This window comes from Corynebacterium faecium (assembly GCF_027257105.1).
GTDB classification, from domain to species: Bacteria; Actinomycetota; Actinomycetes; order Mycobacteriales; family Mycobacteriaceae; genus Corynebacterium; species Corynebacterium lehmanniae.
Genome location: NZ_JAPYJX010000007.1, coordinates 82697 through 198039, shown reverse-complemented (window position 1 = coordinate 198039; position 115343 = coordinate 82697). Strand labels below are relative to the sequence as shown.

Annotated in this window: 102 protein-coding genes, 1 tRNA gene, 3 pseudogenes and 1 riboswitch (2 of these 107 running past the window's edge); of the genes and pseudogenes, 61 read left to right on the top strand and 45 right to left on the bottom strand. The window is 65.6% G+C overall.

The window, feature by feature from the left end:
* Positions 1-956 carry the 5' portion of an MFS transporter gene (locus O5O53_RS09540; protein ID WP_269511668.1) on the bottom strand. The gene continues 217 nt to the left of window position 1, outside the view, so the window shows 956 of its 1173 coding nt (coding positions 1-956); the start codon lies at positions 954-956; the stop codon falls past the left edge of the window.
* A 181-nt stretch (positions 957-1137) separates the two neighbouring features.
* The gene (locus O5O53_RS09535; RefSeq protein WP_181889279.1) at positions 1138-1740 is read right to left on the bottom strand and encodes a superoxide dismutase; all 603 of its coding nucleotides are present in this window, start codon (positions 1738-1740) and stop codon (positions 1138-1140) included.
* Between the two features lie 90 nt (positions 1741-1830).
* Between O5O53_RS09535 and msrA the strand changes: the two genes are divergently transcribed.
* Positions 1831-2484 carry a peptide-methionine (S)-S-oxide reductase MsrA gene (msrA, locus tag O5O53_RS09530; protein ID WP_239306110.1) on the top strand — a complete coding sequence of 218 codons (654 nt, stop codon included), beginning with the start codon at positions 1831-1833 and terminating at the stop codon, positions 2482-2484.
* Here msrA and O5O53_RS09525 read toward each other — a convergent pair whose 3' ends face one another.
* The gene (locus O5O53_RS09525) at positions 2485-4401 is read right to left on the bottom strand and encodes an alpha/beta-hydrolase family protein (RefSeq protein WP_269511667.1); all 1917 of its coding nucleotides are present in this window, start codon (positions 4399-4401) and stop codon (positions 2485-2487) included.
* Positions 4402-4465: 64 nt separating this feature from the next.
* Between O5O53_RS09525 and O5O53_RS09520 the strand changes: the two genes are divergently transcribed.
* From O5O53_RS09520 to O5O53_RS09490, 7 genes are all read left to right on the top strand, one after another.
* A complete protein-coding gene (locus O5O53_RS09520) occupies positions 4466-5221 on the top strand; it encodes a glycerophosphodiester phosphodiesterase (RefSeq protein ID WP_338025182.1) in 756 nt (251 codons plus the stop codon).
* A 9-nt stretch (positions 5222-5230) separates the two neighbouring features.
* Complete coding sequence (locus O5O53_RS09515; RefSeq protein ID WP_269511666.1) at positions 5231-5920, top strand: glycerophosphodiester phosphodiesterase family protein; 690 nt, start codon at positions 5231-5233, stop codon at positions 5918-5920.
* A gap of 37 nt (positions 5921-5957) precedes the next feature.
* Positions 5958-6881, top strand: coding sequence for a DUF5926 family protein (locus tag O5O53_RS09510; RefSeq protein WP_269511665.1), 924 nt, complete (start codon positions 5958-5960; stop codon positions 6879-6881).
* A 337-nt stretch (positions 6882-7218) separates the two neighbouring features.
* Positions 7219-8172, top strand: a complete 954-nt coding sequence (locus O5O53_RS09505) for a carbohydrate ABC transporter permease (protein WP_269511663.1) — start codon at positions 7219-7221, stop codon at positions 8170-8172.
* 186 nt (positions 8173-8358) lie between these two features.
* Positions 8359-9168, top strand: coding sequence for a carbohydrate ABC transporter permease (locus O5O53_RS09500; protein WP_269511690.1), 810 nt, complete (start codon positions 8359-8361; stop codon positions 9166-9168).
* 43 nt (positions 9169-9211) lie between these two features.
* Positions 9212-10534 carry an ABC transporter substrate-binding protein gene (locus O5O53_RS09495; RefSeq protein WP_269511662.1) on the top strand — a complete coding sequence of 441 codons (1323 nt, stop codon included), beginning with the start codon at positions 9212-9214 and terminating at the stop codon, positions 10532-10534.
* Between the two features lie 34 nt (positions 10535-10568).
* The gene (locus O5O53_RS09490) at positions 10569-11699 is read left to right on the top strand and encodes an ABC transporter ATP-binding protein (protein ID WP_181889271.1); all 1131 of its coding nucleotides are present in this window, start codon (positions 10569-10571) and stop codon (positions 11697-11699) included.
* A 93-nt stretch (positions 11700-11792) separates the two neighbouring features.
* Here O5O53_RS09490 and O5O53_RS09485 read toward each other — a convergent pair whose 3' ends face one another.
* The 5 genes from O5O53_RS09485 to O5O53_RS09465 all read right to left on the bottom strand — a co-directional run bounded on the left by O5O53_RS09485 (position 11793) and on the right by O5O53_RS09465 (position 17976).
* Complete coding sequence (locus O5O53_RS09485) at positions 11793-12401, bottom strand: amidohydrolase family protein (RefSeq protein WP_437177854.1); 609 nt, start codon at positions 12399-12401, stop codon at positions 11793-11795.
* Positions 12362-13555: an imidazolonepropionase gene (hutI, locus tag O5O53_RS09480; RefSeq protein ID WP_269511660.1), complete on the bottom strand. Its 1194-nt coding sequence runs from the start codon at positions 13553-13555 to the stop codon at positions 12362-12364. The genes O5O53_RS09485 and hutI overlap by 40 nt, the downstream gene beginning before the upstream one ends.
* Positions 13556-13646: 91 nt before the next feature.
* The gene (gene hutU, locus O5O53_RS09475) at positions 13647-15338 is read right to left on the bottom strand and encodes a urocanate hydratase (protein WP_269511659.1); all 1692 of its coding nucleotides are present in this window, start codon (positions 15336-15338) and stop codon (positions 13647-13649) included.
* A gap of 328 nt (positions 15339-15666) precedes the next feature.
* On the bottom strand, positions 15667-17208 hold the full coding sequence (gene hutH, locus O5O53_RS09470) for a histidine ammonia-lyase (protein WP_269511658.1): 1542 nt from the start codon (positions 17206-17208) through the stop codon (positions 15667-15669).
* Between the two features lie 33 nt (positions 17209-17241).
* Entirely contained in the window at positions 17242-17976 is a 735-nt protein-coding gene (locus O5O53_RS09465; protein WP_269511656.1) for an IclR family transcriptional regulator, read from the bottom strand.
* A 37-nt stretch (positions 17977-18013) separates the two neighbouring features.
* Between O5O53_RS09465 and hutG the strand changes: the two genes are divergently transcribed.
* The gene (gene hutG, locus O5O53_RS09460) at positions 18014-18964 is read left to right on the top strand and encodes a formimidoylglutamase (protein WP_269511654.1); all 951 of its coding nucleotides are present in this window, start codon (positions 18014-18016) and stop codon (positions 18962-18964) included.
* Positions 18965-18975: 11 nt separating this feature from the next.
* Here the strand turns inward: hutG and O5O53_RS09455 are convergent, their stop codons facing one another.
* Positions 18976-20484, bottom strand: a complete 1509-nt coding sequence (locus O5O53_RS09455; RefSeq protein ID WP_269511653.1) for a YjiH family protein — start codon at positions 20482-20484, stop codon at positions 18976-18978.
* Between the two features lie 190 nt (positions 20485-20674).
* On the opposite strand from O5O53_RS09455, the gene O5O53_RS09450 reads away from it, so the two are divergent.
* Positions 20675-22228, top strand: coding sequence for an alanine/glycine:cation symporter family protein (locus tag O5O53_RS09450; RefSeq protein ID WP_269511651.1), 1554 nt, complete (start codon positions 20675-20677; stop codon positions 22226-22228).
* 189 nt (positions 22229-22417) lie between these two features.
* Here the strand turns inward: O5O53_RS09450 and O5O53_RS09445 are convergent, their stop codons facing one another.
* The 3 genes from O5O53_RS09445 to O5O53_RS09435 form a co-directional block, all read right to left on the bottom strand.
* On the bottom strand, positions 22418-22744 hold the full coding sequence (locus O5O53_RS09445) for a heavy-metal-associated domain-containing protein (protein WP_181889259.1): 327 nt from the start codon (positions 22742-22744) through the stop codon (positions 22418-22420).
* Positions 22745-22855: 111 nt separating this feature from the next.
* A complete protein-coding gene (locus O5O53_RS09440) occupies positions 22856-23983 on the bottom strand; it encodes a two-component system sensor histidine kinase CopS (RefSeq protein ID WP_269511649.1) in 1128 nt (375 codons plus the stop codon).
* Positions 23980-24702 carry a two-component system response regulator CopR gene (locus O5O53_RS09435; protein ID WP_269511646.1) on the bottom strand — a complete coding sequence of 241 codons (723 nt, stop codon included), beginning with the start codon at positions 24700-24702 and terminating at the stop codon, positions 23980-23982. Before O5O53_RS09435 ends, O5O53_RS09440 begins: the two co-directional genes overlap by 4 nt.
* A 403-nt stretch (positions 24703-25105) precedes the next feature.
* On the opposite strand from O5O53_RS09435, the gene O5O53_RS09430 reads away from it, so the two are divergent.
* The 5 genes and pseudogenes from O5O53_RS09430 to O5O53_RS09410 all read left to right on the top strand — a co-directional run bounded on the left by O5O53_RS09430 (position 25106) and on the right by O5O53_RS09410 (position 28917).
* Entirely contained in the window at positions 25106-25681 is a 576-nt protein-coding gene (locus O5O53_RS09430; protein ID WP_239217517.1) for a CueP family metal-binding protein, read from the top strand.
* A 71-nt stretch (positions 25682-25752) separates the two neighbouring features.
* Positions 25753-27225: a multicopper oxidase family protein gene (locus O5O53_RS09425; protein WP_269511644.1), complete on the top strand. Its 1473-nt coding sequence runs from the start codon at positions 25753-25755 to the stop codon at positions 27223-27225.
* Between the two features lie 78 nt (positions 27226-27303).
* Positions 27304-27540 (top strand): annotated as a pseudogene (locus O5O53_RS09420) (TlpA family protein disulfide reductase); the annotation flags it as partial.
* A gap of 10 nt (positions 27541-27550) precedes the next feature.
* Positions 27551-27856 (top strand): annotated as a pseudogene (locus O5O53_RS09415) (apolipoprotein N-acyltransferase); the annotation flags it as partial.
* Positions 27857-28140: 284 nt separating this feature from the next.
* On the top strand, positions 28141-28917 hold the full coding sequence (locus tag O5O53_RS09410; RefSeq protein WP_367616740.1) for an apolipoprotein N-acyltransferase: 777 nt from the start codon (positions 28141-28143) through the stop codon (positions 28915-28917).
* A gap of 230 nt (positions 28918-29147) precedes the next feature.
* On the opposite strand, the pseudogene O5O53_RS09405 reads toward O5O53_RS09410, so the two are convergent.
* Positions 29148-29747 (bottom strand): annotated as a pseudogene (locus tag O5O53_RS09405) (M23 family metallopeptidase); the annotation flags it as partial.
* Positions 29748-29988: 241 nt separating this feature from the next.
* Entirely contained in the window at positions 29989-30240 is a 252-nt protein-coding gene (locus O5O53_RS09400) for a type II toxin-antitoxin system prevent-host-death family antitoxin (protein ID WP_070471922.1), read from the bottom strand.
* A 185-nt stretch (positions 30241-30425) separates the two neighbouring features.
* Here O5O53_RS09400 and O5O53_RS09395 point away from each other — a divergent pair, with 185 nt between their 5' ends.
* From O5O53_RS09395 to O5O53_RS09385, 3 genes are all read left to right on the top strand, one after another.
* Positions 30426-30635: a heavy-metal-associated domain-containing protein gene (locus O5O53_RS09395; protein ID WP_034997583.1), complete on the top strand. Its 210-nt coding sequence runs from the start codon at positions 30426-30428 to the stop codon at positions 30633-30635.
* A 170-nt stretch (positions 30636-30805) separates the two neighbouring features.
* On the top strand, positions 30806-33142 hold the full coding sequence (locus O5O53_RS09390) for a heavy metal translocating P-type ATPase (protein WP_070471924.1): 2337 nt from the start codon (positions 30806-30808) through the stop codon (positions 33140-33142).
* Between the two features lie 290 nt (positions 33143-33432).
* On the top strand, positions 33433-33774 hold the full coding sequence (locus O5O53_RS09385) for a metal-sensitive transcriptional regulator (RefSeq protein WP_269511641.1): 342 nt from the start codon (positions 33433-33435) through the stop codon (positions 33772-33774).
* A gap of 314 nt (positions 33775-34088) precedes the next feature.
* Here O5O53_RS09385 and O5O53_RS09380 read toward each other — a convergent pair whose 3' ends face one another.
* A complete protein-coding gene (locus O5O53_RS09380; protein WP_239306121.1) occupies positions 34089-35339 on the bottom strand; it encodes an LCP family protein in 1251 nt (416 codons plus the stop codon).
* A 31-nt stretch (positions 35340-35370) separates the two neighbouring features.
* On the bottom strand, positions 35371-36069 hold the full coding sequence (locus O5O53_RS09375) for a CPBP family intramembrane glutamic endopeptidase (RefSeq protein WP_239306122.1): 699 nt from the start codon (positions 36067-36069) through the stop codon (positions 35371-35373).
* 17 nt (positions 36070-36086) lie between these two features.
* Between O5O53_RS09375 and O5O53_RS09370 the strand changes: the two genes are divergently transcribed.
* From O5O53_RS09370 to O5O53_RS09355, 4 genes are all read left to right on the top strand, one after another.
* Entirely contained in the window at positions 36087-36989 is a 903-nt protein-coding gene (locus tag O5O53_RS09370) for a DUF2891 family protein (RefSeq protein ID WP_269511638.1), read from the top strand.
* A 78-nt stretch (positions 36990-37067) separates the two neighbouring features.
* Positions 37068-37901 (top strand): hypothetical protein, encoded by an 834-nt coding sequence (locus tag O5O53_RS09365; protein WP_269511635.1) that lies wholly within the window; start codon positions 37068-37070, stop codon positions 37899-37901.
* A complete protein-coding gene (pheA, locus tag O5O53_RS09360) occupies positions 37898-38725 on the top strand; it encodes a prephenate dehydratase (protein ID WP_269511632.1) in 828 nt (275 codons plus the stop codon). The genes O5O53_RS09365 and pheA overlap by 4 nt, the downstream gene beginning before the upstream one ends.
* 14 nt (positions 38726-38739) lie before the next feature.
* Positions 38740-39135 (top strand): hypothetical protein, encoded by a 396-nt coding sequence (locus O5O53_RS09355; protein WP_269511629.1) that lies wholly within the window; start codon positions 38740-38742, stop codon positions 39133-39135.
* A 6-nt stretch (positions 39136-39141) separates the two neighbouring features.
* Here the strand turns inward: O5O53_RS09355 and O5O53_RS09350 are convergent, their stop codons facing one another.
* Genes O5O53_RS09350 through O5O53_RS09340 form a run of 3 tightly spaced genes read right to left on the bottom strand, consistent with a single transcriptional unit; the run spans position 39142 to position 41324 of the window.
* A complete protein-coding gene (locus O5O53_RS09350) occupies positions 39142-39489 on the bottom strand; it encodes a metallopeptidase family protein (RefSeq protein ID WP_269511626.1) in 348 nt (115 codons plus the stop codon).
* Positions 39490-39491: 2 nt separating this feature from the next.
* Positions 39492-40586, bottom strand: a complete 1095-nt coding sequence (locus tag O5O53_RS09345; RefSeq protein WP_269511624.1) for a septum formation family protein — start codon at positions 40584-40586, stop codon at positions 39492-39494.
* Between the two features lie 9 nt (positions 40587-40595).
* On the bottom strand, positions 40596-41324 hold the full coding sequence (locus tag O5O53_RS09340) for a GntR family transcriptional regulator (protein WP_269511621.1): 729 nt from the start codon (positions 41322-41324) through the stop codon (positions 40596-40598).
* A 104-nt stretch (positions 41325-41428) separates the two neighbouring features.
* Between O5O53_RS09340 and serS the strand changes: the two genes are divergently transcribed.
* From serS to O5O53_RS09325, 3 genes are read left to right on the top strand one after another with little or no spacing between them, the layout of a single operon-like run.
* Complete coding sequence (gene serS, locus O5O53_RS09335) at positions 41429-42682, top strand: serine--tRNA ligase (protein WP_181889245.1); 1254 nt, start codon at positions 41429-41431, stop codon at positions 42680-42682.
* Positions 42682-43515: a lysophospholipid acyltransferase family protein gene (locus O5O53_RS09330; protein ID WP_269511618.1), complete on the top strand. Its 834-nt coding sequence runs from the start codon at positions 42682-42684 to the stop codon at positions 43513-43515. The genes serS and O5O53_RS09330 overlap by 1 nt, the downstream gene beginning before the upstream one ends.
* Before the next feature lie 6 nt (positions 43516-43521).
* Positions 43522-44361 carry an HAD family hydrolase gene (locus tag O5O53_RS09325; RefSeq protein ID WP_239306130.1) on the top strand — a complete coding sequence of 280 codons (840 nt, stop codon included), beginning with the start codon at positions 43522-43524 and terminating at the stop codon, positions 44359-44361.
* Here O5O53_RS09325 and O5O53_RS09320 read toward each other — a convergent pair.
* Positions 44358-45239: a hypothetical protein gene (locus O5O53_RS09320; RefSeq protein WP_269511616.1), complete on the bottom strand. Its 882-nt coding sequence runs from the start codon at positions 45237-45239 to the stop codon at positions 44358-44360. The two genes, O5O53_RS09325 and O5O53_RS09320, sit on opposite strands and share 4 nt — an antisense overlap.
* A 313-nt stretch (positions 45240-45552) precedes the next feature.
* On the opposite strand from O5O53_RS09320, the gene glpK reads away from it, so the two are divergent.
* Positions 45553-47013, top strand: a complete 1461-nt coding sequence (gene glpK, locus O5O53_RS09315; protein WP_269511613.1) for a glycerol kinase GlpK — start codon at positions 45553-45555, stop codon at positions 47011-47013.
* Here glpK and O5O53_RS09310 read toward each other — a convergent pair.
* The gene (locus O5O53_RS09310) at positions 47010-48938 is read right to left on the bottom strand and encodes an N-acetylmuramoyl-L-alanine amidase (RefSeq protein WP_269511611.1); all 1929 of its coding nucleotides are present in this window, start codon (positions 48936-48938) and stop codon (positions 47010-47012) included. The two genes, glpK and O5O53_RS09310, sit on opposite strands and share 4 nt — an antisense overlap.
* Positions 48939-49097: 159 nt before the next feature.
* Here O5O53_RS09310 and glf point away from each other — a divergent pair, with 159 nt between their 5' ends.
* The 6 genes from glf (at position 49098) to O5O53_RS09280 (ending at position 54538) form a co-directional block, all read left to right on the top strand.
* Positions 49098-50288 (top strand): UDP-galactopyranose mutase, encoded by a 1191-nt coding sequence (gene glf / locus O5O53_RS09305; RefSeq protein ID WP_269511609.1) that lies wholly within the window; start codon positions 49098-49100, stop codon positions 50286-50288.
* A 162-nt stretch (positions 50289-50450) separates the two neighbouring features.
* Positions 50451-50702 (top strand): hypothetical protein, encoded by a 252-nt coding sequence (locus O5O53_RS09300; protein WP_269511607.1) that lies wholly within the window; start codon positions 50451-50453, stop codon positions 50700-50702.
* Positions 50703-50838: 136 nt separating this feature from the next.
* Positions 50839-51741, top strand: a complete 903-nt coding sequence (locus O5O53_RS11775; RefSeq protein WP_269511605.1) for a siderophore-interacting protein — start codon at positions 50839-50841, stop codon at positions 51739-51741.
* 12 nt (positions 51742-51753) lie between these two features.
* Complete coding sequence (locus O5O53_RS09290; RefSeq protein ID WP_269511602.1) at positions 51754-52776, top strand: FecCD family ABC transporter permease; 1023 nt, start codon at positions 51754-51756, stop codon at positions 52774-52776.
* Positions 52776-53771, top strand: a complete 996-nt coding sequence (locus O5O53_RS09285) for a FecCD family ABC transporter permease (RefSeq protein WP_269511599.1) — start codon at positions 52776-52778, stop codon at positions 53769-53771. Before O5O53_RS09290 ends, O5O53_RS09285 begins: the two co-directional genes overlap by 1 nt.
* Positions 53768-54538 carry an ABC transporter ATP-binding protein gene (locus tag O5O53_RS09280; protein ID WP_269511596.1) on the top strand — a complete coding sequence of 257 codons (771 nt, stop codon included), beginning with the start codon at positions 53768-53770 and terminating at the stop codon, positions 54536-54538. The genes O5O53_RS09285 and O5O53_RS09280 overlap by 4 nt, the downstream gene beginning before the upstream one ends.
* 21 nt (positions 54539-54559) lie before the next feature.
* On the opposite strand, the gene O5O53_RS09275 is transcribed toward O5O53_RS09280, so the two are convergent.
* Positions 54560-55513 (bottom strand): iron-siderophore ABC transporter substrate-binding protein, encoded by a 954-nt coding sequence (locus O5O53_RS09275; protein WP_269511593.1) that lies wholly within the window; start codon positions 55511-55513, stop codon positions 54560-54562.
* Positions 55514-55707: 194 nt separating this feature from the next.
* On the opposite strand from O5O53_RS09275, the gene O5O53_RS09270 reads away from it, so the two are divergent.
* Both O5O53_RS09270 and O5O53_RS09265 read left to right on the top strand, forming a co-directional pair.
* Entirely contained in the window at positions 55708-57294 is a 1587-nt protein-coding gene (locus O5O53_RS09270; RefSeq protein WP_269511590.1) for a cation:proton antiporter, read from the top strand.
* A gap of 154 nt (positions 57295-57448) precedes the next feature.
* On the top strand, positions 57449-58669 hold the full coding sequence (locus tag O5O53_RS09265) for an ATP-binding protein (RefSeq protein ID WP_269511588.1): 1221 nt from the start codon (positions 57449-57451) through the stop codon (positions 58667-58669).
* Here O5O53_RS09265 and O5O53_RS09260 read toward each other — a convergent pair.
* Both O5O53_RS09260 and O5O53_RS09255 read right to left on the bottom strand, forming a co-directional pair.
* Positions 58666-59010: a hypothetical protein gene (locus O5O53_RS09260; RefSeq protein ID WP_269511586.1), complete on the bottom strand. Its 345-nt coding sequence runs from the start codon at positions 59008-59010 to the stop codon at positions 58666-58668. The two genes, O5O53_RS09265 and O5O53_RS09260, sit on opposite strands and share 4 nt — an antisense overlap.
* Positions 59011-59020: 10 nt before the next feature.
* Positions 59021-59782 (bottom strand): alpha/beta fold hydrolase, encoded by a 762-nt coding sequence (locus O5O53_RS09255; RefSeq protein WP_269511584.1) that lies wholly within the window; start codon positions 59780-59782, stop codon positions 59021-59023.
* A 106-nt stretch (positions 59783-59888) separates the two neighbouring features.
* Between O5O53_RS09255 and O5O53_RS09250 the strand changes: the two genes are divergently transcribed.
* The 11 genes from O5O53_RS09250 to O5O53_RS09200 all read left to right on the top strand — a co-directional run bounded on the left by O5O53_RS09250 (position 59889) and on the right by O5O53_RS09200 (position 78130).
* Entirely contained in the window at positions 59889-61838 is a 1950-nt protein-coding gene (locus O5O53_RS09250; protein WP_269511582.1) for a glycosyltransferase, read from the top strand.
* The gene (locus tag O5O53_RS09245; protein WP_269511580.1) at positions 61828-62328 is read left to right on the top strand and encodes a phosphatase PAP2 family protein; all 501 of its coding nucleotides are present in this window, start codon (positions 61828-61830) and stop codon (positions 62326-62328) included. Before O5O53_RS09250 ends, O5O53_RS09245 begins: the two co-directional genes overlap by 11 nt.
* Positions 62328-63323: a decaprenyl-phosphate phosphoribosyltransferase gene (locus O5O53_RS09240; RefSeq protein WP_181889224.1), complete on the top strand. Its 996-nt coding sequence runs from the start codon at positions 62328-62330 to the stop codon at positions 63321-63323. The genes O5O53_RS09245 and O5O53_RS09240 overlap by 1 nt, the downstream gene beginning before the upstream one ends.
* A 25-nt stretch (positions 63324-63348) precedes the next feature.
* Positions 63349-65160 carry an arabinofuranosyltransferase AftB family protein gene (locus O5O53_RS09235; protein ID WP_269511578.1) on the top strand — a complete coding sequence of 604 codons (1812 nt, stop codon included), beginning with the start codon at positions 63349-63351 and terminating at the stop codon, positions 65158-65160.
* A gap of 66 nt (positions 65161-65226) precedes the next feature.
* A complete protein-coding gene (locus O5O53_RS09230; RefSeq protein WP_269511575.1) occupies positions 65227-66240 on the top strand; it encodes an alpha/beta hydrolase in 1014 nt (337 codons plus the stop codon).
* A 319-nt stretch (positions 66241-66559) separates the two neighbouring features.
* Complete coding sequence (locus O5O53_RS09225; RefSeq protein ID WP_269511573.1) at positions 66560-68521, top strand: alpha/beta hydrolase-fold protein; 1962 nt, start codon at positions 66560-66562, stop codon at positions 68519-68521.
* Positions 68521-69012 carry a DUF732 domain-containing protein gene (locus O5O53_RS09220; RefSeq protein ID WP_181889219.1) on the top strand — a complete coding sequence of 164 codons (492 nt, stop codon included), beginning with the start codon at positions 68521-68523 and terminating at the stop codon, positions 69010-69012. Before O5O53_RS09225 ends, O5O53_RS09220 begins: the two co-directional genes overlap by 1 nt.
* 24 nt (positions 69013-69036) lie before the next feature.
* The gene (locus O5O53_RS09215; protein WP_269511571.1) at positions 69037-69993 is read left to right on the top strand and encodes a cutinase family protein; all 957 of its coding nucleotides are present in this window, start codon (positions 69037-69039) and stop codon (positions 69991-69993) included.
* 36 nt (positions 69994-70029) lie between these two features.
* On the top strand, positions 70030-71847 hold the full coding sequence (locus O5O53_RS09210; RefSeq protein WP_269511569.1) for a FadD32-like long-chain-fatty-acid--AMP ligase: 1818 nt from the start codon (positions 70030-70032) through the stop codon (positions 71845-71847).
* A gap of 35 nt (positions 71848-71882) precedes the next feature.
* Entirely contained in the window at positions 71883-76592 is a 4710-nt protein-coding gene (gene pks13 / locus O5O53_RS09205; protein WP_269511566.1) for a polyketide synthase Pks13, read from the top strand.
* Entirely contained in the window at positions 76589-78130 is a 1542-nt protein-coding gene (locus O5O53_RS09200) for an acyl-CoA carboxylase subunit beta (RefSeq protein WP_269511564.1), read from the top strand. Before pks13 ends, O5O53_RS09200 begins: the two co-directional genes overlap by 4 nt.
* Positions 78131-78251: 121 nt before the next feature.
* Here O5O53_RS09200 and O5O53_RS09195 read toward each other — a convergent pair whose 3' ends face one another.
* Genes O5O53_RS09195 through trmB form a run of 7 tightly spaced genes read right to left on the bottom strand, consistent with a single transcriptional unit; the run spans position 78252 to position 86175 of the window.
* A complete protein-coding gene (locus O5O53_RS09195) occupies positions 78252-78602 on the bottom strand; it encodes a DUF3054 domain-containing protein (RefSeq protein WP_269511561.1) in 351 nt (116 codons plus the stop codon).
* A 10-nt stretch (positions 78603-78612) separates the two neighbouring features.
* Positions 78613-79899 carry an SAM-dependent methyltransferase gene (locus O5O53_RS09190; RefSeq protein WP_269511558.1) on the bottom strand — a complete coding sequence of 429 codons (1287 nt, stop codon included), beginning with the start codon at positions 79897-79899 and terminating at the stop codon, positions 78613-78615.
* A gap of 16 nt (positions 79900-79915) precedes the next feature.
* Positions 79916-81367, bottom strand: a complete 1452-nt coding sequence (locus O5O53_RS09185; RefSeq protein WP_269511555.1) for an FAD-binding oxidoreductase — start codon at positions 81365-81367, stop codon at positions 79916-79918.
* A 58-nt stretch (positions 81368-81425) separates the two neighbouring features.
* Entirely contained in the window at positions 81426-82421 is a 996-nt protein-coding gene (locus O5O53_RS09180; RefSeq protein WP_269511552.1) for a lysylphosphatidylglycerol synthase transmembrane domain-containing protein, read from the bottom strand.
* Positions 82411-84717 carry an MMPL family transporter gene (locus O5O53_RS09175; protein ID WP_269511549.1) on the bottom strand — a complete coding sequence of 769 codons (2307 nt, stop codon included), beginning with the start codon at positions 84715-84717 and terminating at the stop codon, positions 82411-82413. The genes O5O53_RS09180 and O5O53_RS09175 overlap by 11 nt, the downstream gene beginning before the upstream one ends.
* 10 nt (positions 84718-84727) lie before the next feature.
* On the bottom strand, positions 84728-85402 hold the full coding sequence (locus tag O5O53_RS09170; RefSeq protein ID WP_239306160.1) for an NYN domain-containing protein: 675 nt from the start codon (positions 85400-85402) through the stop codon (positions 84728-84730).
* A 2-nt stretch (positions 85403-85404) separates the two neighbouring features.
* Positions 85405-86175, bottom strand: coding sequence for a tRNA (guanosine(46)-N7)-methyltransferase TrmB (gene trmB / locus O5O53_RS09165; protein WP_269511546.1), 771 nt, complete (start codon positions 86173-86175; stop codon positions 85405-85407).
* A 271-nt stretch (positions 86176-86446) separates the two neighbouring features.
* Here trmB and O5O53_RS09160 point away from each other — a divergent pair, with 271 nt between their 5' ends.
* Positions 86447-88273: a phosphoenolpyruvate carboxykinase (GTP) gene (locus tag O5O53_RS09160; protein ID WP_181889209.1), complete on the top strand. Its 1827-nt coding sequence runs from the start codon at positions 86447-86449 to the stop codon at positions 88271-88273.
* Between the two features lie 543 nt (positions 88274-88816).
* Positions 88817-89074 (top strand): hypothetical protein, encoded by a 258-nt coding sequence (locus tag O5O53_RS09155; RefSeq protein ID WP_269511544.1) that lies wholly within the window; start codon positions 88817-88819, stop codon positions 89072-89074.
* On the opposite strand, the gene O5O53_RS09150 is transcribed toward O5O53_RS09155, so the two are convergent.
* The gene (locus tag O5O53_RS09150; protein WP_269511542.1) at positions 89071-89814 is read right to left on the bottom strand and encodes a class I SAM-dependent methyltransferase; all 744 of its coding nucleotides are present in this window, start codon (positions 89812-89814) and stop codon (positions 89071-89073) included. The genes O5O53_RS09155 and O5O53_RS09150 overlap by 4 nt on opposite strands.
* 35 nt (positions 89815-89849) lie before the next feature.
* Between O5O53_RS09150 and O5O53_RS09145 the strand changes: the two genes are divergently transcribed.
* Genes O5O53_RS09145 through O5O53_RS09135 form a run of 3 tightly spaced genes read left to right on the top strand, consistent with a single transcriptional unit; the run spans position 89850 to position 91580 of the window.
* Positions 89850-90140 (top strand): type II toxin-antitoxin system Phd/YefM family antitoxin, encoded by a 291-nt coding sequence (locus tag O5O53_RS09145; protein WP_181889207.1) that lies wholly within the window; start codon positions 89850-89852, stop codon positions 90138-90140.
* 1 nt (position 90141) lies between these two features.
* Positions 90142-90525: a type II toxin-antitoxin system VapC family toxin gene (locus O5O53_RS09140; RefSeq protein ID WP_239306164.1), complete on the top strand. Its 384-nt coding sequence runs from the start codon at positions 90142-90144 to the stop codon at positions 90523-90525.
* Positions 90522-91580: a glycosyltransferase family 4 protein gene (locus O5O53_RS09135; RefSeq protein WP_269511539.1), complete on the top strand. Its 1059-nt coding sequence runs from the start codon at positions 90522-90524 to the stop codon at positions 91578-91580. Before O5O53_RS09140 ends, O5O53_RS09135 begins: the two co-directional genes overlap by 4 nt.
* Here the strand turns inward: O5O53_RS09135 and O5O53_RS09130 are convergent.
* From O5O53_RS09130 to O5O53_RS09115, 4 genes are all read right to left on the bottom strand, one after another.
* Positions 91572-92024, bottom strand: a complete 453-nt coding sequence (locus O5O53_RS09130; RefSeq protein WP_239306166.1) for a DIP1984 family protein — start codon at positions 92022-92024, stop codon at positions 91572-91574. The two genes, O5O53_RS09135 and O5O53_RS09130, sit on opposite strands and share 9 nt — an antisense overlap.
* A gap of 336 nt (positions 92025-92360) precedes the next feature.
* Positions 92361-92597, bottom strand: coding sequence for a three-helix bundle dimerization domain-containing protein (locus O5O53_RS09125; RefSeq protein ID WP_181889203.1), 237 nt, complete (start codon positions 92595-92597; stop codon positions 92361-92363).
* A gap of 168 nt (positions 92598-92765) precedes the next feature.
* Positions 92766-94184, bottom strand: coding sequence for an MmpA family trehalose lipid delivery protein (locus O5O53_RS09120; RefSeq protein WP_269511536.1), 1419 nt, complete (start codon positions 94182-94184; stop codon positions 92766-92768).
* Positions 94168-94821 carry a porin PorA family protein gene (locus O5O53_RS09115; RefSeq protein ID WP_269511534.1) on the bottom strand — a complete coding sequence of 218 codons (654 nt, stop codon included), beginning with the start codon at positions 94819-94821 and terminating at the stop codon, positions 94168-94170. Before O5O53_RS09115 ends, O5O53_RS09120 begins: the two co-directional genes overlap by 17 nt.
* A gap of 37 nt (positions 94822-94858) precedes the next feature.
* Between O5O53_RS09115 and O5O53_RS09110 the strand changes: the two genes are divergently transcribed.
* Complete coding sequence (locus O5O53_RS09110) at positions 94859-95911, top strand: acyltransferase family protein (protein WP_269511531.1); 1053 nt, start codon at positions 94859-94861, stop codon at positions 95909-95911.
* On the opposite strand, the gene O5O53_RS09105 is transcribed toward O5O53_RS09110, so the two are convergent.
* Positions 95818-98715, bottom strand: coding sequence for an alpha-(1->3)-arabinofuranosyltransferase domain-containing protein (locus O5O53_RS09105; protein WP_269511688.1), 2898 nt, complete (start codon positions 98713-98715; stop codon positions 95818-95820). The genes O5O53_RS09110 and O5O53_RS09105 overlap by 94 nt on opposite strands.
* A gap of 15 nt (positions 98716-98730) precedes the next feature.
* On the bottom strand, positions 98731-98940 hold the full coding sequence (locus O5O53_RS09100) for a DUF2613 family protein (RefSeq protein ID WP_239356071.1): 210 nt from the start codon (positions 98938-98940) through the stop codon (positions 98731-98733).
* Positions 98941-99020: 80 nt separating this feature from the next.
* On the opposite strand from O5O53_RS09100, the gene O5O53_RS09095 reads away from it, so the two are divergent.
* Both O5O53_RS09095 and O5O53_RS09090 read left to right on the top strand, forming a co-directional pair.
* A complete protein-coding gene (locus O5O53_RS09095) occupies positions 99021-100232 on the top strand; it encodes a glycoside hydrolase family 3 N-terminal domain-containing protein (RefSeq protein WP_269511529.1) in 1212 nt (403 codons plus the stop codon).
* A 118-nt stretch (positions 100233-100350) separates the two neighbouring features.
* On the top strand, positions 100351-102006 hold the full coding sequence (locus O5O53_RS09090) for a VanW family protein (protein ID WP_269511686.1): 1656 nt from the start codon (positions 100351-100353) through the stop codon (positions 102004-102006).
* A gap of 64 nt (positions 102007-102070) precedes the next feature.
* Here O5O53_RS09090 and O5O53_RS09085 read toward each other — a convergent pair whose 3' ends face one another.
* Both O5O53_RS09085 and O5O53_RS09080 read right to left on the bottom strand, forming a co-directional pair.
* A complete protein-coding gene (locus O5O53_RS09085) occupies positions 102071-103594 on the bottom strand; it encodes an HNH endonuclease signature motif containing protein (RefSeq protein ID WP_269511526.1) in 1524 nt (507 codons plus the stop codon).
* A 151-nt stretch (positions 103595-103745) separates the two neighbouring features.
* Positions 103746-104567 carry an esterase/lipase family protein gene (locus O5O53_RS09080; protein WP_269511523.1) on the bottom strand — a complete coding sequence of 274 codons (822 nt, stop codon included), beginning with the start codon at positions 104565-104567 and terminating at the stop codon, positions 103746-103748.
* Between the two features lie 79 nt (positions 104568-104646).
* A riboswitch (SAM riboswitch) is annotated at positions 104647-104781 on the top strand.
* A 16-nt stretch (positions 104782-104797) separates the two neighbouring features.
* Between O5O53_RS09080 and O5O53_RS09075 the strand changes: the two genes are divergently transcribed.
* Together O5O53_RS09075 and O5O53_RS09070 are read left to right on the top strand one after the other, a co-directional pair.
* Positions 104798-105376, top strand: coding sequence for a hypothetical protein (locus O5O53_RS09075; protein WP_269511520.1), 579 nt, complete (start codon positions 104798-104800; stop codon positions 105374-105376).
* A complete protein-coding gene (locus tag O5O53_RS09070; RefSeq protein ID WP_269511517.1) occupies positions 105376-105981 on the top strand; it encodes a hypothetical protein in 606 nt (201 codons plus the stop codon). Before O5O53_RS09075 ends, O5O53_RS09070 begins: the two co-directional genes overlap by 1 nt.
* 24 nt (positions 105982-106005) lie before the next feature.
* Here O5O53_RS09070 and O5O53_RS09065 read toward each other — a convergent pair.
* Positions 106006-106076 (bottom strand) — tRNA-Gly (locus O5O53_RS09065).
* Positions 106077-106137: 61 nt separating this feature from the next.
* On the opposite strand from O5O53_RS09065, the gene dcd reads away from it, so the two are divergent.
* Positions 106138-106701: a dCTP deaminase gene (gene dcd / locus O5O53_RS09060; protein WP_269511513.1), complete on the top strand. Its 564-nt coding sequence runs from the start codon at positions 106138-106140 to the stop codon at positions 106699-106701.
* A gap of 30 nt (positions 106702-106731) precedes the next feature.
* Here dcd and O5O53_RS09055 read toward each other — a convergent pair whose 3' ends face one another.
* Positions 106732-107391, bottom strand: coding sequence for a hypothetical protein (locus O5O53_RS09055; RefSeq protein ID WP_269511509.1), 660 nt, complete (start codon positions 107389-107391; stop codon positions 106732-106734).
* Positions 107392-107548: 157 nt separating this feature from the next.
* Between O5O53_RS09055 and O5O53_RS09050 the strand changes: the two genes are divergently transcribed.
* The 3 genes from O5O53_RS09050 to O5O53_RS09040 all read left to right on the top strand — a co-directional run bounded on the left by O5O53_RS09050 (position 107549) and on the right by O5O53_RS09040 (position 112424).
* A complete protein-coding gene (locus O5O53_RS09050) occupies positions 107549-108877 on the top strand; it encodes a UDP-glucose dehydrogenase family protein (protein WP_269511506.1) in 1329 nt (442 codons plus the stop codon).
* A gap of 80 nt (positions 108878-108957) precedes the next feature.
* The gene (locus O5O53_RS09045) at positions 108958-110496 is read left to right on the top strand and encodes an FMN-binding glutamate synthase family protein (RefSeq protein ID WP_269511503.1); all 1539 of its coding nucleotides are present in this window, start codon (positions 108958-108960) and stop codon (positions 110494-110496) included.
* A gap of 398 nt (positions 110497-110894) precedes the next feature.
* Positions 110895-112424 carry an ABC-F family ATP-binding cassette domain-containing protein gene (locus O5O53_RS09040; protein ID WP_269511501.1) on the top strand — a complete coding sequence of 510 codons (1530 nt, stop codon included), beginning with the start codon at positions 110895-110897 and terminating at the stop codon, positions 112422-112424.
* Positions 112425-112427: 3 nt separating this feature from the next.
* On the opposite strand, the gene O5O53_RS09035 is transcribed toward O5O53_RS09040, so the two are convergent.
* Entirely contained in the window at positions 112428-112985 is a 558-nt protein-coding gene (locus tag O5O53_RS09035; protein ID WP_269511498.1) for a PIN domain-containing protein, read from the bottom strand.
* Between the two features lie 19 nt (positions 112986-113004).
* Positions 113005-113232 carry a hypothetical protein gene (locus tag O5O53_RS09030; protein ID WP_269511494.1) on the bottom strand — a complete coding sequence of 76 codons (228 nt, stop codon included), beginning with the start codon at positions 113230-113232 and terminating at the stop codon, positions 113005-113007.
* Positions 113233-113691: 459 nt separating this feature from the next.
* On the opposite strand from O5O53_RS09030, the gene O5O53_RS09025 reads away from it, so the two are divergent.
* Both O5O53_RS09025 and O5O53_RS09020 read left to right on the top strand, forming a co-directional pair.
* Positions 113692-114183 (top strand): DUF8020 domain-containing protein, encoded by a 492-nt coding sequence (locus O5O53_RS09025; RefSeq protein ID WP_269511492.1) that lies wholly within the window; start codon positions 113692-113694, stop codon positions 114181-114183.
* A 9-nt stretch (positions 114184-114192) separates the two neighbouring features.
* A complete protein-coding gene (locus tag O5O53_RS09020; RefSeq protein WP_143338978.1) occupies positions 114193-114381 on the top strand; it encodes a hypothetical protein in 189 nt (62 codons plus the stop codon).
* A 208-nt stretch (positions 114382-114589) separates the two neighbouring features.
* Here O5O53_RS09020 and O5O53_RS09015 read toward each other — a convergent pair whose 3' ends face one another.
* A protein-coding gene (locus O5O53_RS09015; protein WP_269511489.1) for a pyridoxal phosphate-dependent aminotransferase crosses the window boundary here: on the bottom strand, positions 114590-115343 show its 3' portion. The gene runs 488 nt beyond the window's last position; 754 of the gene's 1242 nt are visible here — the last part of the coding sequence; its start codon lies off the right edge, out of view; it ends in the stop codon at positions 114590-114592.

Here is a 115343-nt window from a genome sequence, read left to right as displayed (position 1 = left end):
GAGTGCAGCGCGAAGAAGCTGGCGGTGAACACCAACAGGCCAGCCAGCGCGATCCACAGGCTCGGCGCTGCGACGGCCAATGCACCCAACAACATCATCGTCGCGGAGGCGAGCACCACCACGCCGCGCCCGTAGCGTCGTGAAAGTGCCCCGGCCCGCGCGCTGGACCAGGTGCCGGACAGGTACACCACGTACACCAAGCCGGAGAGCGCAGCGGGCAGCCCGTAGTCCAGCACCGCGCGGAAGCCGAAGAAGTTGTACATGGACACGAACACGCCCATCGCAATAAACGCGGTGGCATACAGCCCCACCAGCCGCGGGTTGCGCAGGTGGCCCAGCATCGCGCCCACTTCGACGCTGGGGCGTATCGACGCCTTCGGGGAAAAACTGCGCTGTTCCGGCAACGCCCACGCCGCCAGTGCAGCCAACGTAAACGCCACAAGCGCGCTGCCGAACATGGCCCATCGCCAGGAGGTGACCTCGAGAAGCCCGGCCGGGATGAGGCGCCCGCTTAAGCCCCCGATGGAGTTGCCGGCGATGTACAGGCCCATCGCGCCGGGCAGGTCGCCGGGGTCAAGTTCTTCTGACAACCAGGTCATGGCCACCGCCGGGGTGCCGGCGATGAGCGCGCCCTGCACTGCGCGAAGGGCGATGAGCTGCCCCGCCGTCTGCGCGAGCGGGAGTGCGAGGCCGAGCGTGGTCGCGCCCAGTGCCGAGATCACCAGCACGCGCCCGCGGCCGTACTTCTCCGACAGGATCGAGGCGGGCACCACGCACAGCGCCAGGGCACCGGTGGTAGCGGAGACGGTCAGCGCGGCAGTGGACGGGCTCACCGCCAGCTCCGTGGTGAGCGTGGGCAGCAGCGCTTGCGTGGCGTACAGGGCGTTGAAGATGGCCAGCCCGAACGCGAGCATGGCCCACGTTGCGCGACGATATTCCGGGCTGCCTTTCTGCATGCACACCATGCTAGGAAAAGCGCAACGATTTTTTGCCGGAACGGTTGCTAGATAAGGCAAGCCTAACCTAGTATGGGTTGTGAGTTCGCAGGGACTCGACGTATCACAGGGAAAACCAGCGCCCGCCCTTCCGTTTCCGGAAGTGGCGGGCGCTGGTGGTTAGGGGAGGGCGGAGCCGTCGTTAAGCGGATGCCTTTGCGTAGCGCTCGTTGACGTCGTCCCAGTTGACAACGTTCCACCACGCCTCGACGTAATCAGCCTTGACGTTCTTGTACTGCAGGTAGAACGCGTGCTCCCACATATCCAGCATGAGCACCGGCGTGAAGTCCACGGAGATGTTGCCCTGCTGGTCGGTCAGCTGCTGGATGATCAGGCGGCCAGCGATGTGGTCGTAGCCGAGCACTGCCCAGCCGGAGCCCTGCAGGCCGGTGGCCACGCCAGCGAACTGCTTCTTGAAGGCATCGAAGGAGCCGAAGTCGCGGTCGATGGCCTCAGCGATCTCACCGGTCGGGTTGCCGCCGGCGTTCGGTGCCATGTTCTTCCAGAAGATGGAGTGGTTGGTGTGGCCGCCAAGGTTGAACGCCAGGTTCTTGGACAGGGCGCGCAGGCGGTCCGGGTTCGCCTCACCGTTGCGCTCGGCCTCGAGGGCCTCGAGCGCGGCGTTCGCGCCAGCGACGTAGGTCGCGTGGTGCTTGTCGTGGTGCAGCGTCATAATCTCTTCGGAGATGTGCGGCTCCAGCGCGTCGTATGCGTAGGGGAGATCGGGAAGCTCGTAAACAGCCATGATTGATTCCTTTCGTCTGCGAATCAGTTGCGGACCCCATGGTAGAGAAAATTTGGGAACAGTGTTGTGGCCGAAGTCGTTGTGTAGGGCATGGGATTTCTTTTCGCACCTTCGCCAAAGCTTGTCGATGTCAGCTCCGCCCTCCCCGGCCGCCCCGAGCCGGTCCTGGCCAACCCGCGCGAGCACGCCGTGCTGGGCACGCCCACCACGGGTCCGTGGCGCGAGGGCCAGAAACGCGTGCTCGTGGGCATCGGCTGCTTCTGGGGCGCGGAGAAGATGTTTTGGCAGCTGGACGGCGTGAACTCCACCTCGGTGGGCTACGCCGGCGGCGTCACTCCGAACCCGACGTACCGCGAGGTGTGCTCTGGGCAGACCAACCACGTTGAGACGGTGGAGGTGGTCTACGACCCGGAAGTGATCACGCTGAAAGACATTGTGAAGACCGCGCTGGAGGCGCACGACCCGACCCAGGGCTACCGCCAGGGCAACGACGTGGGCACCCAGTACCGCTCCGCCTTCTACACCGACACCGAGGAGGAGGCCGAACAGGTCCGCGGGTGGATCCGCCAGTACGAAAAGGACTTGCAAAGCGCCGGGTACGGCGACATCACCACCGAGGTGAAATCCGTGGAGGCCGACGGCGTGAAGTACTACCTCGCTGAGGAGGAGCACCAGCAGTACCTGCACAAGGTGCCCAACGGCTACTGCCCGCACCACTCCACCGGCGTGGCCTGCGGGATCTAGCTAGTAGCCGTGCTTTGAGGGGAACCCGTCTTTGGGCATGCGGGTTTTCGTGGCGTCGTTGTGGATCCAGCGCGCCACACGCACCAGCTCGGGGCGGGAAAGCGCCGCCTCATCCGCGTCGTCGCCCGCGCCGTGGATGACCGCGTTCCAGTAGGCGACGGTTTCGTCGTGGTAGTTGTGCCCGTGGGGTGAGGGGTAGTCCTTCGACGGCAGCTGGTCGATGCCGATCTGCCAGTACGTCACCAGCGGCATCCAGCGCATCGTGTCCAGCGCGTCCAAGTGCTGGGCGGGCGGGGCGGGCTCGCCACGCGATCCGGGTTCGCGCAGCCAGTCCGGGGCCTTCCACGCCAGGGACGGCTCCCACCACACCACCGGGTCAGAGGCATGCTGGGCGAAGACGAACCGGGGCTCGACCCAGGTGTTGGCGTAGGAATGGCCGCGGAAGTCGTGGCGCAGGTGCGCGGGGTGGGCGGTGAAGCGGACGTGGCGGCCGCCGTCGATAAGCGGGAGGCGCTGCGGGGAGCCCTTCTCGCGGTGACGGGTGAGGTAGCTGTGGTTGCTGGCGAAGCCGGGCGTGCCCGTGAACACGCCGCCTGAGGTTTGCTCAAGGAACTCCTCGACGGTCTCGAACGCGTCCGACACGCCGTACGCGCCCAGCGATTCTCCGCCGACGTAGAGCTTCGGGCGTGTTTCGGGGTCGAGTTGTTCCAGCTCGCTGCGGATTGCCTCGATGAGCACGCGCGAGGAGTTCACCGGGTTCTTGCGGTCCGCCAAATAGGAATACGCCGAGGGCAGGTAGGAGTACTGCATGGCCACCACGGCCGAGTCGCCGCGGGTGACAAACTCGAAACCCGAGGTGTGAAAGTCGTTGATCCAGCCCGTGCCCGCCGCCGACATCACCGCGATGTGGCTGCGCTCGAACGCGCCGGTGCGGTGCATCTCCTCGACCGCGACGGCGGCCATTTCCTCGAAGTCCGGGGCCTGGTCGCGCTCTGTGTCCAGGCCGACGAAGATGCGGATCGGCTCCATCGCCCCGCCGTCCACGAGGCGCTCGATGTCCTCCTTGCGGGGGCCGCCGGCCACCACCGCGCGGCCCTGGCGGCCCATCGTGTTCCAGTCCACCGCGGAATCCGGCGAGCCGGAACGCTCAGGCCGCTTCGGCTGGTCCGCGCCGCGCATGAACTCGCGGTCCAGCTCCTGCGCCTGGCGGCTCACGCGCACCGCGAAGCGGCGCACCACCATCTGGTCGCCAACCAGAATCAACAGCGCGCCGCCGCCCGCGATCGCCAGCGGCCACGACGCCACCGGCGGCAGCTTCTTGCCCAGCAGCTCGTTGATCGCGTCGATGAACGTCTGGATCGCATCGCCGACAAGCAGCACCACGCCGTAGCCCAGCGTGCCCACCGTGATGCCGAGGATCTGCGGGCTGACCTTGAACTTCTCGTCGCTTTCCACCAGCTTTTCCTGGTGAGCGCGGCGGTGCAGCGACGTGACAAACACGCCGGCGGTCACACCCGTCATGGCCAGGCGCACCGGGCCGGGAAGCAAGCTCTGCGGTTCGTCGGAGCGGACGGGGCGGAGGGCCTGCGAAGCTACCGTCGCAAAGCCATGGCCCAGGCCCTGCAACACACCGACGTTCGCGGCAGTCGCCCACCAGCTGTGAGGCAGCAGCGACGGCGACACCGCACCCCACGTCGCCACCTCAGCCCCCGCAAGCCCCGCGCGGAAACTCGGAGGCAAGCGCCGCAGACCACCCATGCGCACGCCCGGGGAGATGTCAGCCAGCACCTCCAACACGCCCATCGGCAACGCCAGCACACCGTCGCGCTTGACGGAATAGCGCGAACGCGCGCGTTGCAGCGCGTCCGGCAGCTGATGCAAAGCCTTGCGGGCGTGGTCGAGGAAGTTGGAAGGCACGGAAGCGATTGTTCCAAAAATGTTCCGGTCGCGGGGGCTGTTGCGCGCGGGTAGCCTCGCAGCCGTGAGCGAGAAGATGCCCAAGATTGTTGCGCACCGCGGATTCTCCGGACACCACCCCGAGCTGACGCGCCGGGCGTTCGAAGAAGCTTTGAAGCTGCCCATCCACGGCATCGAATGCGACGTGCGCCTCAGCCGCGACGGGCGCGTGGTGGTCTTCCACGACGCGTCGGTCAACCGCACCACCGACGGCCGCGGCCGCGTGGACTGCCTGGACTTCTCGGCGTTGCGGGAGCTCAACTGCGGCACCAAAGACGAGCCGCAGCAGATCATGTGCCTGGAAGAACTGCTCGAACTCATGCAGGACTACCCGGACAAGCACATCTACATCGAAACGAAGCACCCCACCATCTACGGGCCCGAGGTGGACGAGCAGACCTTGCGAACGTTGCGCTACGCCGGGCTGCACGAATCCGAAAACGTGCACGTGATCTCCTTTTCCCACCGCGCCGTGCGCTACTTCACCGAAATGGCGCCCGAGCTGGAAACCTTCTACCTGTTCCGCCTGAAAGAGATGCGGTGGAACCGCAAGAGCCGCATGCTCTCCCGCCCCTACGGCGTCGGGCCTGCGCTGCAGCACCTGCAACTGCGCCAAGAGCTGCTGGGCTACCGGGGGTTGCGCACCTACACCTGGACCGTGAATACCCCGCGCCAAATGCGCTGGTGCGCCGACAACGGCGTCGACGTCATCGCCACCGACCTGCCGGACGTCGCTTTGGCCGCGTACGGGCAGGTGCCGGCCGCGGCGGTGGCGGGGTAGGGAGGAAATATGACTGGAATCATCGCGCACCGCGGCTTCAACGGCCTGTACCCGGAAAACACCCATCGCTCCTTCGAGGAGGCGCTCAAGCTGGACATCGCCGGCATCGAGTGCGACGTAAACCTGACGGCGGACCGACAGGTGGTGGTCATCCACGACTTGACCGTAGACCGCACCTCTGACGGCTCTGGAGAGGTGGCGCAGATGCCTCTCGACGAGCTCCGCCAACTCAACATCGGCACCGAGGAAGATCCGCAGCAGATCATGCTGTTGGACGAGCTGTTGACTCTGCTGGATCAGTATCCCGGCAAGCACATTCTCATTGAGACGAAACACCCCTCTCCGTTCGGCGGGGCGCTGGAAGAAGCCGTGGCCGACGTGCTGCGCTCCCGAGGCATGGAACGTGATCCGCGCGTCCACCTGATCTCTTTCAACCCGGAGGCGGTCGAACGTTTCCAGCGTCTCTTGCCGGAACTTGAGACGTTTCTGCTTGTTGAGGAGGCATTCGAACCAGTGGGTGCTTGCGGCGCCGGGCCGAGCGTACGCATGGCGAAGGCCCACCCCGAGCTGCTCGACGGCCGGTTCCGTACCTATGTGTGGACCGTGAACCTCCCAAAGGACATGCTGTGGCTGCAGAAGCACGGCGCATCCTTGATTGGCACCGACCTGCCGCATATCGCGCTGGAGCCCCTGGCGTAGCGTTCGCGGCCGTAGCGTGGCCGGTACGATTGCGCGCATGGTGCAACGCAAGCCGAAAAAGAAGAAGAACCGCGAGGACCTGCCCGAGGGCATGTCCCGCCGCGAGGCCAAGCTGGCCGCCCGCGCAGCCGAGCGCGAGAAGCTGCAGAAGGACCCCCGCCCGTTCAGCGGCCTGGCCGTAGAGGCCGACATGGTCGCGCTGCAGGAGTTCGTGCCGTCCGCAGTGACCACCTTTGACATCAAGGGCACCCCGGTGAACATCGTCACCGTGCTGCCGGGCGCCGGCGCGGCGCTGGTGCGCGAGGAGTCCGAGGGCGGCGAGCGCTTCGTTGCCCTGCAGGTCACCTCCCACTCCCAGAACCCGGGCCGCGACCTCGCGTACGCCCTGAACTGGGTCGTCGATGCGGCGCCGGGCGAGACGCTGCAGTCCACCGTCGCCGACGGTTCGCAGCCGGAGCTCACTTCGCTTATCGACACCTCCGCTACCCCCGAAATCACCACCTACGACGATTTTGCTTGGTGGTTCCCGGAGGGCGCTTCCGTGCCGCCGCAGATCCAGCAGGCGCTACAGCAGGCCAACGACGCCGTCCTGCCGTCCGAGAAGATCGGCGCGGACCTGCCGGGCGCGGTCTGGTGGGTCAACCCCGGCGGCGGCAAGGCACACATCCGCTGGGTGCGTACCGAGGACAACGAGGCGCAGATGCTCTCCGCGCTGGCCCGCATCGCTGCCCGCGGCGAGCTGAACCTGGGCGAAGGCACCAAGTTCGCCGGCGCCTTCCGCACCCACGGCCTGGTCGTGCCGGTGTTCGACCTCGACCCGTCCGTGGACGCAGGCTCCTACGAGGAGGCGCTGGCCGCGCTGAACAAGCAGATCGAGGCCGAATACAGCAACGACGCCGCGTTGACCGCCGACGAGCGCAAGCAGCTGGACAACATCAAGTCCCGTCAGGTGACCATCTAGCGCTGGTCGGGGTGGTCGCGCCGCGCGGGTCGTTCGCGCCAAACCAGCGCACCAATGTACGCGCAGCGCCCCGCCCCAGACGCCCCGCCGCGCGCCCCAAACCGTAAACCGGCTATCTCCAACCGGCTACCCGCTGAAAAATCGCGAGCGAGCCGGTTCTAGGTAGCCGGTTTCTTTGTGGATCCTGAGATTGCCGCGACTGTCGAGGGGGCGCAAGACCTTGTATCTTCGCACTACATTGCGGTTTCGCGACAGGTACGATCAGTTGGCTGAACGTTTTCTTTAATACAACTTTAAGTTCACTGTGCGTTCATGGACGGGGCTTACGGTGCTCCCCATGAGTACGACAATTCCGGCAATCTCCGTGGAGCCAGAGGTCTCCGCGGAGTACGCGGCATCCCGTCGGAAAGGCCGCCGGAAGATTGACTGGCGCCAGGTAGGCCTGGCCGCGCTGTTGGTCGGCCCAAACCTCCTGTTGCTGATTCTGTTCACCTACCGCCCTTTGGTGGACAACATCCGCATCTCTTTCTACAACTGGAACATCTCCTCCCCGTCGATGACATGGGTCGGGCTGCAGAACTACATCGACTGGTTCCAAGCCCCGGAGACCAAGACCATCGTCTGGAACACACTGATTTTTACGTTCTTCGCAGTGGCGGGATCGATGGTGATCGGGCTTGCGCTCGCGGTGCTGCTGGACCAGAAGCTGTTCGGACGTGCGGCGGTGCGTTCCATGGTGTTCGCCCCGTATGTCATCGCAGGCGCAGCCATCGGTGTGGCTTTCCAGTTTGTGTTCGATCCCCGCTACGGATTGATCCAGTACTTCCTCAACCTTCTGCACATTCCGGTGCCGAATTTCTACCAGAACTCCGGTTGGGCGCTGTTCATGATCACGGTGACCTACATCTGGAAGAACGTCGGCTACGTCTTTGTCATCTACTTGGCTGCGCTGCAGGGGCGCCGGCACGACCTTGATGAGGCGGCGGAGATTGACGGCACGTCCGCGTCGCGGCACTTCTTTCGGGTTGTGCTGCCGCAGCTGCGGGGCACCACGTTCTTCCTGCTCATCACCGTGCTGCTCAGCTCGTTCCAGGTCTTTGACGTCATCAATGCGATGACCAGGGGCGGCCCATTCACCTATGGCACAACGACGATGGTGTTCCAGGTCTATACAGAAACCTTCGTGAACGGCCGCGCAGGTTACGGCGCTGCGGTGGCCACGATCATGTTCCTCGTCGTCCTTATTATCACCGTGCTCCAAATCAAGCTGCAGGAGAGGTTGGACAAGTAGATGTCGACGCAGTTCTCAGCTGAATCCAGCAAGTCCGCGAAGCCGGCGCAGCAGCGCCCGGCGGCGATAGTGCGCGATGAGGATTCCTTGCCGCCGGTGCCCGGCAGCCAGGGGTCCGGCGAACCTGTGATCACCGATGCGCAGCGCAAGCGTAAAGGCGCGCCAGCCGAAGCTAGCTCAAAAGGCATGAAGTTTTTGGGGTATGCCGCTTTGGTGCTCACGGTGCTCATGATCTTGGTGCCGCTGTACTTCATCGTGATCACCTCGTTTAAGACCTACCAGGATGTCTACTCGGATCCGATCACGTTCTGGCCCAACCCTCTGGTGCCGGAAAACTACGCGCGTGTGTGGGAGACGTCTGGGTTCCCGCAGTATCTGCGCAACTCCATCGGCATCACCCTCATCCTCACCGTGATCAAGGTCGTCCTCGGGGTGCTGTCGGCTTACGCTTTCGCGTTTCTGCGATTCCCGGGGCGAAATCTGCTCTTCCTTCTGGTGATCGCTGCGCTGATGGTGCCCAACCAGATCACCATCATTTCCAACTACGCCCTGGCTGCCTCGCTGGGGTGGCGCGACACCTGGACCGGTGTCATCATCCCTCTGGCTGGTGTGGCGTTCGGCTGTTTCCTGATGCGCAACCACTTCCAGTCCCTGCCGGCTGAAATTATGGAAGCAGCGGAAATGGACGGGGCCGGCTTTTTCACCCGGCTGTTCAAGGTGGTCCTGCCGATGTCTTGGCCGACTCTGTCGGCGTTCCTGCTCATTACTGTCGTCAACGAGTGGAACGAGTACCTCTGGCCGTTCCTCATCACTGACACTCCGGCTGCAGCCACGCTGCCAGTCGGCCTGACCCGGCTGCAGGACGCGGAAGGCTTGACCAACTGGGCACCGGTGATGGCCGGCACGGTGCTGACCACGCTTCCCATGATCATCGTGTTCATCCTCTTGCAGAAGCAGATGATCAAGGGTCTCACCGCGGGCGCCGTCAAGGGCTGACCCGCTGCAAACTCCCCGTACCAATTCAAGAATGGAGAACCCCATGTCCACCAGTTCCCTGACGAAGCGTCTCGGCGCCGCAGCTCTTGCTGCTCTGACCGCTGTTTCCCTCACTGCTTGCGCAGGCGGGTCTACCAGCGATGGCGGCAACGGAGGCGGAAACGCTGCAGGCGACGAGAACAAGATTGTCTTCTGGTCCAACCACCCGGGTAAGTCCCGTGATCTGGAGCAGGAGCTCATCGACGCGTTTGAGAAGGAAAACCCGGACCTTTCCGTCGAGCTGGTCGACGGTGGTGCCAACTACGAGGAGTTGGCGCAGAAGTTCAACGCCGCGCTTGCTGGCAATGACCTGCCGGACGTTATCGTCGCTTCCGACGTGACCTGGTTCAATTTTGCGCTGAACGACGCCACGACCCCGCTGGACGAGCTGTGGGAGTCCGAAAACATCGACTCCGATTCCTACGTGGATACCCTGCGCGACGACTACCTCTACGACGGGAAGCACTACGGCGTGCCCTACTCCCGCTCCACCAACCTCATGTACTGGAACACCGACGACCTGGCTGCTGCGGGTCTGCCGACGGATCGTGGCCCGGAGACCTGGCAGGAGTTCGATGAGTGGGCGGGCAAACTCAAGGAAAAGACCGGCCACCCGGCGCTGACCATTCCGGATGGCTCCAGCTACCTTGACTGGTACTTCCAGGGCATGGTGTGGGCGTTCGGTGGCGCATACTCCAATGAGTGGGAGGCGACGTTCTCCGACCCGAAGACCATCGAGGCCGCCAAGTTCCTCCAGGACCAGGTGCAGAAGGGCCACATTGAGATCAGCACCGACCCAACTGTTGCTTTCGGCAACGGCAATGCATCGGCGCTGCTGGAGTCCACTGGCTCCCTCGGCGGCCTGAAAGACTCCGCGACCATCCCGTTCATCACCACCTACCTGCCGGGCCCCGGCCCGTCCGCGGCCACCGGCGGCGCTGGCTTGGCCGTGCCGAACGGGATCTCGGATGCCCGCAAGAAGAACGCGGTGAAGTTCATCGACTTCATCACCAACACCGAGAACACGATCAAGTTCTCGCAGAAGACCGGGTACATGCCGGTGCGTAAGGACGCGCTGGAGAACCCGGAGGAGCGCAAGTTCCTGGACGAGAATCCGAACGCCGAGACCGCAATCAAGCAGCTGAACGAAAACACGAAGCCGCAGGACTATGCGCGTGTGTTCGTTCCGGGTGGCGGCAAGCGTATCGGCGGAGCACTGGACAAGATCACCGTTGGTGGCCAGGACGTGGAAAAGGTCTTCGCTGACCTGGACACCGAAACCCAGCAGGTCATCGACCGCGACATCGCCCCGAAGCTGGATAAGTAGCCCGGACTGGCTCGAGCACGAAAAGGAGTCGCACATGGCACCAGTTGAATTCCGTCAAGCGTCCCGCATCTACGACCCGTCACGCCCACCTGCGGTTAGCCGCATCAGCCTAGACATCGCCGACGGCGAGTTCCTCGTTCTCGTCGGTCCGTCCGGCTGCGGCAAGTCGACCACGCTGCGCATGCTCGCTGGGCTGGAACCGGTGGATGAAGGCCAGATCTTCATCGACGGCGTAGACGTGACCGAGACGCGGCCGCGCGACCGAGACGTTGCCATGGTGTTCCAGTCCTACGCGCTCTACCCAAACATGACGGCCCGCCAGAACATGGCCTTCGCGTTGGAAAACGCGAAGGTGGATAAGGCGACCATCAAGGAGCGGGTGGACTTCGCGGCAAAGATGCTCGAGCTGGAAGACCTCATGGACAAGAAGCCGGCTGCTATGTCCGGTGGCCAGCGTCAGCGCGTCGCAATGGGCCGCGCCATCGTGCGGGAGCCAAAAGTTTTCCTTATGGACGAGCCGCTGTCCAACCTGGACGCCAAGCTGCGTGTGTCCACCCGTGCACAGATCCTGCAGTTGCAGCGCAAGCTGGGTACAACCACTGTCTATGTCACCCACGACCAGACTGAGGCGATGACCATGGGCGACCGCGTCTGTGTGCTGAAGAAAGGCATTCTCCAACAGGTGGACACTCCGGCGAACCTGTACAGCAATCCGGGCAACACGTTTGTGGCGTCGTTCATCGGCTCGCCCGCGATGACGCTGATTGAGAACGTGCCTTTCATCGATGGCCACGTCGTTGGCGGTAAGGGCCACGCCATGGACTACTTCATCCCCCGCGAGCTAGCAGCCAAGGTGGAGTCCGAGCGCGTCATTGTCGGTGTGCGCCCGGAGAACTGGGAGATCGTGGGTGTGAACCAGCCCGGCCAACACTACGGTCTGCCGGTTCAGGTAGACATCGTTGAGCATCTCGGCTCTGACCTATACGTCTACGGGCACCGTCAGGAGCAGGCCGACGAAGTGATCGCGGTACGCGGCGACCGAATCACGGTGAAGGTGCCCCGCGGCATCGATGTCGATCACGGTGACACCATCTACCTGCGCCCGATGGAAGGCGGCGTCGTCTTCTTCGACCCGGAGACCGAGATCAACTACGACTACCTGTAGAAGCTGAACCGCTGGACCCGCGCCTGCGCTGAGGCGGGGTGCCGGGGCGTTGGCGGCGCGCTTCACGCTCCGGACGCTCTGAACGCTCCGCTGTTACTGCGCTGCCAAAGGGTACAACCCGGCGGCGTTGTTCCAGAACACGTCGTCGGCAAGTTGCTCGCCGCCCAATTCCAGAGCCACTTCTTCGGCCAAGGCGAGGTCGGCGTCGGCGAAGGGGCGGCGCGCCCGGGTGGACGGGAGATCCGTGCCCACCATAAGCGCACCAGGGTTGGTTCGGAGGATCGCCCGCATGGCGCTGGCGGGATCGAGCTCGACGCGGCCGAACCCGGGTGCATTGACCATTGCACCGCGTTCCACCAAGCGCAGCAGCGCCTTCAACCCGTCTTCGTGCATGCCCAGGTGGTCGATGCTCACCCGCGGGAGGCGGGTCAGCACCTGGTCGAGATCCGGAAGCTCTCGGGCATCGACGTAGAGTTCGGTGTGCCAACCGGCGATGTCGAAGACCCGGTTAGCCAGCAGCTCAAGGTCGTCCACACCCGCGGAGCCGCCGCGTTTGAGGTTGAAGCGCACTGCGCGCACACCGGCGCGGTCAAGCTCCGAAATGCTTTCCGACGAAACGGGTCGATGACGTGGAAGTGCGCGTCGAAAAGCGGGCGAGGCATTTAGCCGTAGACCTTCTTGCCGGCGACCCAGGTCTGCCAGGTGATCGGCATGCCCGGGCGGTACGCCAGGTTGATGGCGTTTTCGGCGTCGAGGATGTGCAGGTCGGCGGCCGCGCCGGGCACGAGGGTGCCCTTCGCCGGGCGGCCCTGGGGGTCCTTGCCGCCGCCGACGTTGTGGCGTCGCAAGGCTTTGGCGCCGCCGGTGGTGGCGGCCTCGATGGCCTCGTCGAGGGTGAGGTGCTGCTGCAGCACCGCGGTGGTGACGCAGAAGTTCATCGAGGACGTAAACGAGGTGCCCGGGTTCAGGTTGGAGGCGATGGCGACGGTGGCGCCGGCGTCGATGAGCTTGCGGCCCGGTGCGAGCTCCTCGCGGGTGGACAGGTCGCAGGCGGGGAGCAGCGTGGCCACGGTCTCCGACTCGGCCAGCAGCTTGATGTCCTCGTCGGACAGGTAGTTCACGTGGTCGACGCTGGCGGCGCCCATCTCCACGGCGAGCTTCACGCCCGGGCCTTCCCCGAGCTGGTTGCCGTGCACGCGAACGCCCAGGCCAGCGGCCTTGCCGGCCTCGAGGACGCGGCGGGATTGCTCCTCGTTGAACGCGCCGCGCTCGCAGAACACGTCGATCCACTGCACGTGGTCCTTCACCGCGTCGAGCATCGGGCCGACAACCTCATCGAGGTACTCGTCGGCGTCCGCCCCCGGCGGCACGAGGTGGGCGCCGAGGAAGGTGACTTCGTCGACGTGGCGGGCAGCCACGCGCGCAGCCTCGGCCTCGGATTCGACGTTGAGGCCGTAGCCGGTCTTGGTTTCAAAGGTGGTGGTGCCCAGCGCCTGCGCCGCGGCGATGCGCTCCGCCACCAGTTTGTCCAGGCGCTCTTCGCCCGCGGAGCGGGTGGCTTCCATGGTCACGGCGATGCCGCCGGCGGCGTAGCCTTCGCCGGCCATGCGCGCCTCGAACTCCTCGGCGCGGTTGCCGTCGAAGACCATGTGCGAGTGGGAATCCACCCAGCCGGGGAGCACAGCTCGCCTCTCGACGTCTACAGCTTCCTCCGCCTCCGCCGCCTCAGCCGGTGCCTCGTTGGCGGGGCCGACCCAGGTGACCACGCCGTCGTCGATAAGCATTGCGGCGTCTTTGATGGTGCCGAGCTCGGAGACGGTGCGCAGCTCGGAAATACCGGTGATGAAGGTGCTCATGAGTGCCTTTCTTTGGGGATTTTGCAGAGCCCAGGGTAATGAAAAGCGCTGACGCGCCCACGAGGGGAAACGTCAGCGCTTGAGGCGCGGTTTAGTCGCGCGCCTTGAACTCCATCGGGATGCGCACGCCGCGCTCCTTGGCCACCTCGTTCGCGCGGGTGTAGCCGGCGTCGACGTGGCGGATAACGCCCATGCCCGGGTCGTTGGTGAGCACGGCCTTGAGCTTCGCCTCGGCGAGCTCGGTGCCGTCAGCCACCGTGACCTGGCCGGTGTGGATGGAGCGGCCCATGCCCACGCCGCCGCCGTGGTGGATGGACACCCAGGTAGCACCGCCGGACACGGCGGTCATGGCGTTGAGCAGCGGCCAGTCCGCGACAGCGTCGGTGCCGTCGAGCATGGATTCGGTCTCGCGGTACGGCGACGCCACGGAGCCGGAGTCCAGGTGGTCGCGGCCGATGACGATCGGGGCCTTGACCTTGCCCTCCTTGACCAGGTTGTTGAAGATCACGCCGGCCTTGGCGCGCTCGCCGTAGCCCAGCCAGCAAATGCGAGCCGGCAGGCCCTCGAACTCGACGTACTCCTCAGCGGCGTCCAGCCAGCGGTGCAGGTGCTCGTTGTCCGGGAAGGCCTCCTTGATGGCCTGGTCGGTGACCTTGATGTCCTCCGGGTCGCCGGACAGCGCAACCCAGCGGAAGGGGCCGAGGCCCTCGCAGAACAGCGGGCGGATGTAGGCCGGGACGAAGCCCGGGAACTCGAAAGCGCGGGTGTAGCCGGCCTTGCGGGCCTCGTCGCGGATGGAGTTGCCGTAGTCGAAGACCTCGGCGCCCTCGTCCTGGAACTCCACCATCGCCTGGACCTGGGCGGCCATGGCCTCGCGGGCCTTCTTGGTGAAGGTGGTCGGATCCGCGTCAGCCTCGTTGTGCCAGCTCTCGAACGGGATCTCGGTGGGCAGGTAGGACAGCGGGTCGTGCGCGGAGGTCTGGTCGGTAACGATGTCCACGGTGAACTCGCCGGAGCGGTGGCGGCGCAGCATCTCCGGGAACACCTCAGCGGCGTTGCCCACCAGGCCCACGGACAGGGCGCGCTTCTCGTCCTTCGCCTCGGTGACCAGCTTGATTGCTTCCTCGAGGTCGGTGGTGACCTCGTCGAGGTAGCGCTTGCCCTGGCGGCGCTTCAGGCGGCCCTCGTCAACATCCACGATCAGGCAGGCGCCGCCGTTGAGGGTGACGGACAGTGGCTGCGCGCCGCCCATGCCGCCGCAGCCGCCGGTCAGGGTGAGGGTGCCGGCCAGCGTGCCGTCGAAACGCTTCTTCGCAACAGCCGCGAAGGTCTCGTAGGTGCCCTGCAGGATGCCCTGGGTTGCGATGTAGATCCAGGAACCGGCCGTCATCTGGCCGTACATCATCAGGCCCTCGTCCTCGAGCTCGCGGAAATGCTCCCAGTTCGCCCAGTCGCCCACCAGGTTGGAGTTGGCGATGAGCACGCGCGGCGCCCACTCGTTGGTCTTCCACACACCGACCGGCTTGCCGGACTGCACCAGAAGGGTCTCGTCGGACTCGAGGTCCTTGAGCGTATCGACGATCGCGTCGAAGGCCTCCCAGCTGCGAGCAGCGCGACCGGTGCCGCCGTAGACGACCAGGTCGTCCGGGCGCTCCGCAACCTCCGGGTCGAGGTTGTTCTGCAGCATGCGCAGCGGCGCCTCGGTCTGCCACGACTTCGCCGAGATCTCAGTGCCGCGCGGGGAGCGGACCTCGCGTGCGCCTTCGGACCAGTTCTTCGCCATGGGAATTCCTTTCTGTTGTTGCCCAATCGAGGTATCGGATAGACAGTAACGCCCGTCACACGGATTGGGTTGGTCGGTTTTGGGCGATTTGTCTCGGATATGAGACTTTTGTGTGATGTGGGTGTTCTTCCCGCACAAACCCCGAGCAAGCGATCCAGAGCATGCCCGGAAATCGGCGCGAGCCCAGGCTTTAGTTCCCAGGGTGTGCATGGGGATGGGGCGGGTTCCTGACAAATCACGGCAGCCGTTTGTGGCGGCCTGGGGGTTTCCGGGCCGTCTGACAGATTCCGCCGCGAAGTGTCGGGAAAGGAACCCCCGAGCCTGGGCCCTAACGCAGCTGGCCCACCACGGCCTCGACGGCCTTGACGTAGTCGCCGCCCTTGACTAGCTGCACGGAGTGCTCGATTTCGGGGGAGAGGTAGCGGTCGGTGCCGGGGCCGTCGACAAGCTTGCGCAGCGTGGACACGGCCGCGCCGGTGCCGGCGGAGGGCTCGCCGTCGCGCATGTCCAGGGCGCGGGCGGCGGTGAGGATCTCCACGGCGAGCACGCGCTGCAGGCCGTCGATGCTGCGGCGCAGCTTGCGGCCGGCGGACCAGCCGAGGGAAACGTGGTCTTCCTGCATCGCGGACGACGGGATCGAGTCGGCGGAGGCGGGCACGGCGTTGCGTTTGAGCTCGCCGACGATGCCGGCCTGCGCGTACTGCGCGATCATGTGGCCGGAGTCCACGCCCGGGTCGCCGGCGAGGAAGGCGTTGAGGCCGCGGTTGCGGGCGGGGTCGAGGAAGCGGTCGGTGCGCCTTTCGCTAATCGACGCCAAGTCGGCCACGACAATCGCCAAAAAGTCCAGCACGTAGGCCACCGGTGCGCCGTGGAAGTTGCCGTTGGAGGCCACGCGGCCGTCCTTGGCCACCACGGGGTTGTCGTTGGCGGCGGCGAGCTCCCGGTTGGCCACGGTGGTGGCGTGTGCCAGCGTGTCGCGGAAGCCGCCGGCGACCTGTGGGGTGCAGCGGATGGAGTAGGCGTCCTGGACGTCGTTGGCTTTGAAGCCCTCCAACGCGGCGGCGAGAATCGGCGAGTCCGCGGCGACGGTGCGGATGTTGTAGGCGGAATCGGCTTGGCCCGGGTGGGGGCGCAGCTCCTGCAGGTCCTCGTCGAAGACAGACAGGGTGCCGTTCAGGCCCTCGACGCTCATGGCGGTGGCGATGTCGGAAACCTTGGCCGCCTCGCGCAGGTCCGCGATGGCCAGGCAGAGCATGCCGAGCATGCCGTCGGTGCCGTTGATCAGCGCCAGGCCCTCCTTCTCACGCAGGACCAGCGGTTCGATGCCGGCAGCGGAGAGGGCCTCAGACGCAGGCACGATCTCGCCGCCGCGGACGCGGACCTCGCCCTCGCCGAGCAGCGCCAGCGCGCAGTGCGCCAGCGGCGCCAGGTCGCCGGAGCAGCCGAGCGAGCCGTACTCGCGCACCACCGGGGTGATCCCGGCGTTGAGCGCTGCGGCGTAGGTCTGCGCGACCACGGGGCGCACGCCGGTGCGGCCGGTGCACAGCGTGGACAGGCGCAGAAGCATTAGCGCGCGGATGACCTCTTCTTCCACCTCCGGGCCGGTGCCCGCGGCGTGGGAGCGCACCAGGGAGACCTGCAGCTGGGCCCGCATGTCCTCCGGGATGTGCTTGGTGGCCAGTGCACCGAAGCCGGTGGAGACGCCGTAGACCGGGGTGGGGTCCGCGGCGAGTTCCTCGACGCGCTCGCGGGTCGCGGCGATCTCATCCAGGGCGGCCTGGTCGATGGCGACCTCGGCTCCGTGGCGGGCGACGGCCACAACGTCCTCGACGGACAGGGCCCCAATACCAACTGAAACTGCGTGTGTCATGGGCGTGATAGTAGACCACAAAAGTGCGTCCAGTCACACGTTTCCGAAGAACTGTGCGCGCAACCCTTCGGCGGCGGTCTGCAGCGCGCTGACCAACTGCTGCGTGTCCGCGCTGTCCACCGCGAAGGTCACCGCGAGCGCGGCAGCGGGGCGCGAAAGGTGGTCCAGCACTGCCACCGCCACGGACTCCTGGCCGCGGGAGATGGCTTCGCGCTCGGTGGCGAACCCTTGGCGTCGATAGGCAGAAAGCTCCTCTTTGACCTCGCTGTAGCGGCGCCGCTCGCCCGAGGAGTTGTACGCGGCGCGCAGCTCCGCCTCCGGCAGCTGCGCCAGCATGATGCGCCCCGAGGCGGTCTTCAGCGACGGCAGGCGCACGCCCACCTCCGTGACCAGCGACACCGCGCCGGGGGCGCGCACCTCGTGCAGGTACACAATCTCCGGTCCGGCAAGGCGCGTCAGGTGCGCCGAACCGCCCGCCAGCTGCGCGATCCGCGCCAGCGGCTTCGTGGCCAGCCGCACCAGGGGCTGCTGCGTGGTGTACGCCTGCGCCATGCGGTAGGACGCCAGCCCCAACCCGTACGTGCCGGGCTTGCGTAGGTGCACCACAAACCCGGAATCCTCCAGCTCACGCAGCAGGTGGTACGTGGTGGAACGCGGCAGGTCCAGCTCGCGCTGGATGCGGGTGGCAGAAATCGGCGCGTCCGTGGTGGACAGAAGCGCCAGGATGCGCAACACGTTGTGCGCGGCGGGAACCTGCGGCTTATTCATCGCACTTAGTATGCCCACGGCGCTACCCTCGGTGGGCATGAATACCGTAACTGCACCGCTTTTCACCCCCGCTTCCAACTGGTCCGGCCGCGACGACGGCCCAGGCCCCGAGCACGCCCGCTGGCACAGCGTCGTCGACACCGCCGCCGAGCCCACCGAGGGCGCCGTGCACCTCATCGGCTACGCGTCCGACGAGGGCGTCGAGCGCAACGGCGGTCGCCAGGGTGCGGCGAATGGCCCGGAGGCGCTGCGCGCGGCCCTCGGCTCGCTCGCGGTCCACGAGGACACAAAGCTTGTCGACGCCGGCACCGTGACCACCCAAGACACCGACCTCGAAGGCTCCCAACGCGAGCTGTCCGACCGGGTGCGCGACCTCGTGGCGGCGCAGGGCGCGGACGGGATGACGGTGGTCCTCGGCGGCGGGCACGAAACCTCGTTTGCCACCCACCGCGGCGCCTACGAGGCGATCGGGCCGATGCAGGTGATCAACTTCGACGCCCACTTCGACCTGCGCACCGAAACCCGCCCCACCTCCGGCACCCCGTTCAAACAGATCGCGGGCCTGGTGGGCGAGGACTTCGACTACAGCGTCTTTGGCATCTCCAAGCCCAACAACACCAAAGTGCTCTTCGACACTGCCGACGAGCTCGGCGTGACCACCGTGCTGGATACCGAGCTGGCGGAGATGACCGTGCGCGAAGCCGCCGAGCGCGCCGTCGCCGCTGTGGCCGGCGACAGGCCGATCCACCTCTCCATCGACCTGGACGTGCTGCCGGCGGCGGTCGCGCCGGGCGTGTCCGCCCCGGCCGGGTTCGGCGTGGAGTACGCCATGCTGCGCGCGATGGTCGCCGCGGTGGCTTCCACCGGGCGCGTTGCGCTTCTGGACGTCGTCGAGCTCAACCCCGACTTCGACGTGGACAACCGCACCGCCAAGGCCGCCGCGCGGCTGATTGACGATGCGGTTGTGGGGGCGAAGCTGCGCGGATAGGCAGCTGCTTCTTAGAAGAGCAGGTGCGCCACCGGCACCGTGATCAGTACGGTGAGCACCACGCGGATGAACCAGATCTGCACCATCTTCCAGATGCTCAGCGGGATGTCGGTGGCCAGCACCGCCGGCACCATCGCCGAGAAGAAGAAGATCTGGCTCACGCACACCACCGCCATGGTGAACTTCAGCACCATGTCATCTGAGCCTGCGCTGAGCGTCGCCGGCAGGAACATTTCCGCCAGACCCGACGCGAGCGCGCCCGACGTCGCCCACGGGTCCGGCAGGCGCAGCGCCCACACCAGCGGGAAGAACGCGGCACCCAGGATCTTGAACACCGGGGTGTAAGTGGCCAGCACCAGACCGATCGTGCCCACGGCCATGATGCCCGGAGTGACCTGCACGGCCATGATCAAACCGTCGCGGAAGTTCGCCCACAGCACCTTGCCCAGAGATTCGGCGCGGTTGAGCTCCAGCTTCGCCTCGCGCCACGCGGCCTTGAAACGGTTGCCCTGAATCTCCTTTTCCGGGTGCGGCTGCGCGCCCGGGTAGTAGTCCTCCGGGATGCGGGTAATCGGTGGGATGCGCACCACGATCGCGGTGACGATGAAAGTGATGATAAACGTGATGAAGAAGTACGCCGTCCAGTGCTCCATCATGTCCAGCGTCTTCGCCACGATGACCATGAACGTCGCGGACACGGTGGAAAAGCCCGACGCCACAATCGACGCCTCACGGCCGTCGTAGCTGCCATTTTTGTACATGCGGTCCGTGATGAGCAGACCCAGCGAGTACGAGCCCAGGAACGACGCCACCGCGTCCACCGCGGACTTGCCCGGGGTGCGGAACACCGGGCGCATGATCGGCTGCACCATCACGCCGATAAATTCCATCAGGCCGAAGCCGACGAGCAGGCCGAGGAAGATCGCGCCCACCGGGATGAGCAACCCCACCGAAATGACCAGCTTGTCCAGGATGAACGGGCCGATGTCCGGGTTGAACAGCCACGCCGGGCCGAAGCCGAACGTGAGCATCGCGCACAGCACAATCGCCAGCACGGACAGCCCCGCGAACGCCATACGCGGGTAATCCTCTTTCCAGCGCCCGGACACGAACTGGTAGACCGTGCCCGCGATGATGGCGAACAGCGCCAGGTAGCGGGTGCCCTCGCCGAGTGTGGTGGTGATCCAGCTGACGATGTGGTCGAGCAGGATCGTGGACTTGGAATCGCCGATGGTAAACGGCACGAAGAACGCGAAGATGCCGATGGCGCTGTAGACGAAGAAGCGCCACACCGCCTTCGGTTTCGGGTCAGCCTCGTCCGCGGTGCTCTGTGGTGCGGGTTGGCCCTGGTTTTCGGCGCGGGTGATGTGTTCGGTGTTGTCGGTGGGGTCCTCAATGCCCTCGAAGCGGGGATTGTCCAGCTCCGGGATCAGCGCCTCCGCACCCGCCGGCAAGTTCTTCACCGGCCAGGCGGGGGAAAACCTGCGCCGAGAGTTCACCGGCTTCGCAGTCTCGTTCATGGTGTCCTTCCATCTCGTGCGTTTAGCACCGCAAAACCCTGCGGATATTGCGCAGAACGGAATTTTTCGGTGTCGGCGCATAATTTTTACACGAAAAGTGACGCAAAGCACAACTAGATGTCCTATGTTCTCTAGTTACCTGCAAGGTTTCCCTGAAAACTCCCAGCGCATACCCCTTTAGGAGGGTCCCGTGGAAGGTTTTATCGACTCCCTCAACGGTGTGATTTGGTCCAACGCACTCGTCTATCTGTGTCTCGGCGCGGGTGCGTACTTCACGCTCGCCACCCTGTTCCTGCAGATCCGCTGCCTGCCGGACATGATCCGCCAGCTCAAGTCCGGAGAAAGCTCCGAGCAGGGCATTTCCTCGTTCCAGTCCCTGATGATCTCGCTCGCCGGCCGTGTCGGCGTGGGCAACATCGCCGGCGTGGCTACCGCCATCGCGTTCGGCGGCCCGGGCGCGGTGTTCTGGATGTGGCTGGTGGCCCTGCTCGGCTCCGCCACCTCCTTCATCGAGTGCTGCCTCGCCCAGATTTACAAAGAGCCGGACCGGGACACCGGTGAGTACCGCGGCGGCCCCGCCTACTACATCGAGAAGGCGTACAAGCACACCTCCGCAGCCCCGTTCATGCTGGTCTACGCCATCATCTTCGCGGTGTGCATGCTGCTGGCAACGTCCTACTTCCTGCCAGGTATTCAGGCCAACGGCGTGGCCGCGGCCGTCGATAATGCGTGGGGCGTGAACATCTGGGTCTCCGCCACGATCATGACAGTGCTGCTCGCCTTCATCATCATCGGCGGTGTCAAGCGCATCGCCAACTTCGCCTCCATGGTCGTGCCGTTCATGGCCGGCATCTACATCATCATCGCCATCGTGGTGCTGTTCGCGAACGCTTCCCAGATCCCCGAGGTCTTCGGCACCATCGTCCGCGCCGCCTTTGACAAGGAGGCCGCGTTCTCCGGCATGCTCGGCGCCGCCATCATGTGGGGCGTCAAGCGCGGCATCTACTCCAACGAGGCCGGCCAGGGCACCGGCCCGCAGTCCGCCGCAGCAGCCGAGGTCTCCCACCCGGCGAAGCAGGGCTTCGTCCAGGCGTTCGCCGTCTACATCGACACCCTGTTTGTCTGCTCCGCCACCGCCTTCATCATCATCTCCACCGACATGTACAAGGTCTTCGAGGGCCAGTCCGAAGATGGCGCTGTGCTTTACGACGGCTCCCTGCCCGACGGCATCCCCGTCGGCCCCGGCTTCGTCCAAGAAGGCCTGAACTCCTTCTCCGCCGGTCTTGGCCCGTCGTTTATCGCCCTGGCGATTATGTTCTTCGCCTTCACCACCGTGCTGGCGTACTACTACATGGCAGAGACCAACTTCACCTACCTGAACCGCTGGGTGAAGAGCGAAGGCGCACGTAAGGCCATCATCTGGGTGCTGCGCGCCCTGATCCTCGTGGCTGTCTTCATCGGTGCGACCACCACCCCGGGCACCGCCTGGGCGCTCGGCGACATCGGCGTCGGCGCGACCGCATGGCTCAACATCGTGGCGATTATCTTCCTGCAGGTCCCGGCGCTGAAGTGCCTGTGGGACTACCGCCGCCAGAAGAAGGCCGGCATCGACCCGCACTTCGACCCCGAGGCGCTGGGCATCAAGAACGCCGACTTCTGGGTGGAGCGCAAGAACCGCATGATCGAGGCGGGTACCTGGCCGGGCGTTGAGGGCAAGGTTGTCACCACGACCCGCAACATCTAGCCGTAATCAAACCGGCTACCTACTGCCGCCGTAATCAAACCGGCTGTCGTGGCTGGCATGATCCGGGTGGTGGGTGTGGTCTGTTTCCGGAGCGGGGTGATCACCATGGTGATCACCGGAATGGTGGGGAGTGCTCATGACGTTCCTTCCGCTCAACCCGGTCGGGGTCGGGATGATGGGTAAAACTGATCAGGATAAGACGGTGTAGCCGGCCTCTTCGATGGCCCGGCGAACCATCTCCGGAGGTACGACACCGGTGACCGTGACGGTGGAAACACCACCAGCAACGAGATCAATCTGGACGTCGTCGACCTGGGGGAGGGCCTGAAGGGCCTGGGTCACGCTTTTCGCGCAGTGCCCGCAGGTCAGGCCGGTGACCTGGTAGCTAGGGGAGGATCCTCCTGCTGACGAGTCGCTGGCGGCAGGGATGGAGGCGGTGTCGACATGTGAGGCAGGTCCGCAACAGCTGCAGCCATGGGAGGCCATTGGCAAGAGGCGGGGCGGGGGGTTGGTCATGGGAAAGCTCCTATGGGTCGGTGGGATGCGGTAACGCTCGCTAGCATATACCCCCCCGGGGTACATTTTCAAGGGGCGGAGGGCACGGCCCTCACGCAGGGCAGGGTGTGGTCACCGAGCAGCCTCCTCGCTGTCGGGAGGGGACAGCGGGAGGCGGAGGGCAAACACCGCTCCGCGACCGGGTCCGGGGGAGGTGGCGGTGAGAGTGCCGCCGTGGGCCTCGATCAATGCCTTGGAGATGGTCAGACCGATACCGGCCCCGCCGTTGTCCCGGCTGCGGGCGGCATCCCCCCGGTAGAAGCGTTCGAAGATGTGTCCGAGCTGACCAGGTGGGATGCCCTCGCCGTCATCGGCGACGTGGATGAGCGCGGTGGACGCCCCCTGTCGGCGGACGCTGATCCGGACCTGCCCGCCGGCCGGGGTGTGCCGTAGCGCGTTCGACAGGAGATTGCTCATCACCTGGCCGAAGCGTTGCCGGTCCACGAGCACCCGGGCGGCGTCCGTAATGGTCTCGACCTGTAAATCGACGCCTTTGTCGGCATAAGCTTCCCCCGCGGCAGCAGCGGCGGTATGGAGCAGATCCCCGAGCCTCTCCTCCGCTAGGTCCAAATCGATCCGGTGTTCCTGGGCCCGGGAGACATCGTCAATGTCTTCCATCAACCGGGTCAGGCGGGTGAGTTGGTCAGCCATGATCGCGTGGGTGGCATTATCCCAGTCCACGACCCCGTCCTGGAGACCATCGAGGTAGACCGTGAGCACCGATAAGGGGGTGCCCATTTCGTGGGCCAGATCAGAGAGCATCTGGCGGCGGACCTGTTCGGTGTGTTCCAGCCGGTCGGCCATGGTGTTGAAAGCATGCGCCAGGGTGGTGACCTCGGGGCCTGCTTCTCCGGCGGGCACGCGGATATGGAAGTTGCCGGCCGTCAGGCTGGTAGCGGCGCGGGTGAGATCCTGCAAGGGGGTTCGCAGACGACGCGATAACCACAGGCTGGCCAGTAGGGCGCTGATCAAGGCGGTGGGCAGGGCGACGGCCAGGGTGATCAGGTTGGCGTCCCGATAGGCCTGCTCGGCATGGAACAGCTCCAGCGAGGGGTCCTCCCGGCCGACCATCAACATATGATCATGGAACAGGGTCGGGCCCACCATCGTGGCCGCGGCCGCGGCCACCAGCAGGCTAATTACCACGACCAACACCTGGGCGGCCAGGAAGCGGAAGGTCAGGCCGGGTCCGTGATTCATGGCTGCCCTACCCGGTAGCCCACGCCACGCACGGTGTCGATAAACCCCCGGCCCCGGGTGTCGGTGCCGAGCTTGCGACGCAAGTTGCCGATGTGGACATCGACGATGCGTTCATCACCGACCCAGGCGGTCTCCCAGACCTCGGTGACCAGGTCGTGGCGGGTCAGCGCCTGGCCGGGGCGCAGGGCCAGGGCAACCAGCAGCTCGAACTCCGTGCGGGTGAGCTCCACGGTCGTCTCCCCCACCCGCACCTGATGGGCGACGGGGTCAAGGATGAGGTCACCAACGATCAAGGGGGTGGTCACCTGCGGTGGGGTGGTGCTGGTGCGCGGGCGGCGCAGCACCGCATGCACCCGGGTCACCAGTTCCCGGATGCTAAAAGGTTTGGTGATGTAGTCATCCGCCCCCAGGGTCAAACCGCTGATCTTGTCGTCCTCGCTGCCACGCGCGGTGAGCATGAGGATGTAGCAGTCCGAGAAGGTGCGGATCCGTCGGCACACCTCCAGGCCGTCGAGTTCGGGCAGCCCCAGATCCAGCACCACAACATCGGGGGAAAAGCGACGGGCTTCGTCCACGGCCTGGATGCCGGTGTGCGCCTGGCGGGTATCGAAGCCGGCCCGGATGAGGTAGGAGGACACCATCTGAGCCAGGGGTTGTTCATCATCGACGACCAGCACCCGACCCAGGGGCGTGGCGGTGGTCGGTGTGCGGTCAGCCATAGACCCCAGTATCGCTCCGGGCAAGGGGAATACCACCCTCGCTCACTGCCCGGCGGGGAAATCTTCATTAAATCTTCAAACATCACCCTTCGACCGCCGTCACCCCTGTGCCCCACCCCGGGCCGGCGGCATCGCCTCTCCTCATCGGTTCAGCAGGCGCCACCAGGGATTTCACTGCCTGCACCGCATACCCGGGGCGGGTAGAAGGACATCGCCCACGGCTGTGGAGTGGTGTCCCGGTGGTGACCCAGCCCACCGAACTCACCCCCTTTTCGCCCTGTTATAGGGCTGTGAGCAGGGTTTTTGATTTCTACTCCGTCAGGCACCCGTGCAAGATAAAAGTATGGCACCGACCTTGAGACGGTGTCTTCTCACAGTGTTACCACGATCCAAGGAGATTGACGTGAAACGAGCAGCGATCGCAGCCGCCGCCCTGGCCCTCGCCCTCACGGGGTGTTCGGCCGCCGACCCGGAACCCACCGCCGACGGGACGGTGTCCCAGGATGCATTCCTGACTACCCATGGCCTGGCCGACATGGACGCGGTGGAGATCATTGATCACCTCGACCGGCAGAAGGTCACTGAGCGTCCCACGGATCTGATCGCCTCAGTGCGTAACGATGAACTGCTGCTCTCGAGCGATGACCAGGAAGTCGCGCTCGATCTTCCCGACAATCAGACGTATGTCTCGATCGCACCCTATCTCACCTCCACCCACGACTGTTTCTACCACAGCCTCACGACCTGCGTGGGGGAACTCGACAATGAGGATATCCAGGTCACGATCACCGATGAGGCGACCGGTGAGGTGCTGGTGGACGAGGCGACAACCACCTTCGACAACGGGTTTATTGGCTTCTGGCTTCCCGATGATGTCACCGGCCTGATTGAGGTCAGCTACCAGGGGCGTACCGGTACCACGGAGTTTTCCACCACCGACGACGGTGCCACCTGTGTCACAGACCTGCGCCTGACGTGATGGCTCAGCAGGATCCTCACCTGCGCCTGTCTCCCGTGCCACTGAAATCTTGCACTAAGGAAGGTTAAATCATGACGAACGCGTTTTCCCGACGACAGTTTCTGCTCGGCGGGCTCGTCCTCGCCGGCACCGGGGCCATGTCCGCCTGCAGCAGCGACCCTGGACCCGCTGCCTCGGCACCAGGTCCCTCCCTTCGCCCCACTCCCACCCCCACTGCGCTCGGTGAGCCGACGGTGCGCCGGACGCTGACCGCGCGGCCCCTCTCCCTGGATATCGGCGGCATCGAAGCCAAGACGTGGGGATACGTCTCTGACACCGGGGATCCGGCCATTGAGGCCACCGCCGGCGACGTCCTCCAGGTCGATATCACCAATGAACTGCCTGAGAGCACCTCCATCCACTGGCATGGCATCGCACTCCACAACGCAGCCGACGGTGTGCCCGGCATGACCCAGGACCCCATTGAACCTGGCGAGTCTTTCTCCTATGTTTTTGAAGTCCCCCACGGTGGCACCTACTTCTACCATTCCCACACCGGCCTGCAGCTTGATCGCGGCCTCCACGCCCCTCTGATCATCCGTGACCCGCAAGACGCTGAGGATCAGGACGTCGAGTGGACCATCGTGCTCGACGACTGGGTCGATGGCATTCAGGGCACTCCCGACGATGAGCTCGACAAGCTCACCGGAATGGGTTCGGGCGACCATAACGGAATGGGAGGTCACGGCCAGATGATGCACGGCACCCCGGACCGGGTACTGGGCGGGGATGCCGGCGATGTGATGTATCCGCACTACCTCATCAACGGACGTATCCCCCGTGCTCACCAGACCTTCGAGGCTCGCCCGGGCGACAAGGCCCGCCTGCGGTTTATCAACTCCGGCGGTGACACCATCTTCAAGGTGGCCCTCGGTGGTCACCGCATGACCGTCACCCACACCGACGGCTTCGCTGTCCAGCCCTGGGAGACCGAATCGATCTACCTGTCGATGGGCGAGCGTGTCGACGTCGAGGTCATCCTCGGCGACGGCATCTTCCCGCTCACGGCTTTGGCGGTGGGTAAGGACGACCGCGCCTTCGCCGTCATCCGCACCGCCGGCGGCCAGGCCCCCCGCCCCGATGTCGACTTCCCCGAGTTGTCGTCCACCGGACTGCTTCTGTCCTCCCTGAAGCCAGCAGACCGTGCACTCCTGCCCGAGGGCACACCAGATCGAGAAGTCAGTATCGACCTGGGCGGGCAGATGATGCCGTATGAATGGAGCATTCTCACCGACGGCCAATCCTCCTCCGCGACCGTGCAGGAGGGCCAGCGCCTGCGGATGGTCATGCGCAACAGGACCATGATGCCCCATCCCATGCACATCCACGGCCACACGTGGGCGCTACCCGGCAGCGACGGGCTACGCAAGGACACTGTCCTTCTCCGCCACGGTGAAACCATGATCGCCGACCTGATCGCTGACAACCCCGGTGAGTGGGCATTTCACTGCCATAACGCCTATCACATGGAAACCGGGATGCTCAGCTCGCTTCGCTACGAGTAACTCCCACAGCAGGGTTGAGTGCCGAGGTGGGCAGAGTCGCTGCAGACCACCCACCGGGCAGCACGATGACCTTCCTCGGTGTTGTGGTCTTCCGGGACAACCAGAACACCGTCTTCTTCCCCACCGCCCCGGAAAACCGAGATTATCTACGCAGAGGAGGAACGTGCCCCGCTGCCGGACTTCTCCGGCCCGTCGCTGATGGAGGAGGGTGAGGAGATCAGCCTGTCTGTTTTTGAAGGCGAGGTCGTCGTCCTCAACGCTTGGGGCCAGTGGTGTGCACCGTGTCGGGCGGAAGTCGATAACCTGCAGCTTGTCCACGCAGATCATGGAGATGTACTCGTACATATTTCCCAGCGGCTGCGTATCTGTGGCGCACTACGCTCTTGCTCTGCGCTGGCTCACCGACTTCAACACTGCCGGGTATGCTGCTGTTGTTGCCGTTCAGGCGCTACTGTTAATGCTGGTTGCCGCGGTATCGTCTAACGAGGCGGCTTTTCGCAGCCGCTGGTCGGGCTGGTGGCTGCTCACCCCTGCGGCCCTGGTGTTATTGGAGGCTGTGCAGCACCGGTTCCCGTTCGGCGGTTTCCCGTTGTCCGCTTTCGGATACAGCCAGACCGATGGTCCTTTCATGGCGGCAGCGCCCCTGGGAGGGACTCTCCTGGTGACCGCGTTGGCCGCAGTTGCGGGGGCCGTTGTTACCGCTGTCATCTTCGGGCCGAGACGAGCCCGTGCAGCATCCGTGGTCGCAGTGGTCGTGGTACTCGCGGTACCGGCGTTCGCGTCAACGATCGTAGATGATACGGCAGAAGGCAGCCTTGACGTCGTGCTCGTGCAGGGTGGAGGCCCCGTGGGCTTCGCGCGGTCAATACCGATCCGTTTGATACGACCCGCCGGCACCTACAGGCTGCCGACGATATCACCGGGGACCCTGATCTGGTTCTGCTGCCCGAAAACGTCGTCAATATCGACGGCTCAATCGACGGGACGCGCGTTGATGCAGCTTTCGCTGAACTGGCCAGGCAACTCGACACGAACATCGTCGTCGGAATTACCGAATCTGAGGATCAACATTTCAGGAGCGCATCCATAGTGTGGGGGCCGGACGGGACCCGGTTAGGACGCTATGAGAAGCATCATCGTGTGCCGTTCGGCGAGTACATCCCTATGCGCAATCTGATTGAACGACTCAGCGAGGACGCACGGTTCATCCCCCGCGACGCCATTGCCGGAGAGGGACCGGCGGTGCTCGATCCCAGCGGGACACCACGATTGGGGATCGTCATTTCTTATGAGGTCTTCTTCGCCGACCGGGTCGCCGATGCCGTTCGCAATGGTGGGCAGCTACTCCTCGCACCGACCAACGCCGCGTCTTTTGTGACCGAGGAAGTACCTGCAATTGAAGTGGCCGCATCCCGGATGCGTGCCCGCGAGTTTGGCCGCACCGTTCTCCAGGCTGCCCCCACCGGATACTCCGCAGTTATCCAGCCCGACGGCATAGTCTCACAACTCAGTGGCCTGGGCACGAACGAACTGCTGACGGCAACCGTTCCCCTTCATACTGGTTTGATGCCGTATGCGCGCATGGGGGATACACCCCTGTTGGTTCTCGCGATGCTGGCTCTTGCATGGCCTGCGGTTACCGGCCTCGTCAGCTGGCGCAGGAGAAGGCAGGTTACGGGAATATCCCACTAAACGTGGATTACGGCACCTGCTCCTCGTTGGCGGGACGCTCGCCGCCCCCATATATGACGAGCACGGACTGCCTCCCCTGTGCCCCGGTCTGGCCTGCCTGGAGAAGCTATCAAGTCCGGGCTGTGTCGGCGATGAGTGAGAAGCGTCTCTGCGGTCTGAGGCGGGTGCCTCACGCCCAGTCACTGTCGCCGGTTCCGGTGTCGGGGCCGGTCCTGGTGAGTGCGGGAAGGTTAGAAGGTGACGCCGTGCTCGGCGAACCAGGGCAACGGGTCGACCGCCCCGCTGCCAGTCGGGTAACGCTCGAGGTGCAGGTGAGAGCCGGTGGAAAACCCCCGGTTGCCCATGCCAGCGATCCTCTGACCAGCGGTGACGCGTTTTCCAACGGTCACGTCGAAAGTCTCCATATGACCGGAGACGGCAATCGAGCCATTATCGTGCTGGATGCGGATCCACTGCCCGAAACCGGAGGCCGGGCCGGAGTCAATGACAGTGCCGCCCATCGCCGCGAGGATCGGGGTACCTACGACGTTGGCGATGTCGATACCCGCGTGGAGGGTTCCGCAGTGCACGCCGGAACCGGAGGTGAAGGTGCCTTCAGCGGGCTTGACCACCGAGGGCGCGCGGGCAGCGCGCTCCTTCTCGGCCCGCTCGGCGTTGTACTGGATGGCCTTGTCCAGCTGCTCGTCGATGTTGGCGACCGGCTTGAATTCGGAGATCGCGAGAATCTGCGGTGCGGCCTGCGTCCCACTCGAGGACAGGGCCGTGTCGTTGGTGGCCAAATCCACCTCGACGGTGGCAGCCTCCGGGGAGACCGGAGCCTCGACCTCGGCCGGGGCTTGGAACCGAGACGCTGATCAGCTCACCGTCATTGACGGCCGTGGACTACCCAGCTACAGCACTCCCCGTCGTCGCCCCGCAACTTTTCCACTCCGCCGAGACGGCGGAACGTGGGCCAGGGCGTCGATGGCGGTGGCAATCACTGCTGCCATTGCCGGGCCAGCGTGCGAAGGGCTGTCGCAGTTGAAAGCTTATCGATGATCAGATACCGCGGCACAGGTATGGACAGGCAGGTCAGTCCAGTTTGGGGTCGGACGTGAACTCCTTGTGGGAGACACCGCCCGCCTCCTGACGGGTAGCCGCTGCGGCACGGATATCCTCGCCATCCTCCAGCGCCTGAACCGCCCGGTCGTAGAAGTCCGGGGAGACCACCACCGCCCGGCGGCGGGGCCCGCGACTGGAGATGGTGACCGGTTCACCTTGGGCGGCATCAAGATAGTGGCTTTGTTCGCTGCGGAACTGACTGAGGGTGACCGTGATGCCCATACCCTTTAACGTACATTTTGTACAAGAAGTGCAGCAACGATCGCGGCCGTTCCGGAAGTCCTGCCCGCCGAACGGGACGCTTAGGGGCAGACACCTCCTTGACTGATACCCCCCATGGGTATAGGTTGAAGGTTGTTGGGCATCTCCACTCCTGCCCTTCAGGACATCAAGGAAAGGATCATCTGATGAGCGCCGTAACAAAGAAGTACATCATCGAAGGCATGACCTGCGGACACTGCAAGTCCTCCGTGGAGGAGGAGATCGGCGAGGTCGCCGGTGTGACCATGGTGGAGGCCACCGTGGATACCGGGCAGGTGACCGTCACGGGTGAAAACTTCACCGACGACGATGTTGTCGCCGCCGTCACGACAGCCGGCTACACCGTCAAGCCCTAATCCCTGGGCCCGGTCCCCGCCTCGCGTAGACACGGCCGGGCCAACCCTGCTGGATATGCCCATCAGGCCCAGCCATGCCGGTTCGATATCCCCGACGGTGCATCTGTGGGCGGGCCTTTTGGGACCTCGGAGATGCACCTCACGACTGTTTACTGAAGGACTGATCACTGATGATTCAAACTCAACCGTCGGTTGACCTACTCCAGGTCGATCTGGGCGTCACCGGCATGACCTGTACGTCGTGCTCAGGGCGGGTGGAACGCAAGCTCAACAAGCTCGATGGCGTGGAGGCCACCGTTAACTTCGCCACCGAATCCGCCTCCGTCAGTTACGACCCCACCAAAGTCGACGCCGATCGGCTGATCGAAACCGTGCGGGGTGCCGGGTACGACGCGTTCACCATGGGGGATCAACACGCCTCCGCCGTGGACAGCGGTCCGGAGGAGGACACCGAGGTGGTCGGTGACCGCCACGAACAGGCCCGCGAGGCCGAGGCCACAGACCTGAAGACGCGTCTGATCGGGTCGACGATCCTCTCCGTTCCGGTGGTCGCGATCTCGATGATCCCGTCCCTGCAGTTCATGAATTGGCAGTGGGCCTTGCTCGTCATGTCCACCCTGATCTACTTCTACGGTGGCGCCCCGTTCCACCGGGCGACCTTAACCAACCTGCGTCACGGCTCGACCACGATGGACACACTCGTGTCTCTGGGCACTACCGCTGCGTATCTGTGGTCGCTGTGGGCCTTGTTTTTCGGCAACGCCGGGCACCCCGGCATGGTGATGGAGATGAGCCTGCTGCCCCGCGATGACGGCATGGACCACATCTACCTCGAGACCATCGCCGTAGTCATCACCTTCCTGTTGCTCGGCCGGTGGTTTGAGGTCCGCGCCAAGGGCCAGTCCTCCGCGGCGCTGAAGTCCCTGCTGGACATGGGTGCGAAAGACGCCGCGGTGATCCGCGACGGTGAGGAAGTCCGCGTCCCGGTCTCCCAGCTGACAGTCGGTGACGTCTTCGTCGTCCGCCCGGGTGAGAAGATCGCCACCGACGGTCGTGTCATCGAGGGCACCTCGGCCATCGACGAGTCGATGCTGACCGGCGAGTCCGTTCCCGTCGAGGCCGCCCCCGGCACCCCGGTCACGGGCGCGACGATCAACACCTCCGGTCGACTGCTGGTCGAAGTCACCCGCACAGGTTCGGAGACCACGCTGTCCCAGATGGCCAAGCTGGTCACTGACGCCCAGGCGAAAAAAGCCCCGGTCCAGCGCCTGGTGGATAAGATTTCCTCGGTCTTCGTCCCGACGGTCATTGTCGTCTCCATCATCACCCTGATCGTCCACCTCGCCGCCGGCAGCGGGGCGAACTGGGCCTTTTCCGCCGCAGTCGCGGTGCTGATCATCGCTTGCCCATGCGCCCTGGGACTGGCCACCCCGACCGCCCTGCTGGTGGGCACCTCCCGGGGCGCGCAGCTGGGCTTGTTGATCAGGGGCCCGGAGGTCCTTGAATCCACCCGCCAGGTCGACACCATCGTCATGGACAAGACCGGCACCGTCACCTCCGGGGTCATGTCGGTCACCGGCGTCCACGCCGCCGACGGCTACACCAACAACGAGGTCCTCGCCTTGTCGGCGGCCGTCGAAGCAGGTTCCGAGCACCCCATCGCCAAGGCGATTGTCACCGAGGCCGAGCGCTCCGGGAACATCCAGGAGGCCACCGACTTCGACAGCACCGCCGGCCGGGGCGTCACGGCCACCGTCAAGGGTCACGTCGTCACCGTGGGCCGTCCCGCCGGCCAGCTGCCCCGTGACCTCACCACCGCCTTCGACCACGCACAGTCGCAGGGCGCGACCCCGGTGGCCGTCTACGTCGATGACCAGCCCGCCGGTGTGGTCGTGGTGCGCGATGTCATCAAAGACTCCTCAGCGGAAGCGGTCGCCCAGTTCCGCAGGCTGGGGTTGAGGCCGTACCTGCTCACCGGCGATAACGCGAAGGCCGCGGCCGCCGTCGCCCAAGAGGTGGGCATCGATGCGGCCAACGTGAGTGCCGAGGTCATGCCGCAGGACAAGGTCGCGGTCATCGAGAAGCTACAACATGAGGGCAAGAAGGTCGCCATGGTCGGCGACGGCGTCAATGACGCGGCCGCCCTGGCCCAGGCCGATCTGGGTCTGGCCATGGGGGCGGGCACGGATGTGGCCATCGAGGCCTCCGATATCACCTTAATGAACAACGACCTGCGCTCCGCGGGCGATGCCATCCGTCTGTCACGTCGCACGCTGGGCACCATCAAGGGCAACCTGTTCTGGGCGTTCGCCTATAACGTCGTGCTGATCCCGGTCGCCGCGATCGGTTTCCTCAACCCGGGGTTGGCGGGCATTGCGATGGGCTTCTCCTCGGTGTTCGTGGTCTCCAACTCCCTCACGCTGCGTAGATTCAAGTCCTCCCACGACAACACAAGTTCCTCACCGCAGCCCGCTCGCCCCTCCGTGCGGCAGCCGGTCACCGCCTAATCCACATCCTTTTCTAGCGATAAGGAACCCCGTGTCCCCCTCCTGTGGCTGAGTCCCTCCAATCACACTCAGACCTCCGTCCCCAAGTACCTGCTCCTGACCTCTCCCCGGCCCCACCCGGCAGGCCCCTCCGGGCCGACAATCTGCCGACTACTTATCCGAATAACGCCACAGGGCGTGGGGACCATGAGGTCCTCATGCCTCATTCCATGCCCTCGGGCTTTCCATCCTGATCGACCCGCAACTGACTCAGGACATACCTGCCCCCTTTTTTCAGCAAGGAGACCATTGTGGATACTCGCACCCCTGATCAGGCCGCTTCTTCCTCGGGTGGGGCCGACACCTGTCACACCACCCATGGCTACATCAACGACAAGGATCGCTATCTCGCCCGCCTCAAGCGCATCGAGGGACAGGCCCGGGGCCTGCACAGCATGGTCGACGAGGAACAGTACTGCATCGACATCCTTACCCAGATCTCCGCGGTCAATGCTGCCCTACGCAGCGTTGCCCTGGGACTACTCGATGACCACATGAAACACTGCGTCCGTGACGCCGCCAAGTTAGGAGGAGAGGAGGCCGACGCCAAGTTCCAGGAAGTCACCGACGCTATCGCCCGTTTCGCCCGGTGACAGGCCGGGACCCGGCCACCACACCCCCGTCGAGAACGGCGGCCAGGCCACTCTGACCGCCCCTGTTGCCGGCTGGAGGCTTCGGAGTCCTGCTGCTGGCGGCGACATGATCGGGTTGATGGCCACTGTTGCTGCTGGTCGAAAAGATCGCGCCACTGAACAACCTTGACCACATCCCCACCTGCAACATCAACCGGTGCTGCCCCCAACACTCCAACTTTTTGTCCGCGCTCCCAAATCGGTTGGTAGCCGGATCTAGGTAGCCGGTTTTCCGCCTGTGGACGCTTGTTGCGCCAACCGCCCCGCTCGGCGCCCTACCGCAGGGAAGCGAACAGCGCTTCGGCCGCGGTGTCGTCCCAGAGCACCACGTTGCCCACTTCGGTGTCGGTGAACCCGCCGATGGGCACGGTCTCGGTTTCCAGGCCGCCGCGCAGCGCGATGACGATGCGGGCGAGGTTCCACGCGTGGTCGTCGGAGTTGACCGTCAGCAGGCTGGGCGTGACCCACAGCAGCCGCGCCATGCGGAACGGGTTGAGGTAGACAGACGGCGACAGCACACGCGTGACCAGGGTGGTCATGAACTCGCGCTGGCGTGCCACGCGGTCCAGGTCGCCCTGGGCGGTGGCGCGGGTGCGCACGTAACCCAGCGCGGTAGGGCCGTCCATTTGCTGGCAGCCGGGTTGGAGGTTGATGTTGGCCAACGGGTCGTCGATGGGCTCGGCGACGCAAATTTCCACGCCGCCCGCCGCGTCGACCACGCCGGCGAGGCCGCCCATGCCGATCTCCGCGTAGCGGTCCACGTGCAGCCCGGTGTTGTGCTCCACGGTTTCCACCAGCAGCTGCGGTCCGCCGATGGAGAATGCCGCGTTGATTTTGTCGTAGCCGTACCCGGGCACGGGCACGTAGGAGTCGCGCGGGATGGACACCAGCGTCGGTTTTCCGCGCAGCGGCAGGTGCATCAGCATGATGGTGTCGGTGCGTACGGTGCCGAGGTCGCCGCCGGTGCCGAGGCGTTCGACGTCCTTTTCGCTTAAGCCCGTGCGCGAATCGGAGCCCACGAGCAGCCAGTTGGTCCCGGAGGTGCCGGAGATTTGCTGCTCGGGCATGGCGGTTGTGCGGTTGAGGCGCGCGTCCGCGATCAGCACCGAGCCGATGAGCAAGGCGATGACCAGGGCAAGTACTGCGCCGCAGCCGGGGAGCTTTACTTTGCGACGTTCCTTCGGCCCCCGCCGCCTCCGCTTCGACACCTGCAGTGGGACTTCCTCCGGGGCGGGGCGCTGCTGCGCCGTCCGGCTGCGCGGGTGCTCCGGCGCGCGGCGCGGCTCGTAGGCGGCGGGGGGTTCGTAGACGGTGTGGCCCGGCTCGACCCGCTGCGAAACCCTGCGCGCGCGGGGTTCTACGCGCGTGAATTCGTCGGGGTGGCGGGTGGCGGGATCGCGTCGAGAAGCAGTTGTGCGACGGCGAATGGGGCGACCGTAGCGGTCCACGAGGGGCTTGCCGTCTTTGCCCAGCACGAACTCGCCCGCGTTGTCGCGGGGGTCGTTGGAATGGGGCGTAGTAGACATGCGCTTAGTGTAACCAGTGTGACGGAAGTGTTTAGATTCCGAGCCACGACAGGTCCAGCAGCGGATAGGCGATAAACGCCACGGCATCGATGAGAAAGTGCGCCATGATCAGCGGCCACACCCGGCCAGTTTTGTGGAAATACCAGGCGAAGATTACGCCCATGACAATGTTGCCGACACCCGCGGAGACCCCCTGGTACAGGTGGTAGGACCCGCGCAGCACCGCCGAGGCCGCGATGAACTGCCACGGTTTCCACCCCAGCTGCTTCAGGCGCGTGACCAGGTACATCACCACCACGATCTCTTCGCCGAAGCCATTGGCGAAGGACCACAGCAGTGAGGTGGGAATCTGCACCGCGGCGGTAGTCGGCACCACCACCTTGGACAGACCCAGGTGCACCGCGGCGACGTAAAACGCCAGGCCGGGAATCCCGATCAACGCCGCGAACCCGGCCCCGCGCCACAAATCCGCCCAGCGGGGCCAGCGCCAACGTTCCTCCAAAAGGAACCACGCCAGCCCGCCCCACGCGAACAGCGTCAGCGCGGAAGTCGCCTGCAGCGCCAGGTCCAGCCAGGGAACCGTCGAAGCCGCGTCGTGGATGGTGGTGCTCTGCTGGTTCAGTGGGGCTTGCAACAGCGAGTCCACAAGCCGCAGCGCCGCGCGCAGCCCCGCGGTGCCGAAGGTGACCGCGAGGACGAGCACGATTTCGAGCTTCAGGCGCCGAGTCATGCGCTAACTTTAACGCCATGCAGGATTCGTGGGCGCGCACTATCACGCAGGTTGTCGGCCAGGAGTATCCCGCCGCCATGCACCATGAGCAGGCCGGCCCCGGCCACCCCGACCCGCGGGCGCTGCATCCGGCGTTCTGGGGCTCGTACGACTGGCACTCGTGCGTGCACATGCTCTGTACCGCGGTGAAGCTGCATGTGCGTATCGACGACCACAGGCTCGCCGACCTCCTCGACGAGCGCCTGACCGCAGAGAACATCGCCGCCGAGGCCGGGTACCTGCGCGCGCATCCCCTATACGAGCGGCCGTACGGCTGGGCGTGGGCGATGCAGCTAGTCAAGGTGTGCCGCGGCACCCGGTGGGAGGGGGCGCTCGCGCCGCTTGAGGCCCAGCTGGAGCGCAACATCGCCGCCTGGCTGGACACACAGCAGTGGCCGGTGCGCCACGGCGTGCACTCGAACTCGGCGCTGGCGCTGCTGCTCATCCACGACGCCGCACCGGCGAAGCGCGAGCCGGTGGAGCGCACCGCTCGCGCCTGGTTCGGCGCCGACCGCGCCTACCCGCACACCTGGGAGGTCTCGGGCCACGACTTCGTCTCTAATGGCCTGGCCGAGGCCGCGCTGATGCGCCGCGTGCTGCCAGCCGGCGAGTTCGGCACCTGGCTGGACGGCTTCCTCGCCCCCGAGGCGTTCGAGTTCTACACCACGCCGATCACGGTCGCCGATCCGGAGGACGGCCAGCAGGCCCACCTCATCGGGCTCATGCTCACCCGCGCGTGGCTGCTGCGCGAAATTGGGAGGCCGCAAGGTACGCAGACGCTTATCGACGCAGCTTCGCCCCACCTGACCGGCCAGAATTTCATGGCCACGCACTGGCTGATCACCTACGCACTGCTCGCCGAAGACGCGACGGGAGCGTGACATTCGTGTACAAACGTGGCTATGGGAGCCGGTGAGAACCCCGGGGCGGGCAGCCCGAGAGAGCCGTATCAACAGTTAGTGCGCACCATCGTCGCGGAGATCTCCGACCGCCTCCCGCTGGAGGCGTTCTACTCCGTAGTGATCGCGCACGAGGGCAAAACCTTCGTCGCTGCGATGGTGCAGCTGGAAGGCCAGCCGCCACAGACCGCGACGATCGACTACGAGGACGAGCACCGCGAGCTGTTCTACGAGCTGTTCTGGCAAGAGGTTGCCCTGACCGGCCAGGGCGGACCCACCCAGCTGTACGCGGCTAGCTTCGCGCCCAAGTCCAACTCGTTTGTCTACCACGGCAGCCACCCGTACGACCCAGCCCAGGGCATGCCGGATGCGGCGGCGCTGCAGCGCTTCGCGCAGCGACTTCAAAGGGCGCACGCGGCCGCGATGGTGGACGCGCACCTCTACCACCGCTCGGCCATGAAGCCTGCGTTTCGTCCCTCTGGCGCCCACCTGACCGAGGAGCTGTTTACCATTCTCGGCCAGGAGATCCACCAGCAGGCGCAGTACTTCGGCGCGGATTGGGCAGCACTGAACGTTTTCTTCGCGATGACTTCCGGCCCGGAAGGCACGCAGCTCGAGCAGGTGGACGCGATTTTCTACATGGAGAACCTCTCCTACATCTACGGCGTTTTCTCCCGCGCCGCGCTCGAGCCCTTCGCCACCGCCTACGCCGACGCGCTCGCGGACGGAAAGCCGTTCCACCACGCGCAGGTGCAGATCACCATGAACAAGCAGATCGATGAAGTCACCAGCGGCGCGTCGTGGGACGAGTGGGCCGAACGCATCCGCACCACCGCGGAGAACTGGAGGGACGTGGCCAACGACACCCACCCGCTGATGCAGAGGCAGCCATGACCCGCGTCGCGTATTTGGGCCCCGCGGGCACATTCACGGAAGAAGCCGCACGCCGCTTCGGCGTCGAGGGCGCGCAGTACGTGCCCGTCGAGTCGCCGGCCGCGGCACTTGCCGCCCTAGACGCGGGCGAGGCGGAGTACGCGGTGTGCGCGATCGAGAACTCCATCGACGGCGCGGTGACCACCACCATGGACGCGCTCGCCGCCACCGAAAGCGCGCGCATCGTGGGAGAGACCGAGCTGGCCATCGCGTTCGCCGTCATGACCAGGCAGGGGCAGAAGCTTGACGACGCCCTCCGGCTCGCCACCCACCCCGTCGCCCACCAGCAAGTCAAGCGCTGGATCGCCGAAAACGCACCGAAAGCGGAGTTCATTCCGGCGCCGTCCAACGCCGCGGCGGCGAAGATGGTGGCCGACGGCGCGGCCGACGTGGCCGTTGCCCCGGAGCGGGCGGCGGCGCTGCACGGGTTGGAAGTGCACGCGCGCGGTGTCGCTGACGCGGAGACAGCGCGGACCAGGTTCGTGCTCGTCGCAAAGCAACCTGCTCCACCGCAACCCACCGGCAACGACCGCACCGCGATTGTCTTCCGCACGAAAAACGAACCCGGCGCCCTGGTGCGCGTGCTGCAGGAATTTGCGGCGCGCGGGGTGGATATGACGCGCATCGAGTCGCGGCCCACGCGCGAGGCACGGAACACCTACGACTTTTTCGTGGACTTGGCGGGCCACGCAAACGACGCAGCTGTGGCCGACGCACTTGAGGCCGGTGCCGCGCACACCACCGAGATACGCCAGCTGGGAACATGGCCGAGGGAGGCACGATAGCGATGGTTTTTACAATGCCGACTGACAGGTACCCATGGGCGGGTAACGCGGTTGAGCGCTTCGAGTACGAAGTGCGCAGCCAGATGCATTATGTGCACGAGAAATTCCCGCTGAGCTTGTTCATGGGGTGCAACCCGAGAGGGCAAGTGTTCTTCTTCGTTCTCGGGGAAAGCGACGGCCAGGTGGGGCTGGTGGAGCTCGACTTCGAGGAGCAGCTGCACCGCCTCATGTACGAGGTGCTGCTTCAGCGCCGCCCGGCCGAGGACCCGTGTTGGGGCCTTGCGGTGCACTACGACCCGGACGCCGACGAGATCCAGTACCGGGGCCTTGACGGCCTGGGCGCCATGGGGGACGAAGAGCGCGCGCTGGAGGTGCAGCGGGTGGCCAAGGAGATGGGCGGGCTCTCTTAAGGGGGATTAGCCCCATCCGAGGGCGTGGAGCTCGTGCTCTTCTAACCCGAAGTAGTGGCCCACCTCGTGCAGCACGGTCACCTTCACCTCGTGGCGCAGCTGCTCCTCATCCACGCAGATCGCCTCGAGGGCGTTTTTGTACACGAACACCGCGTCCGGCAAGAACCCGGAGTGGTTCGAGTGCTGCTTCGTCAGCGGCACGCCCTCGAACAGGCCGAGCAGGGTCGGATTGTCCGGGTTGTAGTCCCGCGCCAGGATCACCATGTTTGTCATGTGCTGGGCGAAGTTGTCGGGGATGGTGTCCAACGCGTCGTTGATCATCTCCTCGAACGCCTCGTCGCTGACCGGGAGCATGGCTACTGCACCGGAGCCTGTGCCGGGTCCTGCGCAGCGCCAGCGTTGGCGGGGGCGGGGTCCTGCGCCGCGCCGGCGGTGGGCGCTGGGGCAGCCGGGGTCTGCTGGTCCCTCAAGGGGCGGCGCTGGGGGCGTTCGGGGGGCGGAGCGTCGTCGATAAGCAAATGCTCGCGGCCCTGCGTCGCAGACCCCGTGAGGTTGGCAAAGCCACCCTCCGGGCGCGAGAACATCAGCGCGCAGTTGACGCTGTGGGAGCCGCCCTCCCAGGCGGCGGGGGACTGCGTGGTCCAGAACGGTCGCAGCGCGATCTGGTAGAGGTTCTCCTCGCTGCCGAGGTACTCCTGCGCGGCCTGGGTGCACACGTCCTGGAGGTGCTTGTCCTGCTCCTCAACGGCCGGGGTGTGGTCCGGGAAAACCTCATCGAGCGAGACCGTGCTGGTGATCTCCAGCTGGTGCGGGTCCGCGCACTTGACCGCGGTGAGCGTGTTGGACGCGTCGATGGACACGCACTGGCCGGGCTCGAACACGCGGGCCTGGTCCTGGTCCACCACACGCCCAGACGTCAGGATCGGCGCGCCGGCGCGGTCGGTCTCCTGCAGCCCGCACAGCATCGTGCGGTCCCCGCGGGCCCACGCGTCCGCCGGCGGCAGGATCGGGGCGATGGAGTAGCGGCCGTTCGGGTCGTACTTGCCTTCCAGATAACGCAGCGTGCCGGCGCCGCACAGCTCCTCGCGCAGCTGGGCCTGGCGCGTCGGGTTCGGCATCGGCGCCTCCGGGCCGAACTCGGAGGTGGGGTAGGTGGCCAGGTTCTGGCGCAGGGACACCTCGAAGCGGTGCTCGCCCTCGCAGTCCGCCTGCTCGAAGCCGGTGATCGTGCCGTCTTCGGCCACCTGCCAGGTCAGGCAGGCCCCGGCGTCGGCGGTGGTGAACGTCGCCGCCTGGTCGGGCGAGACGGTGGAGCTGGCGGTGGTGGAGGAAGCCTGGTCCCCGGTGTCAGTCTCCGAGGGGTCGGCGGCGAGCGTGTACGTGCCCGCGCCGACGGCACCCGCCAGTGCGGCGATGAGGAAGGAACGCAGCGCGCTCTGTTTCGAAGCCATGGCGGCCCATTATTCCACTTCTCGCGCTACCCGAGTAGTCAGCCGGTAGCGATCCGTGCGGTACACCGAGGAGCAAAACTCCACGTTGTGCGTTCCTGACCGGGCGAAACGCACGATGTGCAGCAGGGCTGCGTCCGGTTCAACGTCCAGCAGCGGGGCGTTGTCCGGCCCTGCCGTGACCGCGGTGACGGTCTGCTCCGCCTCCGTGACGCCCAGGCCGTAATGCTTGTCCAGCAGGGTGTAGACGGAGTGGTAGACGTCGTTTTCCAGAAGGTCCGGCACCAGGGTGGCGTTGTACCAGGCGTCGTCCACGGCGTACGGTTCGCCGTCGCCAAGCCTCAGCCTGCGCAAACGGATGTGCGTGGTGGTGGGGGCGGTGCCGAAAAACTGCGCGACCTCCTCCGGCGGGGTGGTGCGCTCGCACAGCAAGATGCGTGACGACGCCTCCACGCGCTGCGCCCGCATCTCATCCGAGAAACTTGCCAGGTGCAGGCGCGACACCAACGGCGCCGGAGCAACGAACGTGCCCTTGCCGCGCACGCGGCGCAGCCGGCCCGCCGCCACCAAATCCCCGATCGCGCGGCGCACCGTGATGCGGGAGACGCCGTACTCCTCCTCCAGCGCGCGTTCACCCGGCAGCGGGTCGCCGGGGGAGAACTCCGCGGCAATGCGGGACTCCAGAAGCGAGCGGAGCTGTTCGTGCTTGGGCACAGGGCCGTCTGCGATCGGGAGGGTCATACGCCCACCATAGCGCACTGGTTATGACCGGGCGCCGTTATGCCGTTGCGGCGTCGGTTTCAGGGTCGGTTGCAGGGTCGGCAGACAATGTAAGGTGAACAAGCGTGATTGATCTGAAGCGTGTGCGCGAAAACCCCGAGGCTGTCCGCGAGTCCCAAAGGGCCCGCGGCGAAGACCCTGCGCTTGTGGACGAGCTGCTGGCCGCCGACGAGGCCCGCCGCTCCGCCATCCAAAAGGCGGACGAGCTGCGCTCCGAGCAGAAGGCGTTTGGCAAGAAGATCGGCCAGGCCGCCCCCGAGGACCGCCCGGCGCTGCTGGAAGGCTCCAACGAGCTCAAGGCCCGCGTGAAAGAGGCCGAGGCGGAGGAGGCCGCCGCGCAGGAGAAGCTGGAGAAGCTGCAGTACTCCATCGCCAACATCATCGAGGGTGCGCCGGCCGGCGGCGAGGAGGACTTCGTCGTAATCGAGCACGTCGGCGAAGTGCCCGAGTTCGACTTCGAGGTCAAAGACCACCTGGATCTCGGCGAGGCGCTCGGCATCATCGACATGAAGCGTGGCACCAAGGTCGGCGGCGCGCGCTTCTACTACCTGGCGGGCGACGGCGCCTGGCTGCAGCTGGGCATGCTCATGCTCGCCGCCCAGAAGGCGCGCGAAGCCGGCTTCAAGGTGATGATCCCGCCGGTGCTGGTGCGCCCGGAGGTCATGCAGGGCACCGGTTTCTTGGACGAGCACGACGAGGAGATCTACTACCTCGAGCGTGACGACATGTACCTGGTGGGCACCTCCGAGGTGGCGCTAGCCGGCCTGCACCAGGACGAGATCATCGACCTGTCCGACGGCCCGCTGCTCTACGCCGGCTGGTCCTCCTGCTTCCGCCGCGAGGCCGGCTCCTACGGCAAGGACACCAAGGGCATCCTGCGCGTCCACCAGTTCGACAAACTGGAGATGTTCGCCTACTGCAAGCCCGAGGACGCCGAGGAGATGCACCAGAAGCTGCTCGGTCTGGAGCGCGAGATGCTCGGCGCCGTGGAGGTGCCCTACCGCATCATCGACGTCGCGGCCGGCGACCTCGGCTCCTCTGCCGCCCGCAAGTTCGACACGGAGGCGTGGGTGCCGTCGCAAGGCACGTACCGCGAGCTGACCTCCACCTCCAACTGCACCACCTTCCAGGCCCGCCGCCTGCACACCCGCTACCGCGACGCCGACGGCAAAACCCAGACCGCCGCCACCCTCAACGGCACCCTGGCCACCACCCGCTGGCTGGTGGCAATCCTGGAGAACAACCAGCAGGCGGACGGCTCCGTGCGCGTGCCCGAGGCGCTGCGCCCGTGGGTGGGCAAGGAAGTGCTCACGCCGTAATGGATACGCGCCGATACCGCGGCTTCACCGTCCCGCGGCTCTACGAAGGCATCTCCGCCAACCGCGACGAGGCCGTGGAGAAGTTCTACCAGGGCCTCGTCCGGTTCGCCCGCCGCGTCATGCGCGCGACGAACATCGACGTCACGGTCATCGGCGCCGAAAACATCCCTGCGGAAAGCGGCGCGATGCTCGCCGGCAATCACACCGGCTACGCCGACTTCATCCTGCTCGGCACTGGCCCGTATCTGCACGGCGAGCGGCTGGTGCGGTTCATGGCCAAAAAATCCGTCTTCGAGGTGCCCGTTTTGGGTTGGCTGCTCAAGTTGATGAAGCACGTGCCGGTGGACCGCGCCCGCGGCGGCGCCTCCATCGCGCCGGCTGTGGAGATGCTGCGCGAAGGCAACCTCGTGGGCATCTTCCCCGAGGCCACCATCTCGCGGTCGTTTGAGCTGGCAAACTTCAAAACCGGCGCTGCCCGCATCGCCCACCAGGCCGGGGTGCCGCTCGTGCCGTGCGTGATGTGGGGCTCGCAGCGCATCTGGACCAAGGACCTGCCGAAACACTTCTGCAACGTGCCCGTCATCGTGCGTTACGGCGAGCCCGTCCACCTCACCGGCGACGCCGAGGCGGACACCGCCGAGCTGAAGCGACAGATGCAATTGCTTCTCGACGCCTCACGGTCCGAATACGCCTCCCTCTACACCGACGGCGCGGGCGAGGCATGGATGCCGGTCGCGCTCGGCGGCACCGCGCCCACGCCGGAGGAAGCCGAGGAGCTCTACGCGAAGGAGCGCGCCGAGCGCGAAGCGAAGAAGCTGCGTAGGAAAGGTTGATGCTTCATGCCTGTCGACGCCACCGGTGACGCCCCGCGCCTGATCATCTCCGACATCGACGGCACCTTCATCACCTCCGCCGGCCGCGTCACCGACAGGCTGCGCGCAGTGATCGTGCGCGCCGTCGAAACCGGCGCCCACTTCGGCCTGGCCACGGGGCGTCCGCACCGCTGGCTCATCCCCGTGCTGGAGCAACTTCCGCTCGCACCGGTGTGCGTGTGCGCCAACGGGGCCGTGGTCTACGACCCAGCCACAGACCGGGTGCTGCACGCCTTTGAGCTCTCCCCGTCCGCGATGGCCGAGGTCGTCGAGGCGGCGGAGCGCGTCCTCGCCGATGTGCCGCACGGCTACGGCGTGGAGCGCGTCGGCTCGTCCGCGCTCGACCCGGAAGAGGAGTGCTTCATCATCACGCCTGAGTACAACCGGGACGCCTGGGACAGCCAATTCGGCGTCACCGACACCCAAACCCTGATCAGCCAGCCGGCCGCGAAGCTGCTGGTGCGCTGCCCCTCCATGACTTCGGCGCAGATGTACGAGCTCATCGCGCCAGAGGTAGACCCCGAGCTCGCGCACGTGACCTACTCCATGGACGAGGGCCTGATCGAGGTGTCCTGCCCCGGCGTGAACAAGGCCGCCGGCGCGCGCTACCTGGCCGAGCGCTACGGCGTCACCGCCGCCGACGCCGTTGCGTTCGGCGACATGCCCAACGACCTGGAGCTTCTGCGCTGGGCCGGTGTTGGCGTGGCGATGGGCAACGCGGCACCCATGCTTCACGACGCCGCCGACCACGTCACCGCCACCAACAACGAATACGGTGTCGCGCGCGTGCTCGAGCGCTGGTTCTAGCTCGCCTGCTGCTCCAGGCCCGCGAGCCAGGTGCGGTACGGCGTGGCAATCCGGTTGGGCAGCTGGTGCACCCCCGGGCGCTGGTCAATGGCGTTCTGGATCTGCGCGATGAACCCGTCGGTGCGCGCGTTATCCCACCCCACCCTGCGCACCACGGCGCCTTGATTCTGGAGTTGGGTTTCGCGGTGGCGTTCACGTCGTAAAGCTTCTGCTGCATCCCCGAACACCCCGCTGTTCTTCTCCAGCCCGTCCGCCTCGAGCACGAGGAAGCCGTTGATGAGCACGTCCGCCCACGCGACCGTGGGCCATCCATCCGCCTCGGTGATGCTGAAGCCGACCTGGAACTCGATGGCCTCCACGCCCGTGAGGCGGCCGTCGGCGATCGCGCGCAGAATCGCATCGCGCACGATGGTCTCCAACGCACTCGCGGACGTGTCGGCGGAGTGGCAGATGAGCTCGCGGAAGGCCTTCATGCCGCGGGCGCGAGTGAGAATCTCGGTCTTTTCCAGCAGGTAGTCCGTGGTGAGATGCTCGTGCTTGAACCGCGCGGACTCGATCTGCACCAGCGCCTCGAGCGCGCCGTAGTAGCGGAACGAGTCAAACATGGCACGGATCGCTGTCGCGGTGCGGATGCCGTTGTGCTCGACGAACTCCGCGTCGCGGAGGAGGCCGCTGCGGTAGATCCTGTCCGGGTACTTCTTGCCCCAGGCCCGGGACGACCCAGGCATCGCAAGATCTACCGTGGTCACCCATTTGTATGTGGAAAGGTCGAGCCACCGTGCAGCGGCCGGGCCCGTGATTGCTGCGGTTTTGCACTGTGCTGCGACCTTCTTGATCAGATCCAGCTCAGCCTGACGTTTCTCTTGAATTCCCCCCATGGCAGGGAGTATTGCACGGTCTGTGTTGCTCGTCCACGCGAGCGCCGTGGGTCGAGTGGGGTGTCTGGGGTGGTGATGTACGGATCGTCTAGCACGGTGGGAACTGCTGCTAGACGATCCGCTTTTGACGCACGCGTTTCCCCAGTTCGTAATGAACATCAGTGCCAGTAGTACGCTGATCGTCTAGCAAGCTGCGGCTGTTGCTAGACGATCCGTGCTGCTAGACGATCCGAGCAGACGTTTTGGTGCGAAACCTGCCCTCAAGCACCCACCACAGCCAGCGCACCCCACCCCCACCCGTAAAATCGCGCGCATGGCTTTGATTGCGGCGATTGACCAGGGCACGACGTCGACGCGCGTGTGCATCACACGCACAGACGGCAAGGTTGTTGCCCAGTCGCAGTTCGAGCACACCCAGTACATGCCGCAAAAGGGCTGGGTGGAGCACGATCCGATGGAGATCTGGCGCAACACGCGCCGGGCGTTGAGCGAGGCGCTCGCGGACGAGGACATCAGCGAGCAGGACATCGACGCGCTCGGCCTGACCAACCAGCGAGAAACGGCGGTGATCTGGGAAAAGGCCACGGGCAAGCCGATCTACAACGCCATCGTGTGGCAGGACACCCGCACGAACCACGACGGCGACGCCGCGAAGTATCTGCGCAAGACGGGGCTGCTTCACAACTCCTACCCGGCGGCGCCGAAGTGGGCGTGGATCCTGGACAACGTGCCAAACGCAAGGCAGCGCGCGGAAAACGGCGAGCTGCTCGCGGGCACGATCGACACGTGGCTGATCTGGAACCTCACCGGCGGCGCGAAGGACTTGGACCGCGCACTGCACTTGACGGACGTGACCAACGCGTCGCGCACCTTGCTCATGGATTTGGAGACGCTGCAGTGGGACATGCAGCTTTGCGACGAGCTCCGCATCCCGCCACAAATCCTCCCCGAGATCCGCCCGTCGGTGGGCAACTTTGGCAAGATCCGCCCCCGCGGTCCGTTGGCGGGCGTGCCGATCACCGGCGTGCTCGGCGACCAGCAGGCCGCCCTGTTCGGCCAGGGCGGCATCCGCGAAAACGACGCGAAGATGACCTACGGCACGGGGCTATTTATGCTGCTCAACACTGGTGCGACGCCGAAGTTCAGCGACCGCGGCCTGCTCACCACCGTGGCGTACCAGATCCAGGGCCAGCCGCCGGTGTACGCGCAGGAGGGCTCGGTGGCGGTGGGTGGTTCGCTGATTCAGTGGCTGCGCGACCAGCTCGGGATCCTGGGTACCGCCGCGGAGTCTGAAACTCTGGCCAGCCAGGTTGAGGACAGCGGGGGAGTGGTGATCGTGCCGGCATTTTCGGGACTGTTCGCGCCCAGGTGGCGCCCTGATGCGCGTGGGGTGATCGTGGGGTTGACCCGGTTCGTCGATAGGCGGCATATTGCCCGGGCCGCGCTCGAGGCGACGTGTTTGCAGGCGCGCGAGGTGGTGTGCGCGATGGGCGGGGAGCCGAAAGCGCTGAAGGTCGACGGCGGGATGACCACGAACGACCTGCTCATGCAGATGCAGGCCGACATCCTCGGCCTGACCGTCGAGCGCCCCGCGAACACGGAGACCACGGTGATGGGTGCGGCGTCGGCGGCGGGCATGGGCATTTCGCTTATCGACGAACCGCTCACGCTCGGCCCCGCAACCACCTGGGAAAGCGAAATGGCCGGCCCCGAAAGGGACCGGCTTGTCGCCGCGTGGGAGGACGCGGTGTCGCGCTGCCTAAATCTGGCCTAGTTTGCGTTGATGTCCACCGCGTTGGTGGACGGGTTGTAGGTGATGAAGCCGCCTTCGAAGTCCACGCGCACGGTGTCGGCGGTGGGGTTGAACTGCTGCGTCACCGGCATGCCCAGCGGGCCGGCGTCCAAGCCCTGCTGCAGCCAGGCCTCCGCGATCTTGCCCACCAGTGCGATGATCTCGCCTTCGTTGTTGCGGGCGCCGATGCCGTTGGAGTACAGCGCCACGGCCGGGCCGGTCGGGCCGCCGACGCCGGCGACGAGCTTGCCCAGGGTGGGCTCGAGCGTGGTCCAGACCTGGGCTGCCTCACTGGAGCCGAACGCGTTGAGGGTGGGCGCGACGGCCGGGCTGATCTGCTTTGCCAGGTTGGCTGCCTGCGCCAGCGTCAAGCCCTCGAAGACCTGGGTGTCGCCGTCGTTGGAGACGGTGGGCAGCTGGTCCTGAGCGGCCAGGAACAGCAGCACCAAACCGATGGCGGTGCCTGCCACGGTGGCGATGGTGTTCGGGTCGCCGGAGGAAAGTGCGGCCAGGGTGCCGTCGGGGGTGCCGTTGCTTGGGCTGCCCTCGTGCTTCGGTGTTGGCGCCGGGGCGGTAGCCGTCGCGGTGGCGGCGTCGGTCGCCGTTGCAGCAGGGGTCGTGGTGGTGGACGTGTTGTCGTTGCTGCCCAAGCGGTCCAAGACGGAGCCGATGCCGGAGCGGCCGCCGCCCAGGGAGCGGTACTTCGTGGCCGCGGTCGCGCGGATCACGGGCAGCTTGGAGTACAGGTTGTCGCCCGGGCAGGTGTTGTAGTGGAAGTCGCGGTGGGCGTTGATGTTGTTAAACATCGCGCCCTGGCCGGCTGCGTACTTGGAGTCGCGGAAGTTGCCCTCGGCGAAGTGGTAGCTGGAGCCGGTGGGGTCGAAGCCCGCGACGGCGGCCTTCCAGCCGATGATCTCGCCCATGGCGCGAAGGGCGGCCGGGGTGGGCTCGGCGGTCTGGTAGTCGCCAAGCATGGACACGCCCCAGGTGTTTTGGTTGAAGGAGCCGACGTGGGCGCCCTGCGGGCCGCGGTCCATGCCGCCGGCGCGGCCTTCGTAGATGTTGCCGTACTTATCGACGAGCGCGTGGTAGCCGATGTCGCCCCAGCCCAGGTTGTTGGTGTGGTAGTTCCAGATGCCGCGCACGATGCCCGGTGCCTCGGCCTCGGAGTAGTTGTTGGAACCGGCCGTGTGGTGCACGGTAGCGGCGGTGGTGGGCTCGGAGTAGTACGGGGTGCTGCTGCGGCCGGCGCCCCACTGCGCGCGGGTGACAACCTTGGGCATGCCGCGGGTGTAGGAGTCGGCAACCGGCTGGATGCCGCCTTGCGCGGTGCCGGTGCCGCCGTCCAGGAACACGGCTTCGATGTCGTTGGCGGTGGTGGGGGCGTCGGAGGCGGCGCGGCCGCCTTCAAGCAGGTCCACGTTGCCGGTGGAGACCTGGATGCGCTTAGTGCGGCCGACGTAGATCGGCTCGGTGCCGAACTTGTCGGAGCCCGCCTGCGGGTCTGCCGGGTCCATCTCGAACCACTCGGACCAGGCGCCGTCGGCCTTTTGGGAGCGCACGTACGCGGCGACATCCCGGTCGCCGGTCCAGGTCAGGCCCACGATGGAGAACTCGCGGTCGTTGGTGAACTCCTTGACCACGCGGCGCACGTGGTCTTCTTCGCCGCCCTGGGTGCGGATGGCGGCGTCGTCGACGGTGATGTTGTCGCCGGAAGCGAACGATGAGGTGGTGGTGTAGACCTCCGGGGCGCCTGCGCCGAGGGACTGCACCTGCAGGATGCGATTGCCGTTGAACGCGTTGACGGCGACCAGTGCTGTGACGAGGAGGACGGACACGATCACGGGCATGATCGCGGCCCGGGCGGGTCGGGCCGCGCCGCCCTGAATGCTGCGACGTTGCTGCACAGTAATACTCCTGGGGTTCTATGTGTTCACTGCGAAAGCAGTGGCAAATGTGACAGAAACGAAGTGTAGTGCAAGTTCAAGTCTCAAGAAAGACTTGAGACTTTTGGGGCGTGTCGTGGCGGAGCTCCGTCGATAGGCAATTGTGCGAAAATAGGCCTCATGGCATACGACCTCATTGTTGTTGGATCGGGTTTCTTCGGCCTCACCGTGGCCGAGCAGGCGGCGAGCGAGCTGGGCAAACGCGTCCTCGTGGTGGAAAAGCGCAGCCACATCGGCGGCAACGCGTACAGCGAAAACGAGCCGGAGACCGGCATCGAGGTGCATAAATACGGTGCGCACCTGTTCCACACCTCCAACGAGCGGGTGTGGGAATACGTCAACCGCTTCACCGATTTCACGGACTACCAGCACCGCGTCTTCGCGATGCACGACGGCACCGCCTACCAGTTCCCGATGGGGCTCGGCCTGATCAACCAGTTCTTCGGCCGCTACTACTCGCCGGAAGAGGCGAAGAAGCTCATCGAGGAGCAGCGCGAAGGCCTCGACCCCGCGGCCGCGACGAACCTGGAGGAGCGCGGCATTGCGCTCATTGGCAAGCCGCTCTACGACGCGTTTGTCAAGCACTACACCGCCAAACAGTGGCAGACCGACCCCACCGACCTGCCGCCGGAGATCATCTCGCGCCTGCCGGTGCGCTACACCTTCAACAACCGCTACTTCAACGACACCTACGAGGGCTTGCCCGTCGACGGCTACGCCGCCTGGCTGGAGAAGATGGCGGAGCATGAGCTTATCGACGTCCGCACGAATACCGACTGGTTCGCCGTCGCTTCCGAAATCCGCGCCGAGAACCCGGACGCGCCCGTGGTCTACACCGGGCCGCTGGACCAGTACTTCGACTACGCCGAGGGCCGCCTGGGCTGGCGCACCCTCGACTTCGAGCAGGAAGTGCTCGAGGTCGGCGACTTCCAGGGCACCCCGGTGATGAACTACAACGACGCGGACGTGCCGTACACCCGTATCCACGAGTTCCGCCACTTCCACCCGGAGCGCTCCGAGTACCCCACCGACAAGACGGTGATTGTGAAGGAATACTCCCGCTTCGCGGAGGACGACGACGAGGTGTACTACCCGATCAACACCCCGGAGGACCGTGAGAAGCTCGAAGCGTATCGACGCCTCGCGGCCGAAGAATCCGAGCAGAACAACGTCCTGTTCGGCGGCCGGTTGGGCACCTACCAGTACCTGGACATGCACATGGCCATCGCCGCGGCGCTGACCTTGTTTGACAACCAGCTGCGCCCGTTCTTCGAGTCCGGCGAGCCGCTGAGCCAGCCCCGCGGGCACTAAGGCGCTGTTCGGCTCCGCCCTTCCATTCCGCGGATCCAACTAGTAGTACCTCGTTTTTCGCCCTCAGGGGGGGGAGGCGGATAGCTGGGTCCTGATAGCTGGATCCGCAGCGGGGGAGCGAGGGGCGGCCGTGCGCGGAGCCCGGGCGCTAGGGTCGGTGGCATGGCAACGCAAGAGATTTTCGTTCACCCCGACTGCCCGGACTGCGCGGGCGTCATCGCCGAATACAACGACAACCCGCACAGCTTTGGCGACGCTGAGCTTCTCGACGTCACCGAGCTCGGCAGCCTCAAACGCTTCCTGCACTACCGTGACCGGCTGTCCGGTTACGCCGCCGTCCGGGACGCCGGCAAGATCGGGGTGCCCTCGAAGGTGCTCGACGGCACCACGGTGGAATTCTTCGACGCGGTGTAGCCACTGGGAGTTCGGCGAGCCCTCGGTTCCCCTCTCGGCTAAAGCAAAGCGCCGACCGGCTTGTGGGAAGTAATTACGTTTCCTGGGATGCAGTCGGATCTTCCCTTAGGTTAGGCAAGCCTATATAGTTTGCGGGGTGAGTTTTAGGCCTTTCCTTGCAACCGTCGCCCGCAGTGAACGCATTGCACCGAGTTTCCAGCGGGTGACGTTCACCGGGGTCGACTCCATGGGGCCCGCCGTTCCCATTAGGGATTTGCGTATCAAGCTGCTGATCCCGCCTGCCAGTGGTCTGTTCGAGCTTCCGGAAGAGGGGTGGTGGGAAACGTGGCGTGCAATGCCGGAGCACATGCGCGGCCACCTGCGTACCTATTCCATTCGGGAGTTCCGGCGAAGTGCTGATGGGCCTGACGAAGTGGATGTGGATTTTGTTTTGCACAGCGATAGTCCCGGTCCCGCCTCGGCGTGGGCGCAGGACGCACAACCTGGACAGCAGCTGCTGATTGTTGGGCCAACCCGCGACGACGATTCCGGTGTTGGTATCGAATTTGACCCGGGGTCTGCTGCAGTCGCGCGCCTCTACGGCGACGAAACTGCGCTACCTGCAATGGCTCGAATCTTGGCGGATTGGCCAGAGGGGCTCGCCGGTTCTGTCGATATTGAGGTACCTGCTGGCAATCACCTGCTCATCGACTCCCCTCCACAGGTTGATGTCCGCTGGCACTTTCGCGCACAGGGGGACTTCGACTACGGAGGCTTGCTTCGTGCGCAGCTGAAAAAGGAGGTTGAATCCCGTTGTGCCTGCGCTTCGCTGGGGGCAGGAAAACCTGGTCTTGTGGATGAGATCCCGCTCGATGAAGTCTGGGAGACACCCACGTATTCCAGCAGTGGTGAATCTATAGCTCCCACTTCGGATACTGCAGGGCATACCTATTACTGGATCGCCGGGAAGAATACAGCTGTGACGGTGATGCGGCGGCTCCTGGTGGGTGAGGCGGGCGTGCCTCGCCACCACGTGTCGTTCATGGGGTACTGGAGGTAATGGAGTTGCAGCGTGAGTAAACGTGTTGGGCTTGTCGCCTTCCTGGTGGTTTCCACTGTGTGTGCGGCGCTGGGGTCGCTGTTGATCGGGGCGCGCGAAATGGGGTTTGAAACAGCGGTGAGCGCGGTTCGTGATGGAATCGTGCTGGCGTTCTCGGACACGGCTGAACAACTTGAGGCATCCAGCGATAAGGCGAAGATCATTGCGCAACTCCGTGTTCCGCGCACCCTGCTTGGTTTGCTGGTGGGAGCAGCGCTGGGCACTGCGGGAGCACTACTGCAGGGGCACACCCGAAATCCGCTAGCGGACACAAACTTGCTGGGCGTCGGGCCTGGCGCTGCGCTTGCTGTGGCAGCAGCCATTTCTTTTCACGGCTCAATGACGGTATTGGGCACTGTCGGGGTGGGATTCCTCGGGGCAATGCTTGCGGTGGCTCTTGTATTCGTGCTCAGCATGAGAAGCCTAGGATCCACTCCGATTACGGTGGTGCTTGGAGGTTCCGCGTTGGGCGCGGTCTGTTCTGCGCTGACGAGCGGCATCGTGCTGACGCATACGCAAAGCCTTAATGAGATGCGGTTTTGGACAGCGGGTGCTATTGCCGGACGCGATATGCAGGTGGTCGCAGTCCTCACTCCCGTGATTGTCTTCGGTCTCGTGGGCGCCTTTGTTTCGGCGAATCAGCTGAACCTCCTAAACCTGGGAGATGACGTAGCAAATGCGCTTGGCGTCAGAGTATCCATCGCGCGGACCGTGGGCATTGTCCTGGTTGCGTTGCTCACCGGTGCAGCGGTGGCTGGGGCCGGACCAATCGGGTTCGTCGGCCTGGTAGTTCCACACCTTGTGCGCACCCTCACGGGGCCGGATTACCGCTGGGTGATGCCGTGCTCAGCACTAGCTGGAGCGACGTTGCTCTTGCTTGCCGACGTTTTTGGTCGCGTCATCGCACGCCCCGGAGAATTGCAGGTGGGCATCACGCTTGCCTTCGTTGGAGCCCCATTCGCACTGCATATCTTGCGGAAGGGGACGAAACTCTGATGCGGGTTGTCGCGATGAATAGTGTTCTAGCGGTGCTGGCCTTAGCTGCGGCCTTTGGGGGCGTGATGGTCGGAGATTTCGAGCTATCGGTTCGAGACATAGTTTCCGCTCTCATGGGCCAAACCACGGAGTTGGCCCGGACCGTAGTTCTCGAGTGGCGCTTGCCACGAGTGGTCACGGCGCTGGGTGTAGGTGCTGCGCTGGGCTTTGCCGGGGCAATCTTCCAGACCATTACAAGGAACCCATTGGCCAGCCCTGACATCTTGGGTGTCACCTCGGGCGCATCCGCTTTCGCTTTGACTGCGTTGCTCGCTGGTGGCAGCGCCGGGATGACGTTGCGTGCACTGGGCGTGCCGCTCAGTGCATTCCTCGGCGGAATGGCCGTGTCCGCGGCGATCTGGTGGCTGAGCCGTGGCGCTGTACTCGGTTCCTTCCAGCTTGTTTTCGCTGGAATCATCATTAATGCGCTGGCGATGGCTTACAATTCGTTCCTGCTTGTTCGCGCCGACTATCGGGATGTGGGCAAGGCGCAGGCGTGGGTAACCGGTTCGGTGGGTTCAGCTGGTTGGCACGACGCAATCGCGGTACTCATTGCACTGGCGGTCGTCATTCCGCTATTGCGGTGGGCAGCCTTCAAGCTTGAGGCGCTCTCGCTCGGGGAGGACACCGCGGCTGGTCTCGGGGTAGAGCCCCGGCGTACCCAGCTCATCCTCATGCTGATGGCTGTGATGCTGGCATCGATGGGCGTTGCGGCGTCTGGGCCGATAGCCTTCGTGGCGTTTGTCGCGCCACAGATCGGTCGCAAGATCACCCATGCAGCAACGCCGCCATTAGGAACCGCGATGCTCGCCGGCGCGGCGATCGTCTCCGTCGCTGACTTGGCGGTGCGAACCCTGGTGCCAGGGAACCTGCCGGTGGGGATAGCTACGACGGCAATCGGTGGTGCAGTGCTGCTCTACACGCTGTTGCGTGCAACACGAAAGGTGTCCATATGATGCTTCAAGTCCGAAATCTCACGGTGAGTTATGGCGCTTCCGTCATCCTCGACGGCATTGATCTCGACGTGCCCAAAGGCGGTATCACCACAATCGTCGGCCCAAACGGTTGCGGCAAGTCAACGCTGTTGCGAGCATCAGCAGGGCTTCTTGCACGCGACTGCGGCACGGTAACGCTGAACGGCGTGGACATGGCGGAACTGGAGCGCCGCGAGATTGCACGTCAGCTGGCAGTATTGCCGCAGACCCCGGTCGCTCCCGAGGGGTTGACGGTTCGTGATTTGGTTGGCCGCGGACGCCACCCGCATCAATCCTGGTTGCGACAGGATTCAGCTGAGGATTCCCGTGTGGTCGATGCGGTTATGGAACTGACCAATGTCACGGAGTTTGCAAACCGTCCGCTCGAGCGGCTTTCTGGTGGTCAGCGTCAGCGTGCATGGATTGCGATGGTCTTAGCGCAGGAGACTCCGCTCGTATTTTTGGACGAGCCTACGACCTATCTCGACTTGTCTCACTCTGTCGAGGTCTTGTCGCTGGTACGTCGACTCGCTGATCAGGAGGGGCGGACCGTGCTTATGGTGCTGCATGACTTGAACCTCGCTGCACGCTACTCAGATCAACTCGCCGTGATGCGGCGTGGCGAGGTGGAAGCGGTCGGTGCGCCCGCCGAAGTGCTCACCGAGTCCTTACTGGACCGTGTTTTTCATCTGCCTGCTGTCGTGGCAACAGACCCGGTAAACGGGGGTCCACTGGTTGTCCCCCGGTAAGCACCACTTCTGCCTGGTGTTCTAGAGCTGCTTCTTGATTTGCTCGATTGCGTATGGGATAGACAGGGGGTTCGGCATGCTCATTGCGTTGGCGGTGTCTGTGTCTAACCAGTAGACCCCGCCACGCTTATTCACATCGAGGTCCATGAAGGTGGCGTCGTTCTTCAGAGCATCGATTGCGCCGTAGTAGTCCAATACGAAGACGTAGTCCACGTCGTTGAAGTCGGCGTAGTTCTCTGGGGACCAGTCGAGGAAGAAGCTGGATCCATCACCGTTGAACTTCTCCGGGATCTTGAACCCCAGTTTTTCGATGAAGGAGCCGCGGCCGTCGCCCGAGGTGTATACGCCGAACTTGCCGTCGTAAGGCATGCCGATTATCGCTGTTTTGCCTTGCAACTCAGGGTGCGCTTCGCGGAAATCTTGGAAAGCCTGCTCGGAGTCGGCGATGAGTTTTTCGCCTTCGGCTTCCTTGTTCAAAGCCTGGGAGATTTCCTTGATTTGTTCATCCCAAGGAACCTGCCAATCTTGGTTCTCATCCGAGTGGAAGGTGGTTGGCGCAATCTGCTCGAGCAGTGCTTCTTTGTCGGCTTCGAGACCGCTGTTCACCGCGATGATCTTTGTCGGGTTGAGCGAGGCCACCTTTTCGGCAGTGTCGGTGCTGAACTCAGTCGTCGTGTCTCGGATCGGGTTCGGGTCGACTGTGAGCTTGTCCTTGGCCCACGGTCCAAGCCCGGAAGGGTCCCCCGAACCTTCCTGTTGCCAGGTGGCGTAACCGACCGGTTGTTCACCGAGTGCAAGGACCGTATCGACGTCGCCGAGGCCCATTGTCACAATTCGCTCCCCTGAACCGTTGGAATCGGGGTTTTCGGGAGCGGCTGTTGGATCACTTGATCCGCCGGAGCAGCCGGCAAGCATGAGTGCCGCGGCGAAAGTGGCTGCGATCCCTTTCAGTGCGCGAGAGGTAAAGAGTGCCAAGGTTGCACCTTTCGTAGGTGGTCAAAGAGTTTCTAGATAGGTCTGCCCGACCTCATGTGATCACACTAAGGCATGCCTTACCTTAGTGGCAATCTTCATTGTGATGCGCGGGACCGCGTCGACGTACGTTGAGATGAAGGATCAGCTTCGGCGACACCTGCTGCCGCCCGCGGTGCCCCGTACACTGGCCCACCGTGGGAACTTTCATAGCACTTATCGGCCTGCTGCTGGCCACCGTCCTTGTCGCCGCGGTAGGTGAGCGCACCGGCCTGCCGTGGCCGGCTCTTCTGACCGTGGTGGTCGCGCCGGTGATTTTCATCCCGGGCATCGACACGGTGTCCATCGATCCGCACCTGATCCTGCCGATCTTCCTGCCGCCGCTGCTGTGGTCGCTGGCCCGGCGTACGAGCTGGGGCCAGATCGGTTCGCAGCTCAACGTGGTGCTGACCATGTCGATCATCCTGGTCTTCCTCACCATTGCGGCGTTGACGGCCACGGCGATGTGGATGCTGCCGGGGCTGAGCTTGGCTGCGGCGATGGTGCTCGCTGCCGCGATTGCCCCGCCGGACCCGGTGGCGGTGGACGCGGTGGCGGGACCGGCCGGCATTCCGAAGCGCATCACCGGCACGCTGCAGACGGAGGGGCTGTTCAACGACGCCGCCTCCATCGTCACCTTCAACGTCGCCATGGCGGCCGCGGTCTCGCACGGCGAGGTCGACTTCGGCAAGGGCGCGCTGCAGTTCTTCTACGCCGCCATCGCCGCGGTGCTGATCGGCCTGGTCGTGGGCAGGTTGGCCGCGATCTTCGCCAACTCCGTGCCCGATTCCGTGATCCGCACCGCCTTTACCTGGGTGCTCCCGTTCGCCATCTACGCAGGCTGCGAGGCCATTCACGCCTCCGGCGTCATCGCGATCGTCATCGCCGCGGTGGAGATGTCCTCGCGCTCGACCATGACCGCCGAGGACCGCCTCACCGGCCACTCCTTCTGGGAGACGGTGGAGCTGCTGTTCACCGGCGTGGCGTTCGGCCTGATCGGCATGAGCGTGCGCGATGCCATGGACACCGCCGGCACGCACATTTGGCAGGCGGTGCAGGTCGGCGTGGTCCTGTCCGTCGTAGCGTTCGCGGTTCGTTTCGTGTGGATGTGGGTGCTGTACAAGATCAACCAGAAAAAGCACCACACCAACGTTTCTCCGCTACGCCTGCAGGAGGTTCTGCTCATGGCGTGGGCGGGCATGCGTGGGCTGGTCACGCTGGCGCTGGTGCTGGCGATCCCGGCGTCGGCGACGGGCTACCACCACGAACTCTCTGTCATCGCGTTGACTGTGCTCACCTGCACGATGGTGGTGCCGGGGCTGTTGCTGCCGTGGCTCGTCGATAAGCTTGACCTGCAAAATGGCCCTGCCGGCGACAAGGCCCTCGAGGAGCTGAACCAGCGCGCCTTCGACGCGGCGCGCAAGGCGGTCCGCGAGCACGGCGAGGAGTACGCGCCGGAGGCGTACGCGATGATGCAGGAGCGCCTCGACTCGATCGCGGAGAAGCGCCTGCAGGACCCCGAGGGCTCGGAGGAGCGCAAGGCTGCCTTCGACCGTGCTCGCGCGGGCGCTGCGCAGCTGCAGGAGGTCGCGCTGCGTGCTGCCAGCCGCGAGCTGCAGCAGGCGCGCCGCGAGCGAAAGTACAACCCTGCGGATGTGGATGCGGTGCTCGCGGACCTGGATCGCCTCATCCTCGCACGCGACCGCAAGGCCCTCACCGCGCCGAGCTCGATGTGGGAGAAGTAAGGGGCTTTTGCCTATCGACGAGCCTCCGGCCCGCCCCTGAAATTCCCAAATGCCAAGTAAACCGCTTTCAAAACGCAAAGCAGAACCATTTCGAAATGCAAAGTGAAACCGTTTCGAAATGCAAAATGGGCAGCTAGATAGCTATGATTTCGGCATGTCTGATTTCTACATTCCTCGTCTTGCGGATGAGCAGCTCGAAAGTGCACTCCGCCGCCAAGGGGGCGTCCTTATTCAGGGACCAAAGGGCTGCGGAAAAACAGAAACCGCGAGCCGTCACGCAGGCAGTGTACTGAATGTCGAAACAGACCCTACGGTTCCGCTTGCTATGTCGACAGACCCGAGACTGCTCTTGGAGGGGGCGTCGCCGAGGTTGGTGGATGAGTGGCAATTGCAGCCACGTCTGTGGGATTTTGCCCGCCACGAGATCGATAGGCGGAAGGCGAAAGGCCAGTTCATCTTCACTGGTTCGACTGCTCCAAGCGTAGACGCGACCCGACACTCTGGCGCAGGCCGGTTTGCCCGGCTCACCATGTCCACAATGACACTGTGGGAGTCGGGGGAGTCCGATGGATCCGTCTCACTTCGAGACATCGCGAGTGGTGGGGATCCGAAATTTGCGACCCCAGACCTGACCCTCTCTGGACTCGCTGAGCGGATGTGTCGCGGAGGGCTTCCCTACAACGCTGATCTCTCGCTAGAAGACGCGATGCAGAACGTCCGCGACTATGTGCAAACCGTCGCGGATGTGGATATTCATACAGTGGGAACGGTGGTGCGGGATTCGGAGCGGGTCCGTCGCATCGTGCAGTCCATAGCACGCGCGGTTGCGACAGAAGTCGAAATGCAAACCATCGCCAGCGACGCGGATGTCACCAGAGAAACCGCGCGCGACTACCTCGATGCGTTGACGCGCATTTTCATCGCTGTGGACCAGCCTGCGTGGGCGACGCATTTGCGTTCCAAAGCTACGTTGCGGAAATCCCCCAAACGTCACCTTGCAGATCCAGCATTCGCAATGGCTGCCCTCGAACGAGGCCCCCACCATCTCATGCAGGACCCGCGCTATTTCGGGCAGCTCTTCGAGTCACTCGTAGTGCACGAGCTTCGCGCTCTAACTGGGAAAACGGTCTATCACGCGCGACTGAATACGAAGTTAGAGGTGGATGCGGTAGTCAATTTCGAAGGGGTGGACATTCTGGTGGAGGTCAAACTCGGATACACGCCGGAGGTTCTGGACCAGGCAGCGGACACGCTCGCACGGTTTGACGAGCAACTTGAGCAAGACACCGTGAAATTGGTCATCACCTCCGGCGGGCCCGCGCACCGCCGTGCTGACGGCGTTGTGGTGGTGCCCATAGGCGCACTCGGCCCCTAGCGCCCGCCCGGAGCCCCGTCGCCGAACTCGCGGCGGAAGTTGCCGTCCCAGTCATAGTCCGCGCCCGGGTCCTGGACCCCGTAGTTCCCCTGTTCGAGCGCATCCGGCTGCTGGTTGCTGCTGCCCTGGATTCCCATGAGGATAAACACCGCGCCCGCAACGGCGCCGGCGACGCCGATGAACACGGCGGTCGAGCCGGACAGGAACGCAAAAGACAGCACGGCCACCACGATGCAGGCTGCGCCGATGGCGTAGTTGCGCGCCGGCGAGCCGGAGCCGGCGCGTCGCTGATCTGCGGGGTCGTGGGGGAGGCCGTCTGCGTCGTATCCCTGGAACTGCATGGCCCGCAGCCTACCGGGAAAGGAACGCGCGGATCGCGACCGTGACCTCGTCGGGGACTTCCACGGTGGGGACGTGCCCACCCGCGGTGAGCGTGAGTGTCTCGGCGGGGCCTGAAACACCGTCGGCGATGGCGTGCACGACCTCGGGCGGAGTGGAGGTGTCCTCGGGCCCGGCGATGGTGAGCACTGGCGCGGTGATCTGGGCGAGATCGGTGGCGAAATCCCAGGCTGCCAGGGCTTCTGCGCAGGTGGCGTAGCCCTCGCCGGTGGTGGAGGCGATCATGCGGGCCAGTGCGTCGGCAGTCGCGGGGTGCGACTGTCTGAACTGCTCAGTAACCCAGAGCTGCACCGCGCCGTCGACGCGCGGGGCCACGCCGTGGGTGCGGGTTTGCTTCACGCGCGGGGCCCACACGGGTGCGCCGCCGAGGTTCGCGCCGGTGCACATGAACACCGCCTTGTTCACCCTGCCGCTGTGCGCCGCGAGCCACTGCGCGATCGCGCCGCCGAGCGACAGCCCGACGACGGAAAACTCGTCCACACCCAGCGAGTCCAACGTCTCGAGGACGGAGGAGGCGAGGGAGGGGATCGTCGATAGGCAAGGTGCGTCTGGTGTTTTACCGTGGCCGGGGTGGTCGAGCGCGATGACGCGGAAGGTGTCCGACAGCGCGTCGAGCTGCGGCAGCCACATGTCGGTGGTGGAGGCGATGGAGCCGGAAAACACGACTGGGTGCCCGTCGCGCGGGCCGAAGTCTTTGTGCGCGAGCAAAGTCATGGCCCCACTGTGCCTCAACACCGCACCGAACCGCGAGCCACACCAAGGAATCACCTTTGGAGCGATTACGCTTGGCTCCAACTGCCCACAACAGAAAGTGAGAGCTGTGGAGACGAGCAAGACCCTCGCCGTGGACACGCTGCAGCGCGTCCTCATGCCGAAGAAGGGCGAGCCGCACGACGTGCGCATGCTGTACCTGATCGAGCAGGAGCACAACAAGCAGCGTCTGCGCTGGTCCGACCGCACGAGCTTCGAGGTCCCCGCGGGCAACGAGGTCAGCTTCGAGACGTACTTCAACGCGTTCCCGGCGAGCTACTGGCGCCGCTGGTCGCAGCTGGACTCCGTGGTCCTGGCCATGGAGGTCGAGGGCCGCGCGACCATCTCCGTCTACCGGTCCAAGCACGACGGCACGCGCGTGAGCGTCACCAACGTCGAGGCAACCGGGCGCACCGAGATCCCGCTGCGCTTGAGCAACTTCGAGGACGGCGGCTGGCTGTGGTTCGACATCACCGCCGAGGACGACACGCGCATCTCAGGCGCCGCCTGGTGCTCCCCGCAGGAGCCCAAGGAGCAGGTGCTTGACGACGGCACCGTGGTCCCGCCCCAGCCCAAGCAGGTGGCCGTGGGCATTCCCACGTTCAACCGCCCCCGCGACGCCGTCAACGCGCTGCACGCGCTGGCGGAGGACCCGTACGTGGAAGCCTGCATCAGCAACGTGCTCATGCCGGACCAGGGAAACCAGCACCCGGCGGAGGAGCCTGACTTCGCCGAGGCCGAGAAGAACCTAAACGGCAAGCTGGAGATTTTCCAGCAGGGCAACCTGGGCGGCTCCGGCGGCTACTCCCGCATCATGTACGAGGCGCTGAACCGCACCGACGCGCCGTTCATCCTGTACATGGACGACGACATCGCCATCGAGCCGGACTCCATCGTCCGCGCTGTGCAGGCCGCGCGCTACGCAGCACAGCCGATCCTGGTGGGCGGGCAGATGCTCAACCTGCAGGACCGCAGCCAGCTGCGCACCACGGGTGAGACGGTGGATCCGGAGATCTTCATGTTCTCCGCCGCCAAGCACGCCGTCTACGACCACGACTTTGCCAAGTACCCGCTGGGGTACGTGGGCACGGACGAAGAGGACCTGGATCCGAAAAAGACCACCTCGCGCCCGCTGCACCGCCGCATCGACGTGGACTACAACGGCTGGTGGATGAACCTCTTCCCGCGCGTTGTGGCGGAGAAGATGGGCCTGCCGCTGCCGCTGTTTATCAAGTGGGACGACAATGAGTACGCGCTGCGCGCCAAGGAAGCGGGCTTCCCGACGGTCACCTGGCCCGGCGTGGCCATCTGGCACATGGCGTGGGCGGACAAGGACGACGCGATTGACTGGCAGGCGTATTTCCACATGCGCAACCGCCTCATCGTGGCCAGCATCTACGGCCCGGACAACCCGGAGGCGATGCTGAAGAACATGCAGAAATCCACCGCGAAGCACTACTTCTGCATGGAGTACTCCACCATCGCCATCCAGAACGAAGCGATGCGCGACTTCCTCGCCGGCCCGGACCAGCTCTTCGACATCCTCGAATCCTCGCTGCCGCGGATTCAGGGCATCCGCAAGGAGTACTCGGACGCGCAGGTGCTGCCGTCCGCGACCGACCTGCCCGCGCCCACCGGCGCGCCGGGCGTGCCCACCAACAAGATCGGCGGGCGCCTGGCCAAGGTGAAGAAGATCCCGTGGGCCGTCAAGGCGCTGATGCACCTGCGCAAGGACGAAGACCGCGCGCACTGGGACGCGCCGCAGCTCAACCTCACCGCGGAGGAGGCGCGCTGGTACACGCTTGCCCGGGTGGACTCTGCGACGGTGTCCACCGCCGGCGGCACCGGCGTGGCCTTCCGCAAGCGCGACAAGAAGCTTGCCGACGATCTGATGCGCGAGCAGAAGGAACTGCGCGCCCAGATCAAGGAGCGTTGGCCGGAGTTGAAGAAGCATTACCGCGACGCGCGCGGCGAGCTGACCAGCCACGCGAACTGGGGGAAGATCTTCGATGCGCAATAAAGAGGTAGACCTGCTCGTCGCCATCCAGGACGCGCTGTACACCCCAGAAACCGCGAGGGCCGCCCGCGGCTTGAGCTACTTCGGCGAGCACGACCTCGGTTGGCTGGCGGTGGCGGGGGTTGGCGGAGCCGTCGATAAGCAAAATCGCTCCAAATGGCTCGCGCTCGGCGCTGGCACCTTCGCCGCGCACGCCGCGACTGTGGTGCTCAAGCGCATCGTGCGACGTCCGCGGCCGAACGACCCGCGCGTGAAAATCGGCGTGAAAACGCCCTCGCAGCTGTCGTTCCCCTCCTCGCACGCTGCGAACACCGGCGCCGCCGCCGCGCACCTGGCGGACATCACCGGAAGGAAGTGGCCGTGGCTGCTCGTGCCGGTGATGATGCTGTCGCGTAACGTGCTCGGCGTGCATTACCCAACCGACACCCTCGCCGGTGCCGCCCTGGGCGCGGCGACGGCGAAGGTGGCAATCGAGGCTGAGAAGAGGATCTAGTGGCAAACACCCGTGAACCCGTGGACGAGCCCCTGATCAAGTCGGAGCCGCACACCTCCGGCGTTGACCAGGTGATGAAGAAGACGCCGCCGAAGAACCTCCCGGACGCGATGATCAAGGGCCTGCGGCCCAAGCAGTGGGTGAAAAACGTCCTCGTGCTGGCCGCGCCCCTCGCCGCCGGCACGGACGCCTTCAACTCCCGCACCGCCGTGGACATCCTCCTGGCGTTTGTGGTGTTCTGCTTCGGCGCGTCCTCGATCTACCTGATCAACGACGCGCGCGACGTCGAATCCGACCGCCGCCACCCCACCAAGCGCTTCCGCCCGATCGCCTCGGGCATGCTGCCGATCAACCTGGCGTACGGCATGGCGGCGGTGCTCATTGCGCTCGCGCTCGGACTGTCGCTTCTGGCTACCGACGGCACGTCTTTGGCCTGGGTCATCGGCATCTACATCGCGCTGCAGCTGGGCTACTGCTTCGGCTGGAAGCACATCCCGGTGATCGACATCGCCCTGGTGTCCTCCGGTTTCATGCTGCGCACCATGGCCGGCGGCGTGGCCGCGGGCATCGACCTGTCCCAGTGGTTCCTGCTGGTGGCGGCGTTCGGTTCCTTGTTCATGGCGTCCGGCAAGCGATACGCCGAGCTTCTGCTGGTGAAAGAAACCGGCGCGGAGATCCGCCGCTCGCTGCAGGGCTACACCGAGACCTACCTGCGGTTCGTGTGGACGCTGTCCGCCACCGCCGTGGTCATGTCGTACGCGCTGTGGGGCTTCCAGCTGTCCAACTCCGTCGAGGGCACCGCCGCCATCTGGTACCAGGTGTCCATGGTGCCGTTTGTCATCGCGATCCTGCGCTACGCCTCCGTAGTCGACGGCGGGCAGGGCGGCGCGCCCGACGAGATCGCCCTGGAGGACCGCGTCCTGCAGCTGCTCGCCGCGGCGTGGCTGTTCTGCATCGCGATGGCCGTCTACGTTGTGCCGAACTTAGGCTGGTAGGACTTAACCCACTAACATCGTCGCAATGACAAAGAACGCCCGCCTCTCCGCGCTCGCCGCAGCCGTAGTCGCGGGCATCTTCGCGTTCTGGGGCGGATGGACCCGCCGCTGGATGTCCGACGACGGCCTGATCGTCCTGCGCACCGTGCGCAACCTGCTGGCCGGCAACGGGCCCGTGTTCAACGCCGGCGAGCGCGTCGAAGCCAACACCTCCACGCTGTGGCAGTACCTGATTACCGCGTTTGGCTGGCTCACCGGAGCCCGGCTCGAGGACGTGGCCATGTGGCTCGCGCTGATCTGCACCGTGACGGCGGCCGCGCTGGCCACCTTCGCCGCGGGCCGGTTCTGGGGCAAGGTGGGCCCCGTTGTGCCCCTGGGCATCGTGATCTACCTGGCGCTGCCGCCGGCGCGCGACTTCGCCACCTCCGGGCTGGAGTGGGGCCTGTCGCTGCTGTGGATCGCCGGGTGGTGGGCCGCGCTGGTCGCCTGGGCCGCCCCGCTGCGCCGCCGCGCGCCCGAGGTCGGCTACTTCCTCGCCTTCTGGTGCGGCATGTCCTGGCTCGTGCGCCCCGAGCTCGCGCTCTACGGCGGCGTGACCGGCATCCTGCTCATCGCGTGCAACCCCCGCAAGACCCCAGGCATCCTCGCCGCGGCGCTGCCCGTGCCAGCCGCTTACCAAATCTTCCGCATGGGCTACTACGGCCTACTTACACCGCACACCGCCGTGGCCAAGTCCGCCTCCGGCGCCGAGTGGGCGCGCGGGTTCGAGTACTTCGCAGACTTCGTGGGCTACTACTGGCTCTGGCTGCCCGTGCTGGCCGCCGCCGCGTTGGTGGGGTGGATGATGCGGGGGACCGGAGGACGTCGATTAGCAATTGTTTTGCTTGTCACCGGCTGCGCGCTCGCCCACATCCTCTACGTGCTGCGCGTCGGCGGCGACTTCATGCACGGGCGCATGTGGCTGTTGCCGCTGTTCGCGCTGCTGCTGCCCGCGATGGCCGTGCCGATTACGCGCGTCAGCATTGCTTTGGCGACCGCCGTGGCCGTGTGGGCGGGTGTGACCATCGTGCGCGCCCACCCCATCGACTGGGAGGCGTACCAGACCGGCGAAAAGGAACTCGGCATCGTGGATGAGCGCGAATTCTGGACGCTCGCCGTCGGCCGCGAACTGACCGACCCGCCGCGCTACGCCGAAGACTTCCTCGGCTCCAAGCTCATGCAGAACTGGGAAGATGCGCTGGACAAGGGCATCGACGCAAACGCCGCGCAGCTGAACCTCGCCTACGTCTCCGCCGAGCCGGAGATCTACAGCTGGTACTACCGCGACCGCGAAGAGGATGCCTCGGATCTGAGCAATCTGCCGCTGACCGCGTACCTGATTAACCTGGGCATGACCAGCATGAACGCGCCCTTGGACGTGCGCATCCTGGACACCGTAGGCCTAGCAACCCCCATCGCCGCGCGCATGCCGCGCGACCCGAAAGGCCGCGTCGGCCACGACAAGTTCCTCGACCCCGCCTGGCAGGCCGCCGACACCGACACCTACCTGGACGGGCTGCCGCCGTTCATCAGCTCCATGCGCGCAAAGCAGGCGCGTGCCGCACTGCGCAGCCCCGAAATCTCCGAACTTTTGGCCACCTCGCGCGAACCCATGAGCTGGGAGCGGTTCTGGAAAAACGTGCGCTATTCGCTTGGAGACGGCCGCACGCTGCAGCTTTCCAGCGACCCCGGCCTCTACATCGACGCCGAGACCCGCCGGGCGATCCGCCACGGGGCCAACCCCGGGATGGACGGCGCGCAGATCGCCTGGCCGGTGCAGGCGCACGCTGGGGAATAGCGGCTCACGTTTCGAATTGGTAACGTGAACGTGTCTTTTGCCTGAAAACACGTTTTGAGGGGATCTATGAACTCCAAAAATTCTGTGCGCCGCAAGCTCACCGCGCTGCTCATGGCCCTGGTTACCGGCCTGGCAGCGGTGATTGGCGCCCCGCAGGCGTCGGCGGCGCACCGTGACTGGCTGCGACCCGACTCCACCGGCCACTGCGAGTGGGACCGCGTCGGGTTCTGGGTGCAGCGCTGCACGGTGTGGTCCCCCGCGATGAACCGCCACATCCCCGTTCAGATCCAGCCCGCGCAGCGCGCCGGCAACGCTGGCCTGTACATGCTCGACGGCCTGCGCGCCACCGAGATCACCAACGCCTGGGTCAACGACGTCAACGCGGCCCAGATGTTCAAGGACAACAACATCACCTTGGTGATGCCCGTCGGCGGCCAGTCCTCCTTCTACACCGACTGGAACGCCCCGGCGACCTACGACTTCAACCACCCGGTGACCTACAAGTGGGACACCTTCCTGACCAAGGAGCTGCCGCCCTACCTGCAGCAGCACTTCGGTGTCTCGCCGACGAACAACTCCATCCTCGGTCTGTCCATGGGCGGCACCGCCGCGATCAACCTCGCCGCGCTGCACCCGAACCAGTTCCGCCAGGTGCTGTCCTTCTCGGGCTACCTCACCACCACGGTGCCGGGCGGCCAGACCGCACTGCGAGCCGCGCTTCTCGACGGCGGCATGTACAACGTCAACGCCATGTGGGGGTCCTCGCTGAACCCGCGCCGCTTTGAAAACGACCCGTTCTTGAACATGGGCAACCTCCGCGGCCGCGACGTGTACGTCTCCGCCGGTTCCGGCGTGCCGGGCCCGGCAGACCAGAAGTACCTGCCACAGCACCGAGCCGCCGGCATCGCGCTGGAAAACATCGCGAACGCTACCACCCGCGCGTGGTCCGCGAAAGCCACTGCGACCGGCGTGCAGCACACCGCCGTGTTCACCCCGACCGGCCTGCACAACTGGGACCAGTTCGGCGGCCAGCTCGCGGCTACCAAGCCGCGCATCCTGAACGTGATGAACGCCTGGTAGGGGGTTCTAGCCCCGACCGGGCATATCCTGCCGAAACCGGCTACCTACAAACGGTTACCAGCTGTTTTTCCAGCACATAACCGGATGTAGGTAGCCGGTTTTAGCCTTTTCGGGGCAAATGGTGAACCGCAGATGGTGAAGATCTGCGTGGATCGGGGGCTGGATCGGGCCCCGGGCCCGGGCTGGGGGCAAGCGCGGCGGCGAGGGGCGGGGCTCGTCGTAACGCATCGCGTGTCGCACACGACTAAACCTTCAAGTGAAACTTAAGCTTTTGGTCGATACTCTTGTGACACCAGTAGCCAGACGAGGTAGGAGACTCATGCGAGACAACCGAACCACCCCCACGCGGATCGCCGCCGCGCTGCTGCCCGCCGCTCTTGCGCTTTCGCTGGCACCCGCAGTTGCCACCGCGCCCGCCGCCAGCGCGCAGCCGGCACTGCCGAGTGACCTGTCCTCGCAGCTGTCCTCCAACCGCGGCATCTCCGACGGCCTGCGCCCGCACGACCCGCCGAAGCGCACCCCGATCGAGGTGGAGACCAGCCCGCAGATCCCGGGCCTGCCGGACGGCGTGAAGGTGGACCGCATCGAGTGGATCACCAACCGTCGCGTGGCGGTGTTCATCAACTCCCCGTCCATGCCGGACCACCCGATCCAGGTGCAGATCCTGCTGGCGCGCGACTGGCACTCCAACCCGACCGCGAAGTTCCCCGAGGTGTGGGCACTCGACGGCCTGCGCGCGCGTGACGACGAAAACGGCTGGACCATCGAGACGAACATTGAGCAGTTCTACGCCGACAAGAACGTCAACGTCATCCTACCGGTCGGCGGCGAGTCCTCCTTCTATTCCGACTGGCAGCGCGAGAACAACGGCAAGCACTACAAGTGGGAGACGTTCCTGACCAAGGAGCTCATCCCGGTGCTGAACAACGAGTTCCGCTCCAACGGATCCCGTGCCGTGGTGGGCCTGTCCATGGGCGGCACCGCCGCGGTCAACCTGGCTGAGCGTAATCCGAACCTGTTCAAGTTCGTCGGCTCCTTCTCCGGCTACCTCGACACCACCACCACCGGCATGCCCACCGCGATCAAGGCGGCGCAGATGGACGCCGGCGGCTACAACGCCGAGGCGATGTGGGGCCCGCTGGGCTCGCAGGACTGGATCGACCACGACCCGAAGCTGGGCATCGAGAACCTGAAGGACATGACGGTCTACGTCTCCGCAGGCTCGGGCCGCGACGACTTCGGCAACCCGGAGTCTGTGGCCAAGGGCCAGGCGAACCCGGCCGGTATTGGCCTGGAGGTGCTGTCCCGCCTGTCCACCCAGACGTTCGTGGACTACGCCTCCCGCACCCCGGTCAAGCCGATCGTGCGCTTCCGCCCGTCGGGCGTGCACTCTTGGGAGTACTGGCAGTTCGAGATGGCGCAGGCCTGGCCGTACATGGCCAACGCGCTGGAGGTGCCGGAGGCGGACCGCGGCTCCAAGTGCACCCCGGTCGGCGCGATCGCGGAGGCCACCAAGTCCGGCACGATCGGCTCCTGCGTCAACGACGAGTACGACGCGGGCAAGGACACCAAGGGCAAGGCCCAGGACTTCCGCGGCGGCACCGCCTTCTGGTCCCCGGACACCGGCGCGCACGCGCTGTTCGGCGCGATCCTTGCCAAGTACAACGCGCTCGGCGGCCCGGCGGGCTGGCTGGGCTTCCCGGTCACGGGTGAGACGCCGGCGCCTGACGGCGTGGGCCGCTTCGTGCACTTCCAGCACGGCTCCGTCTACTGGACCCCGCAGACCGGCGCGTACGCCATCCCGGGCGACATGTTCGCCGCGTGGGGTGAGAACGGCTACGAGGGCGGCGACCTGAAGTACCCGGTGGCCGAGGCGAACCAGGTGGGCCAGGGCTACGTGCAGAAGTTCCAGGGCGGCTTCCTCACCCGCAACCCGGACGGCAAGCACTTCATCGTCCACGGTGCGATCGCGGAGAAGTACGGCGAGATCGGCACCGCAACCTCTGAGCTGGGGTACCCGACCGGCAACGAAATCGCGGTCAAGGGCGGCTTCTTCCAGCCGTTCGAGCACGGCAACATCTACTGGTCCGCGGCCACGGGCGCGCACACCATCCTCACCGGCGACATCTTCGACGAGTGGGGCAGGCGCGGCTACGAGCAGGGCGAGCTGGGCTGGCCGGTCAAAGACATGGAGAAGATCCCGGCCGGCGGCCTGACCATCGACTTCCAGCGCGGCACGATCGAGCAGGTCAACGGCAACGTCAACGTGAGGAAGAAGTAGTGCGCAAGGTTGCATTCTGCTTTGCGACGGCCGCTGCCGCCGTCGCCCTGGCCGCCTGCGGAGGCGCCACTGTGGACTCCGACGACGTGACGGAGACCCCGACGGTGGCCAGCGAGACCACTGAGGCGGAAACTGAATCCGAGACGGAAACTGCGTCATCGTCGGTGGCGCCGTCGTCGTCGGCAGTTGTGCCGTCGCAAGGCAAACGCGCCGACGACCAACCGGCCCGCGAGGTGACCGACGTGCCCGAGCAGGCCAGCGCATTCTCCCCGCAGGAGGAGGCCTACCTGGCCACCCTAAGGGAAAGCGGAGTCAACGTCGACGGGATTGAAGACCAGCTCACAGCCACCGGGGCTACCGTATGCGCGGACGACCTGATCACCCGCGACGCGGTGGCAGGCCAGCTTGTGGAGCAGCGCCGCACCGACATGGATGCGGCGGGCGTGGCGGCGCTGATCAGCGACACCGCACGCGCCAACCTCTGCTCCTAGCAGTACAGAAGGGAGCCTGGGCTCATGCGCGCATCGCGCAACGTATTTGTCGTCGCCGCAGTGATTGTGGTGCTGTCCTTGATCGGTCTGGGGATCTACCAGTGGCGTTCCGGCGAGACCGGGCTGCCGTCCGCGGACGGGCCGTTGGCGACCTCCGAGGCGCCTGAGGAACCCTCGGAGTCGCAGGCGGTGGAGCCGGACTGGTGCCCCGCGGTGGAGTTCGTCTCCGTGCCCGGCACCTGGGAGTCCGCGGCAGACGACGACCCGTTCGCGCCCGCGGCCAACCCGGCGAGCTTCATGCTCTCGATCACCCAGCCGCTGCAGCAGATGTACGACATCAACCATGTGCGTGTGTTCACGCTGCCGTACACAGCGCAGTTCAGGAACATCCAGACCGCGCACGGGCGCGCCGAGATGACGTACGACGACTCGCGCGCCGAGGGTACCGCGAAGCTGTCCGGCGAGCTGCGGTTTGTGGCGGAGACGTGCCCGTCGACGAAGTTCATCATCGCCGGGTTCTCCCAGGGGGCGGTGATTGTGGGTGACGTGGCGTCCAAGGTCGGCAACAGCGCGGGCCCGATCGACCCGGAGCGGCTGCTGGGCGCGGTGATGATCGCGGACGGCCGGCGTGAAAACGGCGTGGGCGTCAACCCGGGCGCCGAGGTCGGCGGCGTGGGCGCGGAAATTGTCATGCAGCCGCTGCAGGGGCTTGTGGACCGGGTCACCCCGGGCGCGACCATGACCGGCCCGCGTCCTGGCGGCTTCGGCCTGGTTGAGGACCGCGCGTTTGAGATCTGCGCGCCGGACGACACGGTCTGCGACGCGCCGAAGGGTGTGGGTAACGCCATCGACCGGGCTCACGCGCTCATTGCGGCGAACGGCAATCACGCCATGTACGCGACCAATCCGGCCGTCATCCCCGGGACCACCACGCCGGAATGGACTGTAGGTTGGGTCCAGAACGTGGTAGACAGTTTGTAGTCCAAAATCATTTTGTCCTGAAAAGGAGTTACGGGTATGGATCTTCAGCAGCTCATCGCGCAATTTTTCGACGATGACGGCCAAATCGCGCTCCCGGAGCACTTCACCCTCCCGAGCCTGAGCGAGACGATCTACCAGGCCCACCTGGCCACCGGCGGCGGCGACGCGGTGAACATCCGTGACTGGGACTTCACCTCCAACCCGGAAGGCGAGGCGCGCGAGTTCACCCGCACGCAGGTCAACACACGCATCAAGGCCGTCGCCGCGCGCCTCGCCCAGGTAGGCGAGCCGGGGGAACGCGTGGCGATTATGGCCCCGAACTCCGCCGAGTACCTCTTCGCCTTCATGGGCGCGCTGTACGCAGGCCTGGCTCCGGTGCCGCTGTACGACCCGAACGAGCCCGGCCATGAGGCCCACCTGCGCGCCGTGCTCGACGACGCCAACGCGCGGCTCGTGGTGACCAACTCCGCCGGCGCCCCTGCCGTGCGCGCCTACTTCGCCGACCGCCCGGCTGCCGAGCGCCCCCGCATTATCGCCGCGGACTCCCTGCCGGACACGCTCGCAGAGTCCTGGCAGCCCATCGCCCCGGTCGAGGGCGAGGACACCGCCGGCGCCATCTGCTTCTTGCAGTACACCTCCGGCTCCACCCGCAACCCGGCCGGCGTGATGATCACCAACGAAGCGCTGGTCACCGACGTACTTCAGATCAACGAGGCGCTGCGCTTCGAAGCGCCCATGCGCATCCCAACCTGGCTGCCGCAGCACCACGACATGGGCGTCATCGTCGCCGTGGTCGGCGTCGTGCTGGGCCAGGTGCTGGAGATCATGAGCCCGCGCGACTTCCTGCAGAACCCGAAGCGCTGGGTGGACATGCTTTCGCGGCGCGACGACGACCCGGCCGACGTGCACATTTACTCCTGCATCCCCAACTTCGCGCTGGATCTGGCCGCCCGCTACGCGGCGCCGGAGACCCCGGACCAGTACGACTTCTCCGGCGTGCACTGCATCCTCATCGGCTCCGAGTCCGTGACCAAGCCGGGCGTGGAGGCCTTCGTCGGCGCGTTCGGCGAGTCCGGCCTGGACCGCACGGTGCTGCGCCCCTCCTACGGCCTGGCGGAGGCCACACTGCTGGTGTCCACGGACCGCACCGAGGAGCGCCCGAAGTTCATTGAATTCGACCGCGAAGCACTCGCCGACGGCAAGGCCGTGCCCGCCGAAGGCGGCGTGCCCATGGCGTCCATCGGCCAGCCGGCGAAGTGGATGCACTTCGCCATCGTGGACACCGAGACCAAAAACGAGCTGCCCGAAGGCGAGATCGGCGAGATTTGGGTCAACGGCAACAACGTCGCCGCCGGCTACCTGGACCGCCCGGAGGAAACCGAGGCGACCTTCCGCAACACCATCGGAGCCACCATCCAGGACGGCCTGCCGAAGGACAACTGGTGCGCCACCGGCGACTTGGGCACCGTGCTGGACAACCACCTCTACCTCACCGGGCGCGTGAAAGACCTCGTCGTCGTGGCGGGCCGCAACCACTACCCGCAGGACATCGAGGCCACCGCGATGGAGGCCTCCGACCACGTGCGCAAGGACTCCGTCGCCGCGTTCGCGGTCCCGGGCGACGACGTGGAGCGGCTGATCATCCTCGCCGAGCGCGCCGACGGTGCCACTGAGGACGGCGACGCCGCCGCCGAGGACGCCATCCGCTCCGCCATCACCACCAACCACGGCATCTCGCCGGAGGTCGTGGAGTTCCGCGCGCCGGGCGGGGTGGCCCGCTCCACCGCAGGCAAGATCGCCCGCCGCGTCAACGCGAAGCAGTTCACCGAACGCGAACACGCTGCAGCGGAGTAACGAAAAGCCCGGATGGGCCGATACTCTGAACTGTTATGAACGAGCATCAACTGATCCAGTGGCTCACCAGTTGGGTCGAGGGCGCCACCGGCGTCGACTCGGTGGACCCGACCACGCCGCTCGAAACCTACGGCCTCGCATCCCGCGATGCGGTGATCCTCTCCGGCGAGCTGGAAAAGCTGCTCGGCCGCCGGGTCGACCCCACCGTCGCCTACCAGTATCCGACCATCACGGCGCTGGCACAGGCGCTCCTCGCGCAGAGGCAGGAAGCGCCGAAGGTTGAACGTCGAGAAGCAACGAGCTCCCACGACATCGCGATCGTGGGCTCCGCCGGGCGCTTCCCGGGCGCGAAGAACAACGACGAATTCTGGCAGATGCTTATCGACGGCCGCTCCGCCACCGGCCCGCTTCCCCCGCTCCGCTGGGACGAGTACCTGGGCGACCCGGTGGTGCGCACCAAGATGGCGGAGGAGAACACCGACGGCGGCTACATGGACGGCATCGCGTCCTTCGACCACGAGTTCTTCGGCATCTCCCCGCTCGAGGCGCAGAACATGGACCCGCAGCAGCGCATCATGCTCGAGATCGCGTGGGAGGCGCTCGAGGACGCCGGCCTGGCGCCCAGTGAGCTGCGCGGGGAGCCTGTGGGCGTGTTCGTGGGCTCGTCCAACAACGACTACGGCATGCTCATCGCCGCCGACCCGAACGAGGCGCACCCGTACGCGCTGACCGGCGCGTCCTCCGCCGTGATCCCGAACCGCATCTCGTACGCGTTCGACTTCCGCGGCCCCTCGATGAATGTGGACACCGCCTGCTCGTCGTCGCTGGTGTCGGTGCACCACGCGGTGCGCGCACTTCGCGACGGCGAGGCCGACGTCGCCCTGGCCGGCGGCGTGAACATCCTGGCAAACCCGTTCGCGACGCTGGCGTTTTCGGAGCTCGGCGTGATCTCGCCGACCGGGCGCATCCACGCCTTTTCCGACGACGCTGACGGCATCGTCCGCGCCGACGCCGCAGGTTTTGTGGTGCTCAAGCGCGTCGAGGACGCCGTGCGCGACGGCGACAACATCTTGGCCGTGATCAAGGGCTCGGCGACCAACTCCGACGGCCACTCCAACGGGCTAACCGCCCCGAACCCGGAGGCGCAGGTGGACGTTTTGCGCCGCGCCTACGCCGACGCCGGCGTGGACCCGCACCAGGTGGACCTGGTTGAGGCGCACGGCACCGGCACCATCCTCGGCGACCCGATCGAGGCCACCGCGCTGGGCGAGGTGCTCGGCCGCGGGCGCGAGGCTTACCAGCCGCTGCTGCTGGGCTCGGCGAAGTCCAACATCGGCCACTCCGAATCCGCCGCCGGCGTGGTGGCGCTGATCAAGGTGCTCGAGGCGCTCAAGCACGACACGATCCCGGAGTCCATCAACTTCGCCGCACCGAACCGCTACGTGGACTTCGACGCCGAACGCATCGAGGTTGTCCAGGACCCGCGCGAGTGGCCGCGCTACTCCGGCCGCCGCGTCGCCGGTATCTCCGGCTTCGGCTTCGGCGGCACGAACGCGCACGTGGTCGTGGCCGACTTCGACCCGGCAGACTATGACTTCGACGTGGTCGAGGACGAGCCCGCCTTCGAGGGCGTTTCCGTGGCGGCGCTGCCGGTGTCGGGGCTGTTGCCGTCGCGGCGCAAGGAGGCCGCCGGTGTGCTCGCGGACTTCCTCGAGGGCCGCGCGGACGCCGACCTGATCCCGGTCGCGCGCTCGCTGGCCAAGCGCAACCACGGCCGCTCCGCCGCCGTCGTGCAGGCGACCGGCGTCGAGGAGGCCGTGCGCCGCCTGCGCCAGGTCGCCGACGGCAAGATCGGCCCCGGCATCGCCGCTGCCGACGCGCCCACCCCGATGGGCCCCGTGTTCGTCTACTCCGGCTTCGGCTCCCAGCACCGCAAGATGGCCAAGGAGCTCATTGCCCGCTCCCCGCTGTTCGCGCGCCGCATGCGTGAGCTGGACGAGATGGTGAAGTTCCAGGCCGGCTGGTCCATGCTCGAGATCATCGAGAACGACGAGCTGACCTACGACACCGAAAACGGCCAGGTCACCATCACCGCCATCCAGATCGCCCAGACCGACCTGCTCGCCGCCGCCGGCATCACCCCGGCCGCCACGATGGGCATGTCCATGGGCGAGATCGCCGCGGCCTACGGCGCCGGCGGCCTGTCCGCCGAGGAATGCATCCTCGTCGCCACTGCGCGTGCCCGCCTCATGGGCGAGGGCGAAGCCATGATCGCCGGCACCGAGCAGGAAGGTGCGATGGCGGTGGTGGAGCTCTCCCGCGAGGAGTTGGCGGAGTTCGTCGAGAAGCATGAGCAGGCTCGCGGCGTGGAACCCGCCGTGTACGCGGGGCCCGGCATGACCACCGTCGGCGGGCCGGGCAAGGCCGTCGACTACGTGGTGGCAGCGCTCGAGGCCGAGGAGAAATTCGCGCGCAAGCTCAACGTGCGCGGCGCCGGCCACACCAGCGCCCTCGACCCGATCATGGGCGACCTCGCCGGCGAAATCGCAGGTCTTGACGCGCGGCCGTTGCGCGTACCGCTGTTTTCCTCCGTGGACCGCGGCGAGGTGTACCAGCCCGGCCAGATCGTCCACGACGACCAGTACTTCCTGCGCATGACCCGCCAGCCGGTGTACTTCCAAGACGCCACCGAGGCCGCGTTTGCCGCCGGCCACACCACGCTCGTGGAAATCACCCCGAACCCGGTGGCGCTGATGGGCATGATGAACACCGCGTTCGCCGCCGGCAAGCCAGAGGCGCAGCTGCTGTACACCACCAAGCGCAAGGTGGACGAACTGGAATCGCTGCTGGACCTGGCCGCGAAGCTGTACGTGGGCGGCATGGGCGTGGACTTCGGCGCGTTCTACGGTGCGGGCGACGTGGTCCAGGCGCCGAAGACCGTGTTTAAACAGGTGGACCACTGGACGCCGGCACGGCCGTCGTCGTCGCGCGCGTCGCTTTTGGGCTCGCGCGTGCGCCTGCCGGGCGGCGAGGTGGCGTTTTCCACCGCCGCCGACCAGATCTTCAGCCCGCACCAGCTCATCGAGTCCGCCGCCGCCGAGGTCTCGCCCGACGCGCGCGTGGTGGCCACCGAGGAGCACGGCTACCTGCCCGCGGACGGCGAGGTGACCACCATCGTCGCCTCCTCGCTCGGCGGGGTATCCATCAAGGTCTTCGATGGCGCAACACTGCTCGCGGAGGGCTTCGCCTCCACCATCGACCGCGCCCCGGTGCAGGGCGTCATGGAGCAACCGCTTGACGACGAACCTTCGGTGGACAACGCCCCCGAGGGAGACACCGAGACAGATGCCGTGCGTTGGGACCCCAACTCCGGCGAGTCGGTGGCGGACCGCCTGCGCGACATCGTCTCCGAGTCCATGGGCTACGACGCCGCGGACCTGCCCGACGAGCTGCCGCTGATCGACCTCGGCCTCGACTCCCTGATGGGCATGCGCATCAAAAACCGCGTGGAGAACGACTTCCAGATTCCGCCGCTGCAGGTGCAGACGCTTCGCGACGCCTCCGTCGCCGACGTGATCCGCATCGTCGAAGACGCCGTCGCCGGCAAGACGGACGCTCCGCAGCCGTTGGCCTACAACGACGAGGCGCGCGACCCGGCCGCGGCGGCCGAGAAGACCCAGGGTGTGGGCGTGGCCCCGCGTGACGCCTCCGAGCGCATGGTCTTCGGCGCTTGGGCCAAGTACGCGGGTGCGGCGGCGGCCGGTGTGACGTCGGAGTTGCCGTCGATTAGCAAGGAGCAGGCGGCCGAGATCGCCGCGCACCTGACCGAGCGCTCCGGCATCGACGTCACCGCGGACGACGTGCTCGGCGCCGAGACGCTCGAGCCGCTGGCGAACCTCGTGCGCGAGGGGCTGGAAACACCTGTGGACGGCAACATCCGCGTCTTCCGCGACGGCGACGCCGAGGTTTCCCCGGTGTTCGTGTTCCACCCGGCGGGCGGGTCGTCGTCGGTGTACGCGCCGCTCGCGCGGAGGCTTGGCGACGACGTGCCCGTCTACGGCGTCGAGCGCCTGGAAGGCTCCCTGGAGGAGCGCGCGGCGGAGTACGTCAAGGACATCGAGCGCATCGCCGACGGGCGCAAGGTCGTGCTCGCCGGCTGGTCGTTCGGCGGCGCGCTGGCCTATGAGGTTGCGCACCAGCTGGGCAACGACAAGATCGACTACATCGCGCTGTTGGACACCACCCAGCCGTCCGAGCCGATCCCCGACACGCTGGAAGAGACGAAGGCGCGCTGGGGCCGCTACGCCGCGTTTGCCAAGGAAACGTACGGCCTCGAGTTCGAAGTGCCCTACGAGCTGCTGGAGACCGCCGGCGAGGACGCGCTGCTGCAGATGCTCACCGAGTTCCTGGCCACCACCGACGCCTCCGAGCACGGCCTGGCCGCCGGTGTGCTCGAGCACCAGCGCGCGTCGTTTGTGGACAACCAGATCCTCAACCACCTGGACTTCACCCGCTGGGCGGATGTGAACGTGCCGGTGCTGCTGTTCCGCGCCGAGCGCATGCACGACGGCGCGATCCAGCTCGAGCCGAACTACGCGCACATCGACGAGGACGGCGGCTGGGGCGCTATCGTGGACGACCTGACCATCGTCCACCTGCCCGGCGACCACCTCGCGGTGGTGGACGAGCCGGCGGTGGGGATCGTCGGCAAGCACATGAACGCATGGATTGAGGGGAAGCGATGAGTACCGCAGACAAACTCGCCGGCCTGCGCGAACGCCTGGACAAGGCGCAGGACCCGGGCTCCGAGCGCTCCCGGAAGCGCCGCGACGACGCCGGGCGCACCACCCCGCGCCAGCGCATCGACGCGCTTCTCGACGAAGGCTCCTTCGTCGAAATCGGCGCGTTGGCCCGCACCCCCGGCGACCCGGACGCCGTCTACTCTGACGGCGTTGTCACCGGCTACGGGCGCATCGACGGCCGGCCCGTCGCCGTGTACGCCCACGACAAGACCGTCTACGGCGGGTCTGTCGGCGTGACGTTCGGGCGCAAGGTCACCGAGGTCATGGAGTTCGCCATCAAGATCTCCTGCCCGGTGATCGGCATCCAGGACTCCGGCGGCGCCCGCATCCAGGACGCGGTGACGTCGTTGGCCATGTACTCCGAGATTGCGAAGCGCCAGCTGCCTTTGTCGGGCCGTGTGCCGCAGATCTCCATCATGCTGGGCAAATCCGCCGGCGGCGCCGTCTACGCGCCGGTGACCACGGACTTCGTCGTGGCCGTCGACGGCGAGTCCGAGATGTACGTCACCGGCCCGAACGTGATCCGCGAGGTCACCGGGGAGGACATCACCTCCGCCGAGCTCGGCGGGGCGCGCGTGCAGGAGGCCGCCGGCAACATCCAGGCGGTTGTGGCGACGGAGGAGGACGCATTCGACTACGTCAAGGACCTGCTCGCGCACCTGCCGACGTCCACGTTCGACGCCGCGCCCGTCGTCGCCGCGCAGCCCGACGAGGAGCTCGACGACACCGCGCTAGACACCTTCATGCCCGACGATACCAACGCCGGCTACGACATGATGGACCTGCTCGTGCAACTCGGCGACGACGAGGACCTCGTCGAGGTCCAGTCCGGGTACGCCGAGAACCTCATCTGCGCATTCGGGCGTATCGACGGCCGCGCCGTCGGCTTCGTCGCCAACAACCCCATGTACGCCGCCGGCTGCATCGACGCGGACGCCGCCGACAAGGGCGCGCGCTTCATCCGCACCTGCGACGCCTACAACATCCCCATCGTTTACGTCGTGGACACCCCCGGCTACCTGCCGGGCGTGGAGCAGGAGCGCGAGGGCCTGATCCACCGCGGCGCGAAGTTCGCGTTCGCGGGCGTGGAGGCCACCGTGCCGAAGGTCACCCTGGTCGTGCGCAAGGCCTACGGCGGCGCGTACGCGGTGATGGGGTCGAAGAACCTCAATGGCGACATCAACCTGGCGTGGCCCACCGCCCAGATCGCGGTGATGGGTTCCGCGGCGGCGGTGGTGATGCTGCAGGGCAAGCAGCTCGCCGCCATCGAGGACCCGGCGCAGCGTGAAGCCATGAAGAAGATGTTCATGGACTTCTACGACCAGGAAATGACCTCGCCGTACGTCGCGGCGGAGCGCGGCTACATTGACCAGATGATTGAGCCTTCGCAGACCCGCATCGCTTTACGGCGAGCCCTGCGGCAGCTAGCCTCCAAGCAGGAATTCGACCTGCCTAAGAAACACACCATTAGTCCCCTCTAGTAAGGTTTCACCCCATGCTTTCTTCTACTCTTGACATCTTCGGCGACCTGATCAGCATGCTGGTCTGGTTCATCAATGGCATCCAGACCGGAAACCCGGCCTGGAACTTCGGCATCGGCTTCTAGGACTTCTTCACGAGCTTGGCTATACCGCGCCAGCCCAGCATGAGCAGTGCGGACATCACTGTGGCCACGATGATGAACGACCAGTGGGGGATCGCCTGATTGCGAACGCCCCAGATCACCAGGCCGGTGACCACGGTGACGATCCAGATGACCCCGCCCTTGTTTTCGCGGGAAATCAGCCAGCCGAGTGTGACGCCAAGGGCGAACGGCCACAGGGTGGACAGCCAGCCGGAGAAGTTGAACGGCATATCGTCGGACTGGTGCGCCGCGCGCGCCAGGAGGGCGAAGGCGGCGATGGCGACGTAGTCGGCGGCGATGGCGTAAGGCTTGGAGATAGTGTTGCGCATGATGGTCACTTTAGAACACTGAGTCGTTCCACCACCGGCGCTCCGGCGTGCCGGCGCGCGAGCCGTCGCTATCAAGCTTGATGCCCACGACCTGGTGCAGCTCGACGACGTCGTGTTCAAAGCCCCACTCCGAGCCCGCCATGTACATGCCCCACAGCTTTGCGGTGTTCATACCGACGAGCGAGACCGCCTCGTCCCAATTGACCTTGAGGTTTTCGCACCAGTCTCGCAGCGTGCGCATGTAGTCGAAGCGGATGTTCTCCTCGTGGAAGACCTCGAAGCCGTGGTCCTGCATCTCGTGGATGATCGTGCCGGAGCCGGTGAGCTCGCCGTCCGGGAAGATGTAGCGGTTGATGAAGTCGCCCTGCGGCGTCTTGTGGTTGTCTGGGTAAGTGATGCAGTGGTTGACCATCACGCCGCCCGGGCGCAGCTTGCCGGCGAGGAACTCGAAGTACGAGGCGTAGTTGTTCACCCCGATGTGCTCGAGCAGGCCGATTGAGGAGACGCCGTCGAAGCCGGTCTCGGTGACGTCGCGGTAATCGAGGAAGCGCACCTCCGCAAGCTCCTCGAGGCCCTCCTCTTTAATCTTCGCCTGCGCCCACTCTGCCTGTTCCTTTGACAGGGTGACACCGAGGGACTTCACGCCCTGGCGGGCGGCGTAGCGCACCATGGAGCCCCAGCCGCAGCCGACGTCGAGGTGCCTGTCGCCGGGCTTGAGGTTCATTTTCTCGAAGACGAGGCGGAACTTGTTTTCCTGCGCCTCGTCGAGGGTGGCGTCCGGGGTGGGGTAGTAGGCGCAGGTGTAGGCCATGGACTCGCCGAGGAACAGTTCATAGAAGTCGTTGCCCACGTCGTAGTGGGACGAAATGACCTGTGCGTCGCGCTCCTTCGAGTGTGGGGCGAGGCCCTGGCGGATGGTCCGCTCGAGCCAGGAGGCCTGTTCCGCCTCTGGAATGGGCTGGATTTGCAGCGCGCCCATGGAGCGCAGGGAGCGCGCGATGCGCACAAGTTCGCGCGGGTTCGGGCGCTTGTAATTGTGGTAGAGGGTGCGCATGTCGTCGAAGACGTCGTAGGGGTGCGCCAGGTGCGCGCCTTCAACAGTCAGACCGTCGGTGACCCAGGCGCGGGCGAGCCCGACATCGCCGGGGTGGGTGACGATGTACGACAGGCCCTCGGGGCTGTTCACCTTCACGGTGTGCCTGGCGTCTGCCGGGCCCGTCGAGGAGCCGTCGAAGGCTTCCCATTTGAACGGCGTGCCACCGGGGAAGAGGGTGTCGACGATATCTGCGACGGTCATGTGCATGGTCATTCTCCTACGCGTTTTCCACTGTTTTTTCGTAGAGGCCCGGGAAGCGCCGGTCCGGGTCGTACTGGGCCTTCATGCGCTCCGGTAGATCCCCGCCGTAGAGACGCTCGAACTCGGCGCGGTCGTAAAACGCCTCCGAGTACAGGGACTTATGCCCGCCGAGATCGGAGACCTTTCGCTCTATGACCCTGTTGAAGGCCCCCGGCTTCACCTCCGGGACGCCGGACCAGAAGCCGACGTTCACCCAGGTCGTCCCCGGCTCGAGGGGGTAGAGCGGCCACGGTGCCTGGTCATCGAGCCCAACGCCGGCGAGCGTATCGACGCCGTCCCGAAGCCGGATTGGACACAGCCAGACCGGCTCGATGTCGCTGGCCTTGAAGAACCAGTCGAGGAACTCGGCGACCTGTGTGTCCCGCACCTCGATGTCTTGCACAACTCGCTCAGTGCGCGGCAGGCCCTTCGGCTTTTTCAGGAACCGGTACTCGAGGTCGTACTTCTTGTCCAAGCCCACGAGCTTCCAATAGAACGCGCTGCGGCGCAGCTCGCGCGGCCAGAGTTTGCGCACCCTCGGGTGCTGGGCGCCGAAGGCTCGGGAGCACCAGAACCAGTCGGTGTCCCAGCGCCAGATGTAGTCGCGGACGGTGAGGAAGTCGTGGTGCACTCCGGACGGGTGCTGAAGCGAGCGGTAGTACACGGCATCGCGCGTGTAGTCGGACGTTCCCGGCGCTTGGCCCACCCGGAAGGCGCAGACTAGGTACTGCTCGGTGGGGGAGAACGCGACGGCGTCGAGGCCGTGCAGGGCGCGCCCGGCCCATTCTCCGGTGGCGGCAGCGTCGCCGAGGGCGTCCTGGAAGGCCGTGAGGTCGTTGTAGCGAATGTGCTGGAGCTCGACAAACGGCTCGACCTCCTCGAGCTCGATGGTGAGGCGCACCGCGTAGCCGAGTGAGCCGTAGGAGTTCGGGAACGCGCGGAAGAGCGCGACGTTTTCGTTGCGCGAGCAGGTGACGATGTCGCCGGTGCCCACGAGCACGTCCATCTCGAGCACGGACTCGTGCGGCAGACCGTTGCGGAAGGAGGTGGACTCCACGCCCATGCCGGAAACTGCGCCGCCGAGAGTAATAGTTTTTAGCTGCGGCACCACCAATGGCGCGAGGCCGTACGGCAGGGTGGCGTCGACGAGGTCCTCATAGGTGCACATACCCTGCACGTCGGCTGTTTTCGTCACCGGGTCGACGGCGATGACGCCGCGCAGGCCCTCGACATCGAGTCCGGCGCCGCCGGCGCTACGGGAGCGGAAGAGGTTCGACGTCTTCTTCGCCAGGCGCACCCGCTGGACGTCCGGTACCCGCTGGAAGCTTTCGAGGAGCGCGGCGACCCCCTCTTCGTGCGCGTGCCAGCCGACCGGCAAGACGCGTTCGAAATCCACGCTGCGACCGTAAAACATCCTGGAAACGCTCATGTAGTGCCACAATAGACCCAAGTTGCGCACCGTGCACGAGATAAAACGTCACGCAAGCTCAAACGGCTTCGCCAGCGGCCGGTCGCCCGACCATGAAGCCACGACCCGCGTATACCGCGGCGTAGACCACCCACCCGATAGCCGTGATGAGCAGGAACGACACCGCCCGGTACACCACCGTCGCCGCCGTGGCGTGGGCCAGCGGCAACCCGGCGGCGACCAGCATGCCCACCGCCACGGGCTCCACCGTGCCGAGCCCGCCGGGCGTGACCTGGGCCGAGCCGGCCAGCTTGGTCATGATGAATGCCAGGCACACCCCGGCAAGTGGCGCGCCCTGGCCGGACACGGCCCACACGGCGAAGACCATCGTGGCCAGGTCCAATAGCCGGTTCGCAAGAGAGAGCCCCGCCGCTGCGAAAAACGCCGGCGCGGAAATGCGGATCGCGGAGACCTGGTCGATCACGTCCACGACCCGCCCGCGCACCTTCTCCGGCAGAAACCGCACCCAGCGCTTCAGCACCGCAGGGTGGAGGGTCGCCCAGAACACCGCGCCGATCGTCGCCAGCGCCACTGCCAGCGACGCCACCAGCGACCACACGGACAGCTCCGCGCCCAAAAGCGCCACGGCGACCACGCCGATGAGCACCATCCACACCGTCGACAGCGCGCCTGAGACCACGAAGAACCAGCCGCACAACCCCACCGACGCGCCCCAGGACCGGTGCACCCTAAACGTCAGCCACGCCGACAGCGCGGGCCCGCCCGGCACCGTGGTGGACCAGGCGTTGGAGGCGAACACGATCGCGTTGGTGCGCGCCACCCCCGTAATCCGCCCTTCCACGTTGAGCAGGATCTGCATCACCCCGGACATCGCCGCCAGCGACAGCACCGCAGTGGCCACCGCGAGCAGCAGCGGGCCTGTCGACGCCGCGCCGACGGCCCTCCACGCCTCCCCGAAAAACGGCAGCTGGTCGCGCAACACCACCAGCACGACCACCATGATGGCCACGGGCGCGAGCCAGCGCAGCCACTGCCACCACGTCCTAGCGTTCAAGTTCCTTCTTCTTCAGCTGCTCCAGCGCCTGGCGTGCGCGGCGCTCCTCCAGGTCGCGTATGAGCTGGGTAAACGGCACCAGCGAGGCATCCTCGGACACCGACACTCCCGCGCGGCCGGGTTGGGTGTCGGGCACCATGTGGGCGATGGGGGTTTCGGTGCGCGGTGGCGTCGATAGGCTTGAGCCCTCCCCGAACGCGCCGGCCAGGCGCTTGACCCAGCGCGGCGCCCACCAGCTGTCCTCGCGCAGCAGGTGCATCACCGCAGGCACGAACAGCAGGCGGATCAGGGTGGCGTCGAGCGCAAGCGAGAAGATCATGCCGTAGGCGATGTACTTCATCATCACAATCTCGCTGAGCGCGAAGGCGGCGGCGACGACGATCATGATGAGCGCCGCGGCTGTGATGATACCGCCGGTGTGCGCGGTGCCGCGCTTGATCGCCTCGTCGGTGCTTTCGCCGTCCTGGCGCGCCTCCACCATGCGCGAGACCAGGAAGACCTCGTAGTCCGTGGACAGGCCGTAGAGGATGGAGATGATCAGCACCAGGATCGGGCTCATCAGCGGACCCGGGGTGAAGTTCAGCGCGCCGGCGCCGAGGCCGTCGACGAAGACGGCGGTGAGGAAGCCGAGCGTGGCGCCGATGCCGAGCACGTTCATGATCACGGCCTTCGCCGGCAGGATCACGGAGCCGAACACTAGCGCCATCAGCAGGAACGTGGCGATGACCATGTACAGCGCCATCCACGGCAGGCGTTTCAGCAGCGCCTCGATGGACTCGGTTTCCATCGCCGGGGTGCCTGCGACGTAGGTCTCGACGCCCTCGGGGGTGTCGATGTTTCGCAATTGCTTCACGACGTCCGCGCCCCCGGCCCTATCCGCCAACGGGGCGGAAAGCACCGTGGTGCCGTCCTGCGTGGCGTGCGCGGGTTTGAGCGGCACGGCCAGGCCCTCGACCTGGCGGGTCTGCATCACGATGTCCACCAGCTGCTGGTTGTCCGCGCCGGTGACCACGAGCTTGACCGGGTCGGTGCGGAAGGCGGGGAACTCCTCGTTGAACTCGTCCTGGGCCTGGCGGGTGGCCTGGCTCGGCGGCAGGTACGTCTCGTTGATGCCGCCGAACGTGATGCCCACGATCGGCACGGTGAGCAGGAGTAGCAGCGCCGCGCAGCCGACCACGACGGCCTTGGCGTGTCGCATCGCCCACGCCGGAATCTTGTACCACACGGTGTCTTCGAGGCGGCGTGCACGTCGAGAAGCTTTGCGCACCGACCACATGTCGATCTTGGGGCCAAGCATGCCGAACAGCGCCGGCAGCACCGCCACCGAGATCACGGCGGCGAGCAGTACCGCGCTCATCGCGCCGTAGGCCACGGATTTGAGGAAGGCCTGCGGGAACATCAGCAGACCGGACAGGGCCACGCCCACCATGAGCGCGGAGAAGAACACGGTCTTGCCGGCGGTGTTGGTGGTCACCGCCACCGCCTCCTCGACGTCCGCGCCGCGGTCCAGCTCCTCGCGGAACCGCGAGACCATGAACAGGCCGTAATCAATGGCCAGGCCCAGGCCAAGCAACGTGATGATGGACTGCGAGAAGATGTTCACCTGCTGGTACTGCGCCAACACCGACAGCAGCGACAGCGAACCGATGATGGACAAAATGCCCACGATCAGCGGCATCGCCGCCGCGACCACTCCGCCGAAGACGAACAACAGGATGACGGCGACGAACACCAGGCCGATCTTCTCGGCGCGGGCGATGTCGGCCGCCATGCCCTCGTCCAGCGCGTCGGCCACCGCGGTCGCGCCGGCGACCTGCACGGTCGCGCCCGGCAGCTCCATCGCCTCGAGCGCGGGCTTGATGGTGCGGAAATCCTTCAGCGTCTGCTCGCCGTCGCCCTTGAGCCCGATTGCCGCGAACGCCTTCGTGTGCTCGGCGTTGACCAGCTGCGGGTTGGGGCGTTCGAAATAGCTGGTGACGTGGGCGACCTCGTTGGGGAACTGGTCGCGCAGGGAACTCAGCTGGGCGTTGGCTTCATCGAGAAGCTCTTGCCTATCGATGCCCTCCGGCGAACTCACCAGCATGATCACATCGCCCGAATTGTCGCGGCCGAACGTCTCCTGCTCGATCGCGGCGGCCGTGGTCGAGTCCGCGCCCGGATCCTCCCAACCCTCCTGGGACAGGCGCTCGCCCAGCTTCGAGCCGAACAGCACCTGCATGGCCAGGATGAGCACGATGACCACCAGCGGAATGATCCGGCGGTGGCGGAACGCGAAACGGCCCCACTTGTAAAACATCTCCGGCCTCCTAGTCGCGGGTGTTGTGCAGCAGGGAGCGCAGCGGGCGGAACGGCTGCAGCCACGCGCCGCCGTCCGGCAGCCGGTCCAGGTTCACGCGCGGCAGCGGGTTCTGGAACACGCCCGGGATGTCCTCCAAGTCCACAAACTCCACGTCGGGGGAGTTCACCGCCCAGGAGGCGTGCTCGTGGAAACCGAGGACGGTCACCGGGATGCCGGCGTCGACCAGCTCGAGCAGCGGCTCCTGGAAGTTCTGCCCGTCAGCGGAGGCGACCACGACGCCCTGGAGTACGCCCTCGTCGCGGCGGCGCTGGATGTGGGCCAGCATGTCCTGGTCCACGTCCGAATCCTCGTCGCTCTTCGGCTTGGCAAACACCGCGAAACCGACGTTGCGCAGCGCTTCCACCCACGGGCGGATGGAATCCGCGCCTGCGGCGGCGACGTTGGTGAACACCGTCGCCTCCGGTTCGATGTCGCGGCCAAGCTCGTCGGCGCGGGCCTCGGCTTCGTCGATAAGCCAGCGCCCGATCGCGTCGAAGCGGGGACGGTGCGCCGCAGTCGGGCGTCCACCCAGGATCGCGCCGAGGCCCATGTCCAAGTTCGGCGCATCCCACACCAGCAGGTAGCTTTCCGGGCCGGCGGGTGCGCCTGGGGTGTACGGGTGCGACAGCGCTTGCAGATCCATGCTCACTTCTTCTCCCACAGGTACTCGCGGATCACGTGATCCTTGTCCAGGCCTTTGCCTTCGAACTTAGTGATCACCTGCCGGTCCGTGAGCAGCGGTGCCTCCTCCCACGGCCAGCCCTTGTACTCGAGGGAGGGCTCGACGTTCACGAGTTCGTCGATCCACTCGGCGTAATCCGCGTGGTCCGTGGCAACGTGCAGCACACCGCCCGGCTTCAAGCGAGTGGCAATGAGGTTCAGGGTGCCGGACTGGATGATGCGGCGCTTGTGGTGGCGCGCCTTCGGCCACGGGTCCGGGAAGAAGATGCGAACGCCGTCGAGGGACTCCTCGCCGAACATGCGGGCCAGCACCTCCACGCCGTCGCCGCGCACCATGCGGATGTTGTCGATGCCGCCGCGCACCACCGAGCCCAACAGCTTGGCCAGTCCAGGCTTGTACAGCTCCACGGCGATGATGTTCGTGTCCGCCTCCAGCGGCGCCATCGCGGCGGTGGAGGTGCCGGTGCCCGAGCCGATCTCGACGATGGTGGGGTGGCCGGAGCGGCCGAACCACTCGTCGACGTCGATGGGATCGTCCGAGCCCTCCGCCAGTACGCGGCCCAGGCGCGGCCAATGCTCGTCGAACAGGGCCTCCTGGTTTTCCGTCAACGTGCCGCGGCGGAAGGTCACGGAACCCAGGCGCGGGTAGTCCAGGCCGGTGTCGAACTCGGTTTGCAGCGGGCGGCCCGCCGGCAATTCGCCCGTTCCCGGACGCAAATTTTCAGTATTATTCATCAGATTTATTGTCCACATGAACAGGGCAAACGCAAGCTCCACGGGGCACCCCCGAAGGCGTCGTAAAGCGAAGGCTCAAGAACGGGCGGCGGGGGTAGGGCGTCACCCCCGCTTGCAGCAAAGGTCGTGCTCGGGCGGTCTGGTTATATCCAGTGGGCGCGGATTGGTCGGAACTTTTGGCCAGATGAACGCCCGTTTCGATACTCTTGTGACGCAACAACGATGAATTTCGCACGCGCACTGGCCATAACCAGTTGAACAAGGAGTACGTATGACCGCCGAAATCAAGCGCCTGGAGGGGACCAACCCCACCGACAACGAAAAGCTAATCGCTTGGATCAACGAGGCGGTCGAGCTCTTCCAGCCCGACAAGGTCGTCTTCGCCGACGGCTCCCAGGAAGAATGGGACCGCCTCACCGCCGAACTTGTCGAGGCAGGCACCCTGATCAAGCTCAACGAGGAAAAGCGCCCCAACTCCTTCCTCGCCCGCTCCAACCCGTCCGACGTGGCGCGCGTCGAATCCCGCACCTTCATCTCCACCGAGAACGAGGAAGACGCAGGTCCGACCAACAACTGGATGAAGCCGGCCGCGCTCAAGGAGGAGATGCTGGAGCACTTTACCGGCTCCATGCGCGGCCGCACCATGTACGTCGTGCCGTTCTGTATGGGCCCCATCTCCGACCCGGACCCGAAGCTTGGCGTCCAGCTGACCGACTCGGCCTACGTCGTGCTCTCCATGCGCATCATGACCCGCATGGGCACCCAGGCGCTGGAGAAGATCCAGGGCGAGAATTTCGTGCACTGCCTCCACTCCGTCGGCGCCCCGCTCGAGCCGGGCCAGGAAGATGCGGCGTGGCCGTGCAACGACACCAAGTACATCTCCCAGTTCCCGGAGACCAAGGAGATCTGGTCCTACGGCTCCGGCTACGGCGGCAACGCCATCCTGGCCAAGAAGTGCTACGCCCTGCGCATCGCGTCCGTAATGGCGAAGGAAGAGGGCTGGATGGCCGAGCACATGCTCATCCTCAAGCTCACCTCCCCGGAGGGCAAGGCCTACCACATCGCCGCCGCCTTCCCGTCCGCTTGCGGCAAGACCAACCTGGCCATGATCACCCCGACGCTCGACGGCTGGACCGCCGAGGTTGTCGGCGACGACATCGCCTGGATGCACCTGCGTGAGGACGGCCTGTACGCCGTGAACCCGGAAAACGGCTTCTTCGGCGTCGCGCCGGGCACCAACTACGCCTCTAACCCGATCGCCATGCGCAGCATGGAGCCGGGCAACATCCTGTTCACCAACGTCGCACTTACCGACGACGGCGACATCTGGTGGGAAGGCATGGACGGCGACAAGCCCGCCCACCTCATCGACTGGCGCGGCGAGGACTGGACGCCGGAATCCTCCTCCAAGGCCGCCCACCCGAACTCTCGCTACTGCGTGGCCATCGAGCAGTGCCCGGCCGCCGCACCGGAGTTCAACGACTGGCAGGGTGTGAAGATCGACGCCATCCTCTTCGGCGGCCGCCGCCCGGACACCGTGCCGCTGGTCACCCAGGCCCACAACTGGGAGCACGGCACCATGATCGGCGCGATGCTCTCCTCCGGCCAGACCGCCGCCTCCGCGGAGGCGAAGGTCGGCTCCCTGCGCCACGACCCGATGGCCATGCTGCCGTTCATGGGCTACAACGTGGGCGACTACTTCCAGCACTGGCTGGACATGGGCGAAAAGGGCGGCGACCGCATGCCGGAGATCTTCCTGGTCAACTGGTTCCGCCGCGGCGACGACGACCGCTTCCTGTGGCCGGGCTTCGGCGACAACTCGCGTGTGCTCAAGTGGGTCATCGACCGCATCGAGGGCAAGGTCGATGCCGACGAGACCGTGGTCGGCTACACCGCCCGCGCCGAAGACCTGGACCTGACCGGCCTGGACACCCCGATCGAGGACGTGCGCGAGGCTCTCACCGCCGACCCGGAGCTGTGGAAGGAAGACGTCGCGGACTCCCGCCGCTACCTCGAAGGCCTCGGATCCCGCGTGCCGCAGGAGATCTTCGACCAGCTGAAGAAGCTGGACGAGCGCATCCACGCTGCGACGAAGTAGACGCTTGAGTAGCACGGCAGTGATGTTGTATCGTTGCTGCTGGAGAACTTCAGACAGGATCTGTTGTTAATAAAGCTTAAGGCCTGCCGTTTGGCAGGCCTTTCGCTATTCTCATCGGGATGGCGGGGGAACTTGTAAGAAGCCTTAGCAGTGCTCGGATCCAAGCATATGAGGCTGATGTTGTAGCCCGAAGTGGGAGGGCTATAGCTGAGGTCGGTAGAGGCGAGATCGAGTCGCTGTACATCTGGCAGGTTTCAGTGGCGGCCGCTTGGTACGAGACAATCGCGTTGTTTGAGCCGCTTATGCGTAACCGCATCGATGTGGCGTTGAGGAAATGGAACGCGGATAACGGACGGACTATAGATTGGCTCGAGGATGCCGCCACGCCGCTACGGGTTTGGTTGGAAGGATGGCTAAAGACGGCCGGAGTGCAGCTGAGAAAGCAGCACGTCGGCGTGCCCCCTTGCTTCGGGCTTCACGGCGCACGAGAACCTATGGCGTTTTGCACTGCGAAAGGCATTTCCGGGACTTAGCCCCAAGTTCGTGGAAAACGCAAAGTACGCCTACGGCTTTACAGTTCCGCAAGAGGTGGAGGCCGCCTACGCTGTGGGGTGCAGCTTGGATGCCTTGCGCAAGCTCCGTAATCGAGTGAGTCATCAGGAGCAGATCCTTTATGTTGATCATGCGGCGCGTCTGAGTGAGATCTACGGCCTGACTCACGCTATGGCTCCCCAGTCGCTGGGAATGATGAAGCGGCTAGACCGTGTGCAGCGGACATTGGCTCTGAAGCCCCAGTACTAACCCTTGCGCAGCACGAGCACGAGGTTCGACACCGCGAACTCGCGCAGCAGCGGCACGCGGGTGACCCACCACGCCCACCACGGGTGGTAGCGGGGGAATGCGGCCGCGAGCTGGCCGGTGCCCTCCGCCCAGGCGAGGCCCTCGCCCGCGGAGACGGCGAACAAGCTCTCGCCGAAGATGTTCTTCGGGTCGCGGCCGTGCACTTTTGCGTATCGACGGCGCGCGTACTGCCCGCCGACGTAGTGCTGCCACAGACCCGTCTCGTGCCCGCCGAACGGCCCGAGCCACACCGTGTAGCTGAGCACCACCAGCCCGCCTGGCTTGGCCACGCGCAGCATCTCCTCGCCCATGGCCTGCCAATTCGGGATGTGTTCGGCCACGTTGGAGGAGTACACCACGTCGAAGGAATCGTCGGCGAAGGGCAGTGCGGCCCCGTCGCCGCGCACGGAGCCGAAGCCGGAGATCCCCGCCGCCGACAGTTCGGAGACGTTTGGTTCCAGGCCGATGTAGAAGCAGTCGGAGAAGGCGTCGGCGAAGTAGCCGGGCCCGCCGCCGACATCTAGCACTGACTGGCCGGTGACGGGGGTGCCCAGGAGGTCGTGCGAGAGGGCGTCGATAAGCGAACGCGTATCGCGGGCGAGCATGGAGTAGAAGATGCACGGGCGGAATTGTTCGTAGGAAAACGCGCGCAACAGCCGGAGCGAGCGGGAAAGGGTGGCCATCCGGCGGGTACGGTGCATAGGCATACCGTAGCAACCGTGCTACAGTGCGGTGCATGGCCACGCCGGGATACGACGAATCGCTAGTCGAGCGCAGGATATCGCAGCGCGAACTGCGCAACGACTCTGCGCGGATCCTGCGCGCGGTGCGGGCGGGGCACAGCTTCGTTGTCACCAACAACGGCGAGCCGGTGGGGCGACTTGTGCCTCTCGACGAGCCGAAGCCGCGGCTGGCCATCACACGGCCCGCCACCCGTGTCGGCGGTTGGCTGGACCTTCCGGTGGAGCCGGCGGATGGCGAGCCGTTGGCTGAGATGCTCGATGATATGCGCGAGGACCGCTTCTAGGATGCGGCGGGTGTATACGGATACGTCAGCCATCGCCTGCCTGCTGAAAGCGGAGCCGCACACGCACGCGATGCGGCTGTGGCTCGAGGCGGGGGAGTGCGAGGTGGTTTCGTCGGACTTGCTCGAGATTGAGCTGCGGCGGCTGGCGGTGCGCTTGGGCAGGCCCCAGGGAGAGGTCACGCTGATCCTGCGCGGCATTTCGCTTGCGGAACTGAACCGGGCGACGCTGCGCAGCGCGAGCATGCTGCCCATGCCGTACCTTCGAACGTTGGATGCGATCCATCTGCAGGCCGCGCTGGACTTGGAGGCCGATGCGATGCTCACCTATGACAGTCGCCTCGCTGACGCCTCGCGTGAAGTGGGACTCGAGGTTATCGCGCCATGAAGATACTGCTTTTGTGCTGGCGCGACTCCACCCACCCGCAAGGCGGCGGGTCGGAGCGCTATCTCGAGCGCGTCGGGGAGTACCTGGCGGCACAGGGCCACGAGGTGATTTACCGCACCTCAACGCACACGGACGCGCCGAGGCGCTCTCGCAGGAAAGGGGTGCGCTACGAGCGCGCCGGGGGAAAGTTCGGCGTGTACCTTGCGGCGCCGCTATCGATTTGGCGCAACCGGCCGGACGTGGTCGTGGACACGCAAAATGGCATCCCATTTTTTGCGCGGCTGTTCACGAGAAAGCCCGTGGTGCTGCTGACGCACCACTGCCACAAGGAGCAGTGGCCGGTGGCGGGCCCGCTGATCCGCCGCCTGGGGTGGTTCTTAGAGTCGCGGGTGGCGCCGAGGGTGTACCGGGGTGCGCAGTACGTGACGGTGTCGCAAGCCTCGAAGCGCGACCTGGTGGCGCTTGGGGTGCGTGAGGAGGACATCGAGATCGTGGAAAACGGCGTCGACCTGGTGCCGGCGCACACGCCTGTGCTTCACGACGACCAAAGGTTGCACCTGGTCACCCTCTCCCGCCTGGTGCCGCACAAGCGCATCGAGGAGGCTATCGACGCGGTGGCGGGGATGGATGGCGCCGTCCTGGATGTGGTCGGTTCCGGCTGGTGGGAGGACCAGTTGCGCGAGTACGCCGCCCCGCACGGCGACAAGGTGGTCTTCCACGGGCACGTCTCCGAGGCTTACAAGCACGCGCTGCTTGAGCGGGCCGCGGTGCACCTGCTGCCGTCGCGCAAGGAGGGCTGGGGGATCGCGGTGATCGAGGCGGCGCAGCACGGCGTGCCCACCGTGGCGTACGCGTCCGCAGGTGGGGTCGCCGACTCCATCCGCGACGGCGAGACTGGTCGGCTGGTGCATCCCGGCGAGGAGTTTGAGCAGGTTGTGGGGGAGACCCTTGGGCGTCGAGAAGCAATGGCTCCCGCGGCGCGCGAGTGGGCGGCGCGGTTCTCCTGGGAGGAGACCGGCCGGAGGTTCGCGATGATTATTGGAGCCCTAAAGTAGCTCAGTTGTCCAGTTGAGCTGCTGGATCTTTGTATCCAGCTCGCGGTAGGCCTTCGCGGCGCTGTCGGCCATGTCGCGCAGGGCTTTCACGTCCACGGCGGGGACGAAGCGGACCTCGGAGCGGGAATAGCGGGAGCCGGTCATGGTGCCGGCGTCGGCGACGGCGGCGTAGAGGCGGCGGGAGCGCAGCAGCGCGTCGCGGCGCGCGATGGCGTCGGTGAGCGTGGCGCCCTCGAAGGCGGTCTGCGCGTTGGTGTGGTTGATGCGGCGCACCAGCGTCTCAATCTCCTGCAGGAGTGCGGCCGCCTCCTCGAGCATGGCCGCTGGGTCCTCGACGGGTGTGTCGCCCTCCTGGATCATCGCGCCCTGCACCAGGCGTTCCTGCAGCTTGTTCAGGCGGTCCTGCGCCTCGGCGCGTCGCGCCAGTGCCTCTGCGAGCAGCATGAGTGCCTCCTTGTACGTTTCTGTCCCCGTTCCCAACCCTCGCGGATCCGCCCGGGGCACCCCCAACGTCGCGGTAGTAAACAGTGCTCGGTGCAACCCTGTGGTGGGGGTCGTGCCCGTGTGCGTCGTGCAGGCCGCATGCGTTGTGCGTGTGAGCGGAATCGAACCGCTTCAGCCCTGATACGGCCACAAGGCGCCATGAGTGCGCCCTTTTCCCCGGACGCGTGGGGTTGACGTTCGCTGGGTGCCGGCGAGCTTTCCGCTACCGACAGTTTCGATCTAACATAGCAAAACGCCCAGCCGCTGGGAAGGGCTGGGCGTTGGGGTTGTGCGGGTTTACGCCGCGGAGGGGAACAGCTCGCCGTCGCGGAGACGGTCGCGCATCTCGGCCTCGACGAGGACCGGGATGAAGTCCTCGATCACAGCGGAGTTGCGGTGGGTGCGCAGGACAGCATCGAACGCGTCGTTGATCTCGAGTGCGTCGAACTTGCCGGCGTACTCGGCGAGCAGGTCCTCGCGGATGTTGCGCAGTGCGCGCTCGCGGATGATGCTGAAGTCAATTGTGTTAGCCATGTTGTGTTCCTCCTTGCAGAAGCTGTATCTGCTCCTTTTCTAGGCTCAGGGTTACGCATGTACGTAACCTGTTGTTAACTTGGCGTTCACTTTAAGCGACGAAAAGTGAACGATGCAAGAGGGTCAATGATTGGAAGTTGTCATTAATTGGTCGGAGCCAACTAATTTTTAGAAATGTGCTGGTGAGGGGGTTCGGTGCGCTCCCGTGTGATTTCGGACACACTGTAGCAATGGCACCATGCACCACAGGGCGAACAACGCGATCCCGGCAGGCGGTAGTGGGCGCGCGGGCTCACCAGTCTCGGCCACGGAACCGTCGGCGCGCACCACCACACCGACGCCCAGCTCGCGCAGGCGTTCCTGGTCGTCCAAGGCAGCCTGCGCCGCCGTCCACCGCAGCGACGGCGGGTCCACCGCCACCCCGTCCACCGTCAGCGCGCCAGATTCGACGACGTTCATGGCTTTGGGGGTGGGGTCGACGACCGGATGGCCGTCGATAGGCACAAGCGCGGGGCGGGATTCGAAGAGGACGTCGCGGCCGCGGTGGTCGACAGCGGGGACCTCGATGGAGGTGGGGGTCAGCGCCGCGAGGGCGATCGGCGCGTCCGGGACCTGGAGCAGGGCGAACGCGGCGGCGGCGAGCGCGCGCCGGGGCTCGAGCGTGCCTGCGGCGGCGACGAAGGCGGGGATGGCGAGGACGAGCCACTTTTGGCCGTCGCGAAGCAGCCCGCCGCCGGGCAGATGTTGGATCAGCGGCGTGGTCAGGTCGGCCCAGGACGCCAACGCCACCGCGAACCCCAGCGCCGCCAGCAGCAGAAAACGGCGGGGCACCGACCGCCAAGCCAAAGCGAGCAGGGCGCACAGCGCCACCCCGAACAGCGCGAACCCGAGCTCGCGGGAGGCCGGCACCGCCTGCCCGTTCCAGATCCCGCCCAGGCCCAGCAGCGAGCCGAGGGTGCCGGCGTAGGCCTCTGCGCGGGGTGCGAACGCCGCGGCGGACGCGGCCGAGGACGTGCCGGGTGTGCTGGCAAACACACCCGCCACCACCCACGGCAGGCAGGTGCACACGCTGACCGCAACTCCGCGCCACCCGCGGGAAAAACACGCCGCCGCTAGCGCGCCGGTGGGGGTCAGCGACGCCAACCAGTGCGCCAGGCCCGACGCCGGCACACACCCCAACGCCACCAACGGCAGCAGCCACGCCGCCGCGGCCAGCGACCACTGCCCTTGCAGCAGCCGCTCCACCACGAACGGGTTCCACACCGCCACCGTCATCGCCGCCGCCTGCCCGAACGGGGTGCGCCCGAACCGGTGCCCGGCCCACGCGGCGCACCCGGCAGCGGCGACCATGAACACGCGCACGAACGCCACCGGCCACGGCAGGATCCCCAACAGCGCGTCCTGCGGCACATTGCGCGCGGCCAGATCACCCCAGCCGAGCGAGGCGCGGGTGAGCGCCATAGCATCGAACACCATCATGTCGCGCAGCGCGAACGCTTCGCCGGGCATAAGAAACGGCCAGGTCAGCGACAACACCAGTAGCGCGCCGTACGCGGGCGCCCACCAGCGGCTAACGGCGGCGCGCATACATCACCAGGCCCGCCACAAACGCCGCCGCGGCGACGACGCGGGTGACCACCGACATCACCTGCAGCCCCCGCAGCCACGCCACGTCGCGCCCCGCCGCCGACACCTGCGCCGCCTTGGTCTCCTCGGCCAGCACCCACTGGTCGGCGCCGCAGTCCCACACCTCGTCGACGATGCGGCCGGTGCGCCGCTCCGCATCCACGGTGCGCACGCAGCCGTCCGAAAGCGCCGCGGAGTACTTGTACGTGTCCAGCCCCCGCACCGAACCGGGGCCCAGGTAGTCCAACCCGACGTCGTCGCCGGAGGTGGAGTCGAACATCGGGTAGGTGCGCCGCTCCGGGCGGTAGGGCAAAAGCGGCCCCAGCCCGGCGCGCCCCTTCGCGGGAAAGGCGGTGGAGGGGTCGATGGGAAACGCGTCCACCTCTTCGCCGTCCAGCGTGACTACCGCGTCCAGGCTCTTCGGGGCCTTGGTGAGCTCGATGGTGCGGGTGCGGGGCGACGTGCCGTCGAAAAGCATGGTGTACTCGCCCGGATCCAGGGTGCGCTGCTGCGCAATCACGATGGGGGAGGCGAGGTTGAGCGCGCCGCACACGACGATGATGCCGAGGCAGGCGGCAAGTCGGCGTCGCAGGTTCACCCGTGTCACCCTACCGGGTGGCTAGACTTGCGCCATCGTGAACAGACCCGCCATTTTGCCCGAGCTCGACGGCCTGCGCGCCGTGGCCGCCTACGGCATCGTGGCCACGCACGTCGCCTTCCAGACCGCCACCGGCTCCGCGGTGCTGGAGCGCTTCGACTACTTCGTGGCCGTCTTCTTTGCGCTTTCGGCGTTCCTCCTGGCGCGCGGCGGTCTCCGTGAGGGCTACTACGGGCGGCGGGTGTCGCGCCTTGCACCCGCGTATCTTGTGTGCGTGGTTGTGGTGCTGCTCGCGCTGCCGCCGCTCGCAGGGGTGACGTGGGGCCAGGTCGCGGCGAATGTGCTGCTTGCGCAGATTTACGTGCCGCATTCGCTTATCGACGGGCTCACGCAGATGTGGTCGTTATGCGTCGAAGCCGCCTTCTACTTGGTCCTGCCGCTGTACCTGCGCCTCGGGTCGTGGGGGCGGCACGCGGCGCTGGCGGGGGCCGTGGTGCTGGGCCTGGCGTGGCCGTGGGCGGTGTCGGGTGTGACGGATCCGGCGGTGGTGAACATGCAGATCTGGCCGCCGTCGTACGTCCCCTGGTTCGCGGTGGGGCTTGTGCTGGCGGAGCTGGAGCGCGCCGGCGTGCGCTACACCGGCCCGCGCTGGCCGGTTGCGGCGCTGGCGCTGCCGGTGGCGTGGGTCGGCGGGGTGCTGGGCCCGCGAGGGCTGGCACACCCCTCGCCGGCCGAGTTCAACGTGCGGGTGCTGCTCGGCGCGGTGTTTGCAGCACTTATTGTTGCGCCGTTCGCGCTGGGGCAGCGGCAGCGCGGCACGGTGCTGTCGTCGAATGTCATGCGCACCCTGGGCCACTGGTCCTACTCGGTGTTCTTGTGGCATATGGCGGTGCTGTACTTCGTCTTCCCCGTGCTGGGGGTGCCGATGTTTTCGGGCCACTTTGTGCTGGTCTACCTGGCCACCGCGCTGGCGAGCACTGCCGTGGCGTACATCTCCTACGAGCTGGTGGAGGTGCCGGGTGCGCGGTTGGTCAGGCAGGCCACGGCGAACAGGCCGGCCACGACCAAGAAGGTGGAGGAACCGGCGTAGTTCGCCGCCGGCCACGCCGCGCGCGCGAGCACGAGCCCGCAGATGGTCATGGCGCCGGCCGCGATGCGGTGCATCGGTAACACGGTGAAGCGGCGCACCACCCACGCGAGGGCCACCGCCGCCAGGCCCTGGAAGGGGAACGCGGCGATCACGGCCACGGTCGGCGCCCAGTTCGCGCCTGCTTTCGGCACGTACGGGGTGCCGTCCTCGCGCCGCCACGGCAGCCACAAACACAGTGCGAGCACGAGCAGGCTGAACGCCCCGCCGAAGATCAGCGAGTAGCGGTAAGCGCCCTCGCCCGCGAAGCGCATCTCGAACTCGCCGTCGGCTCCCGGAGGGACGCGGAAGGCCTGGGCGCCGGCGTCGATACGCATTGGCTCCAGCTCGGTGCCGCCGAGGGTGGCGCGGAGACCGTCGTTGAACGCGCGCGTGGTCAGGATCAGCCGGTCGCCGGTGCGGTTGGGCATCGGTGCGCGGGAGAGCATGACCGTATCCGTGCGGGTGAACAGCTCGTGGGTGCCGGCTTCGAGGAAGACGCTGCCCACGCGGCGCTCGCCGTCGATGGTGGCGGGCGCGCTGAGCTGCCACGTGGCGTCCTCGGCGGTGGTGAAGCGGCGCTGGATAACCGTGTGCTCGGGGAAATGCCGCTGGAAGAAGTAGCGGTCCGCGGTGCCCTCCACCTCGACGATGCGGTGGATGCCCACGTCGAGTTCGCGGATGCCCACGGGTTCGGTCAGCTGCAGGATGGTGGCGTCGCCGCGGGTGAGCCTGCGCGGCTGGTCTTTGACCAGGGTGACGCTGCGGCAGTTGCTGTGCCCGTCGCACAGCTGGACGGTGGTGTCCGCGGTGGCGGCGATGGTGACGTGCTCCTGCTGGGTTTGGAACTCGATCCAGGCGTCGCGGTCGCCGGGCGCGGGCCACCAGGCGGTCTCGTTTACGCCGTCGAAGGCGGAGGTGAGCGACTTCGACGCGTCGGGACCGCCGAACGCGCCGGCATCCGCGGCCGAGGACGACGCGCGGGCGAAGCCGTCCGCCGCCACCGCCGCGCGGGAGCCGGCAGACGGGTAGTCCTTCACACGGTTGCGCACCGTGCCGTCCTCCCACTCGGCGGCGAGGTAGCCGGACTGGCCGTCGATGGTGCCGTAGTTGCGCACCGCAAGCGCCGGGGTGTCGGTGACCACATCGGCATCCCCGCCGGTCAGTCGCGCCGGGAAGTAGCCGAGCTCGCGCCACAGCAGCGGCAGCACCTCGCCGCCGCCGTCCACCGCGACCGGCTCGCGGTCCGTGTCCATCACGTCCGCGTGAGGGTCCAGCAGGAAGATGTCCACCTCGCCGAAGCTCGCATCCGGCTCGCCCATATTCGGCGTCGGCGGTTGGCGCTCAAGGTCGCGGCGCACCACCACCGCGCCCACACCAATGGAACGCAGCGCTTGCCTATCGACGAGCTCCGCCTGCCCCTCCAACCCCCGAATCGCCTCCGGATCCACCAGGGGCACCGCGTCGCGGAACGCGAAACGCGCCTGGGTCAGCGCCTGGATCGGCTCGTCACGCGTCCACCCCCACGTCTGCCGCGCAAACGACGCCGGCGGGACCACAAGCGTGCGGGTGCCGGCGGCGTGCTCGTCCAACCACTGGCCCGCGGCGACCCAGTCCTCGGACACCTCGTGCCAGGTGCCCTCCGGCAGCAGGCGCAGCGACCACGCTGGCGCCACCGCCATTGCGGCGGCAAGGGTGATGCCGACAGCCTTCGGTCGGTTCACGTTCGCGGCCAGGTGCCCGGCGCCGAGCGCGAGCGGCAGGTGGACCAGGGGGTCGAATTTGTGCAGGTTGCGGAAGGGGGCGAGAGCACCGTCGTAAAGCGAAGTGCTCATGTGCGCAGAGCCGAGCACCCAGAAGCCCACCGCGAACACCGCGAGCAACGGCCCGCGCCACGGCATGTCGCGGCGCGCCAGGCCCGCGAGACCGAACGCGGCGACGAGGCAGGTGGCTATGACGAAGGTCGGCTCCGCCACCAGCAGGTGGCCGGCGGCGCGCTCCGTGTCCACGAACGGGGTCCAGCTGGTGGTGCCGCGCAGGATCTCCACTGGGTTGAGCCACGCGGTGGTCACGCCGGCGGACTCGATGAAGTCCGTGAACGGCGGGGAATAGCGGCCCAGCACCAATAGCGGCCCGATCCACCACGCGGACACCGCCGCCGCCCCGACGGCGAACTTGCCGGCGGTTTTATAAGCACGCCGCGCGATGAGCAGCACGAACGCCGGCAGGCACGCGGCGATGGTGGCGGTGGCGTTGACCGCGCCCATGCACGCCACCGCCACCACCGCCGGCGCCACCTGTGGGTTGCGGCGCGTCAGCGGGATCAGCGTCCACGGCACCAGCGCCACCGGCCACGCCTCCGAGGAAATCGCGGTGAGGGTAGTCAGGATGCGCGGACTCAGCGCGTACACCGCCGCCGCGAGGACCTGCGGAAACGTGCCGCGGATACCGACCCGCCGCGCCAACGCGAGCGTGCCGGAGTACGCCAACCCCAGCAACAGCCACCACCACGCGCGCTGGATCAGCCAATCCGGCACATGCAGCAGATCCCCCGCCAGGAAGAACGGCCCCTGCGGAAACAAATACCCGTACGCCTGGTTTTGCACCTGGCCCAGCGGAAACTCGTCCGTGTAGGCGTGCGTCGCGCGGCGCAGAAACCGCGCCGGGGCGGCAACCAGGTCGAATTTCGTGTCCGCCGCAACCTGGCCCGGCGGCTGTGCAAGCACAACAACGAGCAGGACCAGCCAGCCTGCGAGGTGCGCGCGCATCCCCCGCACCAGCGCCTACTTCCTCGAGCCGTACTCCGGCCCGCCCAGCACCGCCTCATCCGCCGGCACCGCCGTACCCTGCGGCACCGCGGATTGCCCGGACACGGACGCGATGCCGAGTACCCCCACCACACCGAGCACCACGCCAACGACCGTGCTGGCCAAAACGGGCGCGGTGGCGCGCCGGGCAAGCGACGCCGGCAGGGCAAATACTCGGTGGGACATGTCGGAGAAGCCTACCAGCAGCGGGTACAGTGGCTGTGGTTTGAAACAGGGTTTGAAACAGGCGACAAGGGGAATGGTTTATGCGGGCTCGGACAGGTGCGGCGCTGCTCGCACTTGTTTGCCTATCGACGTTTAGCTTCGCCGGATGTGCCGAACAGTCTGAGGACAACGCTGCTGAGTCGGCGGTTTTGGAGACTGCGGTTGCGGGCCGGGAGGACGTCGACAAGCAAGAAGCCCCCGAGATGGTGCCGCCTACTTCGCCCCCGGCCGCGCCCGCACCCTTGTCGCCCGCGCAGCAGCGCGTGCCGGACGACCTGCGGCAAAAGGTTGCTTCGCTCATGGTGGTCGGCGTGGCCAACTACGACCAGGCGCGGTTCGCGCTGGACCAGGGTGTCGGCGGGCTGATCATCCCCAGCTGGGCTGACCCGGCGCTGCTGACCGAGGTGGGCCGCGACATCAACGCCCTGCGCGCCCAGTACCACCGGCCGTTCAGCGTCGCCATCGACTTCGAGGGCGGCCGCGTGCAGCGGCACACGCAGGTCCTCGGCGAATTTATGCCGCCGCGCGCGCTCGCCGGGCAGCCACCCGAGGTGATCCGCGGCACCGGCTACGACATCGGCCGATCCCTGCGCGCCCACGGCATCAACGTGGACTACGCACCGCTGCTGGACCTTGACGTCAACGGCCTGGACATCGTGGGCGACCGCGCATTCCACGGCAACCCCGATGAAGTCGTGCGCGTCGCCGGGCTGTTCTCGCAGGGGCTTATCGATGCCGGGGTGACCCCGACGTTCAAACACTTCCCCGGCCACGGGCGCGCCTCCGGGGACACGCACCACCACTTGGCCGTTACCCCGCCGCTGGACCAGATGCGCGAGCTGGACCTGCGCCCCTACGGCCCGCTGCTGGAACAGTTCCCCCGTGTGAGCGTGATGATGGGCCACATGATCGTCCCCGGCCTTGGCCCGGACGGCGTGCCCAGCTCCATGAACCCGGACACCTACCGGCTCCTGCGCACCGGCGACTACCCGGGCGGTGTGCCCTTCGAAGGCGTGGTGGTCACCGACGACCTGTCCGGCATGCGCGGCATTCTGGACTACGCCCCCACCCGCGACGCCGTGGCCAGGGCGATCGGCTCCGGCGCGGACCAGGCGCTGTGGTCCTCCGGCGCGGACCTGCCCGGCATCATCGACCACATCGTGTGGTGCGTGCACAACGGCTACATCCCTGAAGCCCGCGTGGACGAGGCCGCAACCAGGGCGCAGCAGCAGCTTATCGACGTGGGGTTGTAGGCGTCTCTCCGGCTATGAGAGATCAAAGATCTGCATTACTGTGGGGCCCGTGACTACGGTGAAGGCAACCTCGCACAGGAAGGGCCGCGCAGGCACCGCCAAGGGCGGGCCGGGCGTGATGGGCCGCGGTGCCAAAATCACGCTCAGTGTGCTCCTAGGCATCCTCGCCGTGGCGCTCGCGATCTATCTGGCGGATCTGGCTACCCACCGGGGCAACGTCCCCCGCGGCACCCAGGTCGGCGGCGTGGACATCGGTGCCATGGCGCCTGATGAGGCGCGCGAAAAGCTGCAGGCCGAACTCGGCGGTGTCACCGACGAAGCTGTTCCCGTCAAGGCGGGGGAGAAGAGTACTGAGTTCGTTCCCGCAAAGTCAGGCTTGGGCATCGATTTCGATGCCACGGTGGACGCCGCCGGCATCGAGACCGCTAACCCCGTCGAGCGCCTCCGCGGACTGTTTACCACCCGCGAGGTGGATGTTGTGCCGACCGTCGACGACAAAGCCCTGGGCGGCCAGCTCGACCGCATGACCGAAGAGCTGCACGTGGACCCCGTCGACGGCACTATCCGTGTGCAGGGCGGCAAGGCCGAAACCACCGACCCGAAGCTCGGCCAGGACGTGGACCGCACGACGCTTCGCGACGAGGTGACCACCGGCTGGCTCAACCCGGACGGAGTTGAGGTGGAGCCGAAAGAGGTGCAGCCCGCCATCAACGACGACGCCATGAAGGCCGCGCTCGGCGGTCCCGTGCGCGCCGCCCTCGACGGACCGATCACCGTCACCGGCAAGGACGGCGTCGCCGCCGCGGTGCCGCAGGACCGCATCGGCGAAATCGTGCAGTTCCCCGCGGTGGAGGGCCGCATTGCACCCGAGGTGAACCTGGATGCGGCGCGCACAATCCTGGGCGACCAGCTCGCGGAGACCGAGGTAGAGGGCAAGAACGCGCGCGTGTTGGCCGGAGGCGGCGTCGAACCGTCCGTCGACGGCTCCGTGGTGGACTGGGACGCCACCCTGGCCGGCTTTGAAAAGCGCTTGACCGGCGGGGCTTCCCGCGAATGGGACGCGGTGTACAAGGACGTGCCCGCGCAGTTCACCACCGAGCAGGCGCAGAACGCCACCTTCAACGACGTTGTCGGCTCGTTCACCACCAGTGGCTACTCGGGCGCGTCCGGCACCAACATTGCGCTGGTGGCCCAGACCGTCAACGGTGCGGTTGTGAACCCGGGCGAGACGTTCTCCCTGAACGGCTACACCGGCCCGCGCGGCCCCGCGCAGGGGTATGTGGAGTCCGGCATCATCCTCAACGGGCGCGCGGACACCGCGGTCGGTGGCGGCATCTCCCAGTTCGCCACCACTTTGTACAATGCCTCCTACTTTGCCGGCATGACGGATGTGGCGCACATGCCGCACTCCTACTACATCTCCCGTTACCCGGCCGGCCGCGAGGCAACCGTGTACGAGGGCGCGATCGACTTGCAGTTCCGCAACGACAGCCCGCACCCGGTGCGCATCGCCACCAGCGTCGGCGGCGGTGAGGTCACGGTGAGCCTGATGGGTGTCAAGACCGTGACCGTCGAGTCCGTCAACGGTGGCCGGTGGGCGCAGACGCAGCCCCAGCCGGTGAACGTCTCCGGCTCGAACTGTGCGCCGTCTTCGGGCGCGCCTGGTTTCACCACCTCCGACACCCGCATCATCTACGACCTCGCCGGAAACGAGCTCAGCCGGGAAACCCAGACCACGGTGTACGACCCGCAGCCGATCGTGCGCTGCGGTTAGCGGTTAGCAACTAGCCGCCACGCACCCCACACCCGCGCGGCACCGAATGCCGCGCGTCCAATGTTCACGCTGTGTTGCCGCCCCGGTCGGGGCCGGCCCTGGAACCATCGCCGAGATCGAATAACGGCGGGTCGGTGGTTGTCTGGTTCGGTGGGTCGTCGAAAGCGGGGTATTTCTTCCGCACCCGCCGGATAGTCCTCTGACCTGGCGATTCTTGGTACTGACGTGTCGTGGTTGGCGTCGGTGGCCCGCCGTCGGCGGGGTGGTGGGTGACGTCCCAGGTGGAGGGGTCTTTCTCGAAATGGCCCTTGCCGCCGGCGCCGTCCCTGTTGTCGTTGTTGCACATGTGGTGCTCGCGACACAGGAGGACCAGGTTTTCCAGGTCTGTGAACCCGCCGTGCAGGTACGACTGGATGTGGTGGGCTTCCAGTTGCACGCCTGGCTTGGTGCATCCGGTCCAGGCGCACACCTGCTGCATGGCCAAAAGCACCAGTTTCTGCTCCACGCTTGCCAACCGCGCACGCCCGAGGGACAGCGGCACCCCGGTGCACGAGTCCAGCTGGAGGGCAAACGAATCGCCCGCCAACCCGAGCCGGACTATATCCAAGGCAGTCAGGGACACGGAGGTGTTCGTGGCGAACTCGGTGTAGGCGTCCGCCCCCATGAGGTCTTCCAGCGTCAGCGTCATTACCACGGTGCCGATGCCTTTGCGCGCCACGGCGGAGGAGTTCGCGTGGTCGCCAACAATGTCCATGAGTTGGTCGAACCGCCGTTGCCCGCGAGTGCGCTTGTCCTCGGCGCCGGGCGGCAGGTTTGCCCCGGGTGCCTCGCCGGCGGCCAGCGCGGCCTCAAATGCGGCGCGGCTGGCTTTGTCGAAGTAGATCTGCCCCCAGGAGCCGCCGTCGCTGTCCTCTTCACCGAAGATCATGGTGCGTTTCTTAAACGCGGCGAGTGGGTCCTTGCTGCCCTCGTAGTCTCGGCCCTTGCGGTTGGCGCGCTTGACCAGTGTGTTCACGTGCTTCCGTAGCTCTTCCGCGGACATGGTCTCCGCGGCCTCGAGCGCCTGCGCGTAGATTTCGTCGCGGCCCGGGTCCGAGTGCTCGTTGAGCTGCATCAGCGCCCGTTCGATGATGCGCTTCTTTTCCGCGTTGGCCTTCGCCGCGGCCTTCCGGGCGCGCTCTTTGGCCTTGCGCGCTTCCTCTTTGCGGCGTTCTTCTTCCTCGGCCTGCTTCTCGCGTTCCTCCTCGTCCATCATCGGATCCGAGGGCGGCGTCGGCACCTCGACCTCGCCGAACATCGTCTTCGCCTGGTTGAGCAGGCTAAAGGCGTCGGCCCGCGGGAGCCCGAGCTGCTTGGTCAGGTACTCCACCGGGTGGTTCGCGCCGACCAGCCGGCCAGCCCCGTCGCGCTCGCACAGGTGCGCAAACGCGATGTTCGCGTTGGATAGCAGCGGCAGCGCCGCGTGCAGCCGCTCCATCGCCTGGTGCGTGGACAGTAGGTGGAGGGATTCGGGCTGCATCATGAGCGCCTCGAGCGCCTTCAGGCTATCGACGAGCTGGTCCACGTGGTGGTCAATCACCGTGGTCATGGCCGGATCCCTCCCTTCAAAGTCACACCGTCAACGAATGAACAATGCACACGCTACGACACGCCTCCGACACGACCACCCAGAACGCGAACACATGTTCGAATAACCCTAAGCGGCCAGCAACTTTAGCTCGTCGATAAGCAATAGGTGCTCACTCAAAATGTGCAGGCGGCACATGGTCGCCCACCTCGCGCAGTAGCCCCCACGAGGTGAGCTCCGCATAGAGAGGATCACGAGGCATCAACGAATGGTGGGGCGCGTAGCCGTCGTACCACTGCCCGGAGTCGATGTTCGCCACGTCCGCACCCGGGACGGCCTCGAGCATCGACGTGGATGTCGGCGTAACCACCGTGTCCGCCGGCGAGTAGATGGAGGTGTACACGATCCCCGGCGCGGTGTCCGGGCCGCTCGCAAACTCGCGCAGCCAGGCGGAACCCGCGAGCTGCTGCGCCGCCCCCGGCGCGACCAGGGCGGTGAAGTGCGGGTGCTTCGAGGCGAACGCGCCCATCCGTCCTGCCATCCCGCGGAAGTCGGTGCCGTGGAAGTTGCCGCCCATCGCCACCACGCGCCGCACCTTCGCCGCGCCCCCGCGCGAGATGAACAGCTTGGTCATCAGCGCGCCCTGCGAGTGCGCCACAATATCCACCTGCTCCGCGCCGGTTTTCCGCAGCACGCGGTCCACGTGCTCTTCCACATCCCCCACGATCGAATTCAAGTCCCCGGTGCCGAAAAACCCGGGCGCGATCATGTCGCCGTAGTCGTAGCCCCAGACCCAAAACCCCTGCTCTTTCAGCCTTTGCGCGTTCGACTCAAACGCCGCGGTGCGCGAGTTGATCCCGTGCACGTACATCACCGGCGTGGGGTGTGTGGGCTGAAAATTCCGGTCGTTGAACGGCATCGGCGGGCGGTTTTGCAGCCCGCGCACCGCCCCGTACCCGGCCGCCAGTGTCATCATCGCGCTGCTGAGTTTCATCCTTTTGAGCATATTGCTTATCGACGTCCTCCGGTCCCCACTTGCGGTAGACCAAGCGGTCTGTTATTGTCTGTTCCTGGATCAAGAAGTCCGACGCACCCTGTATAAGGGGAAAGCCTCCCGGCTCGTCGGCTGGCAACCGCGCACATCGCGCACGGTGCCCCCGGGAGAAGATCCGCCGGCACGTGCAACCGCCGCGCCGGAAGTGCGATTCTCAAAGGAGATCAACCATGTCCTCCGACATGAACGACATGTCCAACCAGTCCCTCTTCGCCGACGACTGGGCGCCCGCCACCCTGGGCAACGTCAACATCAGCACGGTCACCTTCACTGTCGACGGCACCGATGACACTGTCACTGCGGAATTCCCGTCAGCTATGGATGCCTTCGACTTTGTCGGCCGCACCGGGCCAAAGTTCGAGTACTCCGCCATCGAAGGTGCAATCCGCGACCAAAACGGCACCGTAATCCCGCTGCCGGAGCCGCCCGCTGAGCGTATCCCGTGCGGACACGACCAGTGCGACCTGGTTGCTAACGGCCACAAGGGGCGCTGGATCCCGGTGCTGCGCGCCGCCAACGGGCCCAAAGAAGACTGGCTGCCCATCACCATCATCGAGCACGACGGCAACAAGCTGATCTTTTCCACCGAAGACGGCGTGTACACCTGCTACCACCACGATCCGGAGCGCCTGGCCAACGCCGTTTCCTACAACCGCGAGTGGCCCGTGTTGCGCGGCGAATTTAACGGCCGCAGCTACCCGGTGAGTGTGGTGTCCTCGAAGCCGATCGGGCCCTGCAGCCACGCATAATGCTTTTCGACGACCTCCCGGACCCCACCGCCTTCCTTACCGCGACCCGTAATTTCCAGAACGGCCGCTACTTCACCGTGAACGTGGGACAGCTCTTGCTCACGTTTCGGTTCCCGAATTCGAAGGAGGCGCTGCAGTGCATCCGCCGCCTCGGGTTCCTTTTCGAGTATTCGCCGGGGCGCAAAGCGTTTCGCAACTCCTCCGGCGAGCTGATTTCCGCGCCGCCGGTGTGGGTGGCGCGACGTTATGTCGACGCGGACGAGTGCGAGGTGGAGGGCAACGGCCACCATGTGCTCGGCGGCGAGATATGGGATGCCACCATGCACACCGACGAGGACTGGCAGCCCGTGGAGGTCGTGGAGCAGACCGGTTTGCGCACGGTCATTGCCACACCAATGGGCGTTGACGAGGTCTTCCACCACGACCCGTGGGCAATGCAGTTCGCCGTGAAGTACTGCGTGGGCTACAACGTAATGCAGTGCAATTTTCCGGAGGAAAGCGGCATCAAGGACCCGTTCATCTCCCTCGCACGCGCGGACATGCGCCCGTGTCCAAGGCAGGTGTACGGCCCCGAGGTGCCGTGGAAGATCCGCTACTTCTTGTAGCCCGCACCCCGAAAAAGAAAAGAGAGCCGGCGACGAGAATCGAACTCGCACTCTCAGCTTGGGAAGCTGATGTTCTACCACTAAACTACGCCGGCAGCTCTGCCAACTTTAGCACCACGGATTCGCGGCCCAAAACAGGGAAGTACACTCAGTGCCGTGTTGCTTTCAAATCACGACATCCGCGATGCCATTGACTCCGGCCACCTCGGCATCGAGCCGTTCGATGCCGAGCTCATCCAGCCGAGTTCGATCGATGTGCGCATTGACAAGTTCTTCCGCGTTTTCAACAACTCGAAGTACACGCACATCGACCCGAAGCAGGAGATGCCCGATCTGACCACGCTCGTCGAGGTGCCGGTCGGCGACGCGTTTGTCCTGCACCCCGGCGAGTTCGTGCTCGCCTCCACCCTCGAGTGCTTCACCCTCCCCGCGGATCTGGCCGGCCGCCTCGAGGGCAAGTCCTCACTGGGCCGCCTGGGCCTGCTCACGCACTCCACCGCGGGCTTCATCGACCCGGGCTTTTCCGGCCACATCACGCTCGAGCTGTCCAACGTGGCTAACCTGCCCATCGTCCTGTGGCCGGGCATGAAGGTCGGCCAGCTCGCGCTGTTCAACATGACTTCGCCCGCGGACACCCCGTACGGCACCGGCAAGCTCGGCTCGAAGTACCAGGGCCAGCGCGGCCCCACCCCGTCGAAGGCCTACCTGAACTTCCAGTAGGGGCTTTTGCCTATCGACGAGACTTCGGCGCTAGCGCTTCAACTGCGGGAAGAAGGGCAAGGCCAGGCTGACCGCGGATAGTGCGGCGCTGATAACTGACACAATGATCGCGATAATGGCAAGCGTATTGTCTTGTTTTGCGGGCTCAGGCTTTAGCACGGTCGTTGTGGGGGTTGGCGCAGTGTAAGCCGCGCACTCCTTGAGTGCCTTCATCTCGGCTTCTGCCATCTGGATTTCAAAGTCCGAGAAGTATTCCTTGAACGGAGTGTGTTTCTGCTCCCAGTTGCTCCAGACGCCTTCTTGTTCCTGCTCTTTTCGGAATTCCTCGAAGTAGGGGATCATGTGTTCTGCTTCCAGGGGAGACCAGAACTCGTTGTGGTAGGTCCGGCCGTAGACTTTTTCGAAGACGCTCTCCACTTTGTGGGTGTCGATAAAGCACGTGTCACCCTTGATTACGAGTTTGATATCGGAGGGCTTGTACTTCACATCAGTTGCCTTCACAGGTTTCCGTGACGGTCCAACAATCGTATCGGTGAAATTGGGGGATGGGTTGCTAGTTGGGGTAGCCACGAATTCCGCTGTAGGAGTGGCCTCTGTGACCGTCGCGGCGCTTTCTTGCCCGTGGGCTGGGGCGATTAGTTGGGTAAAACTGAGTGCGGTTACCAGAACCGCAGAAGCTAGCTTCCTCATTGAGACTCCTTGAACCTGTTGTGGGGACGTGGCTAAGTTACCGCTGCTCTACTTGCCACTGTGGTATTGACTGGTAATTCGGTGAAAATAAGCTGTGTGCTCGTCTGCCTGCTGCTCACCCTGCCGACCTTGTCGCTCCACGGCATAATGGCCTCTTATGCGGATGACTGTGATTGGCACTGGTTACCTCGGGGCTACGCATGCGGCGTGCATGGCTGAACTCGGCCACGAGGTGCTGGGCGTAGACGTTGACGAAACCAAGATCGAGGCGCTGAAGAACTCCAAGGTGCCCTTTTACGAGCCGGGCCTTCCCGAGGTGCTCGAGCGCAACATCGAGGCAGGGCGCCTGAGCTTTACGACGAGCTACGCCGAGGCCGCCGCCTTCGGCAATGTGCACTTCATCGGGGTGGGCACCCCGCAGCAGCGCGGCTCCTACGCGGCGGATACCCGCTACGTCGAGGCCGTCATCGACGATCTGGTGCCCCAGCTCGAGGGCGAGCACCTGATCCTGGGCAAGTCCACCGTCCCGGTCGGCACCGCCGCTGCCCTGCAGCAGCGCGCCGACAAACTCGCCGCCGAGCACGGCAACAAAGCCCAAGTTGAAATCGCCTGGAACCCGGAGTTTCTCCGCGAAGGCTACGCGGTGAAGGACACCATCGAGCCGGACCGGATCGTGTTGGGCCACCGCGCCGAAAATTCCCGCGCGGAGGAGATCGCCCGCGAGGTCTACGCCACCCCGCTGGAAAACGACACCCCGTTTATCGTGACGGATCTGCAGACCGCGGAGCTGGTGAAAGTCTCCGCCAACGCGTTTTTGGCCACGAAGATCTCGTTTATCAACGCCGTGTCCGAGGTCTGCGAGAACGTCGGCGCGGACGTGACCCAGCTGGCGGACGCCATCGGCTACGACGACCGCATCGGCCGCAAATTCCTCGGCGCAGGTCTCGGCTTCGGCGGCGGGTGCCTGCCCAAGGACATCCGCGCCTTCATGGCCCGCGCCGGCGAGGTCGGCGCCGACCAGGCACTGACCTTCCTGCGTGAGGTGGATGCGATCAACATGCGTCGCCGCCAGCGCGTGATCGACCTGGCCCGCGAGGAGCTCGGCAGTGTGATCGGCCGCAACATCACCGTGCTCGGTGCGGCGTTCAAGCCGAACTCGGACGACGTGCGCGACTCGCCCGCACTCGCCGTGGCTGGCCAGCTCTCGCTCGCCGGCGCGAGCGTGCGTGTCTACGACCCGCAGGGCATGGACAACGCCCGCAAGGTCTTCCCCACCCTCGACTACGCCACCAGCCTCGAGGATGCACTGCGCGGCGCCGAGCTGGTCATCCTCGCCACCGAATGGCAGGAGTTCAAGGAGATGGATCCACAGTGGGCGGCGGAGCTCGTCGACAAGCAACTGCTCATCGACGGAAGAAACGTCCTCAACGTCACCGACTGGCAAAACGCCGGCTGGAAGATTCGCGCCCTGGGTCGGAGCCTCTAGTTTCGTAGTACCTAATTCGGGCATACCTGCAGGGTGTGCCCGTCTTAGTATTTCTGGCTGAGTGGGGCATGATAGTCCGCATGTCCAAGGAGAAGTCAGGAAAGTTTGCCAAGGGCGCCCTGGGCGCTGCCGCCGCGGCGCTGGGTGGCGTCGCCATCCACGACCTCACACAAACCAAGTACCCGATCCTGCGCAACTACCCCGTTTTGGGGCACATGCGCTACCTGCTCACGGACATCGGTCCGGAGCTGCGCCAGTACTTCATCGAGCGCGACTGGGACGGCCGCCCCTTCAACCGCGACCAGCGCAACGCCATCTACGAGCGCGCGAAGGGCAAGCAGAGCGAGACGTCGTTCGGCACCGTCCAGGACGTCTACGACACCAACCACGAGCACCTCGTGCACTCCATCGCCCCGGTGGAGGAGCCTGCCGAGCCGCCCCGCGCGCTCGTGGGCGGCAAGGACTGCACCAAGCCGTACTCCATCTCCATGCTCAACGTGTCCTCTATGAGCTTCGGCTCGCTGTCCAAGAACGCCGTGCGCTCCCTGAACAAGGGTGCGGCCATGGGTGGGTTCGCCCACAACACCGGCGAGGGCGGCATCTCCCCGTACCACCAGGAAAATGGCGGCGACCTGGTCTGGCAGATGGGTACCGGCTACTTCGGCGCCCGCACCGAGGACGGCGACTTCGACCCGGCAAAGTTCCGCGACAAAGCGCAGGACGACCAGGTCAAGATGGTGGAGCTGAAGCTCAGCCAGGGTGCCAAGCCCGGCATCGGCGGCGTGCTGCCGGCGGACAAGATCACCAAGGAAGTCTCCGAGATCCGCGGCGTGCCCATGGGCGTGGACTGCATCAGCCCGGCGGCGCACCGCGTGTTTAGCACTCCGGTGGAGCTCATCGAGTTCATTGCCAAGATGCGCGAGCTTTCCGGTGGCAAGCCGGCGGGGTTCAAGATGTGCGTCAGCAGCCGCCGGGAAGTGCTCGCCATTTGCAAAGCTATCCGCGCTGTCGGCACCGCGCCCGACTTCATCGTGGTGGACGGCTCCGAAGGCGGCACCGGTGCCGCGCCCATCGACTTCGAGGACCACATGGGCATGCCGCTGACCCACGGCCTGATGCTGATGCACAACGCGCTCGTGGGCACTGGGCTCCGCGACCAGATCAAGATCGGCGCCTCCGGCAAAGTCGCGGGCGGCTCCGACATCGTCATGCGCATGATCCAGGGCGCGGACTACACCAACTCCGCCCGCGCCATGATGATGGCCACCGGCTGCATCCAGGCGCAGCGCTGCCACACCGGCGAGTGCCCCTCTGGCGTGGCCACCCAGGACCCGCGCCGCAACCGCGCCATCGTGGTGGAGGACAAGTCCAAGGCGGTCTACAACTTCCAGAAGACCACCGTCAACACCGCCGTGCGCCTCATGGCGTCCATGGGTGTCTCCGACCCGTCCGAGCTCACCCCGCACATGCTGCGCCGCAGCGTCTCGCCGACCGAGTCGCGCTCCTACGCCTCCATCTACGAGTGGCTGCGCCCGGGGCAACTGCTTGAAGACGCCCCTTCGATCTGGGCCCCCGACTGGAAAGCCGCCTCCCCGGACACCTTCCGCCCGGTGGCGTAGCTTCCGTCTCGCGGGCCTGGGGTGGGCTGGCTGGCCAGCTCCCAGGGCCCAGCTCCAACCAGGTTCAACCGGCCCCACTCAGCCCCAACTCGCGGATCTGCTAGTTCGCCATTTAAGAGTTCACAGCGCAACTAGCAGATCAGCCTGATATCGACACCGCGTTTCAATATCACCTGGGGAAACGTAAAGTTGGACGTTTGATCTGCTAGTTTGCTCGGTAGAGAGCCACCGCCGAACTAGCAGATCAGCGTCTTGTCAGGTCACTTACTGGACGCAAAGTGCTTGACCCGCACACTGGCTCAGCGTAGTTTCTAACAAGATTGCGTCCCCGAGGGAAGGAGTAGGCAGTGCTCACGTTCCGTGTTTCCGCATAACACGAACCAGAAAGACGTATGAGCATGCCTATTTCCCTGAACAACATTTCTCTCGAGTGGCCCAATGGAACCACGTGCTTTGAAGGCCTGAACGCCGTATTTGATAGTCGGCTTACCGGGTTAATCGGCGACAATGGATCCGGTAAATCCTCTCTGATCAAGATCATCCTCGGTCAGCTCGAACCGACGAGTGGATCGGTGGAACGCCCCACGAATATCGCGTACTTACCGCAGGACCTCACGCTGCGGGCGGACGACACCGTGGCTGATGTTTTCGGCGCTACTGAGACTCTCAACGCAATTGCATCCGTCGAGGCCGGAGAGTTCGACCCCCAGCTTTTCGAAACTATCGGTGACCGTTGGGATATCGCCGCAGAGATCACCGCCACCCTGTCCGCGCACGGCCTCGACCTGCCTTTGGGTAGAACCCTGAATACGCTTTCCGGCGGTGAAACAGTCCGGGTAGCGTTGGCCGCTTTGTTCTCCGGCAACCCCGATTTCGTCGTCTTGGATGAGCCAACCAACAACCTCGACCACCACGCGAAAGAGCAGCTCATACGGGAGCTGGAGGCGGCGTCGGTACCTGTGCTCGTCGCTAGTCATGACCGCGACTTGCTGCAGAGCGCCACCGAAATTGCCGAGCTGCATGACGGCCAGCTGCGTTTGTTCCCCGGGAACTTTTCCGCCTACAAGGAGACGCTCGCGCAAGAGCAGGAATCAGCGATACGCGGGGTTAGGGACGCAAAAGCGAATCACCGCAAGCAGGTCAAGGAGCGGGAAGCGATGCAGACACGTATCGATCGCGATGCGCGCCGTGGAAAGAAGTTCGCCGCTTCGAAGCGCAAGCCCGGCATGGCGATGGGCTTGGACAAGGACAGGTCTGAAAAGACTGCGGCGAGACGGGGGTCGGCCCACGCAGGAGCGGTGGAGGGCGCGCTCGCCGCGTACAACAAAGCCCAGGAAAAGGTCCGTAATGATCAAGTTGTCTTTATCGATTTGCCCGGCACTGAGCTTCCAAATGGTACGCGGGTCCTGGACATTCCTGGACTGACAGTTGTAGGGCCCGAGCGGGTGCGCATCACCGGTCCTAACGGAAGCGGCAAGACCACGCTGCTCAACTCCATCGTGAGTGGGCAGGCAGGCTACGTCATCGACGACGTGGGCTACCTTCGCCAGCGCATAACGCTAAAACCGGAGCTGACGGTGCTGGAGCTGGTGACACAAACCAACCTCGAAGCAGAGCCGCAGTACATTCGCGACCAGCTTGCGCAGCTGCTATTCCAGAACGACACCGTGTACGCCCCCGTTGGCACGCTGTCCGGCGGGGAGCGATTCCGCGTCGAGATTGCCCGGATTCTTCTCGCTCACCCGGCTCCGAAGCTATTGCTTCTCGACGAGCCCACCAACAATATCGACATTTCCACAGTGGACTGGCTCGTCTCCGCACTGGACAGCTACGCCGGCTCGATCGTCCTGGTCAGCCATGACGAGGACTTCTGTGCGCGAATAGGGCTCACCCGCGAAGTCGCCATCGAGACCCTGCAGTGCAGTTGACTGTTATGGGCGTACGAACCTTCGAACCTTGGCTGCAGTGAAAGGGTCCGTAGCTTTTTCAAGTTGGTTGAGTACTGTCTCCTCATCTTTCGAAGCGGAGAGTTCGACGCAGAGAGAGTGTGCTTCACGAAATTCGCTTGGGAAGTCCGTCAGAAGACGGGTGATCATCGCTGAGGGCTGAACGAGATCGATGCCTTGGCGGCCCATCCATTCAGCAGGAAAATCCCTCGTGTTGTCGGTGAGCAAAATGTCCGCTCCGGCGCAAAGCGCAGCTGCGAGTACGTGGCGGTCTTTCGGGTGGACATCCACGTTGCGGGGGACCACGTCTTCTGACACGGGGAGTTTGAGTTTTGCGTCTGGGAGAAACTCGTTCATGAGCTCTTCAAGACGGCGAGTGGAGAATTCATCGAGGCCGATGGAGGCACGGAGGTTACGTGACATCTCATCCAGAACTTCTTGGCTCCAGCGAATCTCCAGCGCACCTGTATGTGCGCTGTAGAGAAAGCAGTCTCTGAGGACACGAGAGAAGAGAATGTTGGCGTCGACGAAGGTGACCGGCACGCTTCGTCGCAGGATCCCGCTACTCGGTGAACCCGATTTCATTGGAGAAATCCGCAAGCCTTCGAGCTACACGCTGTCGACGCTCGAATTCTGAATCCGCACTCTCCAGCACACGCAGAATCGTTTCCGCTTGGCGATGGGAAAGAACAACCTTCGCCGATGATGATTGCGCTGCTTCGCGCATCGCCTGACGGAGGGTTCGCGCGTTATCGCGGAACGCCTCCCTCGGGACGGGCACAGATGTCATATGCGCAGGATACCTGGTCGAAGCCCCCCGCTGGAACCCCTAGTGCTGGTGGTAGTCCACTAGGAAGTTGCCGAGCCGCTCGATCGCGTTTTCCAGCTGGGACGCCCACGGCAGAGTGACTACGCGGAAGTGGTCCGGGGTGGGCGGCGAAGCTCGTCGAGAGGCAGGTGCTTATCGACGGACGACACGACCCGCGTGGCAAAACGCCGGCTGGCAGCTCCACGCGTTGGGGGGCGGAGCCTCTAGAAAATTACACTCTGAGCCTTTCGTCGTTCGAGAAATAGCCAATCGGAGTCAGATACCGTCTTGCTCGTTGTTACCGGGGGAACGAAAGTACCGCTTTTTGGACAAAATATTCCAAAGTTAGCGCTAGCCATGTTCATCCTGCAACAGCGCTCATACAATCCTCCCCGTACGATGTGTTTCTCGGCTTTTGAAAGGCTTCCCATGTATCGCTCAATGACCATCCGCAAGGCGGTTGTCGCTCCCGCGCTCGCCCTAGCCCTGACCGCTGCAGTCATGACTCCGGCGCTGGCGGGCACCGCCACTTCCGTTGCCTCCACCGTCAAAACCCGGGAGAACGACACCGCCGTATTCTCCACCGCGAATGACGGCCGCGACCTCCTCATCTCCCTCAAGCATGGCGCCACCTTCGCGCAACAGAACGATGACGTGGTGGTTAGGGACGCAGCCGGCAACCTCGTAGAGACCCTGCCCACGTCTGCGGTGAACAAAGAGGGCAACACGATCGGCTTCTACTACACATTGAAGAACGGCAATCAGTTGCAGGTCACACAGACTGCCGCCGACGGCTTTGTCACCTACGGGTGGTGGAGCGACTGGGGTAAGTGTGCCGTCGGCACAGGCGGCTCCGCCCTTGTGGCTGGGGCGGCCAGCGGGGGCTGGGGTGCGCTCGGTGGCGGTATGGTCGGCGCCGCCACCTTCTGCTAGGGGACGATCATGAAACTGCGTAACTCGAAGATGGCGATCGGTATCTCCACCCTTGCGGTATTTATCTCGGTGGCCCTTATCGTGGCGTTAGGTCGCGCCTACGTCATCCTCTTCCTTCTTTCGATGGCGCTTTTGGCCAGCTCGGTGAAGTCGGCTTTGGCTCAGGCCGAGGCGCGCTCCGGCCCTAGTCGCCGGTAGGCCGGAGACCAGCTGCGACAGCGAAGTCGCCGAAAAGCGAAAGTATGTCAGGGGAGCGCCAAGCACGCTGACGCTTGTCCACTCGGGCAGACACGGCAATGCCGTCAGCTACTAGGCGGTCCAACGCGTTGCGGGCGGTGAGGATGACGCGAGAGCCTTCCACCAAACTTGCGGCCTGAAGTTTGGTAGTTGTCTAGAACAGCGGAACCTAGTGCTGGTGGTAGTCCACCAGGAAGTTGCCCAGGCGCTCGATGGCGTTTTCCAACTGGGACGCCCACGGCAGGGTGACCACGCGGAAGTGGTCCGGGGTGGGGTAGTTGAAGCCGGTGCCCTGGACCATCAGGATCTTTTCGGATTTGAGCAGGTCCAGCATGAACTTCTCGTCATCGTGGATGTTGTGCATCTCCGCGTCGATCTTGGGGAAGCAGTACAGCGCGCCCTTCGGCTCCACCACGGAGATCCCCGGGATCTCGCGGAGCTTCCGCACTGCGACGTTGCGCTGCTTGTGCAGGCGCCCACCCTCGGCGGTGAGCTCGTAGATGGACTGCCGGCCGCCCAGCGCCACCTGGATGGCGTGCTGGCCAGGCACGTTCGCGCACAACCGGGTGCCCGACAGCAAATCAAGGCCTTCGATGAAGCCCTTGGCGCGGCGGCGCGGCCCCGTGATCACCATCCAGCCGGCGCGGTAGCCGCACACCCGGTAGGCCTTGGACAGGCCGTTGAAGGTGATGCACACGAGATCCGGGGCGATTTCTGCCATGGAGGTGTGCGAAGCTCCGTCGTAAAGCACGCGGTCGTAGATCTCGTCGGCGAGCACCATCAGCTCGTGCTCGCGGGCGATGTTGGCGATGCCTTCGAGCACCTCGCGCGAGTACACGGCGCCGGTGGGGTTGTTGGGGTTGATCACCACGATCGCCTTGGTGCGGTCGGTGACCTTGGAGCGGATGTCCTCGAGCGAGGGA

Bases quoted from the DNA above. Each gene is read 5' to 3' on its own strand.
- O5O53_RS09535 (WP_181889279.1), bottom strand. From the start codon at position 1,740: ATGGCTGTTTACGAGCTTCCCGATCTCCCCTACGCATACGACGCGCTG.
- msrA (WP_239306110.1), top strand. From the start codon at position 1,831: ATGGGATTTCTTTTCGCACCTTCGCCAAAGCTTGTCGATGTCAGCTCC.
- O5O53_RS09515 (WP_269511666.1), top strand. From the start codon at position 5,231: ATGACTGGAATCATCGCGCACCGCGGCTTCAACGGCCTGTACCCGGAA.
- O5O53_RS09510 (WP_269511665.1), top strand. From the start codon at position 5,958: ATGGTGCAACGCAAGCCGAAAAAGAAGAAGAACCGCGAGGACCTGCCC.
- O5O53_RS09505 (WP_269511663.1), top strand. From the start codon at position 7,219: ATGAGTACGACAATTCCGGCAATCTCCGTGGAGCCAGAGGTCTCCGCG.
- O5O53_RS09500 (WP_269511690.1), top strand. From the start codon at position 8,359: ATGAAGTTTTTGGGGTATGCCGCTTTGGTGCTCACGGTGCTCATGATC.
- O5O53_RS09495 (WP_269511662.1), top strand. From the start codon at position 9,212: ATGTCCACCAGTTCCCTGACGAAGCGTCTCGGCGCCGCAGCTCTTGCT.
- O5O53_RS09490 (WP_181889271.1), top strand. From the start codon at position 10,569: ATGGCACCAGTTGAATTCCGTCAAGCGTCCCGCATCTACGACCCGTCA.
- hutI (WP_269511660.1), bottom strand. From the start codon at position 13,555: ATGAGCACCTTCATCACCGGTATTTCCGAGCTGCGCACCGTCTCCGAG.
- hutU (WP_269511659.1), bottom strand. From the start codon at position 15,338: ATGGCGAAGAACTGGTCCGAAGGCGCACGCGAGGTCCGCTCCCCGCGC.
- hutH (WP_269511658.1), bottom strand. From the start codon at position 17,208: ATGACACACGCAGTTTCAGTTGGTATTGGGGCCCTGTCCGTCGAGGAC.
- O5O53_RS09465 (WP_269511656.1), bottom strand. From the start codon at position 17,976: ATGAATAAGCCGCAGGTTCCCGCCGCGCACAACGTGTTGCGCATCCTG.
- hutG (WP_269511654.1), top strand. From the start codon at position 18,014: ATGAATACCGTAACTGCACCGCTTTTCACCCCCGCTTCCAACTGGTCC.
- O5O53_RS09455 (WP_269511653.1), bottom strand. From the start codon at position 20,484: ATGAACGAGACTGCGAAGCCGGTGAACTCTCGGCGCAGGTTTTCCCCC.
- O5O53_RS09445 (WP_181889259.1), bottom strand. From the start codon at position 22,744: ATGACCAACCCCCCGCCCCGCCTCTTGCCAATGGCCTCCCATGGCTGC.
- O5O53_RS09440 (WP_269511649.1), bottom strand. From the start codon at position 23,983: ATGAATCACGGACCCGGCCTGACCTTCCGCTTCCTGGCCGCCCAGGTG.
- O5O53_RS09435 (WP_269511646.1), bottom strand. From the start codon at position 24,702: ATGGCTGACCGCACACCGACCACCGCCACGCCCCTGGGTCGGGTGCTG.
- O5O53_RS09425 (WP_269511644.1), top strand. From the start codon at position 25,753: ATGACGAACGCGTTTTCCCGACGACAGTTTCTGCTCGGCGGGCTCGTC.
- O5O53_RS09400 (WP_070471922.1), bottom strand. From the start codon at position 30,240: ATGGGCATCACGGTCACCCTCAGTCAGTTCCGCAGCGAACAAAGCCAC.
- O5O53_RS09395 (WP_034997583.1), top strand. From the start codon at position 30,426: ATGAGCGCCGTAACAAAGAAGTACATCATCGAAGGCATGACCTGCGGA.
- O5O53_RS09390 (WP_070471924.1), top strand. From the start codon at position 30,806: ATGATTCAAACTCAACCGTCGGTTGACCTACTCCAGGTCGATCTGGGC.
- O5O53_RS09380 (WP_239306121.1), bottom strand. From the start codon at position 35,339: ATGTCTACTACGCCCCATTCCAACGACCCCCGCGACAACGCGGGCGAG.
- O5O53_RS09375 (WP_239306122.1), bottom strand. From the start codon at position 36,069: ATGACTCGGCGCCTGAAGCTCGAAATCGTGCTCGTCCTCGCGGTCACC.
- O5O53_RS09370 (WP_269511638.1), top strand. From the start codon at position 36,087: ATGCAGGATTCGTGGGCGCGCACTATCACGCAGGTTGTCGGCCAGGAG.
- pheA (WP_269511632.1), top strand. From the start codon at position 37,898: ATGACCCGCGTCGCGTATTTGGGCCCCGCGGGCACATTCACGGAAGAA.
- O5O53_RS09355 (WP_269511629.1), top strand. From the start codon at position 38,740: ATGCCGACTGACAGGTACCCATGGGCGGGTAACGCGGTTGAGCGCTTC.
- O5O53_RS09350 (WP_269511626.1), bottom strand. From the start codon at position 39,489: ATGCTCCCGGTCAGCGACGAGGCGTTCGAGGAGATGATCAACGACGCG.
- O5O53_RS09345 (WP_269511624.1), bottom strand. From the start codon at position 40,586: ATGGCTTCGAAACAGAGCGCGCTGCGTTCCTTCCTCATCGCCGCACTG.
- O5O53_RS09340 (WP_269511621.1), bottom strand. From the start codon at position 41,324: ATGACCCTCCCGATCGCAGACGGCCCTGTGCCCAAGCACGAACAGCTC.
- O5O53_RS09330 (WP_269511618.1), top strand. From the start codon at position 42,682: ATGGATACGCGCCGATACCGCGGCTTCACCGTCCCGCGGCTCTACGAA.
- O5O53_RS09325 (WP_239306130.1), top strand. From the start codon at position 43,522: ATGCCTGTCGACGCCACCGGTGACGCCCCGCGCCTGATCATCTCCGAC.
- O5O53_RS09320 (WP_269511616.1), bottom strand. From the start codon at position 45,239: ATGGGGGGAATTCAAGAGAAACGTCAGGCTGAGCTGGATCTGATCAAG.
- glpK (WP_269511613.1), top strand. From the start codon at position 45,553: ATGGCTTTGATTGCGGCGATTGACCAGGGCACGACGTCGACGCGCGTG.
- glf (WP_269511609.1), top strand. From the start codon at position 49,098: ATGGCATACGACCTCATTGTTGTTGGATCGGGTTTCTTCGGCCTCACC.
- O5O53_RS09300 (WP_269511607.1), top strand. From the start codon at position 50,451: ATGGCAACGCAAGAGATTTTCGTTCACCCCGACTGCCCGGACTGCGCG.
- O5O53_RS09285 (WP_269511599.1), top strand. From the start codon at position 52,776: ATGCGGGTTGTCGCGATGAATAGTGTTCTAGCGGTGCTGGCCTTAGCT.
- O5O53_RS09280 (WP_269511596.1), top strand. From the start codon at position 53,768: ATGATGCTTCAAGTCCGAAATCTCACGGTGAGTTATGGCGCTTCCGTC.
- O5O53_RS09265 (WP_269511588.1), top strand. From the start codon at position 57,449: ATGTCTGATTTCTACATTCCTCGTCTTGCGGATGAGCAGCTCGAAAGT.
- O5O53_RS09260 (WP_269511586.1), bottom strand. From the start codon at position 59,010: ATGCAGTTCCAGGGATACGACGCAGACGGCCTCCCCCACGACCCCGCA.
- O5O53_RS09255 (WP_269511584.1), bottom strand. From the start codon at position 59,782: ATGACTTTGCTCGCGCACAAAGACTTCGGCCCGCGCGACGGGCACCCA.
- O5O53_RS09245 (WP_269511580.1), top strand. From the start codon at position 61,828: ATGCGCAATAAAGAGGTAGACCTGCTCGTCGCCATCCAGGACGCGCTG.
- O5O53_RS09235 (WP_269511578.1), top strand. From the start codon at position 63,349: ATGACAAAGAACGCCCGCCTCTCCGCGCTCGCCGCAGCCGTAGTCGCG.
- O5O53_RS09230 (WP_269511575.1), top strand. From the start codon at position 65,227: ATGAACTCCAAAAATTCTGTGCGCCGCAAGCTCACCGCGCTGCTCATG.
- O5O53_RS09225 (WP_269511573.1), top strand. From the start codon at position 66,560: ATGCGAGACAACCGAACCACCCCCACGCGGATCGCCGCCGCGCTGCTG.
- O5O53_RS09215 (WP_269511571.1), top strand. From the start codon at position 69,037: ATGCGCGCATCGCGCAACGTATTTGTCGTCGCCGCAGTGATTGTGGTG.
- O5O53_RS09210 (WP_269511569.1), top strand. From the start codon at position 70,030: ATGGATCTTCAGCAGCTCATCGCGCAATTTTTCGACGATGACGGCCAA.
- pks13 (WP_269511566.1), top strand. From the start codon at position 71,883: ATGAACGAGCATCAACTGATCCAGTGGCTCACCAGTTGGGTCGAGGGC.
- O5O53_RS09200 (WP_269511564.1), top strand. From the start codon at position 76,589: ATGAGTACCGCAGACAAACTCGCCGGCCTGCGCGAACGCCTGGACAAG.
- O5O53_RS09195 (WP_269511561.1), bottom strand. From the start codon at position 78,602: ATGCGCAACACTATCTCCAAGCCTTACGCCATCGCCGCCGACTACGTC.
- O5O53_RS09190 (WP_269511558.1), bottom strand. From the start codon at position 79,899: ATGACCGTCGCAGATATCGTCGACACCCTCTTCCCCGGTGGCACGCCG.
- O5O53_RS09185 (WP_269511555.1), bottom strand. From the start codon at position 81,367: ATGAGCGTTTCCAGGATGTTTTACGGTCGCAGCGTGGATTTCGAACGC.
- O5O53_RS09175 (WP_269511549.1), bottom strand. From the start codon at position 84,717: ATGTTTTACAAGTGGGGCCGTTTCGCGTTCCGCCACCGCCGGATCATT.
- O5O53_RS09170 (WP_239306160.1), bottom strand. From the start codon at position 85,402: ATGGATCTGCAAGCGCTGTCGCACCCGTACACCCCAGGCGCACCCGCC.
- trmB (WP_269511546.1), bottom strand. From the start codon at position 86,175: ATGAATAATACTGAAAATTTGCGTCCGGGAACGGGCGAATTGCCGGCG.
- O5O53_RS09160 (WP_181889209.1), top strand. From the start codon at position 86,447: ATGACCGCCGAAATCAAGCGCCTGGAGGGGACCAACCCCACCGACAAC.
- O5O53_RS09150 (WP_269511542.1), bottom strand. From the start codon at position 89,814: ATGCACCGTACCCGCCGGATGGCCACCCTTTCCCGCTCGCTCCGGCTG.
- O5O53_RS09145 (WP_181889207.1), top strand. From the start codon at position 89,850: ATGGCCACGCCGGGATACGACGAATCGCTAGTCGAGCGCAGGATATCG.
- O5O53_RS09140 (WP_239306164.1), top strand. From the start codon at position 90,142: ATGCGGCGGGTGTATACGGATACGTCAGCCATCGCCTGCCTGCTGAAA.
- O5O53_RS09135 (WP_269511539.1), top strand. From the start codon at position 90,522: ATGAAGATACTGCTTTTGTGCTGGCGCGACTCCACCCACCCGCAAGGC.
- O5O53_RS09130 (WP_239306166.1), bottom strand. From the start codon at position 92,024: ATGCTGCTCGCAGAGGCACTGGCGCGACGCGCCGAGGCGCAGGACCGC.
- O5O53_RS09125 (WP_181889203.1), bottom strand. From the start codon at position 92,597: ATGGCTAACACAATTGACTTCAGCATCATCCGCGAGCGCGCACTGCGC.
- O5O53_RS09120 (WP_269511536.1), bottom strand. From the start codon at position 94,184: ATGCGCGCCGCCGTTAGCCGCTGGTGGGCGCCCGCGTACGGCGCGCTA.
- O5O53_RS09105 (WP_269511688.1), bottom strand. From the start codon at position 98,715: ATGCGCGCGCACCTCGCAGGCTGGCTGGTCCTGCTCGTTGTTGTGCTT.
- O5O53_RS09100 (WP_239356071.1), bottom strand. From the start codon at position 98,940: ATGTCCCACCGAGTATTTGCCCTGCCGGCGTCGCTTGCCCGGCGCGCC.
- O5O53_RS09095 (WP_269511529.1), top strand. From the start codon at position 99,021: ATGCGGGCTCGGACAGGTGCGGCGCTGCTCGCACTTGTTTGCCTATCG.
- O5O53_RS09090 (WP_269511686.1), top strand. From the start codon at position 100,351: ATGGGCCGCGGTGCCAAAATCACGCTCAGTGTGCTCCTAGGCATCCTC.
- O5O53_RS09085 (WP_269511526.1), bottom strand. From the start codon at position 103,594: ATGACCACGGTGATTGACCACCACGTGGACCAGCTCGTCGATAGCCTG.
- O5O53_RS09080 (WP_269511523.1), bottom strand. From the start codon at position 104,567: ATGAAACTCAGCAGCGCGATGATGACACTGGCGGCCGGGTACGGGGCG.
- O5O53_RS09075 (WP_269511520.1), top strand. From the start codon at position 104,798: ATGTCCTCCGACATGAACGACATGTCCAACCAGTCCCTCTTCGCCGAC.
- O5O53_RS09070 (WP_269511517.1), top strand. From the start codon at position 105,376: ATGCTTTTCGACGACCTCCCGGACCCCACCGCCTTCCTTACCGCGACC.
- O5O53_RS09055 (WP_269511509.1), bottom strand. From the start codon at position 107,391: ATGAGGAAGCTAGCTTCTGCGGTTCTGGTAACCGCACTCAGTTTTACC.
- O5O53_RS09050 (WP_269511506.1), top strand. From the start codon at position 107,549: ATGCGGATGACTGTGATTGGCACTGGTTACCTCGGGGCTACGCATGCG.
- O5O53_RS09045 (WP_269511503.1), top strand. From the start codon at position 108,958: ATGTCCAAGGAGAAGTCAGGAAAGTTTGCCAAGGGCGCCCTGGGCGCT.
- O5O53_RS09040 (WP_269511501.1), top strand. From the start codon at position 110,895: ATGCCTATTTCCCTGAACAACATTTCTCTCGAGTGGCCCAATGGAACC.
- O5O53_RS09030 (WP_269511494.1), bottom strand. From the start codon at position 113,232: ATGACATCTGTGCCCGTCCCGAGGGAGGCGTTCCGCGATAACGCGCGA.
- O5O53_RS09025 (WP_269511492.1), top strand. From the start codon at position 113,692: ATGACCATCCGCAAGGCGGTTGTCGCTCCCGCGCTCGCCCTAGCCCTG.
- O5O53_RS09020 (WP_143338978.1), top strand. From the start codon at position 114,193: ATGAAACTGCGTAACTCGAAGATGGCGATCGGTATCTCCACCCTTGCG.